This window comes from Mesorhizobium amorphae, from assembly GCF_014843845.1.
Taxonomy (GTDB): Bacteria; Pseudomonadota; Alphaproteobacteria; order Rhizobiales; family Rhizobiaceae; genus Mesorhizobium; species Mesorhizobium amorphae_A.
Window position 1 is genome coordinate 114,114 of sequence record NZ_JHQS01000051.1, and the last position, 115,343, is coordinate 229,456.

At 63.8% G+C, this 115,343-nt stretch carries 102 protein-coding genes, 1 other RNA gene and 1 pseudogene (2 of these 104 cut by a window edge); 74 read left to right on the forward strand and 30 right to left on the reverse strand.

All coding sequences use genetic code 11. The annotated features are described in order from the left end of the window. The 5 genes from DH08_RS18955 to DH08_RS18975 all read left to right on the forward strand — a co-directional run. Positions 1-3,238: the 3' portion of a translocation/assembly module TamB domain-containing protein gene (locus DH08_RS18955; protein ID WP_192180780.1), read on the forward strand. Its footprint begins 2,813 nt before the window's first position; only the last 3,238 of its 6,051 coding nucleotides appear in the window; the start codon falls outside the window, past its left edge; it ends in the stop codon at positions 3,236-3,238. Positions 3,239-3,524: 286 nt separating this feature from the next. Then, positions 3,525-5,177, forward strand: a complete 1,653-nt coding sequence (locus tag DH08_RS18960; RefSeq protein WP_192180781.1) for an ABC transporter substrate-binding protein — start codon at positions 3,525-3,527, stop codon at positions 5,175-5,177. Between the two features lie 227 nt (positions 5,178-5,404). After that, positions 5,405-6,439, forward strand: coding sequence for an ABC transporter permease (locus tag DH08_RS18965; protein WP_192180782.1), 1,035 nt, complete (start codon positions 5,405-5,407; stop codon positions 6,437-6,439). Between the two features lie 12 nt (positions 6,440-6,451). Continuing rightward, positions 6,452-7,609, forward strand: a complete 1,158-nt coding sequence (locus DH08_RS18970; protein WP_006202828.1) for an ABC transporter permease — start codon at positions 6,452-6,454, stop codon at positions 7,607-7,609. Between the two features lie 52 nt (positions 7,610-7,661). Continuing rightward, the gene (locus tag DH08_RS18975; RefSeq protein WP_192180783.1) at positions 7,662-9,998 is read left to right on the forward strand and encodes a dipeptide ABC transporter ATP-binding protein; all 2,337 of its coding nucleotides are present in this window, start codon (positions 7,662-7,664) and stop codon (positions 9,996-9,998) included. A 19-nt stretch (positions 9,999-10,017) separates the two neighbouring features. Here the strand turns inward: DH08_RS18975 and DH08_RS18980 are convergent, their stop codons facing one another. Next, entirely contained in the window at positions 10,018-10,608 is a 591-nt protein-coding gene (locus DH08_RS18980; RefSeq protein WP_192180784.1) for a transglycosylase SLT domain-containing protein, read from the reverse strand. Between the two features lie 216 nt (positions 10,609-10,824). Between DH08_RS18980 and DH08_RS18985 the strand changes: the two genes are divergently transcribed. Both DH08_RS18985 and DH08_RS18990 read left to right on the forward strand, forming a co-directional pair. Then, positions 10,825-12,363, forward strand: coding sequence for a trimethylamine methyltransferase family protein (locus DH08_RS18985; protein ID WP_192180785.1), 1,539 nt, complete (start codon positions 10,825-10,827; stop codon positions 12,361-12,363). A 62-nt stretch (positions 12,364-12,425) separates the two neighbouring features. Continuing rightward, a complete protein-coding gene (locus tag DH08_RS18990; RefSeq protein ID WP_192180786.1) occupies positions 12,426-14,852 on the forward strand; it encodes a GcvT family protein in 2,427 nt (808 codons plus the stop codon). Between the two features lie 21 nt (positions 14,853-14,873). Here DH08_RS18990 and DH08_RS18995 read toward each other — a convergent pair whose 3' ends face one another. Beyond that, entirely contained in the window at positions 14,874-15,266 is a 393-nt protein-coding gene (locus tag DH08_RS18995) for a DoxX family protein (protein WP_192180787.1), read from the reverse strand. A gap of 210 nt (positions 15,267-15,476) precedes the next feature. Here DH08_RS18995 and DH08_RS19000 point away from each other — a divergent pair, with 210 nt between their 5' ends. Continuing rightward, complete coding sequence (locus DH08_RS19000; protein ID WP_192181039.1) at positions 15,477-15,965, forward strand: hypothetical protein; 489 nt, start codon at positions 15,477-15,479, stop codon at positions 15,963-15,965. A gap of 72 nt (positions 15,966-16,037) precedes the next feature. Here the strand turns inward: DH08_RS19000 and DH08_RS19005 are convergent, their stop codons facing one another. After that, positions 16,038-16,814 carry a VOC family protein gene (locus DH08_RS19005; protein ID WP_192180788.1) on the reverse strand — a complete coding sequence of 259 codons (777 nt, stop codon included), beginning with the start codon at positions 16,812-16,814 and terminating at the stop codon, positions 16,038-16,040. A 177-nt stretch (positions 16,815-16,991) separates the two neighbouring features. Between DH08_RS19005 and DH08_RS19010 the strand changes: the two genes are divergently transcribed. The 7 genes from DH08_RS19010 (at position 16,992) to DH08_RS19040 (ending at position 22,654) form a co-directional block, all read left to right on the forward strand. Further along, positions 16,992-17,720 (forward strand): gamma-glutamylcyclotransferase, encoded by a 729-nt coding sequence (locus DH08_RS19010; protein WP_192180789.1) that lies wholly within the window; start codon positions 16,992-16,994, stop codon positions 17,718-17,720. A gap of 111 nt (positions 17,721-17,831) precedes the next feature. Then, positions 17,832-19,196, forward strand: coding sequence for an NAD(P)-dependent oxidoreductase (locus tag DH08_RS19015; RefSeq protein WP_192180790.1), 1,365 nt, complete (start codon positions 17,832-17,834; stop codon positions 19,194-19,196). Positions 19,197-19,198: 2 nt separating this feature from the next. After that, positions 19,199-20,512 (forward strand): NAD-dependent dihydropyrimidine dehydrogenase subunit PreA, encoded by a 1,314-nt coding sequence (preA, locus tag DH08_RS19020; RefSeq protein WP_192180791.1) that lies wholly within the window; start codon positions 19,199-19,201, stop codon positions 20,510-20,512. Positions 20,513-20,642: 130 nt separating this feature from the next. Next, positions 20,643-21,164 carry an RrF2 family transcriptional regulator gene (locus tag DH08_RS19025; protein ID WP_192180792.1) on the forward strand — a complete coding sequence of 174 codons (522 nt, stop codon included), beginning with the start codon at positions 20,643-20,645 and terminating at the stop codon, positions 21,162-21,164. A 4-nt stretch (positions 21,165-21,168) separates the two neighbouring features. Next, the gene (locus DH08_RS19030) at positions 21,169-21,627 is read left to right on the forward strand and encodes a carboxymuconolactone decarboxylase family protein (RefSeq protein WP_192180793.1); all 459 of its coding nucleotides are present in this window, start codon (positions 21,169-21,171) and stop codon (positions 21,625-21,627) included. A gap of 58 nt (positions 21,628-21,685) precedes the next feature. Then, positions 21,686-22,063 (forward strand): DoxX family protein, encoded by a 378-nt coding sequence (locus DH08_RS19035; RefSeq protein ID WP_192180794.1) that lies wholly within the window; start codon positions 21,686-21,688, stop codon positions 22,061-22,063. A gap of 96 nt (positions 22,064-22,159) precedes the next feature. Further along, positions 22,160-22,654, forward strand: a complete 495-nt coding sequence (locus tag DH08_RS19040) for a DUF3592 domain-containing protein (protein WP_192180795.1) — start codon at positions 22,160-22,162, stop codon at positions 22,652-22,654. Between the two features lie 35 nt (positions 22,655-22,689). Here the strand turns inward: DH08_RS19040 and DH08_RS19045 are convergent, their stop codons facing one another. Continuing rightward, positions 22,690-23,412 (reverse strand): SDR family oxidoreductase, encoded by a 723-nt coding sequence (locus DH08_RS19045; RefSeq protein ID WP_192180796.1) that lies wholly within the window; start codon positions 23,410-23,412, stop codon positions 22,690-22,692. After that, a complete protein-coding gene (locus DH08_RS19050; RefSeq protein ID WP_192180797.1) occupies positions 23,409-24,248 on the reverse strand; it encodes an SDR family NAD(P)-dependent oxidoreductase in 840 nt (279 codons plus the stop codon). The genes DH08_RS19045 and DH08_RS19050 overlap by 4 nt, the downstream gene beginning before the upstream one ends. 101 nt (positions 24,249-24,349) lie before the next feature. Here DH08_RS19050 and DH08_RS19055 point away from each other — a divergent pair, with 101 nt between their 5' ends. After that, on the forward strand, positions 24,350-25,222 hold the full coding sequence (locus tag DH08_RS19055) for a helix-turn-helix transcriptional regulator (RefSeq protein WP_192180798.1): 873 nt from the start codon (positions 24,350-24,352) through the stop codon (positions 25,220-25,222). A gap of 13 nt (positions 25,223-25,235) precedes the next feature. Here DH08_RS19055 and DH08_RS19060 read toward each other — a convergent pair whose 3' ends face one another. Further along, the gene (locus DH08_RS19060) at positions 25,236-25,865 is read right to left on the reverse strand and encodes a TetR family transcriptional regulator C-terminal domain-containing protein (protein WP_192180799.1); all 630 of its coding nucleotides are present in this window, start codon (positions 25,863-25,865) and stop codon (positions 25,236-25,238) included. 239 nt (positions 25,866-26,104) lie between these two features. Between DH08_RS19060 and aptA the strand changes: the two genes are divergently transcribed. From aptA to DH08_RS19080, 4 genes are all read left to right on the forward strand, one after another. Continuing rightward, positions 26,105-27,433, forward strand: coding sequence for an omega-aminotransferase AptA (aptA, locus tag DH08_RS19065; protein ID WP_192180800.1), 1,329 nt, complete (start codon positions 26,105-26,107; stop codon positions 27,431-27,433). Positions 27,434-27,503: 70 nt separating this feature from the next. Continuing rightward, positions 27,504-28,754 (forward strand): Zn-dependent hydrolase, encoded by a 1,251-nt coding sequence (locus tag DH08_RS19070; RefSeq protein WP_192180801.1) that lies wholly within the window; start codon positions 27,504-27,506, stop codon positions 28,752-28,754. Positions 28,755-28,816: 62 nt separating this feature from the next. Beyond that, complete coding sequence (gene hydA, locus DH08_RS19075) at positions 28,817-30,268, forward strand: dihydropyrimidinase (protein WP_192180802.1); 1,452 nt, start codon at positions 28,817-28,819, stop codon at positions 30,266-30,268. A gap of 2 nt (positions 30,269-30,270) precedes the next feature. Further along, positions 30,271-30,648, forward strand: a complete 378-nt coding sequence (locus tag DH08_RS19080) for a hypothetical protein (RefSeq protein WP_192180803.1) — start codon at positions 30,271-30,273, stop codon at positions 30,646-30,648. A gap of 26 nt (positions 30,649-30,674) precedes the next feature. Here the strand turns inward: DH08_RS19080 and DH08_RS19085 are convergent, their stop codons facing one another. Then, on the reverse strand, positions 30,675-31,079 hold the full coding sequence (locus DH08_RS19085) for a cupin domain-containing protein (protein WP_192180804.1): 405 nt from the start codon (positions 31,077-31,079) through the stop codon (positions 30,675-30,677). A 116-nt stretch (positions 31,080-31,195) separates the two neighbouring features. Here DH08_RS19085 and DH08_RS19090 point away from each other — a divergent pair, with 116 nt between their 5' ends. The 4 genes from DH08_RS19090 to DH08_RS19105 are packed head-to-tail and all read left to right on the forward strand — an operon-like array spanning position 31,196 to position 35,059. Next, positions 31,196-31,987, forward strand: a complete 792-nt coding sequence (locus DH08_RS19090; protein WP_192180805.1) for an ABC transporter ATP-binding protein — start codon at positions 31,196-31,198, stop codon at positions 31,985-31,987. Between the two features lie 29 nt (positions 31,988-32,016). Then, positions 32,017-32,895, forward strand: coding sequence for an ABC transporter permease (locus tag DH08_RS19095; RefSeq protein WP_192180806.1), 879 nt, complete (start codon positions 32,017-32,019; stop codon positions 32,893-32,895). Further along, positions 32,892-34,046: an ABC transporter permease gene (locus tag DH08_RS19100; protein WP_192180807.1), complete on the forward strand. Its 1,155-nt coding sequence runs from the start codon at positions 32,892-32,894 to the stop codon at positions 34,044-34,046. Before DH08_RS19095 ends, DH08_RS19100 begins: the two co-directional genes overlap by 4 nt. A gap of 41 nt (positions 34,047-34,087) precedes the next feature. Then, positions 34,088-35,059, forward strand: a complete 972-nt coding sequence (locus tag DH08_RS19105; protein WP_192180808.1) for an ABC transporter substrate-binding protein — start codon at positions 34,088-34,090, stop codon at positions 35,057-35,059. A 51-nt stretch (positions 35,060-35,110) separates the two neighbouring features. Here DH08_RS19105 and DH08_RS19110 read toward each other — a convergent pair whose 3' ends face one another. Next, on the reverse strand, positions 35,111-35,569 hold the full coding sequence (locus tag DH08_RS19110) for a winged helix-turn-helix transcriptional regulator (RefSeq protein WP_192180809.1): 459 nt from the start codon (positions 35,567-35,569) through the stop codon (positions 35,111-35,113). A gap of 121 nt (positions 35,570-35,690) precedes the next feature. On the opposite strand from DH08_RS19110, the gene DH08_RS19115 reads away from it, so the two are divergent. Both DH08_RS19115 and DH08_RS19120 read left to right on the forward strand, forming a co-directional pair. Beyond that, complete coding sequence (locus DH08_RS19115) at positions 35,691-36,974, forward strand: cystathionine gamma-synthase family protein (RefSeq protein WP_192180810.1); 1,284 nt, start codon at positions 35,691-35,693, stop codon at positions 36,972-36,974. A 151-nt stretch (positions 36,975-37,125) separates the two neighbouring features. After that, positions 37,126-37,578 (forward strand): CHRD domain-containing protein, encoded by a 453-nt coding sequence (locus DH08_RS19120; protein WP_192180811.1) that lies wholly within the window; start codon positions 37,126-37,128, stop codon positions 37,576-37,578. 43 nt (positions 37,579-37,621) lie between these two features. Here DH08_RS19120 and DH08_RS19125 read toward each other — a convergent pair whose 3' ends face one another. The 3 genes from DH08_RS19125 to DH08_RS19135 all read right to left on the reverse strand — a co-directional run bounded on the left by DH08_RS19125 (position 37,622) and on the right by DH08_RS19135 (position 41,456). After that, on the reverse strand, positions 37,622-39,271 hold the full coding sequence (locus DH08_RS19125; protein WP_192180812.1) for a thiamine pyrophosphate-binding protein: 1,650 nt from the start codon (positions 39,269-39,271) through the stop codon (positions 37,622-37,624). Then, a complete protein-coding gene (locus tag DH08_RS19130; protein ID WP_192180813.1) occupies positions 39,268-40,443 on the reverse strand; it encodes a CaiB/BaiF CoA transferase family protein in 1,176 nt (391 codons plus the stop codon). The genes DH08_RS19125 and DH08_RS19130 overlap by 4 nt, the downstream gene beginning before the upstream one ends. A gap of 80 nt (positions 40,444-40,523) precedes the next feature. After that, entirely contained in the window at positions 40,524-41,456 is a 933-nt protein-coding gene (locus tag DH08_RS19135) for an alpha/beta fold hydrolase (RefSeq protein WP_192180814.1), read from the reverse strand. Positions 41,457-41,641: 185 nt separating this feature from the next. On the opposite strand from DH08_RS19135, the gene DH08_RS19140 reads away from it, so the two are divergent. Continuing rightward, positions 41,642-42,640: a ribonuclease T2 family protein gene (locus DH08_RS19140; protein WP_192180815.1), complete on the forward strand. Its 999-nt coding sequence runs from the start codon at positions 41,642-41,644 to the stop codon at positions 42,638-42,640. 43 nt (positions 42,641-42,683) lie between these two features. Here the strand turns inward: DH08_RS19140 and DH08_RS19145 are convergent, their stop codons facing one another. Then, complete coding sequence (locus DH08_RS19145) at positions 42,684-43,964, reverse strand: GGDEF domain-containing protein (RefSeq protein WP_192180816.1); 1,281 nt, start codon at positions 43,962-43,964, stop codon at positions 42,684-42,686. A 268-nt stretch (positions 43,965-44,232) separates the two neighbouring features. Here DH08_RS19145 and ettA point away from each other — a divergent pair, with 268 nt between their 5' ends. The 3 genes from ettA to DH08_RS19160 all read left to right on the forward strand — a co-directional run bounded on the left by ettA (position 44,233) and on the right by DH08_RS19160 (position 47,963). Then, the gene (ettA, locus tag DH08_RS19150) at positions 44,233-45,882 is read left to right on the forward strand and encodes an energy-dependent translational throttle protein EttA (protein ID WP_192180817.1); all 1,650 of its coding nucleotides are present in this window, start codon (positions 44,233-44,235) and stop codon (positions 45,880-45,882) included. Positions 45,883-45,929: 47 nt separating this feature from the next. After that, positions 45,930-46,697, forward strand: coding sequence for a trans-aconitate 2-methyltransferase (gene tam, locus DH08_RS19155; protein ID WP_192180818.1), 768 nt, complete (start codon positions 45,930-45,932; stop codon positions 46,695-46,697). A 144-nt stretch (positions 46,698-46,841) separates the two neighbouring features. Further along, on the forward strand, positions 46,842-47,963 hold the full coding sequence (locus tag DH08_RS19160) for a beta-ketoacyl-ACP synthase III (protein WP_192180819.1): 1,122 nt from the start codon (positions 46,842-46,844) through the stop codon (positions 47,961-47,963). A gap of 1 nt (position 47,964) precedes the next feature. Here the strand turns inward: DH08_RS19160 and DH08_RS19165 are convergent, their stop codons facing one another. Continuing rightward, a complete protein-coding gene (locus DH08_RS19165; RefSeq protein WP_192180820.1) occupies positions 47,965-48,531 on the reverse strand; it encodes a methyltransferase family protein in 567 nt (188 codons plus the stop codon). Positions 48,532-48,740: 209 nt separating this feature from the next. Between DH08_RS19165 and DH08_RS19170 the strand changes: the two genes are divergently transcribed. Next, positions 48,741-49,358 carry an MOSC domain-containing protein gene (locus DH08_RS19170; protein ID WP_192180821.1) on the forward strand — a complete coding sequence of 206 codons (618 nt, stop codon included), beginning with the start codon at positions 48,741-48,743 and terminating at the stop codon, positions 49,356-49,358. Here DH08_RS19170 and DH08_RS19175 read toward each other — a convergent pair. Next, positions 49,355-50,316, reverse strand: a pseudogene (locus DH08_RS19175) (aminotransferase class IV). The gene DH08_RS19170 and the pseudogene DH08_RS19175 sit on opposite strands and share 4 nt — an antisense overlap. Positions 50,317-50,466: 150 nt before the next feature. On the opposite strand from DH08_RS19175, the gene DH08_RS19180 reads away from it, so the two are divergent. Further along, entirely contained in the window at positions 50,467-50,979 is a 513-nt protein-coding gene (locus tag DH08_RS19180; protein ID WP_192180822.1) for a hypothetical protein, read from the forward strand. 12 nt (positions 50,980-50,991) lie between these two features. On the opposite strand, the gene DH08_RS19185 is transcribed toward DH08_RS19180, so the two are convergent. Beyond that, the gene (locus DH08_RS19185) at positions 50,992-51,306 is read right to left on the reverse strand and encodes a DUF2293 domain-containing protein (RefSeq protein ID WP_192180823.1); all 315 of its coding nucleotides are present in this window, start codon (positions 51,304-51,306) and stop codon (positions 50,992-50,994) included. Further along, on the reverse strand, positions 51,303-51,809 hold the full coding sequence (gene tsaA, locus DH08_RS19190) for a tRNA (N6-threonylcarbamoyladenosine(37)-N6)-methyltransferase TrmO (RefSeq protein WP_192180824.1): 507 nt from the start codon (positions 51,807-51,809) through the stop codon (positions 51,303-51,305). Before tsaA ends, DH08_RS19185 begins: the two co-directional genes overlap by 4 nt. A gap of 146 nt (positions 51,810-51,955) precedes the next feature. Here tsaA and DH08_RS19195 point away from each other — a divergent pair, with 146 nt between their 5' ends. After that, positions 51,956-52,978, forward strand: a complete 1,023-nt coding sequence (locus tag DH08_RS19195; RefSeq protein WP_192180825.1) for an ArsR/SmtB family transcription factor — start codon at positions 51,956-51,958, stop codon at positions 52,976-52,978. Next, positions 52,978-53,895 carry a methylenetetrahydrofolate reductase [NAD(P)H] gene (metF, locus tag DH08_RS19200; RefSeq protein ID WP_192180826.1) on the forward strand — a complete coding sequence of 306 codons (918 nt, stop codon included), beginning with the start codon at positions 52,978-52,980 and terminating at the stop codon, positions 53,893-53,895. The genes DH08_RS19195 and metF overlap by 1 nt, the downstream gene beginning before the upstream one ends. Positions 53,896-54,403: 508 nt before the next feature. Here the strand turns inward: metF and DH08_RS19205 are convergent. After that, a complete protein-coding gene (locus DH08_RS19205) occupies positions 54,404-55,321 on the reverse strand; it encodes a DMT family transporter (protein WP_192180827.1) in 918 nt (305 codons plus the stop codon). 252 nt (positions 55,322-55,573) lie between these two features. Between DH08_RS19205 and DH08_RS19210 the strand changes: the two genes are divergently transcribed. Next, a complete protein-coding gene (locus DH08_RS19210; RefSeq protein ID WP_192180828.1) occupies positions 55,574-56,794 on the forward strand; it encodes an alanine racemase in 1,221 nt (406 codons plus the stop codon). A gap of 39 nt (positions 56,795-56,833) precedes the next feature. Here DH08_RS19210 and DH08_RS19215 read toward each other — a convergent pair whose 3' ends face one another. Both DH08_RS19215 and DH08_RS19220 read right to left on the reverse strand, forming a co-directional pair. Continuing rightward, complete coding sequence (locus DH08_RS19215) at positions 56,834-58,012, reverse strand: lytic murein transglycosylase (protein WP_192180829.1); 1,179 nt, start codon at positions 58,010-58,012, stop codon at positions 56,834-56,836. Between the two features lie 130 nt (positions 58,013-58,142). Next, on the reverse strand, positions 58,143-58,943 hold the full coding sequence (locus DH08_RS19220; protein ID WP_192180830.1) for a glycoside hydrolase family 25 protein: 801 nt from the start codon (positions 58,941-58,943) through the stop codon (positions 58,143-58,145). Between the two features lie 232 nt (positions 58,944-59,175). Between DH08_RS19220 and DH08_RS19225 the strand changes: the two genes are divergently transcribed. Further along, positions 59,176-60,555 (forward strand): serine hydrolase domain-containing protein, encoded by a 1,380-nt coding sequence (locus DH08_RS19225; RefSeq protein ID WP_192181040.1) that lies wholly within the window; start codon positions 59,176-59,178, stop codon positions 60,553-60,555. Here the strand turns inward: DH08_RS19225 and DH08_RS19230 are convergent. The 3 genes from DH08_RS19230 to DH08_RS19240 form a co-directional block, all read right to left on the reverse strand. After that, positions 60,552-61,220 carry a class I SAM-dependent methyltransferase gene (locus DH08_RS19230; protein ID WP_192180831.1) on the reverse strand — a complete coding sequence of 223 codons (669 nt, stop codon included), beginning with the start codon at positions 61,218-61,220 and terminating at the stop codon, positions 60,552-60,554. The genes DH08_RS19225 and DH08_RS19230 overlap by 4 nt on opposite strands. Further along, positions 61,217-62,515, reverse strand: a complete 1,299-nt coding sequence (locus DH08_RS19235; protein WP_192180832.1) for a BtaA family protein — start codon at positions 62,513-62,515, stop codon at positions 61,217-61,219. Before DH08_RS19235 ends, DH08_RS19230 begins: the two co-directional genes overlap by 4 nt. Positions 62,516-62,674: 159 nt before the next feature. Further along, positions 62,675-66,286, reverse strand: coding sequence for a hydantoinase B/oxoprolinase family protein (locus DH08_RS19240; protein ID WP_192180833.1), 3,612 nt, complete (start codon positions 66,284-66,286; stop codon positions 62,675-62,677). 180 nt (positions 66,287-66,466) lie between these two features. Between DH08_RS19240 and DH08_RS19245 the strand changes: the two genes are divergently transcribed. The 5 genes from DH08_RS19245 to rnpB all read left to right on the forward strand — a co-directional run bounded on the left by DH08_RS19245 (position 66,467) and on the right by rnpB (position 69,685). Then, entirely contained in the window at positions 66,467-66,673 is a 207-nt protein-coding gene (locus tag DH08_RS19245; protein ID WP_192180834.1) for a hypothetical protein, read from the forward strand. Positions 66,674-66,820: 147 nt separating this feature from the next. After that, a complete protein-coding gene (locus DH08_RS19250; protein WP_192180835.1) occupies positions 66,821-67,540 on the forward strand; it encodes a J domain-containing protein in 720 nt (239 codons plus the stop codon). Then, positions 67,537-68,304, forward strand: a complete 768-nt coding sequence (locus DH08_RS19255; RefSeq protein ID WP_192180836.1) for an N-acetylmuramoyl-L-alanine amidase — start codon at positions 67,537-67,539, stop codon at positions 68,302-68,304. Before DH08_RS19250 ends, DH08_RS19255 begins: the two co-directional genes overlap by 4 nt. Positions 68,305-68,488: 184 nt before the next feature. After that, positions 68,489-69,199 carry a lytic transglycosylase domain-containing protein gene (locus DH08_RS19260; protein ID WP_192180837.1) on the forward strand — a complete coding sequence of 237 codons (711 nt, stop codon included), beginning with the start codon at positions 68,489-68,491 and terminating at the stop codon, positions 69,197-69,199. Between the two features lie 64 nt (positions 69,200-69,263). Then, positions 69,264-69,685: RNase P RNA component class A (rnpB, locus tag DH08_RS19265), an RNA gene on the forward strand. Positions 69,686-69,826: 141 nt separating this feature from the next. Here the strand turns inward: rnpB and DH08_RS19270 are convergent. After that, complete coding sequence (locus tag DH08_RS19270) at positions 69,827-70,942, reverse strand: cystathionine gamma-lyase (RefSeq protein WP_192180838.1); 1,116 nt, start codon at positions 70,940-70,942, stop codon at positions 69,827-69,829. A 407-nt stretch (positions 70,943-71,349) separates the two neighbouring features. On the opposite strand from DH08_RS19270, the gene mraZ reads away from it, so the two are divergent. From mraZ to DH08_RS19385, 23 genes are all read left to right on the forward strand, one after another. Beyond that, complete coding sequence (mraZ, locus tag DH08_RS19275; protein ID WP_192180839.1) at positions 71,350-71,808, forward strand: division/cell wall cluster transcriptional repressor MraZ; 459 nt, start codon at positions 71,350-71,352, stop codon at positions 71,806-71,808. Beyond that, positions 71,805-72,821, forward strand: coding sequence for a 16S rRNA (cytosine(1402)-N(4))-methyltransferase RsmH (gene rsmH, locus DH08_RS19280; RefSeq protein WP_192180840.1), 1,017 nt, complete (start codon positions 71,805-71,807; stop codon positions 72,819-72,821). The genes mraZ and rsmH overlap by 4 nt, the downstream gene beginning before the upstream one ends. A 4-nt stretch (positions 72,822-72,825) precedes the next feature. Next, the gene (gene ftsL, locus DH08_RS19285; protein WP_192180841.1) at positions 72,826-73,221 is read left to right on the forward strand and encodes a cell division protein FtsL; all 396 of its coding nucleotides are present in this window, start codon (positions 72,826-72,828) and stop codon (positions 73,219-73,221) included. Next, entirely contained in the window at positions 73,218-74,963 is a 1,746-nt protein-coding gene (locus tag DH08_RS19290; protein ID WP_192180842.1) for a peptidoglycan D,D-transpeptidase FtsI family protein, read from the forward strand. Before ftsL ends, DH08_RS19290 begins: the two co-directional genes overlap by 4 nt. Positions 74,964-75,017: 54 nt before the next feature. Then, positions 75,018-76,472, forward strand: coding sequence for a UDP-N-acetylmuramoyl-L-alanyl-D-glutamate--2,6-diaminopimelate ligase (locus tag DH08_RS19295; protein WP_192180843.1), 1,455 nt, complete (start codon positions 75,018-75,020; stop codon positions 76,470-76,472). Beyond that, a complete protein-coding gene (locus DH08_RS19300) occupies positions 76,469-77,902 on the forward strand; it encodes a UDP-N-acetylmuramoylalanyl-D-glutamyl-2,6-diaminopimelate--D-alanyl-D-alanine ligase (RefSeq protein ID WP_192180844.1) in 1,434 nt (477 codons plus the stop codon). Before DH08_RS19295 ends, DH08_RS19300 begins: the two co-directional genes overlap by 4 nt. Positions 77,903-77,926: 24 nt before the next feature. Then, on the forward strand, positions 77,927-79,009 hold the full coding sequence (gene mraY / locus DH08_RS19305) for a phospho-N-acetylmuramoyl-pentapeptide-transferase (protein WP_006204862.1): 1,083 nt from the start codon (positions 77,927-77,929) through the stop codon (positions 79,007-79,009). An 8-nt stretch (positions 79,010-79,017) separates the two neighbouring features. Further along, positions 79,018-80,418 (forward strand): UDP-N-acetylmuramoyl-L-alanine--D-glutamate ligase, encoded by a 1,401-nt coding sequence (gene murD, locus DH08_RS19310; RefSeq protein WP_192180845.1) that lies wholly within the window; start codon positions 79,018-79,020, stop codon positions 80,416-80,418. Beyond that, a complete protein-coding gene (gene ftsW / locus DH08_RS19315) occupies positions 80,418-81,569 on the forward strand; it encodes a putative lipid II flippase FtsW (RefSeq protein ID WP_120012545.1) in 1,152 nt (383 codons plus the stop codon). The genes murD and ftsW overlap by 1 nt, the downstream gene beginning before the upstream one ends. A 1-nt stretch (position 81,570) precedes the next feature. After that, positions 81,571-82,695, forward strand: a complete 1,125-nt coding sequence (gene murG / locus DH08_RS19320; RefSeq protein ID WP_192180846.1) for an undecaprenyldiphospho-muramoylpentapeptide beta-N-acetylglucosaminyltransferase — start codon at positions 81,571-81,573, stop codon at positions 82,693-82,695. Continuing rightward, a complete protein-coding gene (gene murC, locus DH08_RS19325) occupies positions 82,692-84,098 on the forward strand; it encodes a UDP-N-acetylmuramate--L-alanine ligase (RefSeq protein WP_192180847.1) in 1,407 nt (468 codons plus the stop codon). Before murG ends, murC begins: the two co-directional genes overlap by 4 nt. Beyond that, positions 84,095-85,060, forward strand: coding sequence for a UDP-N-acetylmuramate dehydrogenase (gene murB / locus DH08_RS19330; RefSeq protein WP_192180848.1), 966 nt, complete (start codon positions 84,095-84,097; stop codon positions 85,058-85,060). Before murC ends, murB begins: the two co-directional genes overlap by 4 nt. 309 nt (positions 85,061-85,369) lie before the next feature. Beyond that, positions 85,370-86,296, forward strand: coding sequence for a D-alanine--D-alanine ligase (locus DH08_RS19335; RefSeq protein WP_192180849.1), 927 nt, complete (start codon positions 85,370-85,372; stop codon positions 86,294-86,296). Beyond that, positions 86,284-87,225 carry a cell division protein FtsQ/DivIB gene (locus DH08_RS19340; RefSeq protein ID WP_192180850.1) on the forward strand — a complete coding sequence of 314 codons (942 nt, stop codon included), beginning with the start codon at positions 86,284-86,286 and terminating at the stop codon, positions 87,223-87,225. Before DH08_RS19335 ends, DH08_RS19340 begins: the two co-directional genes overlap by 13 nt. After that, on the forward strand, positions 87,222-88,529 hold the full coding sequence (ftsA, locus tag DH08_RS19345) for a cell division protein FtsA (RefSeq protein WP_192180851.1): 1,308 nt from the start codon (positions 87,222-87,224) through the stop codon (positions 88,527-88,529). The genes DH08_RS19340 and ftsA overlap by 4 nt, the downstream gene beginning before the upstream one ends. 67 nt (positions 88,530-88,596) lie before the next feature. Beyond that, positions 88,597-90,255 carry a cell division protein FtsZ gene (ftsZ, locus tag DH08_RS19350; protein ID WP_192180852.1) on the forward strand — a complete coding sequence of 553 codons (1,659 nt, stop codon included), beginning with the start codon at positions 88,597-88,599 and terminating at the stop codon, positions 90,253-90,255. A gap of 281 nt (positions 90,256-90,536) precedes the next feature. Then, entirely contained in the window at positions 90,537-91,484 is a 948-nt protein-coding gene (lpxC, locus tag DH08_RS19355; protein WP_192180853.1) for a UDP-3-O-acyl-N-acetylglucosamine deacetylase, read from the forward strand. Between the two features lie 217 nt (positions 91,485-91,701). After that, positions 91,702-92,571, forward strand: a complete 870-nt coding sequence (locus DH08_RS19360) for an outer membrane protein assembly factor BamD (RefSeq protein ID WP_192180854.1) — start codon at positions 91,702-91,704, stop codon at positions 92,569-92,571. Beyond that, positions 92,571-94,244, forward strand: coding sequence for a DNA repair protein RecN (gene recN, locus DH08_RS19365; RefSeq protein WP_192180855.1), 1,674 nt, complete (start codon positions 92,571-92,573; stop codon positions 94,242-94,244). Before DH08_RS19360 ends, recN begins: the two co-directional genes overlap by 1 nt. 153 nt (positions 94,245-94,397) lie before the next feature. Beyond that, complete coding sequence (gene ligA / locus DH08_RS19370) at positions 94,398-96,605, forward strand: NAD-dependent DNA ligase LigA (RefSeq protein ID WP_192180856.1); 2,208 nt, start codon at positions 94,398-94,400, stop codon at positions 96,603-96,605. Continuing rightward, a complete protein-coding gene (locus DH08_RS19375; protein ID WP_192180857.1) occupies positions 96,605-97,291 on the forward strand; it encodes a DUF2461 domain-containing protein in 687 nt (228 codons plus the stop codon). The genes ligA and DH08_RS19375 overlap by 1 nt, the downstream gene beginning before the upstream one ends. A 104-nt stretch (positions 97,292-97,395) precedes the next feature. Next, on the forward strand, positions 97,396-98,124 hold the full coding sequence (locus DH08_RS19380; protein WP_192180858.1) for an AzlC family ABC transporter permease: 729 nt from the start codon (positions 97,396-97,398) through the stop codon (positions 98,122-98,124). Further along, entirely contained in the window at positions 98,121-98,417 is a 297-nt protein-coding gene (locus DH08_RS19385) for an AzlD family protein (protein WP_192180859.1), read from the forward strand. Before DH08_RS19380 ends, DH08_RS19385 begins: the two co-directional genes overlap by 4 nt. A 10-nt stretch (positions 98,418-98,427) precedes the next feature. On the opposite strand, the gene DH08_RS19390 is transcribed toward DH08_RS19385, so the two are convergent. The 3 genes from DH08_RS19390 to DH08_RS19400 all read right to left on the reverse strand — a co-directional run bounded on the left by DH08_RS19390 (position 98,428) and on the right by DH08_RS19400 (position 101,904). Further along, complete coding sequence (locus tag DH08_RS19390; RefSeq protein ID WP_192180860.1) at positions 98,428-100,272, reverse strand: aminopeptidase P family protein; 1,845 nt, start codon at positions 100,270-100,272, stop codon at positions 98,428-98,430. 97 nt (positions 100,273-100,369) lie between these two features. After that, positions 100,370-101,242 carry a 50S ribosomal protein L11 methyltransferase gene (locus DH08_RS19395; RefSeq protein WP_192180861.1) on the reverse strand — a complete coding sequence of 291 codons (873 nt, stop codon included), beginning with the start codon at positions 101,240-101,242 and terminating at the stop codon, positions 100,370-100,372. Between the two features lie 86 nt (positions 101,243-101,328). Further along, complete coding sequence (locus tag DH08_RS19400) at positions 101,329-101,904, reverse strand: SCO family protein (RefSeq protein WP_282595050.1); 576 nt, start codon at positions 101,902-101,904, stop codon at positions 101,329-101,331. Positions 101,905-102,110: 206 nt separating this feature from the next. Here DH08_RS19400 and DH08_RS19405 point away from each other — a divergent pair, with 206 nt between their 5' ends. The 3 genes from DH08_RS19405 (at position 102,111) to DH08_RS19415 (ending at position 104,021) form a co-directional block, all read left to right on the forward strand. Then, positions 102,111-102,599, forward strand: coding sequence for a CreA family protein (locus DH08_RS19405; RefSeq protein WP_006204882.1), 489 nt, complete (start codon positions 102,111-102,113; stop codon positions 102,597-102,599). Positions 102,600-102,668: 69 nt separating this feature from the next. After that, positions 102,669-103,310 (forward strand): DapH/DapD/GlmU-related protein, encoded by a 642-nt coding sequence (locus tag DH08_RS19410; RefSeq protein ID WP_192180862.1) that lies wholly within the window; start codon positions 102,669-102,671, stop codon positions 103,308-103,310. Positions 103,311-103,592: 282 nt separating this feature from the next. Then, entirely contained in the window at positions 103,593-104,021 is a 429-nt protein-coding gene (locus DH08_RS19415; RefSeq protein ID WP_192180863.1) for a low affinity iron permease family protein, read from the forward strand. Positions 104,022-104,024: 3 nt separating this feature from the next. Here the strand turns inward: DH08_RS19415 and DH08_RS19420 are convergent, their stop codons facing one another. Then, positions 104,025-104,891, reverse strand: coding sequence for an SDR family NAD(P)-dependent oxidoreductase (locus tag DH08_RS19420; RefSeq protein WP_192180864.1), 867 nt, complete (start codon positions 104,889-104,891; stop codon positions 104,025-104,027). Between the two features lie 133 nt (positions 104,892-105,024). Between DH08_RS19420 and DH08_RS19425 the strand changes: the two genes are divergently transcribed. Next, positions 105,025-105,306, forward strand: a complete 282-nt coding sequence (locus DH08_RS19425) for a hypothetical protein (protein WP_192180865.1) — start codon at positions 105,025-105,027, stop codon at positions 105,304-105,306. Positions 105,307-105,535: 229 nt separating this feature from the next. Here the strand turns inward: DH08_RS19425 and DH08_RS19430 are convergent, their stop codons facing one another. Continuing rightward, positions 105,536-107,008: an MATE family efflux transporter gene (locus DH08_RS19430; protein WP_192180866.1), complete on the reverse strand. Its 1,473-nt coding sequence runs from the start codon at positions 107,006-107,008 to the stop codon at positions 105,536-105,538. Between the two features lie 313 nt (positions 107,009-107,321). Between DH08_RS19430 and DH08_RS19435 the strand changes: the two genes are divergently transcribed. Then, on the forward strand, positions 107,322-108,116 hold the full coding sequence (locus DH08_RS19435; RefSeq protein ID WP_192181043.1) for a L,D-transpeptidase family protein: 795 nt from the start codon (positions 107,322-107,324) through the stop codon (positions 108,114-108,116). A gap of 59 nt (positions 108,117-108,175) precedes the next feature. Here the strand turns inward: DH08_RS19435 and DH08_RS19440 are convergent, their stop codons facing one another. Further along, positions 108,176-109,642 (reverse strand): esterase-like activity of phytase family protein, encoded by a 1,467-nt coding sequence (locus DH08_RS19440; protein ID WP_192180867.1) that lies wholly within the window; start codon positions 109,640-109,642, stop codon positions 108,176-108,178. A 317-nt stretch (positions 109,643-109,959) separates the two neighbouring features. Continuing rightward, entirely contained in the window at positions 109,960-110,985 is a 1,026-nt protein-coding gene (locus DH08_RS19445; RefSeq protein WP_192180868.1) for a LacI family DNA-binding transcriptional regulator, read from the reverse strand. Between the two features lie 194 nt (positions 110,986-111,179). On the opposite strand from DH08_RS19445, the gene DH08_RS19450 reads away from it, so the two are divergent. The 5 genes from DH08_RS19450 to DH08_RS19470 form a co-directional block, all read left to right on the forward strand. Further along, entirely contained in the window at positions 111,180-112,211 is a 1,032-nt protein-coding gene (locus tag DH08_RS19450) for a Gfo/Idh/MocA family protein (RefSeq protein WP_192180869.1), read from the forward strand. Beyond that, positions 112,208-113,116 (forward strand): sugar phosphate isomerase/epimerase family protein, encoded by a 909-nt coding sequence (locus DH08_RS19455; protein ID WP_192180870.1) that lies wholly within the window; start codon positions 112,208-112,210, stop codon positions 113,114-113,116. Before DH08_RS19450 ends, DH08_RS19455 begins: the two co-directional genes overlap by 4 nt. Positions 113,117-113,222: 106 nt before the next feature. Beyond that, positions 113,223-114,236 carry a substrate-binding domain-containing protein gene (locus DH08_RS19460; RefSeq protein ID WP_192180871.1) on the forward strand — a complete coding sequence of 338 codons (1,014 nt, stop codon included), beginning with the start codon at positions 113,223-113,225 and terminating at the stop codon, positions 114,234-114,236. 64 nt (positions 114,237-114,300) lie between these two features. Further along, entirely contained in the window at positions 114,301-115,098 is a 798-nt protein-coding gene (locus DH08_RS19465; protein ID WP_192180872.1) for an ATP-binding cassette domain-containing protein, read from the forward strand. Further along, positions 115,095-115,343: the 5' end (the start) of an ABC transporter permease gene (locus DH08_RS19470; protein ID WP_192180873.1), read on the forward strand. The gene runs 801 nt beyond the window's last position; the window shows 249 of its 1,050 coding nt (coding positions 1-249); the start codon lies at positions 115,095-115,097; its stop codon lies beyond the right edge, outside the window. Before DH08_RS19465 ends, DH08_RS19470 begins: the two co-directional genes overlap by 4 nt.

The following is a 115,343-nucleotide window of genomic DNA, read 5'->3' on the forward strand; positions in this document are numbered from 1 at the left end:
GCAGGCGACGCTCTCCGGCCAAAGCATCTCCGGCAAGGCTGCCGGCACGATCAACCCGAACGGCGCCAGCGATTTCGCGCTCGACCTGACATCGACCGGTCCCAGCCTGCCGCTGTCGCTCGGCAGCGCCGAAAGCCCGATCAAGCTCGAGCTGCAGGCCTTGTCGGTGAAGGCGGCGGGGCAAGGCATGAAGGCGAAGCTGGATATTTCCGCGGCGCTGCCCTCGGTCGCTACCAACCACGCCAAGGTCGAAGGCATCACGCTGGCGCTGCATTCCGACGCCTTCGACGTCAAGAGCCGTACGGGACCGATCTCGGGTACGGTGACGGCGGACAAGATCGGCCTGGACAACCCGACCATCGCGCCGCTGATCGCGGGCAAGATCATCGCAAAAGTCGCCGGCAGCCTTGCCGCGGATGCCATCACCATCGACAGCGGCTCGGTGCAGGGCGCAGCACTCGACAGCGCTTTCAACGGTCGGGTTTCGCTGGCCGACGGCGCCATCGACCTCAACCTCAAGGTGGACGCCCTTTCGGCGGCGTTGCCGGCGGCGGCGCATGGCGTGCTGGCGGAGCGGACGCAACTCAGCGCGACGCTGAAGCGCGATGCGCATGGCAATGTCAGCGCGAGCCCGGTCACGCTGGCGTCGGGTGCGATGACAGCCAATGGGCAGGCAAGCCTCGCCGACAACAAGCTCAGCGCCGACATCAAGGGCGCGTTGGCTGATATTTCGCTGCTGTCGAAAGACGCCAAGGGTGCCATCGCTTTCGCGCTGAATGCACAAGGCGCCAGCCTGGCGCCGGACCTGTCGCTGACGGTCGAGAGCGACCGGCTTTCGGTCGCGGACCGCGAAATCACCGGCCTGAAATTGACCGCCACCGGCAAGGCGGATGCCGCCAATCCGTCGGCCAATGTGCAGCTGACCGGCAATGTCGCTGGGCAGGCACTGCAGGGCAGCGCGGTGCTGGCGACGACGGACGGTAGGAGTGCAATCAACGGGCTGCTGCTGTCGTTGGGCAAGAATCGGATCTCCGGCGACCTCGCGCTCGACGAGGCCTTGGTGCCCGAAGGCACGGTCGCCCTCGACCTGCCCGATATCGGGCCGCTTGCCGCGCTGGCGCTGGAAAAGGCCGAAGGCGATGTGCGCGGCACGATCGCCTTCTCGAAGAGCGGCAACGCGCCGCAAGTTGCCATCAAGGCGACAACCGGTTCGCTTTCGCGTGGCGACCTGGTGGCGAAAACCGTTTCCATCGACGCGCTGATCGCCAACTATCTTGCCGCGCCGGTGATCTCCGGCAAGGTCCGCGCCGACAGCGTCACCTCGGGCGGCACCGTCATCCGCGGCATCGATGTCGACTTGAAGCGCGACGGCGACTGGACCGGCTTTTCCGGCGGCGCCACCGTCAAGGACATTCCGGCCAGGGCCGGCGGCCGGGTCAAGGTGGCCAACGGCACGACGACCATCGAGCTCACCTCCGGCCAGGCGACGGTGCAGGGGATAAAGGCGGCGATCGCGCAAGCCTCGACCGTGAGCATCGCCAATGGAACGACGACACTGGACAGGCTGGTGCTCAACCTCGGCGGCGGCACGGCGACGGTGACCGGCAAGGCCGGGCAGGCGCTCGACATCAATGCCGCACTGGCCAAGGTGCCAATCTCGCTCGCCAACAGTTTTTCGCGCGGTCTCGATGCCGCCGGTTCCATTTCGGGCACGGTCAAGGTGACGGGTGCGCCCGCCAATCCAAGCATCGCGTTCAAAATCGATGCCGCCGGGGTGCAAACCGCGCAGACCCGTGGCGCCGGCCTTGGCGGCATGAACATCTCCTCGTCAGGAACGTTCGCCGGCAAAAAGCTCGCCTTTGACGCCAACATCAGCGATGGGGCGGGTCTCGGCCTCAAGGGCGGCGGCACGGTGACCATTGCGGGCGCGCCGGCCCTGGTGCTCGACTTTTCCGGCAAGGTGCCGTTTTCCTTCCTTGCCGCCAAGCTTGCCGCGCAGGGCCTGTCGTTGAACGGCACCGCCAACGTCAATGTGCAAGTGCGCGGCCCGGCGACGTCGCCGGTCATCGGCGGTACGGTCAGCACGTCCGGCGCCCGTCTGGTCGATGCGCGCTCCGGCCTTGCCGTCAACGACATCGCCGCCGACGTCTCGATCGGCGCCGGCGTCGCCAGGATCAACCGCCTGACCGGCACGCTGTCGACGCGCGGCAGCCTGTCGGCCAGCGGCACGGTCGGCATCAACCCGGCGCAGGGGTTCCCGGCCGACCTGTCGGTCAAGCTCACCGACGGCCGCTACACCGACGGTCGGGTGGTCACCGCCAATCTCGGCGGCGACCTGACCATCAAGGGGCCGCTCGTCTCGGCGCCGGTGATTTCTGGAACCATCAACCTGGCCAAGACCGTCATCACTGTCCCCGAGAAGTTGCCGGGATCGCTGTCGGCACTCGACGTCAAGCACAAGAACGCGCCGGGCGCCGTGCGGGCGCAGGACAAGGCGCTGCGCCCGCCAACCACAAGTGGCGGTGGTGGCGGCAGCGGGCTTGCCCTCGACGTCACGATCAACGCGCCGAACCAGATCTTCATCCAGGGCAGGGGCGTCGATGCCGAGCTCGGCGGTTCGCTGAAGCTGACCGGCCCCGCATCGTCGCCGCATGCGGTCGGCACCTTCACCCTGCAGCGCGGGCGGCTGTCGATCCTCGCCAAGCGGCTGACCTTCACCGAAGGCACGGTCGGGTTCTCCGGCTCGCTTGTGCCTTATCTCAATCTGACGGCTACCTCGACGACAGGCAGCGCCACCGTCACCATCGTTGTCTCGGGCGAGGCCACCAATCCGAAATTCACCTTCTCGTCGGTGCCGGCGCTGCCCGAGGACGAGGTGCTGGCGCAGCTCATCTTCGGCCGCTCGATGTCGAACCTGTCGCCGCTGCAGATCGCCCAGCTCGCCGAGGCCGCCGGGCAACTGGCTGGCGTCGGCGGGTCGACATCGCTGCTCGAAAACCTGCGCAGCGCGATCGGCGTCGACGATCTCGACGTCACGACGGACGAGAAGGGCGGCACGGCCGTTTCGGCCGGCAAATACCTCAACGACCGCACCTATGTGACGATCCAGAAAGGCGACAAGCCGGGTTCGGGCAAGGCGACCATCGATCTCAATGTCGGGCGCGGTGTCAAATTGCGCGGCGAAGCCAACGATGCGGGGGAAGCCAAGGGCGGCATCTTCTACGAGCGCGAATACTGAAATCGGCGACGATCGCGGGCGTCGGGAGGTCTCGTTCTGGCGCAAACTCAAGGATCGGCTGGCGCTGTCCTATCCCGCCTGAATGTCTCATCTTAATCGCGCGCCGGGATTCGAACGGAATCTTCCGGGCAGTAGCAATTTTGCGTCAAGACTGTCGCTATCACGCGAACTGCCCTCCTTCCAAAGTTGCACATTCGCTAACATGTTCCCAGTCCGTGTCGGTCTTTGACATCACGGCGCGGATGCGGAATGTTAAAAGGCAGAAAGCCAACAATGGGAGTCAGTCATGGCAATCTACAAAAGCAACGGTGACCGCGTTCCGGATCATATCCTGGCAATGGCCGAAGAAGCCAAGGCAGGCAAGATGGATCGCCGCGAATTTCTCGCCCTGGCCAGCGTCTTCGGCGCGTCCACGGCGATGGCCTACGGCATGCTCGGTCTCGCCGATCCGACGCCGGCCAAGGCGGAAGAAGTACAGGGCAAGAAGGGCGGCATCCTGAAGGTCGCGCAGTGGATCAAGGACCCCAAGGATCCACGCAAGGCCGACTGGTCCGAAATCGCCAATGCCGAGCGCCAGGCGCTCGAGCCGCTGGTCAAGTACACGACCGAATACACGTTCCGCCCCTATCTGATCGAAAGCTGGGAGATCAACGACGACGCCACCGAATACACGTTGCATGTGCGCAAGGGCGTGACCTGGTCGAACGGCGATGCATTCAACGCCGATGACGTCATCTTCAACCTCAAGCGCTGGGCCGACAAGAAAGCCGAAGGCAATTCCATGCCCGGCCGCCTCGGCACGCTGGTCAAGGACGACAAGCTCGATGAAAGCGCCGTCACCAAGGTCGACGATCACACCATCAAGCTGAAGCTTGCCTCGCCGGACATTTCGATCATTCCCAATGTCTGCGACTATCCGGCCCTGATCGTCCACAAGACCTTCGATGAAAAAGGCGGCGACTTCAAAGCCTGTCCGATCGGTACCGGTCCTTTCGAACTCGTTTCCTACGATGTCGGCCAGAAGGTGGTCTACAAGCGCCGCGAAGACAACAAGTGGTGGGACGGCGAAGTCTTTCTCGACGGCGTCGAGTTCATCGACTACGGCACCGATCCGGCGGCGATGGTCAGCGCCTTCGAAGCGGGCGAAGTGCACGCCAACTACGAAACCACGGCCGACTACGTGTCAATCCTCGACGGTCTGGATCTGGTGAAGTCCGAAGTGGTCACCGCCGGGACCGTCGTCTGCCGCACCAACGTCACCAACAAGCCTTACGACGACCAGAAGGTGCGTCAGGCGCTGCAGCTCGGCGTCGACAATGCTGTCGTCCTTCAACTCGGCTACGGCAATGCCGGCACTGTCGCCGAGAACCACCATGTCTGCCCGATTCATCCGGAGTATTACGAGCTGCCGAAAATCGCCCGTGATCCCGCCAAGGCGAAAGCGCTGATGGCGGAAGCCGGCCAAGCCGACTTCGAGCACGAGTTGATCACGGTCGACGAGGACTGGCAGAAGAATACCGGCGATTCGATCGCCGCGCAATTGCGCGAGGCCGGCATCAAGGTCAAGCGTACCGTGCTGCCGGGCTCGACGTTCTGGAACGACTGGACCAAATATCCGCTGTCCATGACCACCTGGAACATGCGGCCGCTGGGGGTCCAGGTTCTGTCCCTGGGCTACCGCACCGGCGAATCCTGGAACGAGACAGCCTGGTCGAATCCCGACTGGGACGCCAAGCTCAACGCTGCGATGGCCGTTGCAGACGCCGCAAAGCGCAAGGAGATGATGAAGGATATCCAGCAGATCCTGCAGGATGCCGGCATCATCATCCAGCCCTTCTGGCGCAAGCTCTACAGCCACTCGGTCAAGGCGGTACAGAACTACAAGATGCACCCGACCTTCGAACGCGACTACGGCAAGGTCTGGCTCGAGCAGGCATGATCGGACCGATCGGGGAGGGGGCGTTCGCCCCTTCCCCATCACTCCTTGCATGGTTCCAGTACCGGAAGCCGGCGCAGCAAAAAAGTTGCGGACTCTTCGGGAAAGATCGTGCAATAAAACAGGGTTGATCGCATCCGAGGGCCGGTTTGACAGCCAACTCTGCCGGCAACGGTAGGGCTGGTTTTCGAAGCTGGCTACAACCCCAACCAGACCGGCAGGGGACCGCCATGCTATCTTTCGTTCTCAGGCGCCTGGGCACCATGGCATTGACGATGCTGTGCCTGACGATCATCGTCTTCTTCCTGATCAACCTCGATCCGAATTTGAAGAAGCTGGCGATCAGCCAAACTGAAATGCATACATCGGCCGAGCAGCTCGAAAGCTGGCTGGCGGGACACGGCTATCGTCAGAATTTCTTCGTCCGCTATGGTCAGTGGCTCGGCGTGATGCCCAAGCAGCCGGTGACCGATGCCGCGACGGGCAAGCCGGCCCAGCGGTTCTCCTTCTGCAACGATCCGCTTGTGCCGACTTACTCCGGTATCCTGCAGGGCGATTTCGGCTGTTCGACCAAGTTCAAGACAACCGTGGCGTCGAAGCTGTTCCCGGCGCTCAGTGCCACCGGCATCCTGATGCTCTGCGTCCTGCTGGTCATGATACCGATCTCGCTGCTGATCGGCATCCTTGCCGGAATGCGTGAGGGTTCGCGAACGGACCGGACGCTATCGGTGGCTTCGATTGCCTCGACGGCGACGCCCGAATATGTGTCGGGCGTCATCTTCACCGTCATCTTCGCCTCCTGGCTCGGCTGGCTGAACGGTTCGGCAGCCTCGGCCAGCCAGGGCATCACCTTCTACAATTTCACGCTGCCGGTGATGACGCTGGCGATCTACGGCATCGGCTATATCGCGCGCATGACGCGCGCCTCGATGGTCGAGGTGATGACGCAGCAATATATCCGCACCGCCAGGCTGAAGGGCCTCTCCTTCGGCAGCGTCGTGGTCAAGCACGCGTTGCGCAACGCGCTGATTGCGCCGTTCACCGTCATCATGCTGCAGTTTCCCTGGCTGCTCACCGGCGTCGTCATCGTCGAGGTGATGTTCCGCTACCAGGGCTTCGGCTACACGCTGGTCGAGGCCGCCGGCAACAATGATATCGACCTTTTGCTCGGCTGTTCGCTGGTCTCGGTATTCATCGTGCTGATCACGCAGCTCATTTCAGATGTCGGCTACGCGTTTCTCAATCCGCGTATCAGAGTGCAGTAGGGGATCGGGCGGATGCAGGTCGAATATATCAGCGCCTTCAATGTCATCCTCGGTGTGATCGGGCGGTTCTGGCCGGTCTGGATCGCTCTTGCCATCGTCATGGGGGCGAGCTTCGCCTACAAAAAGAAGCTCGGCCTCTACGGTCAGCTGTTCGACACCGGCGTCGGGGTTGTCGGCGTCGGCATCTGCCTGTTCTGGCTGTTCACGGCGATCTTCGCCTCGACCGTCGCGCCCTTCGACCCGCTCGCCCAGGTGCCGATCATGAAGGACGCGTTGCCGGGCGGGATCGAGCCGGTATCGAAGCTCGTCTACTATTTCGGCGGCGACAAGTTGGCCCGCGACGTGTTTTCCCGCATGGTCTTTGGCAGCCAGATCGTACTGATCATCGCGCCGGCGGCGACCGGCTTTGCGCTGATGGTCGGCATCACGCTCGGCCTGCCGGCCGGCTACTATGGCGGCAAGATCGACACTGTGCTGTCGTTCCTCGCCAATCTGGTGCTGGCCTTCCCGGTCATCCTGCTGTTCTACCTGCTGGTGACGCCGGGCATCATGGACACACCGATCCCCTATGCCATGGCCGGGCTGTTCTTCCTGTTCCCGATCATCTTCTTCAGCGTGCTGTTCTGGACGCGTTACAAGAACCGGCCAGATCGCCTCTACATCCTGCTCGGATTGACGCTCGTCATCGGTGGCTGGGTCTATGCCGGCCTAGTCTTCGATGCCGATCCGCTCAAGATCGTCCACATAGATCCCAACCAGCTCAACATCTTCGTGGCTGTGGTGTTCGCCTCCAGCCCCGGCGTGTTCCGCATCGTGCGCGGCCTGACCATGGACATCAAGACGCGCGACTATGTGGCGGCGGCGCAGACGCGCGGTGAATCACCCTGGTACATCATGCTGTGGGAGATCCTGCCCAATGCACGCGGGCCGCTGATCGTCGATGCCTGCCTGCGCATCGGCTACACCACGATCCTGCTTGGCACGCTGGGTTACTTCGGCCTCGGACTGGCGCCGGAAAGCCCGGACTGGGGCACCGCGATCAAGGACGCCAGCCGCCTGCTGCGGTCCTTCATCCACCCGGCTTTGCCGCCGACGATCGCGCTGATGTCGTTCGTGCTGGGGCTCAACCTGTTGGCCGACTCGCTGCGCGAACAGTCGATGAAAGACTGACGGACGGGTCTTCGGCCCGGCCTGACTGGAAGAACAAGGATTGGAGCGACCCATGAACGAGGCAGTTCGAAATCCCGGCAAGCCGACCGATGGGCCGATCATCGAGATCGAGAACCTGTCGATCTCCTTCTTCACCCGCAAGGGCGAGATACCGGCCGTCATGGATTTCTCCTGCACGGTCATGCCCGGCGAAGCCATGGGCATCGTCGGCGAATCCGGTTGCGGCAAGTCGACCGTGTCGCTCGGCATCATGCGCGACCTCTCCAACATCGGAAAGATCGTCGGCGGCAAGATCAAGTTCCAGGGCAAGGACATGGGCGAACTGTCCGACGAGGAACTGCGCGCCATCCGCGGCAACAAGATCGCGATGATCTACCAGGAGCCGATGGCGAGCCTCAATCCGGCAATGAAGGTCGGTCAGCAATTGATGGAAGTGCCGCTGATACACGACAAGGTGTCGAAGGAAGAGGCTTACAGCCGAGCGCTCGACATGGTGCGGTCGGTCAGGCTGCCCGATCCCGAGCGCATGATGCGGTCCTATCCGCACCAGCTTTCCGGCGGCCAGCAGCAACGCATCGTCATCGCCATGGCGCTGCTGTCGAAGCCAGCGCTGCTTCTGCTCGACGAGCCGACGACGGCGCTCGACGTGACGGTGGAGGCCGGCATCGTCGACCTGGTCAAGGGGCTCGGCGAGAAGTTCGGCACGTCGATGATCTTCGTGTCGCACAATCTCGGCCTGATCCTCGAGACTTGCGACCGAATCACGGTGATGTATTCGGGCGAGGCGGTCGAGACCGGCAAGATCAAGGACGTGTTCGACCGGATGCGCCATCCCTATACGCAGGGGTTGTTCCGCTCGATCCCGCTGCCCGGCGCCGACAAGAATTCGCGTCCGCTGATCTCGATCCCCGGGCAATTGCCGCTGCCGCACGAGCGGCCCAAGGGCTGCAATTTCGGCCCGCGCTGCCACCATTTCGTCGAAGGCGTCTGCAACGCCGCCGAGATCCCGATGATCGAGGTCGAGGGTCACGAAGGGCATTTTTCGCGCTGCGTGCGCTTCAACGAGATCGACTGGGAAGCGCTGCCTCCGGGCGCTAAGAAGGTCAACGAGCGCGTCGTGCCCGGCGCGCCGGTGCTCAAGATCGAGGATCTGAGGAAATACTACAAGGTCGGCGGCAGCGAGGTGTTCGGTTCGAGCGAAGGCCGCGTCGTCAAGGCCAACGAAACGATCTCCTTCATGGCGCGCGAATCCGAGACGGTTGCGATCGTCGGTGAATCCGGCTGCGGAAAGTCGACGCTGGCCAAGGTGCTGCTCGGCCTGGAAACTGCGAGTTCCGGCAGTGTGACGCTCGGCAACAAGGAAATCCAGTCGACGGGCATCGAGAAGCGCAGCGTCGAGACCGTGTCGTCGATCCAGATGGTGTTCCAGAATCCGTTCGATACGCTCAATCCCAGCCACACGGTCGGCTCGCAGATCATCCGTACGCTGGAAAAATTCAATGTCGGCAACAATGTCGCCGAGCGTCGCAAGCGGATGCTGGAACTGCTCGACCTGGTGAAGCTGCCGCGAGCGTTCGAGACCCGCAAGCCGCGCCAGCTGTCAGGCGGGCAGAAGCAGCGCATCGGCGTGGCACGTGCCTTTGCCGGCGACGCCAAGGTGGTGGTGGCCGACGAGCCGGTCTCGGCGCTCGACGTCTCGGTGCAGGCGGCGGTGACCGAGCTCTTGATGGACATCCAGCGCAAGAACAAGACGACGATGCTGTTCATCAGCCACGACCTGTCTGTCGTGCGCTACATCGCCGACCGCGTCGTCGTCATGTATCTCGGCTATATCGTTGAGCAGGGCACGACCGACCAGATCTTCGCGCCCCCCTATCACCCCTATACCGAGGCGCTGCTGTCGGCGATCCCGATTGCCGACACCAGCGTGGTCAAGAAGCACATCGTGCTCGAGGGCGACATCCCGTCGGCAATGAACCCGCCGAGCGGGTGCCCGTTCCAGACGCGCTGCGGCTACAAGAAGCTGGTGCCGGACAATCTCTGCGAGACCAAGGTGCCGCCGGTGAAGAATCTCGGTGACGGCCATATGAGCCTGTGCTGGCTTGCCGACGACGTGCTGGCCAAGATGGAGCCGGTGATCAAGTTCGACAAGGAACACGCCGCGCATGAGGGCGTGCCGGAAGACGCGCCGCACGGCAGTGGCCCGGGATTTGCCGGACCGGCGCCCAAGCGTCCGCGCGGCAAGACGGCCAGTGCAAAAGCCGACGAGATCGGGGAGGCTGTGGAGAAGACTGAGGCTATTGAGCGAGCCCGTCGCCACGAGATTCGCGACGAGGTTTCAGAAACCGGAGGCGCTGCAAAGCCTACCCGTCCCAAGAAGCCGCGCTAACCCCGCGGAAGGCGATGCGTTAATTTCCGCATTGTTGCAACTGAACGGCATAGTCGCGGGCCATCTTTTCGGTTGCCCGCGCATAGCCCTGAACGTCGGCATCGCCACGGTTGCCGCGGCCATAGGCGGTCCAGCCGAGATAGTAGGCCAGATAGAGATTGTAGGTGTCGTTGCGAGCGACGCCGAGCGTGTCCGATGTCTTGGAATGATACCAGCCGACGAAATCGACGGCGTCGGCAAATTTTGTCCGCCGCGCCGCCCAGCTGCCGGTCTCGCTCTGATATTGCGCCCAGGTGCCGTCTAGCGCCTGCGAGAAACCCGTAGCCGAGGAGACGTGCTTCCACGGGATGAAGCCAAGCAGCTTGGTGCGCGGTGGCCTGGCATTGCTCTTGAAGCCGGATTCCTTGCGCACCGTCGCCATCAGCACGGGAACCGGTATGCCGTATTTCTGCTCGGCGCGCTCGGCCGCCGCCTGCCAGTTGTCGAACCAGCCGTCATTCTGGTCGAAGACGGCGCAGACATCGTTGATATGGTTCGGCGGCGTCGCGCAGGCGGAAAGTGCCAGCAGCACGGTGACGGCTACGATTTTACTAAAACTCGATCTACGCATTGGCAGACGAATAGGCGGAAAACATAAAGGGATTCTTGCAGCGTTTCTTAACGGCCCGCAGCTTCCGTGCGCCCATCTGGATCGGTATCGATATTTCGACCTGCTCTGTCGCTTTTATCTCCAAGCAATTTCGAAAATGCCGCCTTGGCTAAAATCTCGCCTGCAAACGGCGGATTTCTGACATCGCTATCGCCACGCCGGCGCTTTGATGGGCTCATGACCGAACCAAGACGCAAACGCGGCGCCGAGCGAACCAGCAACAGGGGCCCGGCCGCCATCCCGCAACTGCCGCTGAGGCGGGTGACCAATCCCTATCCGCCGATGGCCATGCTCTCGGTCGACCAGATCGAGGCGATCCATGAAGCCTCGATGCACATCCTGGAAAATTTCGGTATCGAGGTGATGAGCCCGCGGGCGCTGTCGCTGTTCGAGAAGGCTGGGGCCAAGGTCGATCACGCGACGGCGAATGTCCGCATCGATCGCGGCATGGTCGACGAAGCGCTGAAGACGACGCGTTCTACCTATACGCTGACGCCGCGCAATCCGGCCCAGGCCATCCATCTCGGCGGCAACACGATCAATTTCACGCTGGTCGCCGGACCGCCCAATGTGCACGACATGGAGCGCGGCCGCCGCGCCGGCAATCTGCGCGACTATTCTGATCTCACCCGGCTGGCGCAGCATTTCAACTGCATCCACATGCTCGGCAACCAGGTCTGCGCGCCGGTGGAGCTGCCGGCCAATTCCCGCCACCTCGACACCTACTTCACCAATCTGACGCTGACCGACAAGAGCTTCCATGTCTCGGCGATCGGCCGGGGCAGGGCGCTGGACGGCATCGAAATGATGGCGATCGCGCGGGGGCTGACGCCGGACCAGATGCGCGACGATCCGGGCATCACCACCATCATCTCGGTCAACTCCCCGCGCCGCTTCGACGAGATGATGGCCGAGGGGCTGATGACCATGGCCGAGTTCGGCCAGTCGGTGGCGGTGACGCCGTTCACGCTGATGGGGGCGATGAGCCCGGTGACGCTGGCCGGCGCATTGGCGCAGCAGAATGCCGAGGCGCTTTTCGGCGTGGCGCTGACGCAGCTTGTGCAACCCGGCGCCCCGGTGATGTATGGCGCCTTCACCTCCAATGTCGACATGAAGTCGGGCGCCCCGGCTTTCGGCACGCCGGAGAACACCAAAGCCAACATCGCCTCAGGGCAACTGGCCAGGCGCTACAACCTGCCCTACCGCACCACGCCGGGCTCGGCCTCCAATGCCGCCGACGCGCAAGGCGCCTATGAGACGCTGATGGCATTGTGGGGCGCGGTGCTCGGCCACGGCAACCTCGTCTACCACGCCGCCGGCTGGCAGGAGGGCGGGCTGACGGCATCGTTCGAGAAGCTCATCATCGATGTCGAGATGATCCAGCACATGATGGAGTTTTTGCGCCCGATCGTGGTCGATGAGGCCGAATTGGCAGTCGAGGCGCTGGGGGCGGTGCCGACCGGCGGCCATTTCTTCGGCGAGCCGCACACGCTGGAGCGCTACGCCACTGCTTTCTACCAGCCGATGCTGTCCAACTGGCAGAATTACGAGGCCTGGCAGGAGGCCGGCGGGCTCGACGCCACGGCGCGAGCGACGCGGCTATGGAAGAAGGCGCTGGAAGATTACGTCGAGCCGGTCATGGATGTCGCGGTGCGCGAGGCGCTGGAAACCTATGTGGCCAAGCGCAAGGAAGCGATCGGGCAGGGCGAACCGTGATGTCCGATCTTTTCATCCTGATTCACTTCATTGGTCCAACTCACTGAAATGACGAGAAAACCATGAAATCGCATGCAAAGGTCGTGGTCATTGGCGGTGGCGTCGTCGGATGTTCCGTGCTGTTCCACCTCGCCCGCCATGGCTGGACTGATGTCGTGCTTCTCGAGCGCGACGAGTTGACCTCGGGCTCGACCTGGCACGCTGCCGGCGGCATGCACACGATCAATGGCGACCCCAACGTCGCCAAGCTGCAGAAATACACGATCTCTCTCTACAAGGAGATCGAGGAACTGTCGGGACAGGCGACCGGCGTGCACCTGACCGGTGGCGTGCTGCTGGCGGCCACCGAGGCGCGGCTCGACTGGCTGCGCGGCGTCGTCGCCAAGGGCCGCTACCTCGGCATCGACCTCGAGGAGATCTCGGCGAAAGAGGCGGCCGAACTGATGCCGCTACTCGACCCCAGCCAGTTCGTCGGCGCGGTGCGCAACAAGGAAGACGGCCATCTCGATCCGTCTGGCGTCACCCATGCCTATGCAAAGGCAGCGAGGAAGCTTGGGGCGGAAGTGGAACGCTTCACCAAGGTCGAGGACATCGTGCGCCGCCCCGATGGGCTGTGGCGCGTTCTCACCAACAAGGGCGAGGTGGTGGCCGAGCATGTCGTCAATGCCGGCGGTCTGTGGGCGCGCGAGGTTGGCCGCATGGTCGGGCTGGAATTGCCGGTGCTGGCGATGGAGCACATGTATCTGATCACCGAGGACATGCCGGAGGTCGCCGCCTGGAACCAGAAAACCGGAACCGAGATCATCCACGCGGTCGATTTCGACGGCGAGCTGTATCTGCGCCAGGAGCGCGGCGGCATGCTGATGGGGACCTACGAAAAGGCCAACAAGCCATGGTCCGAATTCCAGACGCCGTGGAATTTCGGCCATGAATTGCTGGAGCCGGACATCGACCGCATCGCACCGTCGCTGGAGGTCGGCTTCCGGCATTTCCCGGCCTTCCAGAACACCGGCATCAAGCAGATCATCAACGGGCCCTTCACCTTTGCGCCTGACGGCAATCCGTTGGTCGGTCCTGTGCGCGGTCTGCCGGGTTTTTGGGTCGCCTGCGGCGTCATGGCGGGATTCTCGCAGGGCGGCGGCGTTGGCCTGGCGCTATCCAACTGGATGATCGAGGGCGATCCGGGTGCCGACATCTGGGCGATGGACGTTTCGCGCTATGGTGACTGGGCGACGATGGCCTACACCAATGCCAAGGTGCGCGAGAACTATTCTCGCCGCTTCTCGATCCGCTTCCCCAATGAGGAATTGCCCGCCGGGCGGCTACTGAAGACGACGCCGGTCTACGACCTTTTGTCAGCCAAGGGGGCGCAGTGGGGTGTCTCCTATGGGCTGGAGGTGCCGCTCTGGTATGCGCCTGAGGGCGTCAAGGATGAATTCTCGTGGCGGCGTTCGAGCGATTTTTCCCACGTCGCTCGCGAGGTCGCGTCGGTTCGTGGCAGCGTCGGCCTGGCGGAGATTTCGAACTTTGCCAAATACAAGGTCACGGGCGAGGGGGCAGCTAGCTGGCTCGACCGCCTGCTTGCCTGCAAGCTGCCGAAACCTGGCCGCATGACGCTGGCGCCGATGCTGAAAGAGGATGGCAGGCTGATCGGCGATTTCACGCTGGCCAATCTCGGCGACGGCGAATGGTTCATCGCCGGCTCCGGCATCGCCGAGCAATACCATATGCGTTGGTTCGAGGCGCATCTGCCTGTGGACGGCTCTGTCCGGATAGAAGCGCTGGGGCCGAAGCTCACCGGTCTGGCCATCGCCGGGCCCAAGGCGCGGGAGCTGCTGGCAAAGGTGACGCGGGCGGATGTCTCCAATACCGCTTTTCCGTTCATGGCGATTGCCAGGATGGACATCGGCATGGCGCCGTGCCTGGTGGGCCGTGTCAGCTATACCGGCGATCTCGGCTACGAGATGTGGGTAGCGCCGGAATATCAGCGCGCCGCGTTCCAGGCGCTGATGGCGGCCGGCGAGGAATTCGGCATCGGCCTGTTCGGCTCGCGTGCGCTCAATTCGCTCAGGCTGGAGAAGAATTACGGCTCGTTGGCGCGCGAATACCGGCCGATCTACGGACCGCTGGAGGCCGGGCTCGATCGCTTCGTCGCCTACGGCAAGGAGGCCGATTTCATCGGCAAGCAAGCGGCGCTTGCCGAGCGCAAGCAAGGCGGCAGGCTGCGTTTGCGAACCTTCATCGTCGAAGCCGACGATGCCGATGTCATCGGCGACGAGCCGATCTGGTTCGACGGCGCCGTGCGCGGCTGGGTCACCTCGGGCGGCTACGCGCATCATTCGAAAAAGTCCGTCGCCATCGGCTATGTGCCGAAGGAGATTGCCGATGAGAGCGACGGTTTCGAGATCGAATTGCTGGGCAGGCGCCATGCCGCACGCATGCAACCTGTGCCGCTGTTCGATGCGAATTTCGAAAGGATGCGCGCCTGACGGCACGCATCCTCTTGCGCGTCAGGCGCTGCGGCGGTTGTCCAGCGCGAAGGCGCCGGCGCCGGCAAACACCAGATAGAGGAAGATGAAGCAGAACGAGATGGCCGCATCACCGCCGTTGTTGACCGGGAAGAAGTCGCGCGGATAATGCGCCATGAAATAGGCGATCGCCATCTCGCCGCAGAGCAGGAACGCCACCGGCCGGGTTAAAAGCCCAAGCGCCAGCAGGATGCCGCCGACGAATTCAAGGATGGCTGCGGTCAGTGTTAGCCCGGTCAAGGTGCCCGCATGCTCGCCGACGGGAAAGTTGAACAGTTTCTGCGAGCCGTGCTCGATGAACTGCAGCGCGGTCATGATGCGCAGCACGCCCAGCGCCTGCGGCTGAAATCTGGCGAGACCTTCAAAAAGCTTCATCGAAAACTCCATTTTTCCAACCGTTCGGCCCGGCCATAGATTATCGCCCGGCAATGGACCATTCACTTCCCACGGCCTGCCATCAACAATCGGTGATTGGAAATGTTCGCCAATCTGACCCGTTCGTGTTGTTCTCTCTATGGTTGCATTGTTATCGCAATGGTTGTATTGGTGTGTGGATATTCCAAACCATGCGGGGTTCCCTTTGCCATGAAAAAAGTCGCCATCTGCCTATTCGCCATCCTTGCAGGCACCAGCGTCGCCATGGCCGACGACGCCGGCTGTGCTGCCTTCAAATGGCCGGTGACACGCGAGCAGGCGCTGTTTCCGGCAGCGCCCGCCGCGCAGCCCGGCGCTGCCCTGACAGTCGGGCAAGCGGCGGATTTCATGCTCACAGCGGTCGACACGATCAGTTTTGCCGTGCCGCCGGAACGTGCGCCGGCCGCCGGCACATTCGGCGCGACGGCAAACGTGGCCGTGCCGCCTGAGGGAGAGCTCCAGGTCAGTCTGTCTGATGAGGCCTGGATCGATGTCGTTCAGGACGGCCAGGCGATGAAGTCCGTGGCTTTCAGCGGCGTGAAGACCTGTCCCGGCATCCGCAAGAGCGTGCGTTTCAAGTTGCCCGCTGGCGCGGCCACGATCCAGATCAGTGGCGCCAAGCAACAGAGCATCAAGGTCGCGGTGCTGGCGCCGGAATGATTTCCTGACGCCGCTCTCATCGCACCTGCGGCGCGATGAGAGTCCTTCCGTGTCGACGCCTATCGGGCCGGATCAGCGCACCGGCGCCATCAGCGCGAAATGTGCGCCTTGCGGATCCTGGCACTGCACGATCCAGCTGCCGCCGGGCACTTCCATCGGACCCATCAGGATCTTGCCGCCATTGTCGGTGACCCGCTTGGCCGCCGCATCGATGGCAGGCACGTTGAAATAGAACTGCCAGACCGGCACCGGGATCTGCTGCGGCTTGTTCATCATGCCGCCGCCGGATTCGGGGCCGGCCCCAAAAGTCTGGTAGGTGCCCATCGGCCCCATATCCATCGAATCGCCCTTGGTCCAACCGAACTGACCGGAATAGAAATCGAAGGCGGCCTTCCAGTCTGACGTATAGAGCTCGTGCCAGCCTATGTGGCCGGGCGTGCTGGCTGGCACCGGCGGCTGGTCGGGACCGTTGGGTTGCAGGAGCATGAAGGTGGCACCCTGCGGGTCGGCAACGACGGCAAAGCGGCCGACGCCCGGAATGTCGTCGGGCGCGCGGTGGACCGCGCCGCCGGCGTCCTTCAGCGATTGCGTCGCGGCGTCGACATCTTTGGTGTGGATATAACCGAGCCAGGCCGGCGGCATGCCCATCTTGGCGGCATCCTCCGGCAAGGTCATCAGCCCGCTGACGCCGCGCTCGCCGACATTCATGACGATGTAGGGCGGCATACCGGGCGCCATGTCGAAAGGTTGCGCGGTCCAGCCTACGACTGCGGTGTAGAAGGCCTCAGCGGCGTCGAGGTCGGTGGTCATCAACTCGTACCAGAAGAAGGGCATGGGGGATTTGGGCATTGTCGGTCTCCTCATCGTTTCATGCATCGATCGCGGTCGATCCATCCTAGGACGATCCTCGCGACAGAAATCCGACATCTGGGCCAGAAATCGAGGACGGCAAGGGCGCCGTCGTTCCAGTCTTGCCTCGGCTGCGGTTTTCGCCTTTCCTTGCTACCAGTGAGGGGTTGTCGATCCATGCGCCAGATGTCGCTTACGTCGGAGCTTGTCGCGCTGTGCCACCGGGAGGAGGCCGATCCCGGCCCTGATGGCAGTTGGACGCAACTGAACGATGACGATTTCCGGACTCTGGCCTTGCGTCTGTCTGATGAAGCCGACGAGGGGCCGTTATGGGTGTTCGCCTATGGCTCGCTGATCTGGAAGCCAGCCTTCGAGTCCGTCGAGCGGCAACGTGCCACCGCCTATGGCTGGCATCGGTCCTTCTGCCTCGACATGGTCCGCTGGCGCGGCAGCGTGGCGCAGCCGGGCCTGATGATGGCGCTCGAACGGGGTGGGCGATGCGATGGCGTGATCTACCGTCTGCCGGAAGGCGAAAAGCCGGCCCAGATCGAAAGGCTGTTGCGGCGCGAGATCGACGATCACGAGAGCATCGGCTCGGTGCGATGGGTTCCGGTGCGCACGGCACAAGGGATGTTGAGGGCGCTGGGCTTCTGGGTCGGGGTGACCGGCAGGGGCACTTCGCTCAACCAGCCGCTGGAGAAAGTGGCAGGGGTGCTGGCGCGCGCCTGCGGGCATGTCGGCTCAGGCGCGGAGTACCTCTACAACACCGTCAGCCACCTCGAAGAATTCGGCATTCGCGACCGCAATCTGTGGCGGCTGCAGCGGCTGGTCGCGGACGAGATCAGGTCGATCCATGGCCACGTTGAGACCAGTGCTCAGTCCGTGTCGGCAGTTCCTATAACATGACTATAATTATCATGTTTTTCGAAAGATTTCAGCGGGTTGGCCGAAAATTGACCAATTGATAAAAAAATAAAACGTGCTAGCCTTCCCCAAACGAAAACAAGGGGAACCGGAATGGCGACTGGTCATTTCAAGGAAGGCATTGCCGGCGGCCGGCTGTCATCCGAGCAATATGCCGACAATTTTTCCGATCTGCACCCGCCGCTCGATCATCACGAGGCGCTGGTCGAATCCGATCGCTGTTACTTCTGCTACGATGCGCCGTGCATGAATGCATGCCCGACCTCGATCGACATTCCGCTGTTCATCCGCCAGATATCGACCGGCAATCCGATCGGTTCGGCCAAGACGATTTTCGACCAGAACATTCTGGGCGGCATGTGCGCTCGCGTCTGCCCGACCGAGACGCTGTGCGAGGAAGTCTGCGTGCGCGAGGTGGCGGAAGGCAAGCCCGTGCAGATCGGCCGCCTGCAGCGCTATGCCACCGATGTCGCGATGAGCGAGAACAAGCAATTCTATCCGCGCCCGGAGCCGACCGGAAGGAGCGTCGCTGTGGTGGGTGCCGGACCGGCGGGACTGGCAGCCGCACACCGGCTTGCTCGCCATGGCCACGACGTGACCATCCTGGAGGCGCGGCCGAAGGCCGGTGGCCTCAATGAATATGGCATCGCCGCCTACAAGAGCGTCGACAATTTCGCCCAGGCCGAGGTCGATTATGTGACCTCGATCGGCGGCATCGAAATCCAGAACGGCAAGGCGCTCGGCCGCGACTATCAGCTGTCGGACCTGATCCGCAATTACGACGCCGTGTTCCTCGGGATGGGGCTTGGCGGCGTCAACGCGCTGCGTGCCGATGGCGAGGACGCCGACGGCGTCACCAATGCGGTCGAGTTCATCGCCGAACTTCGCCAGGCCAGCGACCTTTCCGGCCTGCCGGTCGGCCGGCGCGTCGTCGTCATCGGCGGCGGCATGACGGCGATCGATGCCGCGGTGCAGTCGAAGCTGCTCGGCGCCGAGGAGGTGACGATCTGCTACCGGCGTGGCCAGGAGCATATGAATGCTTCAGGTTTCGAACAGGATCTGGCCGCGGCCAACGGCGTCACCATCCGCCACTGGCTGCAGCCGAAGCGCGTCATTGCCGAGGGCGGCAAGGTGTCGGGCATCGAGCTCGAATACACGGCAATGAACGGCGACAAGCTCGCCGGCACCGGCGAGATGCTGATGCTCGTTGCAGACCAGGTGTTCAAGGCAATCGGCCAGAGTTTTGTCCCGGCCGCGCTCAACGGCAGCGGGGCATCGATCGAACTCGAAGCCGGCCGCATAAAGGTCGATGCGGAAGGCCGCACCTCGCTGGCGAAGGTCTGGGCCGGCGGCGACTGCATCTTCGGCGGTGACGACCTCACCGTCTCGGCCGTGGCGCAAGGCCGCGACGCGGCGGAAAGCATCAACCGGGCACTGACCTCGAACGGGAGGGCATGAGCATGGCAGACATCCGTAACAATTTCGTCGGCATCAAATCGCCAAATCCCTTCTGGCTGGCTTCGGCGCCGCCGACCGACAAGGCCTACAATGTCATCCGCGCCTTCAAGGCGGGCTGGGGTGGCGTTGTCTGGAAGACGCTCGGCGAAGAGGGGCCGCCGGTGGTCAATGTCAACGGGCCGCGCTACGGCGCGATCTGGGGTGCGGACCGCCGTCTGCTTGGCCTCAATAACATCGAGCTGATCACCGACCGCGACCTGCAGGTCAATCTGCGCGAGATCAAGCAGGTCAAGAAGGACTGGCCCGACCGCGCCATCGTCGTCTCGCTGATGGTGCCGTGCGTCGAGGATGCCTGGAAGGCGATCCTGCCGGTGGTCGAGGAGACGGAGGCCGACGGCATCGAGCTCAATTTCGGCTGTCCGCACGGCATGTCGGAGCGCGGCATGGGTGCGGCCGTCGGGCAGGTGCCGGAATACATCGAGATGGTGGTGCGCTGGTGCAAGCAGAACACCCGCATGCCGGTCATCACCAAGCTGACGCCCAACATCACCGATGTGCGCAAGCCGGCGCGCGCTGCGCTGTCCGGCGGCACCGACGCGGTGTCGCTGATCAACACCATCAATTCGATCACCGGCGTCGACCTCGACAGCTTCGCGCCGCAGCCGACCATCGACGGCAAGGGTTCGCATGGCGGCTATTGCGGTCCGGCGGTGAAGCCGATCGCCATGAACATGGTGGCCGAGATCGCGCGCGATCCGGAAACGCGCGGCTTGCCGATCTCCGGCATTGGCGGCATCACCACCTGGCGCGACGCGGCCGAATTCATGGCGCTCGGCGCCGGCAATGTGCAGGTATGCACGGCGGCGATGACCTATGGCTTCAAGATCGTGCAGGAAATGGTTGCCGGCCTCGAAAACTGGATGGACGAGAAGGGTCACGCCTCGCTCGACGACATCGTCGGCAGGGCCACGCCCAATGTCACCGACTGGCAGTATCTCAACCTCAACTATGTCGCCAAGGCGCATATCGACCAGGACGCCTGCATCAAGTGCGGTCGCTGCCACATCGCCTGCGAGGACACCTCGCACCAGGCGATCACCAGCATGGTCGACGGCAAGCGGCACTTCGAGGTGATCGAGGCCGAATGCGTCGGCTGCAATCTCTGCGTCAATGTCTGTCCCGTGGAAAACTGCATCACCATGGAGCCGCTGGCGGCTGGTGCGATGGACCAGCGCACCGGCAAGCCGGTGTCGCCGGTCTATGCCAACTGGACGACGCATCCGAACAATCCGATGGCCAAGGTGGCGGCGGAGTAGGGTTGCCTCAACGTCATAGGGCGAGGGCAATGAGGCAGCGGCGCTTGCGGGCGCCGCTGCTTTTTTCGACGGCTATTGCGGATAAGAATTATCCATGATAAAAGATATCCATGAATAGGAAATCGGCACGATGAAGCTGGGTGAGGGCGTTGAGGCGGCGATACACTGCGCCGCGATGCTCGCCGGCGTGGATGGCGCGGCGACCATGCCGGGCGCCGCGATGGCGGAGGCCTTCGGCCTGTCGCCGAGCTATCTTCTGAAGCATCTCAACATGCTGACGGCGGAGGGCATTCTTGAATCGGTGCCTGGACCGGCCGGCGGCTACCGGCTGGCGCGGCCGGCGGAACGGATCACGCTGCTCGACATCGTACTGGCAGTGGAAGGTCGCGAGCCGGCCTTCCGCTGCGGCGAGATCCGCCAGCGCGGCCCGGTCAGGCTCGATGCCTCCGCCTATGTGAAACCGTGCGGCATCAATGCGGCGATGCTCAAGGCCGAGCGCGCCTATCGCGCCGCGCTCGCCGAGGCCCGACTCTCCGATATCGTCGCTGCCTATCAGAGCGATGCCGATCCGCGATCGTTTGCCGCGAACTGTGCTTTCGTCGAGCGCCACCAGCGGCCGCAGAAAGTTCAACCAAGCAAGAGTGAAAGGTAAGAGGATGAAACAGAGGCTGCAATTCTTCGCCAAGGCGCCGGAGATCATGAAGGCGGTGTCGGTGCTCAACAAGGCGGTCGACGAATGCGGGCTCGAGGTAAGCCTGCTGCACCTGATCAAGCTCAGGGCATCGCAGATCAATGGCTGCTCCTACTGCGTCGAGATGCACAGCCGCGAGGCGCGCCGGGATGGCGAGACCGAGCAGCGGCTCTATCTGGTCTCCGCCTGGAAGGAATCGCCGCTGTTTTCCGGGCGCGAACGCGCCGCCTTCGCCTGGACCGAAGCGGTGACCAAGATCGCCGAAAACGGTGTCTCGGATGAGCTCTATGCACGGACGCTCGAGCATTTTTCTGAAGAGGAACTGGTCAAGCTGTCTGTCGCGATCGGCATGATCAATACCTGGAACCGGCTTTGCGTGCCGTTCCATGCCGTTCATCCGATGCCAGCAGCGAAGGCCGCCTGAGCCAAGCCGGCGCGCGGGCCGCAAGGCCCGCTTGCCTTTTCGTTTGAGGATCAGCACCATGCTCGCAAGTTTTCAGAATGAGATTCTGGTTGCCGCCCGCCTGCTGCTTGGCGGCGCCTTCATTTTTGCCGGCCTGCGCAACATCGTGAACGCGACCTTCCTGACCCAACTGATAACAGACCGCGGCGTACCGCAGGCGGGGCTGGCGCTGTGGGTCGGCATCGCCCTGCAGGTCGTTGCCGGCGGACTGGTCGTGGTGGGCATCTGGACCGCACCTGCTGCCGCAGGCCTGATCCTGTTCCTGGTTGTCGCCACGATCATGTTCGACAATTTCTGGGATCATCAGGGACCCGAGCGAGCGGCTCGCATCAACGGCTTTGTCGCCAATGTCGCTCTGACCGGCGGCTTCCTGTCGTTGATGGCGCAGCCGCTTTGACGAGTTGGCGGCGCTGCCGGATCAATCGCCGACCGCATTAATCGCTTCGTCGCGAATGGCTGGTAGGATTGGCGCAGTTTCGCTGTTGGAGCCTTTATGGAGCAAAGCTGGAACAGCTTCTGGGGGAGCGTTGCGCAGGCCTTCCACCACGCGCTGTCGCCGTTTCGGGCGCTCGCCGAGGTGTTCGGCTATGCTCCGAGCGACATGCAGATCTGGTGCTTCCTGTGCGGCGTATTTGTCCTCGTGCTCGTCGTCCCCCACACCTATGGCGATCTGGTGCTGCGCCGCCGCCGTGCCTATGCGACCGGCAAGGTGGTGAAGATCGACATGTCGGACGACGCGCCCAACACCCCGACCATAGAATTCACCGATCGCCAGGGGCACATCTGGCGCTTCGACTCGAACCTGCCGGTTAGTGACGCGACCGGTTCGGTCGGGGCGGTGGTCGAGGTGATGTATGATCCCCAGCGTCCGAGCCGTGCGCGCGAAGCCGGGCGGCCGGTCATGAAGGCGGCTCACACGGCGCTCTGGTATACGATCGTGGCAGGCCTGATGGCGCTAGCCTTCTGGCCAGGCCTTACAGCCAACTGAGCCCCGCTCTCAGGAAAGCATCCTCGCCCTGCCGCTCACGCGGCATATCGCAACCCGCCGTCGCAGGTCAGCACCTGGCCGGTGACGAAGCCGTTGGAGACGAGGAAGGCGATCGCGCCGGCAACGTCTTCGGCGCGGCCGATGCGTCCGACCGGCGTTTTCCCGGCATACTCGGTGAACACCGCCTGCCGCTGCTCGTCAGGCAGGAAATGCCACCAGGGCGTATCGATGACGCCCGGCGCCACGACGTTGACGCGCAGCGGCTTGAGCTCCACGGCCAGGATCGGCACCACCGTCAACAGCATGCCGTTGACGGCGGCGATGCCGGCGACGCCCGGCGCCGACAATTGTGCCGAGACCGCCGAGATGAACGTGACCGAGCCGTTCTTGTTCAGGGTCGGCAAGGCCGCCTGCAGGCATGAGAGTTGCGGCCGGACTTTCTCGTCGACGCCGCCGCCGATGTCGGCAAGGTCGAGCGTTTCGAACGGACCAATTCCCTTGCCGCCGCTGGCGGCCAGGACAAGATGATCGAAGGGACCGGTACGATCGAAGAATTGGCGAACCTCGTCGGGCTTGGTGGCATCGAAGGCAGCCTTGTCGACGGCGCCGCCAAGGCTTTGCCAGGCGCTGTTGAGCCTTTCCTGGTTGCGCCCCGTGATGGTCACCCTCATGTTCGGGCCAAGCAGCTTCTGCGCCGTGGCGAGACCGATGCCGGAAGAGCCGCCGATGATCACGACATGTTCATTCTTCTCGCTCATGACTGCTTTTCCTTCGAAGTGGTGGAAGCGAGGCCGACGAGGTCGAGGCTCAGTTCCCGCAATTGCTGTCTTGCCTTCACGTCATAGGCTTGCGCATCGGCGCGGGATTCCCGCATGCCATCGAAATAGAGGCCGCTTCTGCCTTTGAGATCAGGCGATGTCGCGAGGTTGAGGATGGCTTCAGCGCCGGTTTCGACCGAGCTCCACGGTGTGACGCCCGCCTGCCGGACCATGGTCGTGTTCATGTAGCTCGCCGGATGCAGGGCGTTGACGGTGACGCCTGGGCCTTTCAGCTGCTCGGCCAGATCGACGGTGAACAGGATCTGCGCCAGCTTGCTCTGGCAGTAGGCGCGCACGCCGTCATAGGCGCGGGTCAGCATGACATCGCCGAAGTCGATTGCCTGCTGGCCGGCCGAGGCGACGTTGATGATGCGCGAAGGCGCGCTCGCTTTAAGCAGCGGCAGAAGCTCTGTGGTCAGCAGGAAGCCGGCGAGGTAGTTGACGGCAAAGCGCAATTCGCAGCCATCGGCGCTGACCTGTCGTTTCGCGCCGGCGGTGCCGATGCCGGCATTGTTGATGAGGATGTCGAGCCGGTCGGTCCTGGCGCGCACCGCTTCAGCGAGGCGGCGGACCTCAGCCAGCGAGGCGAGGTCGGCGGCAAGAAACTCGGCCTTGCCGCCGGCGGCTTCGATTTCGGCGACCAACGTCTTGCCGCGCGCCGCATCGCGGCCATGCACCAGAACGCGGGCGCGTTCAGCGCCCAGCCTTTCCGCGACGACGCGGCCGACACCGTCGGTCGATCCGGTGATGAGAACGGTCTTGTCTTTCAGTTCCATGCCTGGAGCCTCCACGTTTGCTCTGAACGCAAGATGGGGCACCGGGCGCGGCGCAAACAGTTCAAACTTTATCCTGGTATCGATACTGCTATAATGGGCTTATGGATGCTCCCGCACAGTCTCCCGAAGACAGTCGCCGGCGCGAGCTAGGGGCCTTTCTGCGTTCGCGCCGCGAAAGGCTGTCGCCGTCGGCCACCGGCATCGCTGCTGGCCAGAGGCGGCGCACGCCTGGCCTGCGCCGCGAGGAGGTGGCTATGATCGCCGGCGTCGGTACGACCTGGTACACCTGGCTGGAGCAGGGCAGGGACGTGCGTCCTTCCGTGGAGGTGCTGACCGCGCTGTGCGAGGCGCTGCGGCTCGATGCCGCCGAGAAGCGGCATTTGTTCACGCTTGCCGGCCGCCAGCAGCCTGAGCGTCGTGCCGTGACGCCGGAAAAAGTGGACGGCCTCTTGCTGCACATGCTGCAGAGCCTCGTCCTGCAGCCAGCCTATGTCGTGGGGCGACGCTGGGACGTGCTGGCCTGGAATCCGGCGGCCGTCGCCGTTTTCGGTGACTATGACCTGCTGGACGGTGATGCCCGCAACATCGTCCACATGGTGTTCACCAACCCGCACCATCGCCGCCTGCTTGTCGACTGGGAGCAACTGGCGCGCTCGGTGCTTGCCTCGTTCCGAGCCGAGAGTGCGAAATATGTCGGCGATCCGGATTTCGAACGGCTGATCGAGTTGATGACACGCTCAAGTCCGGAATTCCGGGCGTGGTGGCCGCAGCGCGATGTGGCGCGGAAATTATCGGGGGTGAAGCATGTCCGGCACTCGATCGCCGGCGCGATGGCCTTCGAGCATATGAGCCTTTCGATCGATGACGGCTCGGACATGAGGCTGATCGTCTACACGCCGCTCGCCGAGCAGAACTCGATCGCCAAGCTGCAGCAACTGCTGGAGGCGCTGCCGGCCGAGCGGCGCAGCGCCTGATTTCCGCCCGAGGCTAGCCTTTCGGCTTCAGCCCTTCGATGAACAGCTGCTCCAGGAACCTGGCGGCGTCCTCGAAGCGGCCGTCGCCGCCGCGGTCGGGGCCGAGCACGGCGCGGACCTGGACATCGAAATCGGCATAGTGCTGCGTCGTCGCCCAGATCGAGAAGATGAGGTGCCAGGGATCGGTGCGGACAATCTTGCCGGCGCGCATCCAGCCCTTGATGATGGCCGCCTTTTCGTCGACCAGCGTCTTCAGCTCGCCTTCCAGCAGCGGCATGATGCGCGGCGCGCCTTGCAGGATCTCGTTGGCGAACAGACGGCTCTCGCGCGGGAAGTCGCGCGCCATTTCGAGCTTGCGCCGGATGTAGCTGCGCAGTTCGGTCAGGGGATCGCCGATATCGTCGAGTTCGCGCAGCGGCGCCAGCCAGGTCGCGAGCAGCCGCTCCATCAGCGTTTCGTGAATGTCCTCCTTGCGGCGGAAATAGTAGAGCAGGTTCGGCTTCGACATGCCGGCGGCTTCGGCGATCTGGTCGATGGTGGAGCCGCGAAAACCGTTGGTGGAGAAGACTTCGAGCGCCGCTTCCAGGATCAGCTCGCGCTTTTCCTGCTGGATGCGGGTGCGGCGGGGAGCTGAGCCTTCCATCGTCTCCGTCATCCTTGTCGGCCGCGGCTGCGCGGGACATCTGGACCAATTCTCTGGACCAGTTTTTCCCAGGCCTGTGGAGCGCGCTTCCGATACCGCATTTCCGCTAGTAATCCCTTGACCGCCGACAGGGCGGTGCTAACGTTTGTCCAATCGGTCAAAAATTTGCGTAGCACGAAAATGCAGCAAAGACCAAGCGTTGGCCGCACCGAAACAGGTTACAAGGGGAAGTCTTGGTCATGTCCAACCGGCTGAAAGTCACGCCGAACGATCTCAGCGCATTCTGGATGCCGTTCACGGCAAACCGCCAGTTCAAGCAGGCGCCACGCATGTTCGTGTCCGCCAAGGACATGCATTACACAACCAGCGACGGCCGCAAGGTGCTCGACGGCACCGCCGGTCTGTGGTGCGTCAATGCCGGCCATTGCCGGCCGAAGATCACCGAGGCGATCCAGCACCAGGCGGCCGAACTCGACTATGCGCCGGCCTTCCAGATGGGCCACCCGATCGTCTTCGAACTGGCGAACCGGCTCGTCGACATCGCGCCGAAGGGCATGGACCATGTCTTCTTCACCAATTCCGGCTCGGAATCGGTCGACACCGCGCTGAAGATGGCGATCGCCTATCACCGCGCCAAAGGCGAGGGCGCGCGCACCCGCCTGATCGGCCGCGAACGCGGCTATCACGGCGTCAATTTCGGCGGCATCTCGGTCGGCGGCATCGTTAGCAACCGCAAGATGTTCGGCACGCTGCTCGGCGGCGTCGACCACATGCCACACACGCATCTTCCGGAAAAGAATGCCTTCTCCAGGGGCGTGCCGGAGCACGGCGCGGAACTGGCGAACGAGCTGGAGCGCATCGTCGCGTTGCATGATGCCTCGACCATCGCCGCCGTCATCGTCGAGCCGGTGGCTGGTTCGACCGGCGTCATCCTGCCGCCGAAGGGCTATCTCCAGAAGCTGCGAGAGATCTGCACCAAACACGGCATCCTGCTGATCTTCGACGAGGTCATCACTGGCTTCGGCCGCCTCGGTACGCCGTTCGCCGCCGACTATTTCGGCGTCACGCCCGATATCATGACGACGGCCAAGGGCGTCTCCAACGGCGTCATCCCAATGGGCGCGGTGTTCGTCAAGAAGGAAATCCACGACGCCTTCATGACCGGCCCCGAGCACATGATCGAGTTCTTCCACGGCTACACCTATTCGGGCAACCCGATCGCCTGCGCGGCGGCACTCGGCACGCTCGACACTTACAAGGAAGAGGGGCTTTTGACCCGTGGCGAGGACCTGGCGCCCTATTGGGAAGACGCGCTGCATTCGCTCAAGGGCGAACCGAATGTCATCGATATCAGAAACATCGGCCTGATCGGCGCGATTGAATTGGCCCCGATCGCCGGACAGCCGACGAAGCGGGCCTTCTCGGCCTTCGTCAAGGCATTCGAGCGCGGCGCGCTGATCCGCACCACCGGCGACATCATCGCATTGTCGCCGCCGCTGATCATCACCAAGGGCCAGATCAACGAATTGATCGACCATGTGCGGGATGTGCTGAGGTCGATAGACTAAACTTGCTTTGTCCGGTCGGGCGGCGTCGGGAACCGCCGCCCGACCGGGCAATGAAATGAGAGGACTTTGAATGGCCGCCCCCGGCGAGAATCTGCGAGTGAATTCAGACCGTTTGTGGGATTCCATCATGGAGATGGCGAAGATTGGGCCCGGCATTGCCGGCGGCAACAATCGCCAGACCGTGACCGACGAGGACGGCGAGGGCCGGCATCTGTTCAAGCGCTGGTGCGAGGCCGCCGGGCTCGAAATGGGCCTCGACGAGATGGGCACGATGTTTGCCCGCCGCGAAGGCACCGACCCAAGCCTGCCGCCAGTCTATGTCGGCAGCCATCTCGACACCCAGCCGACCGGCGGCAAGTATGACGGCGTGCTCGGCGTGCTCGGTGGGCTCGAAGTCGTGCGCTCGCTCAACGATCTTGGCATCAAGACCAGGCATCCGATCGTCGTCACCAACTGGACCAACGAAGAAGGCGCGCGCTTCGCGCCGGCGATGATGGCGTCTGGCGTGTTCGCCGGCGTGCTCGACCAGGCCGACGTCTACGAACATGTCGACAAGGATGGCAAGAAGTTCGGCGAGGAGCTCGAACGCATCGGCTGGAAAGGCTCCGAGAAGGTCGGGGCGCGCCAAATCCACGCCTTCTTCGAATTGCATATCGAGCAGGGACCGATCCTCGAGGACGAGGGTATCGACATCGGCGTCGTCACCCATGGCCAGGGACTGAAATGGCTGCAGGTGACGCTGACCGGCAAGGAAGCGCATACCGGCTCGACGCCGATGCCGAAACGCCGCAATGCCGGGCTCGGCATGGCCAGGGTGATCGAACTGGTGCACGAGGTGGCCATGGACTATCAGCCCGACGCCGTCGGTGCGGTCGGCCACATGCAGGTCTATCCGAACTCGCGCAACATCATTGCCGGGCGTACCGTCTTCACCATCGACATCCGCTCGCCGGAAAAAGAGGTTCTCGATACGATGGACGCGCGCATCCGTGAGGGCATCGACACGATCTGCGATGCGCTCGACATCAAATATCAAATCGAACAGGTCGGGCATTTCGACCCGGTCACCTTCGACAAGAACTGCGTCAAGGCGATCCGCGATGCCGCCGACCGGCTGGGCTACACGCACCGCAACATCGTCTCCGGCGCCGGCCACGACGCCTGCTGGATCAACCGCGTTGCGCCGACGGCAATGGTGATGTGCCCTTGCGTCGATGGTCTCAGCCACAACGAAGCCGAGGAAATCTCCAAGGAATGGGCAGCGGCCGGCGCCGACGTGCTGTTCCATGCGGTTGTGGAGACGGCTGTCATCGTGGAGTGAGGTCAGAAATCTAGAATTCAACGCTGCTCACCAAGAAGCGCGAAGAGAACAGGGGAACAAAAATGACCAAAGTCATCAAGAACGGCACCATCGTCACCGCCGACCGCACCTGGAAGGCCGATGTGTTGTTCAGCCACGGCAAGATCGTCGCCATCGGCTCTGACCTGCATGGCGACCATGAGTTCGACGCCACCGGCTGCTACGTCATGCCTGGCGGCGTCGATCCGCACACGCATCTCGAAATGCCGTTCATGGGCACCTATTCGGCTGACGATTTCGAATCCGGCACCCGGGCGGCCTTGTCCGGCGGTACGACGATGGTGGTCGATTTCTGCCTGCCGTCGCCGAAGCAGTCGCTGCTCGAAGCCTTGCAGATGTGGGACAACAAGACGTCGAAGGCGTCCTGCGATTATTCCTTCCATATGGCCATCACCTGGTGGGGCAAGCAGGTGTTCGACGAGATGGCGACCATCGTCGACAAGGGCATCACCTCGTTCAAGCATTTCATGGCCTACAAGGGCGCGCTGATGGTCGACGACGACGAGATGTATGCGTCGTTCCAGCGCTGCGCCGATCTCGGCGCGCTGCCGCTGGTGCATGCCGAGAATGGCGACGTGGTCGCGGCCCTGTCGCAGAAGCTGCTTGCCGCCGGCAACAACGGGCCGGAGGGGCACGCCTATTCGCGCCCGCCGGAGGTGGAAGGCGAGGCGACCAACCGCGCCATCATGATCGCCGACATGGCCGGCGTGCCGCTCTATGTCGTGCACGTCTCCTGCGAGCAGGCGCATGAGGCCATCCGCCGCGCGCGGCAGAAGGGCATGCGCGTGTTCGGCGAGCCGTTGATCCAGCACCTGACGCTCGATGAGAGCGAATATTTCAACAAGGACTGGGACCATGCCGCGCGCCGTGTGATGAGCCCGCCCTTCCGCAACAAGCTGCACCAGGATTCGCTGTGGGCGGGCCTGCAGGCCGGATCGCTGCAAGTGGTGGCGACCGACCATTGCGCCTTCACCACCAAGCAGAAGCGCAACGGCGTCGGCGATTTCACAAAGATTCCGAACGGCACCGGCGGCCTCGAAGACCGCTTGCCGATGCTGTGGACCACAGGCGTCAACACCGGACGGCTGACGAAGAACGAGTTCGTCGCGGTGACCTCGACCAACATCGCCAAGATCCTCAACATGTATCCGAAGAAGGGCGCCATAGTCGAAGGCGCGGATGCCGACATCGTCGTCTGGGACCCGAAGCGCAAGAAGAAGATCACCTCGAAGAAGCAGCAGTCGGTGATCGACTACAATGTCTTCGAAGGTTTCGAGGTGACCGGCCTGCCGCGCTTCGTCTTCTCGCGCGGCGAATTGTCGATCGAGGAAGCCGAGGTCAAGGCAAAGCCCGGGCATGGCGAATTCGTCGCCCGCGAGCCGAATGCGGCGGTCAACCGGGCACTGTCGACGTGGAAGGAAATTTCCGCGCCGCGCAAGGTGGAACGCACTGGCATTCCGGCGACCGGGGTCTGACCATGCGCATTGTTCATCTCGCCATGGCGGCCGCGTTCCTGCTGGCCGCCGGCCAGGCTTCGGCCGCTGCGATCGACCTGTCCAAGCCCTATGGCAACAAGTCCGGCTGCATCAACAAGAATGGTCAGGAAGTCTATGCCGAGGACATGCTGCTCCTGAGCGACGAGGCATTCGTTACCGCGGCCAGCGCCTGCACCTTCACCGAAAAGAAGGCACAGGCCGATGGGTCACTGGTGGTCAAATCCATGTGCGCGGCGGAGGGCGAGGAAGGTCAGTCGCCGATACAATTCACCATCAAGCGCAGCCCCAAGAATGCCAAGAAGCTGGTGATCGCCGATGAGGACGGCACCGTTTACGGGGAAGTGTCCCGGTGCCGATGACGGCCAGCGTCTCTCGTTCGATGATCTCAAGCGACCAGCGCATCCAGTTCCGGCAACAGGATGACGCTTTCCTGTTCGTTGGGGTCGGTGCGGGCGATGACCGCCGAAGCCGGACTGCCGCTCAGATTGGCCGGCAAATGCGGGACGCCGGCGGGGATGTAGAAGAGGTCGCCGGCCTTGACCAGGATCTGCTGCTCGAGCTTATCGCCGTACCAGGTGTGGACTTCGCCGGAGAGCACGTAGATCGCCGTTTCATGGCTTTCATGCAGATGCGCCTTGGCGCGGGCGCCGGGCGGCATGGTGAGAAGATGCATGCAGATGCCCGAGGAGCCGACGGTCTCAGCGGCGATGCCGGCGAAGTAGCTCAGCCCCTGCTTGCCTTCATAAGAGCTTTCCGGGCGGATAAGATGACAAGTGGGTTTAGGCGACATCGGGGAAACTCCGGGCGTCGATCTGATGGGACAGGACGAGTGGAAAACAACGCAATCACAAAATCAACCGGATTCCAGCCAGCGCAGCAGCGATGCGGCGAGGCAGGTTGCAGCCTATGACAGGGAATTCGCCAGCCGTCGTTTCGGCAAGCAAACTCGGCCTCACCTTCCAGACCAATGACGGCCCGGTGCAGGCGCTGTCCAACGTCGATCTCACCATCGGCAAGGGTGAATTCGTCTCCTTCATCGGGCCATCCGGCTGCGGCAAGACGACCTTGCTGCGCGTCATCGCCGATCTGGAGAAGCCGACCGCCGGAACCATCTCTGTCAACGGCATGACGCCGGAGCAGGCGCGCGAAAGCCGAGCCTACGGCTATGTCTTCCAGGCGGCGGCGCTGTTCCCGTGGCGCACGATCGAGCGCAATGTGGGGTTGCCGCTGGAGATCATCGGCCTCTCCAGGGCGGAGCAGGCCGAGCGCATCAAGCGCACGCTGGAATTGGTCAACCTCTCCGGCTTCGAGAAGAAATATCCCTGGCAGCTATCCGGCGGCATGCAGCAGCGCGCCTCGATCGCGCGCGCGCTCGCCTTCGACGCCGATCTCCTGTTGATGGATGAGCCGTTCGGCGCGCTGGACGAGATCGTGCGCGACCATCTCAACGAACAGCTGCTGGAACTGTGGGAGCGGACCAACAAGACGATCTGCTTCGTCACCCACTCCATTCCCGAGGCGGTGTACCTCTCAACGCGCATCGTCGTCATGTCGCCGCGCCCGGGTCGTGTCAGCGACATCATCGAATCGACACTGCCGAAGAAGCGGCCGCTCGACATCCGCGAAACGCCGGAGTTTCTGGCGATCGCGGCCCGCGTGCGCGACGGGCTGCGGGCAGGGCACAGCTATGATGATTGAGGGGGCGTCAACCGCGCGGGGAGCGCTCAATGGATAGCTTCCGCGACAAGATCGTCCCGGTGACCTCGATCCTCTTGGGCGTGGTCGTCGTCTGGTACGTCATGGCCGTCGTCCTCAACACGCCGTTCCAGCGCGATCTCGACCGCCGCGCCAACGAAGCGCCCGGCGTCGTCGAATTCCTCGGCAAGACGCTGTCGCAGCCGAAGCCGACGCTGCCGGCGCCGCACCAGGTGGCGACGAACTTCTTCGAAAACACGTTTCTGCGCAGCGTCACCTCCAACCGCAGCCTCGTCTACAATGCCTGGGTGACGCTGTCCTCGACGTTGCTCGGCTTCGCCTTCGGCACCGCGCTCGGCATCGTCATTGCCGTCGGCATCGTGCATGTGGCGACGCTCGAGCGCAGCCTGATGCCATGGATCATCGCTTCGCAGACGATCCCGATCCTGGCGGTGGCGCCGATGATCATCGTCGTGCTGGCGGCGATCGGCATCACCGGTCTGATTCCGAAGGCACTGATCTCGACCTATCTGTCGTTCTTCCCCGTCGCGGTCGGCATGGTCAAGGGACTGCGCTCGCCCGAGATCATGCATCTCGATTTGATGCATACCTACAATGCCAGCCGCGCGCAGACCTTCTGGAAGCTGCGCGTGCCGGCTTCCGTGCCGTTCCTGTTCACCTCGATGAAGGTGGCGGTGGCGGCGAGCCTGGTCGGCGCCATCGTCGGCGAATTGCCGACGGGTGCGGTCGCCGGCATCGGCGCCAAGCTACTCGCCGGCGCCTATTACAGCCAGACCATCGACATCTGGTCGGCGCTGGTCGCCGGCTCTGTGGTGGCCGCGCTTCTAGTCATGGTGGTCGGCATCGCCGGACGTCTCGTCGACCGCGCCATGGGCGGGAGGCCGGCATGAACTGGCTGAAACCCTCCTGGCAAGCGGTGCTGGCGGTCGCGCTGTGCCTGATCGCGGTCGGGCTCGGGGCGATGTCGAAGCCGGAAGCGGCGGCGTTGGCGCAACCCGAGGCGTCCTTCCCCTACCCCTACCTTGTGACGAAGGGGCTGATGTTCGGCCTGCTTGTGATTGCAGCTTTGGTCTCGATGACCAGGCTGCCGGCCATCGTTGAAGCTCTGGTGCTGTTCGTCGGCGCGCATCTTACCGCCTGGCTGTTGATCACGGGCATAAACGGGTTCGAAGGCACGGCACTGGCGCCGTATTTCCTGGTGCTCGCCGCTGCGTGGCTTCTGGGATGGCGCTGCGTGGCGGTGCTGTCTTCCCTGCGCCCCGTCGCGAATTGGGCCAGGACCGCCCTTCGCCTGATCATCCCGGCGATCTTCGGCGCCTGGATCCTGATCCTCTGGGAAGCGATCACACGTGGCGCCGGCATTCCCTTCATCCTGTTGCCGCCGCCAAGTGCCATCGGTGCACGCATTGCCAGCTCGCTGCCGGTGCTTGGGGCGGATGTCAGGCAAACCATCTTCAAGGCGGTGATCTTCGGTTATGTCGTCGGCAGCGGCGCCGGCTTCCTCGCGGCCATCGCCGCCGACCGCGTGCCCTTCCTGCGGCGTGGCCTGCTGCCGATCGGCAACATGGTCTCGGCGCTGCCGATCATCGGCGTCGCCCCCATCATGGTGATGTGGTTCGGTTTCGACTGGCAGTCCAAGGCGGCGGTCGTCATCATCATGACCTTCTTCCCGATGCTGGTGAACACTGTCGCCGGGCTTGCCGCTTCCGGCCACATGGAACGCGACCTGATGCGCACTTATGCGTCGGGCTACTGGCAGACACTGTTCAAGCTGCGGCTGCCGGCCGCAGCACCCTTCATCTTCAACGCGCTGAAGATCAATTCGACGCTGGCGCTGATCGGCGCCATCGTCGCCGAGTTCTTCGGCACGCCTGTCGTCGGCATGGGATTCCGCATTTCGACCGAGGTCGGGCGGATGAACATCGATATGGTCTGGGCTGAAATCGCAGTTGCAGCACTTGCGGGTTCGGTCTTTTATGGCGTGGTCGCTCTTTTCGAGAGAGCCGTCACGTTTTGGCATCCCTCTGTCCGTGGTGGATAGGGGCGGTGGGTTTAAGGGCACTAACTTCAGAGGGTAAAAACATGAAAAGACTGATTATTCCCGTTCTGGCCGGCGCGATGTCGCTGGCCGCTTTCCAGGCGATGGCCGCCGACAAGGTGACGCTGCAACTGAAATGGGTCACGCAGGCCCAGTTCGCCGGCTACTATGTCGCCAAGGCCAAGGGCTTCTACGAGGCCGAAGGCCTCGACGTCGATATCAAGCCCGGCGGCCCCGATATTGCGCCCGAGCAGGTGATCGCCGGCGGTGGCGCCGACGTCATCGTCGACTGGATGGGCGGCGCACTGGCCGCGCGCGAAAAGGGCGTGCCGCTGGTCAACATCGCCCAGCCGTTCAAGAAGGCCGGCATGGAGCTGGTCTGCCCGAAGGACGGCCCGATCAAGACCGAAGCCGACTTCAAGGGCCATACGCTGGGCGTCTGGTTTTTCGGCAACGAGTATCCGTTCTACGCCTGGATGAACAAGCTCGGCCTGAAGACCGAAGGCGGTCCGGACGGCGTCACCGTGCTGAAGCAGAGCTTTGACGTGCAGCCGCTGATCCAGAAGCAGGCCGACTGCATTTCGGTCATGACCTACAACGAATACTGGCAGCTGATCGATGCCGGCTACAAGCCGGACCAGTTGATCGTGTTCAACTACTCGGCCATGGGCAACGACCTGCTTGAAGACGGGCTCTATGCCTCCGAGGACAAGCTCAAGGATCCGGCCTTCGAGGACAAGATGGTGCGGTTCGTGCGCGCCTCTATGAAGGGCTGGAAATACGCCGTCGACAATTCCGACGAGGCGGCCGGCATCGTCATGGACAATGGCGGCCAGGACGAAAACCATCAGAAGCGCATGATGGGCGAGGTTGCCAAGCTGATCGACAATGCCGACGGCAAGCTCGATCCGGCGACCTATGAGCGCACCGCCAAGGCACTGCTGGACCAGAAGATCATCACCAAGGAGCCTAGCGGCGCCTACACGACCGCGATCACCGACAAGGCGATCAAGTAGGTCTGCCTAAGCAAGGATACTGATCTTTAAAGCGGCGCCTCTGGCCAAGTGTCAGAGGCGCCGTTCCTTTATGGTGTTCATGACGAAGCTGGTCTCGATCGAGGCGACGCATTTCAGCCGGGCGATCTTCTCCTTGATGAAGCGCTCGTACTGGTCGAGGCTTCCTGTCACCACCTTCAGCACATAATCGCGCGAACCGGTCACGAGGTGGCATTCCAGCACCTCTTCCCAGCCGCGGATCGCGTCCTCGAACATGACGATCTCGTCCTCGTTCTGGCGGCTGAGCCGGACGGTGGCGATGGCAACCATGGTCCAGCCGAAAGCGGCCGGATCGACCAGCGTGGTGTAGCCTCTGATGACGCCGGTTTCCTCCAGGCGCCGCACACGCCGCAGGCAAGGCGACGGCGACAGACCGATCCGCTCGGCAAGCTCGTTGTTGGTGATGCGAGCGTCGGCTTGCAGCTCACGCAGGATCTTGCGATCGAAATCGTCGGCTATCTTCTGCTGCACTCTGCGTCTCCTGAGGCAATTTCTTGCGAGAGTGCAGTCATGCCGGCCCAAAAATAGCAAGGACTGCACGATCGGGATGGCATAAATTGCCGTGAGACACTCCTCAAAAGGCAGAAAAACCATGACCGCGCCGCGCCCGTCGAAAACCCATATCGGCAACCACAAGCTCCACCCGGAGACGCTGATGCTGAGCTATGGCTTCGATCCGCAGCTTTCGGAGGGTGCCGTCAAGCCGCCGGTGTTCCTCACCTCGACCTTCGTGTTCAAGTCGGCGGAAGAGGGACGCGACTTCTTCGACTACACCTCCGGCCGCAAGGAGCCGCCGAGCGGCACGGCTTCCGGTCTGGTCTATTCGCGTTTCAATCACCCCAACAGCGAGATCGTCGAGGACCGACTTGCGGTCTATGAGGGAACGGAAGCCTGCATCCTGTTCTCGTCCGGCATGTCGGCGATCGCGACGACACTGCTTGCCTACGCCCGCCCAGGCGACGTCATCCTGCATTCGCAGCCGCTTTATGGCGGCACCGAGACGCTTCTGACGCGCACGCTTGCCGGCTTCGGCATCGGCGCTGTCGGTTTTGCGGACGGTGTCGACGAAACGGCGGTGCGGGCCGCTGCCGACGCAGCAGTCGCGAAGGGCCGTGTCTCGGTCATCCTGATCGAAACGCCGTCAAATCCGACCAACAGCCTGGTCGATATCGCGCTGATGCGGAGGATCGCCGACGAGATCGGCGCGGGCCAAGGGTCGGCGCCGATCATCGTGTGCGACAACACGCTGCTCGGCCCGGTGTTCCAGCGGCCGATCGAACATGGCGCCGATGTTTCCGTCTATTCGCTGACCAAATATGTCGGCGGCCATTCCGACCTGATCGCGGGTGCCGCTATGGGCGGCAAGGCGGTCACCAAGCCGATCAAGGCGCTGCGCGGGGCGATCGGCACGCAGCTCGACCCGCATTCCTGCTGGATGCTCGGCCGCTCGCTGGAGACGCTGTCGATCCGCATGGAGCGGGCCAACGACAATGCGCGCCTGGTCGCCGAATTCCTGCGCGACCATGCCAAGGTCGAGAAGGTGCATTATCTGCCGTTCCTGGGCGAGGACACGCTTGCAGGCCGCGCCTATCGGGTGCAATGCAGCGGCGCCGGCTCGACATTCTCCTTCGATATCAGAGGCGGCCAGAAGGCGGCTTTCGCCTTTCTGAACGGCCTGCAGATCTTCAAGCTGGCGGTAAGCCTCGGCGGAACGGAATCGCTGGCCAGCCATCCGGCGGCCATGACCCATTCGGGTATTCCCTTCGACGTGCGCCAGCGCATCGGCGTGCTTGAGACCACGGTCAGGCTCTCCATCGGCGTCGAACACCCCGACGACCTGATTGCCGACCTGACGCAGGCGCTGGCGACCGTCTGATTCTTGCCTTCACGAAGACTCAGAAAGGGGCGGGCGACCGCCCTTTTTGATGCGATGTCACATCGGCGTTACCCTGGGAAACATCCGTTCGCCAAACCGTTATGCCGGTGCATCCAGTTCAAGGATGATACTGCCCAACGGAGATTTTTTCATGCGCATCCAGTCCCTCGTGCCGACATTGTCGGCGCTCGCCGTTTCGACGGCTTTCCTGTTCGTCTCGCCGGCCACGGCCGAGACGGTGAAGATGAAAGCGACGCTCGACGGCGGCCAGCAGAACCCGGCGGTGACCACGAAGGGCAAGGGCACGGCGACGCTGACGTTCGACACGACCAGCAAGAAGCTCAGTTGGAACGTGAAATATTCCGGTCTCAGCGGCGCGGCGACGATGGCGCACATCCATGGTCCGGCCGCAATGGGCGAGAACGCGGGCGTGGCGATCCCGTTCAAGGGCAAGCTGAAGAGCCCGATCAAGGGGTCGGCCGTCCTGACCGACGCGCAGGCTGCTGATCTGATGGCCGGCAAGGACTACATCAACGTCCACACCGCCGCCAACAAGGACGGCGAGATCCGCGGGCAGATCGAGAAAGCGGCGGCAGCGATGTAGTTCTGTCGGCAGAACGGGGCGGGCGACCGCCCCTTTCTGCTGCCTAAGTCTTGTCGCGGATCTGCGTCATCGTGCGGGTCGGGGTGATCGCCTCGGGATCGAGCCTGATCTCGACGATCGCCGGCTTGCCGCTGGCGCGGGCGCGCTCGAAGGCCGGGGCGAAATCGGCGGTCTTCTCGACCGTTTCGCCATGGCCGCCATAGGCGCGGGCCAGCGCGGCGAAGTCTGGATTCTTGAGATCGGTGGCGACGACGCGGCCCGGATACTCGCGCTCCTGATGCATGCGGATGGTGCCGTAGATGCCGTTGTTGACCACGACCACGACGATCGGCAGGTCGTATTGCACGGCGGTGGCGAATTCCTGCCCGTTCATCAGGAAGCAGCCGTCGCCGGCAAAGGCGACCACGGTGCGGTCCGGATAAAGATCCTTGGCGGCGACCGCAGCAGGGGTGCCGTAGCCCATCGAGCCGGAGGTCGGAGCCGCCTGCGTGGCAAAGCGGCGGGAACGGTGGAAGCGGTGCACCCAGGTGGCGTAGTTGCCGGCGCCGTTGGTGAGGATGGCGTCGTCTGGCAGGACCTTTTCCAGATAATTCATGATCGGCCCCATCTGGACCGAGCCGGGGCCGCTTTCCGGCGGCGTCGACCAATCGAGATAAGCGGCATGCAGCTTCGGCGTCTCGTCTGCCCATGCCGGCGTGGCCGTGGGCTTGTGTTTGGCGAAGGCCTCGACGAAGGCCGAAGGCGAGGCGTTGATCGCAAGCGCCGGCCGGTAGACGCGACCAAGCTCGCCGGCATCGGCGTGGACATGGACCAGCGTCTGGTCAGGGTAGGGGCTTTTCAGCAGCGTGTAGTCGGAGGAGGGCATTTCGCCCATGCGCCCGCCGATCAGAAGTACGAGGTCGGCCTGCTTGATCGCCGTCGCCAGCTTCGGGTTGATGCCAATGCCGACGTCACCGGCATAGTTGGGGTGCAGATGGTCGAACAGCATCTGGCGGCGGAAGGAGCAGCCGACCGGCAGCGACCAGGCTTCGGCGATTGCTCGCATCCGCGCCACCGCATCGGCATCCCAGCGCGTGCCGCCAAGGATGACGAAGGGCCGCTTGGCCTTGCCAAGAAGTTTCTCCAGCGCGTCGAGTTCGGCTTCACCGGGGCGGGTTTCAACTGGTGTGTGCGGCAAGGCCGCGGGCGCCTCTACAAGGCTGGTCAGCATGTCCTCTGGCAGCGAGATGACGACCGGGCCGGGTCGGCCGGAGGTTGCCACCGCAAAGGCGCGGGTGACGAATTCGGGGATGCGCGCGGCGGCGTCGATCTCGACCACCCATTTGGCGATATCGCCGAAGAAGCGCTTGTAGTCGACTTCCTGGAAAGCCTCGCGCTCCTTGGCGTGGCTGGCGACCTGGCCGATGAACAGGATGACGGGAACCGAATCCTGCATGGCAATGTGGATGCCGGCCGAGGCGTTGGTGGCGCCGGGGCCGCGGGTGACGAAGCAGATACCGGGCTTGCCGGTCAGGCGGCCGTGGCAGTCGGCCATCATCGCGGCACCGCCTTCCTGGCGGCAGACGATGGTGCGGATCGGCGAATCGTGCAGGGCGTCGAGCACCGCCAGATAGGATTCGCCCGGCACGCAATAGATGCGATCGGTGGCATTGGCTTCGAGCGCGTCGACGATCAGTTGTCCGCCTGTCTTCATTGTCCCGACTTCTCCAGTTCGGCAAGGATCTCTTCGGTGTGTTCGCCTAGGCGCGGCGAGGGGCGCTCATAGACCAGCGGCGTGCCGGACATGACCATCGGCGCCCGCACCGAGGGCAGAAGATTGCCATGACCATCGTCCAGGTCGAGGCGCATGCCGCGTGCGATCGTCTGCGGATCGGCAAACATCTGACCGATGGTGTTGATCGGGCTGGCCGGTACGCTTGCGGCTTCCAGCTTCGCCAGAAGCGGATCGCGATCGATATCCTTCAGCGTCTCGATCATGCGCTCACGCAGTTTCGCTCGGTTGGCGACGCGGGCGGGGTTGGTGGCGAAATCGATATTGGCAGGCAAATCGTCGAGGCCGACGGCGGCACAGAATTTTTGGAACTGGCCGTCATTGCCGACCGCCAGGATGATGTGGCCATCCCTGACCGGCACCACCTCGTAGGGCGCGATGTTCATATGCGCATTGCCCATCTGCACCGGCGATTTGCCGGACACCAGATAGTTGAGGTTCTGGTTGCCGAGCGCCGAGATCTGGCTGTCGAACAGCGCCATGTCGATATGCTGGCCCTCGCCGGTTTTTTCGGCGTGTCGGAGCGCTGCCTGGATGGCGATCACCGAATAAAGTCCGGTGAAGAGATCCGAGATGGCGACGCCGGCCTTCTGCGGCTCGCGGCCCGCTTCGCCGGTGATCGACATCATGCCGGCCATGGCCTGGATGATGAAGTCGTAGCCGGCGCGCGGCGCGTAAGGTCCGTCCTGGCCGAAGCCGGTGATCGAGCAATAGACGAGGCGGGGATTGATCTTCTTCAGGCTATCATAGTCGAGCCCGTATTTCCTGAGGCCGCCGAGCTTGAAGTTCTCGATCATCACGTCCGCGGTCGCGACCAGCCGGCGCACGGTCTCGGCGCCTTCGGGCGTGGAGAAGTCGACGGCGATGGAGCGTTTGCCGCGATTGCAGGAATGGTAGTAGGCGGCCGACAGGTTCTCGCCGTCATGGCTCATGACGAAGGGTGGCCCCCATTTGCGGGTGTCGTCGCCACCTTCCGGGCTCTCGACCTTGATGACGTCGGCGCCGAGATCGGCCAGCAATTGCCCGGCCCACGGCCCGGCAAGGATGCGGGCGAGTTCAATAACGCGGATGCCTTTCAGGGGAGGCTCAGTCATGGATCACCAGAATTGGTCGGAACCGCAGCCTCTATCAACCCCCAACGCCGCTGTCACGATCCTTGCGCTGGGCCAAGCCTTCATCGCTTCAGGACAGTTTCGGCCCAGGCGGCGAAATCGTTCATGATGGTGTCACGATTGACCTCGTTCAGGCTTTCGTGGCGGGTCTCGGCGTAAACCTTTGAAACCAGATTCGAAAGGCCCATCGTGCGCATGCGTTTCGTGAGATGGCCGACCGCCTTGCCGTAGTCGGAAGCGGGGTCCTTTTCACCGCCGACCAGGTTTACGAAGAGATCCCGCCGGACGTTCGCGAAGCTGCTGTCCTTGCCGCCGTGTTGCGTCATGTTGACCACGTCGCGCCACATCGACACGGACGCGTCCCAGCCGCATAGCGGATCTGCGATGTATTTCGCCACTTCGGCTTCGTCGCGCGACAGCCAGTCGAACAGTGTCTTGTGATTGGGCACCGCCTTGCCCCAGGCCTGGAAGGTCAGCCTCGGCAAGATGCGCGACGGCACGTCGGAACCGAGCCGGAACCGTTCCCAGGCCAGGATGGCTAATGCCAGCTGGCCGAGCAGGCCTTGCGAGAAATTGCCGTTCCAGATCGCGGCGGCATGGATACGGGCTGAGTGCGCCAGGACAAAATTGAGCGCCACCGAGGCTCCCATCGAATGGCCGAAGACGATGACCGGCAGGCCTGGTCGCTCCGTAGCGATGAGGTCGTGGATGACGTTGACATCGGCGACGACCTTAGCAACACCATCCCTGTCTGCGAACTGGCCCAGCGGGGCATCGGGCGCCCTGGTTGCGCCGTGGCCGCGATGGTCGTGGGCGTAGACGTGAAAACCGCGCTCGCCGAGGAAATCGGCGAAGCGGGCATAGCGCGCTGCGTGCTCGGCCAATCCATGGTTGATCTGGATGACGGCGCGCGGATGGCCGCCAGCGTGCTTCACATAAAGGTTGAGCTCCGCGCCGGTCGGCGATTTGACCATGCGCTGTTGGCTGAATGGCATTGTCTCTTGGTCCCCCCGCGCTTTCGCGCTCACAAGAGTTTTGTTTGCGCCGGCGCCGGTTTTGCGTCAATCCGGCATGACGATTCCGAGTTGTGAATGTTTCTGATCTTGTGGCGCGCTATCGCAATTCTGACACGGAGACAAAGGCAGTGTGTGGCGCAGTATCTTCCAGCCGGGGCAAGGGTATGCGGACATGTTTTTCTTTCGTTTTGGCTCTCCTGCTCACCTCGGTGGCCGGTGCGGCGCGAGCCGACGTCGCCTTCGTCGCTGACGCCGCCTGTCCGGCGACGCAAGCGATCAAGAGTGGCAAGAACCCCGGCAATGTCTCGACCGAGGCGGGGCAAAGCTACCAGCTGCTTGCCGGCAACAAGGACGCGCCAACGCATTATCTCATCCTGGTGCCGGGCGCCGATCCCGAACGCCGTTGGGTGAAGATCAGCTGCGGCCACGTCACCGGCGGCAGCGCCGCAATCGCGCCTGCACCGGCCGATCAGACCAAGCCGTCGGCGCCGGCCTCTGGGAAACCCGAATATGTCTTCGCGCTAAGCTGGCAGCCGGCCTTCTGCGAAACCAAGTCCAACAAGACCGAATGCCAGGCGCAGGCCCCGGCGGGGTTCGAAGCGACGCATTTCACCCTGCATGGGTTGTGGCCGCAGCCGAACGGCAATTTCTATTGTCAGGTGGCGGCCAGCGACAAGGCCAACGACAATCCGGCTCACTGGCGGGACCTGCCGCCGGTCAACCTCGATCCCAACACGCGGTCGGAGCTTGACCAGGTGATGCCGGGCACCAAGTCCGATCTCGATAGGCATGAATGGATCAAGCACGGTACCTGCTACGGCAAGAGCCAGCAGGAGTATTTTGTCGACGCGCTGAACCTGATGCGCGCGGTGAATGCGTCGCCGGTGCGCGAGCTTTTCACCAAGAATATCGGCAAGCAGGTGACGTCGGACCAGATCCGTCGCGCCTTCGACAGCGCCTTCGGCGCCGGATCAGGCGAACGAGTCCGGGTGTCTTGCCTGGTCGACCCGTCGAGCGGCAGGCGCCTGATCGGCGAGCTGACGCTCGGCCTGACGGGCCCGATCGGCGCGACCAGCTCGCTCGGCGATCTGATGCAGGCTTCGGCGCCGACGACCAAGGCCGGCTGCCCAAAGGGCACCGTCGACCCGATCGGGTTGCAGTAAGCGCGCGGGCTTTCGCCGGCGCTGGCGACAGCGACTGATGCGCTTACGCCGACCGTGTCCAGGCGTCGAGGCTTTCGACTTGAGCGTCGCCCAGCTCGCCGACGACGCGGTCGCGACCGGCCGCTTTGGCCTTGTAGAGACGCTGGTCGGCCAGTGCGAAGACATCGGCGAGGCAGCGGGTCGTCTCGCTGAGGCTGGAGATGCCGACGCTGACGGTAAGGTCGAATTTGCTGGTGCCGGCCGAGGCCTTGACGGCATGCCGGATGCTTTCGCCGAGAAGCCTTGCGACGGCATGCGGCTGCGCGCAAAGGATGGCGAATTCCTCGCCGCCGATGCGGAACACCTTGTGTTCGGCGCCGGCGGCCTCGGTCAGCACGGCGGCGATCGACTTCAGCACCTTGTCGCCCTCGGTATGACCGAAACGGTCGTTGATCGATTTGAAATGGTCGACATCGACGATCAGCAGGCTGAGCGGTTTGGCGGTCGGCAGACTGGCCGCGATGGCAGCTTCGCCGTCGGTTTCGAAGCTGCCGCGATGCAGCAGGCCGGTCAGGCCGTCACGGCCGACATGCTTGACCAGGGCCTCGTAGCGCTCGCGATAGGTCAGCGTGTCGAAGATGTCAGACAGGCCGCGCGGCACGGTGATCGGGCGCGCCTCAAACCATTTGAGATAGGCAATCAGCATCAGGCTGTAGACAAGGGCCGCGCCCATCTTGGCGAACCAGCCGCCGAAGAAGACCGCGATCGGTGCACCGGCGACGAAATGCAGCGCGGTGAAGAAACCCGCCTGGTCGAAGGTCAGCACGCAGGCGACGCAGACCAGAATGCGGGCAAAGGGCGCATTGCGCAGGTAACGGCCGAGCTTTTCGTAGAGCAGGATGATCAGGATGGCGTCGACGAACAGAAGCGACGTGCCCCACACCATCAGCCAGCCCAACTGGTCGATGAAGCCGATGTCGGGAAGCTTGCCGTCGGCAAGCGGTGAAATCGTATGCAGGCGAAGGATCAGCACCAGGCCGATCATCAGCGCGTTGCCGAGCAGCAGGCCATGGATGGGCTGCCGCACCGTAGCCGCGTCTTCCTTGATGTAGAGCAGAAGCAGCATCACCAGCTTGCCGGAAAACAGCACGGCCGAACCCGGTGAAACCATGCCGAAGGGCAGGGCGACGTAAAACACGCTGGCGAGATAGGTCTCGAGGAAGTGCATGACGCCGAGCGCGCAGATGAAGACGCCGAGGCCGATGCGATCCCGCAAGCGGAACAGCGTGACCATGACGCCGAAGTAGAGAACCGCCTCGGCAAGGAGCAGGAAACCGTTCAGCAATCCGTCGATCCGATCTCTCCTCGGAAATCGCGGCTTGCCAGCGATTTCCATTCGACACCGTTTTGACGCGGAATGATTAACCGGTGCTTTCGTGAGGTGGTGCAGTGAACCGAAACGTCGATAATCTGGCGACCTCACCAGCCTGACGAAAGCTTCGGGAATGACCCGAGGCCACCGAAAGCGATTGCCGTTCGGCCCGGCATCGCCTACATAGCGCGCAACCTCCATTCAATCCGACATTTTCGGTCAATTATCAGGGAAAGCGCGCGTGGCACGCCAGTTCATCTATCACATGGCCGGCCTCAACAAGGCCTACGGCACCAAGAAGGTGCTCGAGAACATCCATCTGTCCTTCTATCCCGACGCCAAGATCGGCATTCTCGGCCCCAACGGCGCCGGCAAGTCGACGATCCTCAAGATCATGGCCGGCATCGACAAGGACTGGAACGGCGAGGCGTGGCTGGCCGAGGGAGCTACCGTCGGCTATTTGGCGCAGGAGCCGGCGCTCGACGCGAAGAAGACCGTATTCGAGAACGTCATGGAAGGCGTTGCCGCCAAGACCGCCATCATCGAGCGCTACAACGAATTGATGATGAACTATTCCGACGAGACGGCGGACGAGTCGGCCAAGCTCCAGGACGAGATGGACCGGTTGAACCTGTGGGATCTCGAACAGCAGGTCGAGATGGCGATGGAAGCGCTGGGCTGCCCGCCCAAGGATTCCGAAGTCACCAAGCTGTCGGGCGGTGAGCGCCGCCGCGTCGCGCTCTGCCAGCTGCTGCTGCGCCAGCCCGACCTTCTGCTGCTCGACGAACCGACCAACCATCTCGACGCCGAAACCACGGCGTGGCTGGAAAAGCATCTGCGCGCCTATCCGGGCGCGGTGATGATCATCACCCACGATCGCTACTTCCTCGACAATGTCACCGGCTGGATCCTGGAACTCGACCGCGGCCGCGGCATTCCCTATGAGGGCAACTACACTAAATACCTCGAAGCCAAGGCCAAGCGGCTCAAGCAGGAAGGCCGCGAGGACGATGCCCGCCAGCGCGCCATCGGGCGCGAGCGCGAGTGGATCCAGTCCAGCCCGAAGGCCCGCCAGACCAAGTCCAAGGCGCGTATCAAGGCGTTCGAGGACCTGCTGGTCGCCGCCGACAGCCGCCGTCCGACCGATACGCAGATCGTCATCCCGCATGGCGAGCGCCTCGGCAATGTGGTGATCGAGGTCGCCGATTTGTCGAAGGGCTTTAACGACACGCTCCTGATCGAGGGCCTGGAGTTCAAGCTCCCGCCGGGCGGCATCGTCGGCGTCATCGGTCCGAACGGCGCCGGCAAGACGACGCTGTTCAAGATGATCACGGGCCAGGAAAAGCCGGACGCCGGCACGATCCGCGTCGGCGAGACGGTCAAGCTCGGCTATGTCGACCAGAGCCGCGACGCGCTCGATCCGTCGAAGACTGTGTGGGAAGAGATTTCGGGCGGCGCCGAAGTGGTCAAGCTCGGCAAATACGAAGCCAATACGCGCGCCTACTGCTCGTCGTTCAACTTCCGCGGCCAGGACCAGCAGCAGAAGGTCGGCAACCTCTCCGGCGGTCAGCGCAACCGCGTGCATCTGGCCAAGATGCTGAAGACCGGCGGCAATGTGCTGCTGCTCGACGAGCCGACCAACGACCTCGACACCGAAACGCTGGCCGCGCTCGAAGACGCGCTGGAAAGCTTCGCCGGCTGCGCCGTCATCATCTCCCACGATCGTATGTTCCTCGATCGCCTGGCGACGCACATCCTCGCCTTCGAGGGCGACAGCCATGTCGAATGGTTCGAGGGCAATTTCGAGGATTACGAGCAGGACAAGATCCGGCGCCTCGGACCGGATGCCGTCAACCCGCACCGGATGACGTATAAGAGGCTGACGCGGTAGGATATTTGTCGGGGCGGCGAATTCTCCAGGTGATCTGAGGAGCTGACATGGCTGATTGGTCCGCCGCCCAATATCTGAAATTCGAGGACGAGCGCACGCGGCCCGCGCGCGATCTCGTCCAGCAAGTGCCGGTGGATTTTCCGCGCCAGGTCGTCGATATTGGCTGCGGACCGGGCAATTCGACCGAGCTTCTGGTCGAGCGCTGGCCAGACGCCCAAGTCAGCGGCTTCGACACTTCGCCCGACATGATCGAGAAGGCGAGGGCGCGCCTGCCCGATGTCACCTTCGATCTGGCGGATGCGGCAACATGGCAGCCGGAGAACCCGGTCGACGTGGTCTTCGCCAATGCGGTGTTCCAGTGGCTGCCGGAGCATCCGGCCGTCTTCCAGCGGCTGATGGGTTTCCTGGCGCCGGGCGGCGCGCTTGCCATTCAGATGCCGGACAATCTTGGCGAGGACTCGCATCGCCTGATGCGGGAGACGGCCGCCGAGATGCCGTTTGCCGCAAAGATGGAAGGAGCGGCGCGCGGGCAGCTGCCGCCGGTTTCGTTCTACTATGATCTTCTGTCGCCCCTCTCGGACCGACTCGATATCTGGCACACGATCTACAACCACCCGCTGGCCGACGCTGAAGCGATCGTCGAATGGGTGAAGTCGACGGGCTTGAAGCCGTTCCTAGATCCGCTCGACGCGGACGAGAAGACCATGTTCCTCGACCACTACACCGCAAAGATCGCAGAGGCCTATCCGAGGACGGCGGACGGCAAGGTCCTGCTGCGCTTCCCCCGTATCTTCATCGTCGCCAAGAGAGCCTGACCGCGTGTCGGTCAACTCACCGCGATAGAAACGGGAAATGGCGGTTTAAGCTGGCATAAACCGGCCAAATGCGACAAGGGTTGCACCGGGCCGTCTATGCGCCCACATCAAGCCCGCAACGCCCGCGCATGGGACGGATTGGAAATGCATCGCGTCATCATCAGCGGCATCGGCGTCGAAATCCCTGGACCCAAGATCACCAATGAAGAGCTGGTCGCCAGCTTCAACGCCTGGGTCGACATGGAGAATGCGCGCCGCTCGACCTCGGGGGAGACGCTGCTGCAGAAGTCGGACAGCGACTTCATCGTCCATGCCTCGGGCGTCCAGACCCGGCATGTGATCGAGCGGGAAGGCATCCTCGATCCGACGCGGATGGCGCCGCGCATACCGGCGCGGCCCGACGATGCGCTGTCGCTGCAGGCCGAGTTCGGCGTCGCCTCGGCCAGGAAGGCGCTCGACCATGCCGGGTTGAAGCCGTCCGATATCGACCTGGTGATCTGCTCGGCCTCGCACCACCAGCGGCCCTATCCGGCGATCGCCATCGAAATGCAGCAGGCCCTGGGCACCAAGGGCGCCGGCTTCGATATGGGGCTTGGCTGCTCGTCGGCCGCGGCGGCGCTGCACATCGCGGTCAATCTGGTGCGGGCCGGCGCGCACAAGCGCGTGCTGGTGACGACGCCGGAGATCATCACGGGTCATCTCAACTTCCGCGACCGGCAGACGCATTTCATCTTCGGCGATGCTTCGGTGTCGATGGTCGTCGAGGGGCTCGATCAGGGCGAGAAGCGGCCGGGGCGTTTTCAGGTGCTCGACACCCGCACCTGGACGCAGATGTCGAACAACATCCGCACCAATCTCGGCTACCATACCCGCACCGCCCAGGACGATCCCTATATGATCAACCTGGAAGGCAATCTGATCAAGCAGGTCGGTAACAAGGTGTTCAAGGAAGTCACCGTCGCTGGCCACAAATTCATCGTCGAATTCCTGGCCGAGCACGGGCAGACGCCGCAAGGCATCCGCCGCTTCTGGCTGCATCAGGCCAATGCGCGCATGAACGCCATGATCCTGAAACTCGCCTTCGGCCACGAGGTCGACCATGATCGCGCGCCGATGGTGCTGGAGCGCCTCGGCAATACCGCCGGCGCCGGCGCCATCATCGCGCTATCCGAGAACCACGCCGACATGAAGCCCGGCGACTACGGCCTGCTCTGCGCCTTCGGCGCGGGATATTCGATCGGCGGCGCGCTGCTGCGCATGCTGTGATCTAGGCGGGTGCGAACGGCACCAGCATTGGAACGCGCGTGGCATAGTCGTCATAGGCGCTACCCAGTTCGCAGCGCAGGAACTGTCCCTCCAGCCTTGCCTTCACAATGATACCGATGGTGAGCAGGGCGGCGCCGGCGATGCCCCAGATCGTGCCCTTGGCCGCCATGGTGGCGAGGATCGCCAGCAGCAGGCCGGTGTAGATCGGGTGCCGGACCAAGCCATAGGGGCCGGTGTCGACGACGTGGTGATCCGCCTTGGCGGTAATGGTACCCGACCACAGCCGGCCGAGATGTAGCCTGGCCCACCACGAGAAGACGAGGCCGGTCGCGATCAGCGCGACGCAGATCCACGCCTCGGTGAGGTTGGGCGTCCAGAGCCGCAGCCGCCCGACATAGCCGTGCGCCGGAACGAAGAGCAGGATCACACCGACCATCCACAGGGCGCGATAACGAAGTTCCGCCTGCAGGCCGGCGCGCTTCTCAACGGGGTCGGACCAGAAGGCGGCCGCGAGCCAGGAGACGACCCAAATCTGCCAGAGCGCGGCGATTGCGGCTGCGGCATGCATGATGACGCGTCTCCTCCTGACGCCAGTATCAAGTCGACGCAGCACGGCGGCAATCGGCGCCCGGCCAGAGGACGCGCGATCGGCGGTAAGAAGATCGTGATCGGTGAAGCATCCCATCAACCGGCTCGATCGGATCATCAGCGCTTTGGACTGGACCCGGTCCATGGCCGCGGGCTAATTGCGGTTCGTCTTGCAGAAGGAATGAAGCCATGGCGGATCTCTTTGCCGAGACCGAAAATCCGGTCGAAATCCTGCCGGCGCGAAAGCTCGCGGCGAAAGTGGCGGCGCTCTACGTCGCGCCGTTCGATCACTTCGAAACGCGACCGGTGGAAGAATTGCGGCTCGGCTTCGACGGCATCGATGGTGATTTCCATGCTGGCGCCACGCGGCGCTCCGGCGGGCGCGAGCCCTGGTATCCGCGCGGCACCGAGATGCGCAACGAGCGGCAACTGTCGATCGTGGCGGCGGACGAACTCGCCATTGTGGCCGAGCGGATGAGCCTCAAGGAGATCAAGCCGGAATGGATCGGCGCCAATCTGCTGATCGAGGGCGTGCAGCAGCTTTCCATGCTGCCGTCGGGTACGCTCTTCTTCTTCAAGGGCGGCGTCACCATCAAGGTCGATGCGCAGAACGGGCCATGCCGCATCGCCGGGCGCTCAGTCGCCGAACATGCCGGGATGGCCGACCACGAGGCTGGCGCGCTGGCCTTTCCGAAAGCGGCCAAGCGGCTGCGCGGCCTCGTCGCTTGGGTCGAAAAGCCCGGCACGATTGTTGCCGGCGAAGAGATCTCGGTGCGCGTGCCCGAGCAGTGGATCTACCGCGCCTAAGTGTAGGACACCGGGCTCGACCAGGCTGGGTCCTCGTGCTTTTGCCAATAGAGCGCCATCAGCCGACTGGTGATGGCGCCAACTTGGCCGTCGGCGACCGAAATGCCGTCGATCACCGTCACCGGCATGATGCCGCCGGCGGTCGAGGTGATGAAGACCTCGTCGGCTGCCTTCAGCGCGGCGACGCTGACATCGGCGGCGGAGGCGGCAAGCCCTGCCTCGGCACAGAGATCGAAGACGGTGCGCCGCGTGATGCCGGGCAGGACGCCAACGGCCGGCGTTTTCAGCTTTCCATCCTTGACACAGAACACGTTGAAGCCCGGACCTTCGGCGACATTGCCGTTGAAATCGAGGATCAGCGCCGTTTCGGCGCCGCGGTCATAAGCGTCGTAGAGACCACGCACCAGATCGAGCCAGTGGTAGTTCTTGATCGACGGGTCGATCGAGGCCGGCGGGATGCGCACCTTGTCGCTGATCGCGACATTGAGGCCGCGCCGCAACTGCTCGGCATTGGCGACCGAGCCGAACGGGACGGCGAAGGTCATGAAGCGATTGATCGCCTGGCGCGGGTCGCGGCTGAAAGTAGGCGAAGCGCCTCGCGTGCACAGCATCTCGACATAAGCGGCGCGGTGGCCGGATAGAGCCACGCAATCGTGCAGGATCCCGGCGACGCCATCGCGGTCGAACGGGATCGTATGCGCAGCCTCTCCAACCCGCCGAAGAAGCGGTCGAGATGCAGGTCGAGACGGAAGAAGCGGCCGTCCCAGACATGCACCGTGTCATAAGTGGCGTCGGAATGCAGAAAACCCCAATCCAGCACCGAGATTTTTGCTTGGGACATCGGCAGGTATTGGCCATCGAGGAAGGCGACGCCGTCTGGATAGGAATGCGGGTCTAAGTGGCGCTCGGAAAGAGGCGGTAGCGGCATGGCTCGCTCCGTTGCAACGTTTCGGCTCATCGCAAACTCTCCTTGTCCAAGGCTCGATCCATGGTCAGGCTAGCGTCGCTCAGCGCGTTACATAGAGCCACCTATGCGCTGCTCTTTGTTCTAGGTGGAATGTTGGTTTTCCCTTACGGTTGCCGGCGGGACTATCAGGCCGGAGGGGAGATGGACAGGCATACGGGGCTTGGTGCAATCATCTTTGCGATGATCGTTTTCGTTGGCAGCAGCGAAGCCTTCGCCCAATGCACGCGCGAGGGCGAGGAGCTATGCCAAAGCGGCCAGACATATCGCTGCGAGAAGACCGGTAGCGAACTGACGCCGATCTTCCAGAACGTCCCTTGCGTCGTGAATGTGCCATCCTTGACCGGCACCTGGGTCGGCAATGGCCATCAAAGCCCGGCCGGAGCCGCCGGCGCCGACTGGTCGATTGCCATGACCATCAACGACAGCGGCGCGTCGATCGACTATCCGTCGCTCAGCTGCGGTGGATCTCTCACTCAGATTTCGAGGGACAACAGCTCGGCGGAGTTCCGGGAGAGCATCACCTATGGCCAGGACAAATGCGTCGATGGCGGCACGATCACCGTCAGATTTTTCAAGGGAAACCTGTCCTGGGTCTGGGTCGGGCAGGCAGATGGCCAGTCCTATAACGCCGTCGCCGTACTAACGCGGCAGTAGCGGTTTCTCGCGCTACTCTTCGTCGTCGTCGGAGTCGAGCAGGCGCGTGGCGCGCCAGCGGGTCAGCACGATGTTGGTCTGTTCGATGACGAAGAAACGCGCCGAGTCGCGGTCATACCCTTCCGCCATTAGCTTTTCGTAATCGGTGTGGACGTGACGGATATGGGCGATGGTCGCCAGCCAGACGGAGATCGACGGCGGCAGATTGTGCAAGTGCGCCCTGCCGGCGTCGGCGCGGATTTTTTCGATGTCGGCATAGGGCGCCAGCGGCAAAAGCGTAGTCAGCGCCTTGGCGATGGCGCGACGGCGGTTGGTCGGCGCTTTCATGACTCGTCCCGCCCGGCAATGGTCGCATCGGCAAAAGCGTCGGTGGAGGCGAAATAGGGTTTCAGGTCGATGACCGGCGTGCCGTCGAGCACGTCGATGGCATCGAGTTCGATGCGGCCGCGGTCGAAATCGAGCCCGACGAGCTTCGCCACATGCAACCCGACCGGGTTCGGCCGGGCAGGGGATCGCAGCGAAAAAACGCCTTTCGGCTCAGCCGCATGGCGGGGTTTCTGCACAATCAGATTCCGCGGCGCATGATGGAGCCAGGACAGGATGATGACGTGGCTGGCGCGTTCCAGTCCCGGCAGGCCGTCGCGATAGGGCGGGTCGACCAGCAGCGTGGCACCGCCGCCTGCCTCCCGCGCGGCCCTCATGTTCTTGGGGCAGGTCTCCCGGCTCGTCCATGGCGAAGCGATGCGGCCGATGAAGACGACGTGGCCATCTGGCGGCATATCGGCCGGATCGGTTTCCAAGAGCCTTTCGCCGCTACGCGTTTCGAACATGGTTTTCGCCTCGTTCATTCGAAAATCGCTTTCCGCCTGTGGATCATGCATGCGTCATTTTCTTGTCCGGAAGCGACATGGGTCTTGCATGGTTGTCAAATTCGACATAAACATATGTTTATATCTTTTTCAAAAGAGAAGCGCTCATGCATGTCTCGCTCGACACAATGGTGGATACTCTGAAGGCGGCGGCCGAATCGAGCCGGCTCCGCATTCTGGCACTCTTGTCGCGTGGCGACCTTACCGTTTCCGATCTTACCGAAATCCTCGGCCAGTCGCAGCCGCGCGTGTCGCGCCACCTCAAGCTGCTTTTGGAGGCCGGGCTGATCGGCCGTTACCAGGAGGGCTCCTGGGCCTTCTTCCGGCTCTCGGATACGGATTCGGCCCGTGATTTTGTGATCAGGCTGATCTCAGGTATCCGCGGCGCCGATCCGCAGGTGGAGCGCGACCTCGAGCGGCTGGCGTCGGTCAAACGCAAGCGCCAGGACCGCGCCGCCGAGTACTTCTCCGAAAACGCCGCGAGCTGGGATCATATCCGCTCGCTGCATGTGCCGGATCGCGCCGTGGAAGCGGCGCTGCTGAAGCTTGTCGGCAAGCGGCCTTTCCAATCGATGCTCGACCTTGGCACCGGCACCGGGCGGCTGCTTGAAATCTTTTCACCGCTTTACCGGCGTGGCGTCGGCATCGACATGTCGCGCGAGATGCTGACCGTGGCGCGCGCCAATCTCGACAAGGCCGGCGTTTCGAATGCGCAGGTGCGGCAGGGCGATATCTTCGCGCCGCCGGTCGAGCGCGACGCTTTCGACCTCGTCACCATCCATCAGGTGCTGCACTATCTCGACGATCCGGCCCGCGCCATCCGCGAGGCGGCAAGGCTGCTGCGTCCGGCGGGGCGGCTGGTGATCGTCGATTTCGCGCCGCACACGCTGGAATTCCTGCGCGACCAGCATGCGCATGTCAGGCTCGGCTTTTCCGACCGGCAGATCGCCGAGTGGTTCGCCGAGGCAGGGCTCGCGCTCGAGGACAGCCAGGAGTTCGAACCGCGCGGCGCCAACGAGGCCAGGCTCACGGTCAAGCTGTGGCTCGGCCGCGACCGCCGCATGCTGATCGCCGATCCGTCCAACGACAGCCAACCCACCCAAGCGTACCCGATGGGGGAAATAGCCTGATGAACCAGTTCCGCTTTTCCCGCCGTCCCGATATTGGCGACAAGGTCAGGGTTTCGTTCGAGTTCTTCCCGCCGAAGACCGACGAGATGGAGGCTAGGCTGTGGGACACCGTCACCCGGCTGGAACCGCTCAAGCCGAAGTTCGTCTCGGTGACCTACGGCGCCGGCGGCTCGACCCGTGAGCGCACCGCGCGCACGGTCAAGCGCATCCTCAATGAGACGACGCTGACGCCGGCGGCGCACATGACCTGCGTCGATGCGGCCCGCGATCAGGTCGATGCCGTTGTCAGGGAATTCGCCGATATGGGCGTCACCCGCTTCGTCGCTCTGCGCGGCGATCCGGCGGCAGGCGTCGGCACCGCCTACAGGCCGCATCCCGACGGCTACGCCAATGGCGCCGAACTGGTCGGGGCGCTGAAGGGGGCCGGCGATTTCGACATTTCGGTCTCCGCCTATCCGGAAAAACATCCGGAGAGCCCGGATTTCGCCACCGATTTCGACATGCTGAAGCGCAAGGCAGACAATGGCGCGATGCGGGCGATCACCCAGTTCTTCTTCGACAATGATCTCTACGAGCGCTATGTCGAGCGGGCGCGGCGGGCCGGCATCTACATCCCGATCGTGCCGGGCATTCTGCCGGTGCACAATTTCACCCAGGTCGCGAATTTCTCGGCGCGCTGCGGTGCGCTGGTGCCGGCATGGCTGGCCGAGCGCTTCGACGGGCTGCAGAACGACCCGCAGACGCATGCGCTGGTGGCGTCCGCCGTGGCGGCCGAGCAGGTGCTCGACCTGGTCGAACGCGGCGTCAGCGATTTCCACTTCTACACCATGAACCGCGCCGACCTGGTGTTTGCGATCTGCCACATGATCGGCATCCGCTCGCATGAGGCGGAAGCTGCGGGATCGGCCGCAGCCTGAATTTTGTCGCTACATGAAATGCAAGAGGCCGGGTAAAAACCCGGCCTCTCGAAATTGGTTGACTATCAGCTGCTGTTTTCTTCCGCTCTGGCGGTTACGGAAGAACACCTATGATAAGGGCGCCGATGAATGCGAACGCTGCACAAATCATCAATGCGTTGATTGGCCTCGTCAGTCCCATGTCATAGCCTCCTCTTAAAGAGCTATGGCGAGAGTCTAGGGTCATTTGTGCCACAGGCAAGCGGAAAACGTGCTGCAATGCGACATGATTGTGGGTTTTGCGACCTGGCTTTCGCCGTTAGGCATTGAAACTCTTCGGCAAAAGCCGGCTCAAGGGTTGTGAATAAATTGTGGCGCGCCGGCGGCGGAAGCGAGGCATGGCAGCGCTACCGCGCCGGCCCGAAAATGGAATTCGACCTTGCTGCGCTGCTTTCGGTTCGGAAAGCAGGGTGCGGGAGTCAATCAAAGTGTTTAGATCGTCCCCTTGCGCGTCCAATTGAGGGCAGCATCAACGTCGACCGAACAGGCGTCCATCTATCGTCACCAGCCCGAAGGCGATCAGCGCCATGCCGCCCATTTCGAACAGTTCAAGCCGTTCGCCGAGGAACAGGAAGCCGAGCAGCATGGCGCTGGCCGGCACGATTAGGGTGACCAGCGAAGCGTTGGTGGCGCCGGCCGAGGCGACGAGGTTGAAATAGAGGATGTAGGCGAAGGCGGTGGAAAGCAGTGCCAGCGCCAGCACTGCCGTCCAGACCGGCGGCGAAGCGGAGAACAGGCCGGCGGGACCATAGGTGATGAGCACGACCGGAATCATGATGACGGTCGAGGCCGTCAATTGCCCCGTGGCAACGATCGGCGAGGGCACGCCCTTGAAGCGGCGGGCGATCATCAGCGCGACGGCATAGGACAACGAGGCGCCGATCAGCGCGAACTTCGCCCAGACCGGACCGCCGAGCCCGGCAAGCAGGCCCGGGCCGATCATCACCGCCGTGCCGGCGATGCCGAGCGCAATGCCGGCAAGCTTGTTCCAGGACAGCTTTTCGTCTGATGTCAGCGCGTTGGCGAGGATCAGCGTCCAGAACGGCGTCGTTGAGTTGAGCACCGAGGCGAGGCCGGCGCCAAGCTCGGTCTGGCCGGCGAAGATCAGCGAGAAGGGAACGACATTGTTGGCAAGCGCCAGCAGGAAGAACAGGCCGGCATGCGGGAAGGCGAGGCGGAAGGAGGGGCCGCGCCAGCCGAGATAAAGCTGGAGTGCTGCCGCCGCGATGGCGACGCGAAACAGCACCAGCACCAGTGGGGCCAATTCCGACACGGCGATGCGGGCAAAGAAGAACGAACCGCCCCAGATGGCGCCGAGCAGCAGAAGCTGACCCCAGTCCTTGAGCACCATCGGTCCGCGCGCCGTGGCGGTTGCGGCTGTCGCCATGTGAATGTCCTCCCAGGACGCCGGATGCCAAGCCTGCCATGCAAGTGATCAAGTCGGGCATGTGATCAAGTCGGGCATGTGATCAAGCCATATCCGCTCCCGCGGCAAGGGCCACCCGAAACCCGATCGATGGCGTAGCATCGCTCGGAATCCCCGTAGCGCCGTACCGCCAGAGGTGCGAGACACAGAATTGTTTTTTTTAGCCGCTAGCTTGGATTAATTGTGCGCAGCCAAGGTTCAGGGGATTCGTCCATGCAGCGATTCGAAAATGCCCGCGAGGCAGCGCTGGCGCTTCGCCCGGACGACCCGGTCTATTGCTTTCGGCCGGAGGTCTTGAAGGCCGATGCCCGACAGTTCATGGGTATGTTCCCCGGCAGGACCGCCTATGCGGTCAAGACCAATGGCGAGCAGATCGTGCTGAAGGCGCTGGTCGAAGCCGGCGTCACCGCTTTCGATGTCGCTTCGCCGGGCGAGTTCGCCGCCGTGCGCGCCGTCTCGCCCGATGCCGAGATGCTCTACATGCATCCGGTCAAGGCGCAGTCGGATATCAAGCTGGCGCTGGAAAAGTACGGCATCCGCGTCATCTCGCTCGATCACGAGGACGAGATCACCAAGCTGACGCGGGTGGTGCGGGCGCTCGACATCGACCCGGGCGCCATCACCGTGTTCGTGCGCATGCAGACGAAAGGGTCGGCGGCCTACGAACTGTCGAAGAAATTCGGCGCGGGCCCGGCCTATGCTGTCGAACTCGCCGAGCGGCTCAACCGCACCGGCTACAAGGTCGGCCTCTGCTTCCACGTCGGCAGCCAGATCGAGGATCCCGACACCTATGAGCGGGCGCTGGCCTCGGCCGACTGGGTGCGCAACCGCGTCTCTTTCGACATTGCCGGCCTCGATGTCGGCGGCGGCTTTCCGGCCGAATACGGCCACGATCCCAACCGCAAACAGATCGAGATGCCGTCGCTGGGCCAGATCATGTCGCGGCTTTCCGGCGACCTGAAGGAATATCAGTTCGACCAGATCCCGCTGGTGGCGGAGCCCGGCCGCGTGATCGTGGCGCGTTGCCTGTCGCTGATCGTGCGCGTGCTGCTGCGCAAGGGCAAGCGGCTCTACATCAATGACGGCATCTGGGCGTCGCTGTCCGATTCATGGACCGGTAAGATCACGCTGCCGGCGCGCTTCATTCCCGACCCGGCGATCCGCTCGCGCAATGGCGAGGAAAAGAACATCGTGCCGTTCAAGGTGTGCGGCGCGACCTGCGATTCCGTCGACATCCTGTCCAGACCGTTCTGGCTGCCGGAAACGGTCGACACCGGCGACTGGATCGAGATCGGCCATATCGGCGCCTATTCGCTGTCGCTCAGGACCCGCTTCAACGGCTTCTACCCCGACACCTTCGTCGAGGTGACGACGCCGTTCGACGAAGGCGATGCGCCGGAGGGATTTGCGAGCCTGGAGACAATGGCGGATTAGGGATTCTTCCTTCTTCCACAAGGGAAGAAGGAAGAGGCGCTAAAGCCTTGCCAGCAGATCCGGCGTCGGCCAGCCATCCACGGGCAATCCAAGGCGCATTTGTTCCTTGCGGATGGCTTCGCGGGTGTTCGTACCCAGGATGCCGTCGACCGTGCCGACGTCGTAGCCTCTGGCTTCGAGCTTTGTCTGCAACGCCTTCATCTGGTCGCCGCTGAGACCGGATTCAGGGGTGCGTGGGTCGAATTGCGGCGCGCCGGCGAGCCGCGCGGCGAGGCTTGCCGCGGTCAGCGCATAGGTGAAGGACTGGTTCCACTCGAGATAGACGTCGAAATTGTCGTAGGCGAGGAAGGCCGGTCCCTTGCGACCCATCGGCAGGGCCAGCCCCGCCTTCAGGCCGTTGTCGATAAGCGGCGTGCCGTTCGGATTGGTGACACCCCATTGAGCCCATTGCGACAGCGGCAGCTTGTTGGTGCGGCCGGTCTGGTCCCACGGCATGTCGTCGGGCACGCGCACTTCCTCGATCCAGGGCTGGTCGCGTTTCCAGTCGCGCGACAGGATCTTGTTGGCTGTGGTCATGATCACGTCCGGCACGCTGCCGCGCAGGTCGACGATGCCGTCGCCGTCGCCATCGACGCCACGCGTGAGATAGTCGGAAGGCAGGATCTGCGTCTGGCCGATCTCGCCCGCCCAGGCGCCGGTGAGGTCGGCCGGCACGACCCCGCGGTCGATCAGCGTCAGCAACGGCACCAGTTGGGGCCGGAAAAGCTCCGGCCGGCGGCAATCATGCGCGAGCGTGACCAGTGCGCTCAACGTGTGGAAGTCGCCCTGTACCGCGCCGAAATCGGTCTCCAGCGCCCAGAAGGCGGCGATGACCGGTGCCTGGACGCCGAACTGCTGGTCGGCGCGGGCAAACACGTCGGCGTATTTCTTGAGGTTGGCGGCGCCTTGCTTCAGCCGATAGGCCGAGATCATGCGGTTCGAAAACTGGATGAAGGTCTGGGAAAACACACCCTGGGCACGATCGCGCGCCAGCACCTTGTCGTCGATGCGGGCAGATTCCAGCGCATCAAGGCCGTGAGCGCCGACGCCGGCCGCCTTGGCTTCGGTCGCCACGCCCTGCTTCCATGCCTCGAAATCGCCGCCGCATTCCTGCGCTGCCGCCGGCAACGCCGTGGCGAACAGGATGAGCGCCGCGAGGGCCTTGGAACGCAATCGCATCAGCTTCCTTCCGAAACCAGGTGCCAGAGCGTCCTTTGCGCGTCTATTGCGAACGCGCGGCGCTCTGGATTATCAGCGGGTGCAAACAATCGCCGCCGGCTGTGTCGAAAAGCAGGCGCGGGCCCCGGTGTCAACGGGTGTTCTGCCGCAGCCACTTGTTCCAGGCGGCTTCGGAGCCGTTGAAGACGTTGATATCGGATTTGCCGGTCATCCCGGGAACGATACCGGTGCCGGTGTACTGCCAGAAGGTGAAGGGATGGCTGCCGTACTTCTGACGCGGATGGCCGGCGACCGAGCGCAGCCAATAGGGGTAGCCGCGGAAGGTCGACAGGCCGTTGTCGTCGAAGAAGTCGACCGAGGTGTAGATGATCGGCTTCTTGCCGTAGTGCCGCTCGACGATTTCAAGGAAAGTGCTCATCTCCGCGCGCACCGTCGGTGCGTTCGGGCGCAGCCTGCAGGTCGGCGATTTCGGGTTCCATTCCATGTCCAGCACCGGCGGCATGGCCGAGCGGTCGACAGGCACGTTGGCGATGAACCAGCGCGCCTGCGTGGCGGCGGGCGTGCAGAAATAGAAGAAATGATAGGCGGCTCGCGGAACTCCAGCGGCTTTGGTGCGGCTCCAGTGTTCGTTGAAATACTCGTCGAAGCGGTCGCCGCCCTCGGTCGCCTTGATGAAGGCGAAGGAAATACCGCTCGCCTTGGCAGCCGGCCAGTCGACCGAGGTCTGGTATTTGGAGACATCGGTGCCGTGAACGGCATAATTCCAAGGCGCGCCGCTGTCCCATTCGTGCGGCTTGGAATCCTCGAAACGCGGTGCACGCACCGCGATTGTCGGGTTGCTGGACGAGGATGGCGACAGCGGCGAGAGATCGTCCACGGTCGAGCAGGCGCCCAACAGCGTCAGCATGACGAGAGCCGCGAGACGGCGCATCTCTCTACTCCTGAGCCGGGTTCAGCCGGCCGCTGATGGGTCGTTTCTGCTGGTGCCCCTCGATCTGGCCCCGCCGGACGATCACCCCACAGGATCGCCCGCCTTCCTCATGTGATCGCCGAACATGGTTGATATCAGGTTGACGGCGCTCGACAAGAACAGAGATTTTGCCGAAGCAATGTCGGCAAATCGATGACATAAATCGAACGCGAAGCACCGGGGGATGGAAAAGATGCGGATCGTCGTCAAGATCGTCAAATGGCTGCTCGGCCTGGTCGTGCTGGCGATAGCCGCGCTGTTTGCCTGGCTCTATATCGCGCCGCCGGAACTGATCCGCGTCGGTTCGGGCTATTCGGCCAAGATCGTCTGCTCGAACGTCTTCATTGCCGGGCGCGACGCCAATGAAGTGCTCGCCGTCGACGTGCAGGCGCCGGGCCATCCGCTGCTCAGGCTGATGAAGGTGCAGGTCGACAAGGAACGCGGGATGGTTTCGGCAGGCTTGTTCGGCGTGCTCGGCAGAAGTGTTGCCGTCGCGCGCGACGGGCTGGGCTGTGCTTCGGTTCCGGATGGCAATACCGGCAAGGCGAGGCAGACGGTGACCTATGCCGAGCCCGCCGCCGCCAGGCAGGATGCGCTGTGGCCGGAAGGCGAACGGGTCGACGCCTCGCAGGCACCGGAGATCGCCAAGATCCTCGACGACGCGGCCATGGCGGGCACCGGCATGCGGGCGGTGGTGGTGGTGAAGAACGGCCATATCGTCGGCGAGCGCTATGGCGACGGCTTTTCGCCAAAGACGCCGCTGCTCGGCTGGTCGATGACCAAGACGGTGAACGCGGCGATCGTCGGCACGCTGGTCAAGGACGGCAAGATGGCGGTGACCAATCAGGGGCTGTTCGGGCCATGGAAGGCCGATGGCCGCGCCGCCATCAGTCTCGCCGACATGATGGCGATGTCGAGCGGGCTGGAGTTCAACGAGGACTATGGCGACGTCGCCGACGTCACACGCATGCTCTATCTCGAGCCCGATATGGCGGGGTTCGCCGAATCGAAGCCGCTCACCGGCAAGGTCGGCAAGGTGTTTTCCTATTCGAGCGGCACGGCTGTGATGCTGTCGCGGCTCTGGCAGGACGCCATCGGCGACAAGGACAAGGCACTGACCTGGCCGCGGACGGCGCTGTTCGAGCCGCTCGGCATGCACAGCGCCGTGCTCGAAACCGACGAGCAGGGCACTTTCGTCGGCTCGTCCTACCTCTACGCCACGGCGCATGATTGGGCACGCTTCGGCCAGTTCCTGCTGCAAGGCGGGGTCTGGAACGGCAATGAGATCCTGCCGGCCGGTTTCGTCGACTGGATGCGGGAACCTGCATCGGCCTCGAAAGTCTATGGCAGGGGCCAGGTGTGGATCGAGGCACCGGGCGACGAGGAAAACCCCGGCGCCGGCGTCGCTGCCGGTCTGCCCAAGGATACCTACTGGATGGAAGGGCATGACGGCCAAACGGTCGCCATCATTCCGTCAGAGCAGTTGGTGGTGGTGCGGCTCGGGCTGACGCCTGCGAAGCTCAACTACCGGCCGCAGGCGATGCTGGCGGCGCTGGTCAAGGCGCTGCATTAGCCTTTTGGCTGCCGGATCACGGCGAGCCATGCATAGCCGCGATAAAGCGTGCGAAAACGGAAGGTTGAACCGGTTCGTTCGGACTCCGATTCCAGGACGTCGCGCAGGGATTCACGCGGCGCGACGTGGAATTTCCTCAGCCAGCCGCGCAGCAAGGTCCGGAACCAGCCTGGCAGGCCTTCCTGCTGACCGAAATCGACAACATGCAGCGAACCGCCAGGCGCAAGGGCGGCGAGTGCTGCCGAAACCGTCTTCTCCCAACCGGGGATCATCGACAGCGAATAGGACACGAAGATGCGGTCGAAACTCTCGATGCCGAACAGCGCTTTGGCGTCGAAATCGGTGGCGTCGCCACGCGCCAGTGCGACGCGGTCGGACAGGCCTTCGCGGGCGATGGCGGCTGTGGCTGTTTCCAGCATCTCGGCCGAAATATCGAGGCCGAAAAAGCGGGCGTCGGGATAGCGGCGGGCGGCGAGGATGATGTTGCGGCCGGTGCCGCAGCCGAGTTCGAGCACGGTGCCGCCGGGCGGCACATCCAGCCCTGATATCAGCCGGTCGCGGCCGAGCAGATAGTATTTGCGGGTCAGGTCATAGATATGGCGCTGCCAGCGATAGACGCCGTCCATCAGTTCGGCATGGCTGGCCGGCAGCTCGCTCGCGCTCATGCGGGCCGCTTCACATAGAGGTGGAAGCCGCCGTAGATGGCCGAGCGGTCGCGCGCCGAGAATTCGCGCGAAGCGTCGTCCTCATAGCTCCACTGGTCGAGCAGCGAAACTGAGACGCGGCCAGGCAGCAGGCTGGGCTCGGCGGCGGTGCGGAAGATGACGCGGGCGCCGGCCGATGCCGTGCGGGTGATCTCGGCCCACAGCGCATTGAGCTGGTCGTCGGTCATCCAGTCCTGCGCATCGAGCAGCACGAAGCGGTCGACCGTGCCGGCATCCTTGCCGGCAAGGAACTCGATCAGGTTGGCATGATGGATGGCGACGCGGTCGACATTGTCACGGATGGTCTTGTAGTTGCGCTTTTCGAGATAGGCGGGAAGGGCGGCTTCGCCGGGCTCAGGATAGCGGCGGGCAAAGGCCTGCCAGGCGAAATAGTTGGTGTTCAGCGGAAAGTCGCAGGCGAGCTTCTCCAGCCGGGCTTTCAGGACGCTCGCCATGGTGCCGTCACCCGAGGTGATCAGCGAATCGTATTGCGCCGGCGGAATGCCCAGGCCGAACAGCGAGGCTTTTCGCGATGTCGCCCATTTCAGCAGCGGCCTTTCGAAGACCGGCGCCAGTTCCTCGTTGAAGAAGCGGCGCTGCTCGCTGATGTTCCTGGCCTGCATGATGCGGGCAGGGTCGACGCCGAAGAATTTGCCGACGCGGTGACCCATGGCGATGAACAGGCCGAGCAGGCCGGTCTGGTAGAAGTTGCGGTCGAAGACAGCAATGCGGCGGCGTCCGCGCCAGTTGCGGCGCTCCCAGTAGTGGCGGCTGACCGGATCAAGATGCGGCGCGATGAAACGGTCGTAGGCTTCCGAATTGTGACGGGTGTCGGCAGCACCGAAGAAGCGGAACAGATCGCCTTGCGACGGCAGATGCCGCACCGCCTCGAGCTTCATGCGGTTCAGCGCAATGTGGGCGGCGTTTAGGTCGACTGCATCGATCCGCTCCGGCGAGCGCGTAAGGTAGGCCAGGATGTTGCAGCCGCCCGACGCGATGGTGACAATGCGATGGCCGTGGCCAAGCTGCATGGCCTCCATGTCGACATCGGGATCTTCCCAGATTTGCGGGTAGACGAGGCCGGAGAAGAGGAAAGCGAAAAGCCGCTCGGAAAGGCCGGCCTTCGACAGCGGGCGGTTCTGGTAGACAGCTTTTCCAACTTCCTTGCCGCGGCGAAAAACCAGATCTCCGGAAACGTCCGTCATGGCAAGGTGATTCCCCATTTGCGTTGGCGCAAGCGGGTAGCGCAGCGTCATGACAGGCCCGTGACAGTCGGAGGTATCGATAATTCTACTGCGGCGGTCATCTGACGCGGCGTTCTGCGCTTCCGGTGCTCACGGACTTCAATGTCCGCTCCGCTCCGGTTCTCGAAAGCCACGCCACCTGACTCGCCGCAGCGAATTCTCGAAGCCTCCTCAGGCTCGTCCGAACCCACCGGGCGTCGGCGTCGTCAGGATGACGGCTTCGCCGGCGTCGAGCACGGTCTGGTCGCAGGCTTTCAGCATCTCGACCGAACCGTTGTTGCGGCGGACCCTGGTCGAGCCAGCCTCGCCGTCGCTGCCACCGCTAAGGCCCTGTGGCGGGCGGTTGCGGTGCGAGGACAGGATTGCGCATTCCATCCTTTCGAGGAAGCGGATGGCGCGCTTGGTGCCGTCACCGGCACCCCATTTGCCCTTGCCACCGGAACCCTCGCGGATGTGGAAATCCTCGAGCAGGACGGGAAAGCGCAGTTCCAGCACTTCCGGATCGGTTAGACGCGAATTGGTCATATGGGTGTGGACACCGGAAGTGCCGGCGAAACCGCGGCCGGAGTTCATCCGGCCGGCCGGCGAGCCGGAGCAGATCGTTTCGTAGTACTGATACTGCTTGTTGCCGAAGGTGAGGTTGTTCATCGTGCCTTGCGCATTGGCCATCGCGCCCATGGCGCCGAACAGAGCGTTGGTAACATGCTGCGAGGTTTCGACATTGCCGGCGACGACGGCGGCCGGATAGGACGGTTTGAGCATGCAGCCGTCCGGGATAATTATGTTGATGGGACGCAGACACCCGGCATTCATCGGGATCATGTCCTCGACCATGACGCGGAAGGCATAGAGAACGGCGGCGCGGGCGACCGGCTCGGGTGCGTTGAAATTGTTCTTCATGACCGGCGAGGTGCCCGTGAAATCGACTGTCGCCTCGCGCTTTTGCCGGTCGACCGTGATCTTCACCTTGATGACCTGGCCGGTGTCGGTCGGATACTCGTATTCGGAACTGTCGGGCAGGCGCTCCAGCACGCGGCGCACGCTCTCGGCGGCATTGTCCTGGACGTGGCCCATATAGGCCTCGACGACATCGAGGCCGAAATGCGCGACCATCTTGCGCAGTTCGGCGACGCCCTTTTCATTGGCGGCGATCTGCGCCTTGAGGTCGGCGATGTTCTGGTGCGGATTGCGGGCCGGGTAGGGGTGGTCGGTGAGCAGCGTTTCCAACTCGGTCTCGCGGAATTTTCCGCGATCGACGATGCGGAAATTGTCGAACAGCACGCCTTCCTCGTCGACCGTTGTAGCGAGCGGCGTCATCGAGCCGGGAGCGGTGCCGCCGACGTCGGCATGGTGGCCGCGCGAGGCCGCCCAGAACAGGATTTCCTTCTTCGCGTCGTCGAACACCGGCGTCACCACCGTGATGTCGGGCAGATGCGTGCCGCCATTGTAGGGCGCGTTGAGGGCGAAGACGTCGCCGGGGTGGATGTCGCCCGAGTTCAGCCTGATGATGGTCTCGACCGAGCGGTCCATCGAGCCCAGATGCACCGGCATATGCGGGGCGTTGGCGACCAGCGCACCATGGCGGTCGAACACAGCGCAGGAGAAATCCAGCCGTTCCTTGATGTTGACGGAATAGGCGGTGTTCTGCAGCGTCACGCCCATCTGCTCGGCGATCGACATGAACAGGTTATTGAAGACCTCCAGCATGACCGGATCGGCGGCGGTGCCGAGCGCCGCCTGGCGGCGCTTCTTCTCGATGCGGCGCAGCAGCACATGGTTCCTGGCGGTGATTTCGGCCTGCCAGCCTGGCTCGACGACGATGGTCTGGTTGGGCTCGATGACCAAGGCCGGGCCGGAAACCCTGGTGCCCGGTTTGAGCGCCTCGCGACGGAAGACGCCGGTGTCGCGCCATTCGCCTTCGGCGAAGATTTTGCGGGTCTCGGAATGACTTACGACAAGATCTTCGGTTTCTGATTCACTTTCGTCGCGACCGCCGCCGCCAGTATCGGTGCCTTCAACGCCAACAGACTCTACGATCATCGGCTTGTCCTCGTAGACGAAACCGAACTGACCCTTGTGGGCCGCTTCGAAATCGATCCTGGCTCGCGCAATCGAGCCGTGTTCGAAGTTTACCGGCAATGCCGTGTCGGTGCCGTCATAGCGGATCTGCAGCACCGGCTTCGAGGAGACGGCATCTTCACCAATGCCCTGCGCGGCGAGCTCTTGGATGACGGCTTTTCGCAATGTCGCGATGAGGTCGTCGATCGCCGGCAGGGATCCCTCTGCCAGGGGCTGCAGCAGCGCCTGCTGGCGAGAGGCAAAGACTGACGACAGGCCGATGCCATAGGCCGAGAGCAGTCCGGAGAAGGGATGCATCAGCACCGCCTCCATGCCGAGCGCATCGGCGACGAGGCAGGCGTGCTGGCCGCCGGCACCGCCGAAGCAGTTCAACAGATATTCGGTGACATCATAGCCGCGTTGAACGGAAATCTTCTTGATCGCGTTGGCCATGTTCTCGACGGCAATGGTGACGAAGCCTTCGGCGACGGCTTCCGGCGAGCGGCCGTCGCCGATTTCGGCGGCGAGCGCCGTGAATTTGTTGTGCACGGTCCCGACATCGAGCGGCTGGTCCTGGCGCGGCCCGAAGATCGCAGGAAAGAAGTCGGGCTGCAGCTTGCCGAGCATGACATTTGCGTCGGTGACGGCGAGCGGGCCGCCACGCCGGTAGGCGGCGGGACCGGGATTGGCGCCGGCCGAATCCGGCCCGGCGCGGAAGCGGCCGGTCTCGTAGTGCAGGATCGAACCGCCGCCAGCGGCAACGGTATGGATGCGCATCATCGGGGCGCGGATGCGCACGCCGGCGACTTCGGTGTCGAAGGCGCGCTCGTACTCGCCGTCATAATGAGCGACGTCGGTCGAGGTGCCGCCCATGTCGAAGCCGATGACTTTTTCAAAGCCGGCGAGCTTGGCGGATTCGACCATGCCGACGACGCCGCCGGCCGGACCGGACAGGAGCGCGTCCTTGCCCTGGAACATATCGGCGGCGGTAAGGCCGCCGGACGACATCATGAACATCAGGCGAGGGCCAGCGCCCAGTTCCCCAGCCACTCTTTGCACATACCTCGACAGGATCGGCGACAGATAGGCGTCGACGACGGTGGTGTCGCCGCGGCCGACCAGCTTGATCAGCGGCGACACCTCATGGCTGACGGAGACCTGGCCAAAGCCGAGCTTGCGGCAGACTTTTGCCACCGCCTTCTCGTGGTCGGGGTACTTCCAGGCATGCATGAAGACGATGGCCACCGCGTCGATGCCATCGTGCCTGGCCTGCTCGATGGCCGGGCGGCAAGCAGCAATATCGAGCAATCGTTCGACGCGGCCATCGGCGCGGACGCGCTCGTCGATCTCGATGACCCGCTCGTAGAGCTGTTCGGGCAGCATGATCTCCTTGGCGAAGATGTCCGGCCGCGCCTGGTAGGCGATCCTCAGCGCGTCGCGAAAGCCCTTGGTGATGAGCAGCAGAACACGGTCGCCCTTGCGCTCCAGAAGCGCATTGGTGGCGACGGTGGTGCCCATCTTGATGTCGCCGACCAGCCCCGGCGGCACAGGCGCACCGGATTTCAGCCCGACCAGGTCGCGAATGCCCTGGATAGCTGCATCGGCATAGGCTTCGGGGTTTTCCGACAGGAGTTTTCTGGGATGCAGCCCGCCTTGAGGGTCACGGCCGATGACATCGGTGAAAGTGCCGCCGCGATCGATCCAGAAGTCCCATTTCTCGGTCATCGCAGCTTCCCGGCATTTCTCTTGTTTTATCTGTTAGTTCGCCATTCGTCGGACGGCAATCGCCAAGCTGTCTGAAGATGTTACATGCGGAAACGCAACGTTACGAAACTCATGGCCAGCTGATGCATTTCCTCTTCGACCGTTCACAGGACCGTGAGCGTTTTTTGAAGGAGAGATGTGATGAAAAAGCTCATTCTAGCGTCGCTTTCGGCGCTTGCCCTGCTTGGGGCGGCGGCGTGCAGCGACAGCGGCACCGACAACACCACAACGCAGAGCACAAATCCGCCGGCAGCCGAAGAGCCGATGCAGCCAGCCGCTCCGGCAGCTCCAGACGCTACGAAGCCTGCCGAACCGGCTCCGGCAGCACCTGCTGCGCCCGCGCAGTAGTATGAGATGAACGGAATTGCGAGCGAGCGCGATCGCGCCCGGTTGCATGGCAAGGGTTGGGTTGCTTCGTCAGGCGTCCCAAATCGATCGGGCCTGCGGCACTGTCTTCGCTTGATAGCGGTGGGCGGTTCGCACTAAGAAGCCCTTATGTCGATTTGGGACCGCCTCGGCGACTTCATCACACGCGTTTCGTCTTCAGCGTCGTCAGGCGTCGCCGATGTCGTGGAGGCCGTGCGGACCGTTTTCTCGGGTGACCCGGATCTGCGGCGCCGTGTCGCCTTTTCGGTGGCAATGATCGCGCTGTCGGCCAAGATGGCCAAAGCCGACGGCATCGTCACCCAGAACGAGGTGCGCGCCTTCCAGGAGATATTCGAGGTTCCGCCGAAGGAGACGCGCAACGTGGCGCGCCTTTACGATCTGGCCAAGCGGGACGTCGCCGGGTTCGAGATCTATGCCGCGCGCATGGCGCAATTGTGCGGCTCGGGCCATGCGAACTGCATGATGCTTGAGGACATACTCGACGGCCTGTTCCACATAGCCAAGGCGGACGGGATGATCCACGAACGCGAAGGCCTGTTTCTGCATCGCATCGCCGAGATATTCCGGATCGAAGAGGCACATTACCAGAGTATCCTGGCGCGGCACGTCGATCTGGGTGCAGCCGATCCCTATGTCGTGCTCGGCATCGAGCGCGGAAAACCATTCGAAGAGGTCAGGAAACGCTACCGCAAGCTGGTTTCCGACAATCATCCCGACCGGCTGATCGCTCGCGGATTGCCCCAGGAATTCATCAAGATCGCCACCACCAGGGTCGCGGCGATCAACGCCGCTTATGAGATGATCGAGCGGGGCCTGCGGCACGTATGAGCGGTTTCCTGCCCGACGAGCCGAGCGCCGAGGTCAGGGTATCGCCGAATTTCGGTCCGCGGCGCGACACGCTCAAGCCCGATATGATCGTGCTGCACTATACCGGAATGGCGACAGGCCCCGGTGCCGAGGCATGGCTGTGCGATCCGTCGAGCGAGGTTTCCGCCCACTATCTCGTCCATGAGGACGGCCGCGTCGTTCAGATGGTGCGGGAAAGCGACCGCGCCTGGCATGCCGGCAAGAGCTCGTGGTTCGGGCGCACCGACATCAACTCCTGTTCGGTTGGCATCGAGATCGTCAACCCCGGCCATTCACTTGGCTATCCCGCTTTTCCAAAGCGGCAGATGGACGCCGTGATCGGCCTCTGTGCAGGGATCGTCCAGCGCCATTCCATTCCGGCGCAAAGGGTGCTGGCCCATTCCGACGTCGCGCCGGGACGCAAGATCGATCCGGGTGAAAAATTCCCCTGGAAGGCCCTGTTCGCGGCCGGTGTCGGCCACCTCGTCCCTGCTGCGCCAGTCAGGCGGGATGCTGTGCTCAAGGCAGGCGATACGGGTTCGGATGTCGAGGCGCTGCAGTCTATGCTGGCGGTCTACGGCTATGGGGTGGAGATATCGGGTGTGTTCGACCGGCAGACCGGGATCGTGGTCGAAGCCTTTCAGCGGCATTTCCGCCCGCGTCTTGTCGATGGCGTCGCCGACGGCTCGACAATCCGCACGCTGCAAAGGCTGCTGGCTTCCTCTGAGGCAATCCTGGCGAAGTAATCCTTTTTGAGTCGATAAATTACAATCTGTCACGCAAAGTGACTTGCGCCGCCTTCTTTGCCGCCAATTCGGCCTTCAAAGGCGAACCGTGCAAATTGTCGGACCTCTATCCTCCCGGATGTACCGATATTGATTGGTGTAGCCGCGTGAAGTTCTTCACGCGGTTCAAACAGAACAGGATACCATGCAGAAATTGACCGTTTTAACGGCAGCTGTTGCTGCCGGCGTAATGACTTTTGCCATCGGTGCGGCCAATGGCGCACCACTGAGCCAGAGGGCAGACCAGGGATTCTCCGCCGTACCCGTCAAGGCTGCCCCGCCTAAAGCGGCTCAGGGTGCAAAGGCCAAGAGGACGGCCACTGCGAAGGTCGAAAAGGCAGCTGCGGTGAAGGCCCGAAAGCCGACGGCCAAACGGCATGTGAAGCGCAACAGGAAGAGCATCGACCTGACGACGACGGCATCCATCCGCCCGCAGAATGTCGCGGTGTCTGCAGTTGCGCCAGCCGAGGCCGGCCAGTATTCGGCGATCATCGCCCGCTATGCGGCGGCCGAAGGCGTGCCGGTGTCGCTGGCCAAGGCTGTGATCAAGATCGAGAGCAACTACCGGCCGAACATTGTCGGCGGCGCCGGCGAGATCGGCCTGATGCAGATCAAGCCGGCGACGGCGCGGATGATGGGCTATACCGGGTCGGTCAAGGGGCTGTTCAATCCCGACACCAACATCCGATATGGCATGAAGTATCTGGCCATGGCCCGCGGCCTTGGCGGCGGCACGACCTGCGGCACGATCCTGAAATACAATGCCGGCCACGCCGCCAAGCGCATGAACCCTGTGTCGGCCGCCTATTGCAGCAAGGTGAAGGTGCAGATGGCCGCGCTTGGGACACCTGCGTGACCGTCCAGGCATAAGCTGCTTTTTTCGTTTGCGTTTTCAGGCGTGAACCCCTTTATACGCTCTGCCAGCTGGCCGGGCGGCCGCACCCGCGAAGCCGAAAGGCTGCGGGTGAGGAAAGTCCGGGCTCCATGGAGACACGGTGCCGGTTAATGGCCGGCGGGGGCGACCCCAGGGAAAGTGCCACAGAAAGCAAACCGCCACGGCATCCGGTGTCCGCAAGGCCACCGGGATTCGCGGCAAGGGTGAAAGGGTGGGGTAAGAGCCCACCGCGCGACTGGCAACAGGAGCGGCACGGTAAACCCCACCGGGAGCAAGACCGAATAGGGGCGGTGCGAGGGGAAACCCTCGAGGGCTGTTTCCGGCTCACCGTCCGGGTAGGTTGCGTGAGGCGCATGGCAACATGCGCCCAAGATGAATGGCCGCCACGTTCTCGCGCCGCAAGGCGCGAGGGCCATACAGAACCCGGCTTACAGGCCAGCTGGCAATTTCTCCCGCAATTTCTTGGTTCAAACGAAATCCTTTTGATTTCGGTAGCTTACGCCTTCGGGCGCAGCTGTCGATTCAACTTGGAGTCGATGCCGATGATCTTAATTCGTGATCGGTCCTTCGAAGGCCGGGATTACCCGGTCAGCCGCTGATCCTGTCCAGCGATGCTTCAATCGCCTGCCAGAGCTCTTCCACCGGTTCGCAGCCAATCGACAGGCGCACGAAACCCGGCGCAACGGCGTCTCCGCGTTTGGCGCGCCGTTCGGCGGAGGTGTGGACACCGCCGAAGGAGGTCGCCGCCTCAATCAGTGGGCAGTTGTTGATGAATGCCTCGGCTTTCTCTTCCGAGGCCAGTTCGAACGAGACGAGAAAGCCGAAGCGTTCCATCTGGGCGCGGGCAAGATTATGTGACGGGTCGCCTTCCAGCCCAGGAAAGCGCAACCCGCTTACGGCGCGATGATCCTTCAGCCTTTGCGCGATGATCTCAGCCGAAGAACACATGCGGTCGAAGCGCACGTCCAGTGTTTCGAGGCCGCGATGCACCAGCCACGCCTCGAACGGTCCAGGGATGGCGCCCGACATCTCTCGCCAGCCGGTCACGGCAGCTATGATGTCGTCGCTGCGGCTGGCGACGTGGCCGAACAGCACGTCGGAATGGCCGTTGGTCGCCTTGGTGTCGGCGGAGACGACGATGTCGGCGCCGAGGTCGAGCGGGCGCTGGCCGAAGGGCGTCATCGCCGTGTTGTCGGCAACGAGGATCGCGCCGGCTTCGTGGGCAGCCTTGGCGACGGCGGCGATATCGCAAATATCCAATTGCGGGTTCGAAGGGGTCTCGACGAAAGCCAGGCGATAGCCGGCGAAGCCACCGTCGAGAAAGGTCGATGTCGGCCGCAGGTCATAGGCAATACCGAATGCTTTGAGGAAGCGCTCGGCCAGCGCTCGCGTGGCGTGATAGCCGTCCGATGGCAAAAGCACGCGGTCGCCGGACTTCAGAAGCGCGAAGAAAATCGCCGAGATCGCGGCCATTCCGGACGGGAAGCCGATGCATCGGGCGTTTTCCAGATGGCCAAGAGCGTGCTCGACGGCATCCCAGGTCGGATTGCTGTAGCGGCCATACTCACTGAAGCCGGTCGCATCCCCTGGCGTGTGAAAGATGGCGGCCATCGTCAGCGGCAAGGGGATCGGGTCGCCCGTGGCGAATCTGCTGTTGCGCAAATGGGCAAGTGCTGCGGCGCGTGACCTGGCTGTTTCGGACATCGATCTCACACCTTGTTGCCGACGGAAGAAGACCGGGTGACGCTATGCGTGCCAACGGTTTGCAGCAAGCGCCCTCCGGTTGGGCCACGGGGCTCTAAACCCTTCGTTAGGCTTAATAGAGGATAAAGACGGGAGTGCCGTCACAGCTGCGTTCTCAGGTTGTCGCGCGCACGTTTGTGAAGCCTGTTCCCGTTGACGCCCATAGTGCCCCATGATATCCCATTTCGATACCAAAGCCTTCGTTCCGCGTCAGGGTGAAGCGTACGCCAATCGGGCAGCCGGGGCGGCTGCGCGTTTGCGCGTTTTTGCCTCGGCGGACGGAGCGAGTTTTCGGAAGGGACCGCGCTGCGGCGGTGCGGGCGAAACGATGAAGAGGGGTGCGGCGGCGGAAGCGGCTGTAGCGCGTAATGGACCGGTTTCTGTCAAGCGCGGTGAACAGGATCGATGCGAAGGGACGGGTTTCCGTTCCGGCGCATTTCCGCTCGGTCGTGCAGAAACGCGGCTATTCGGACCTCTATGCACTGCGCTGCCTGGATATCCCGGCGATGGATGTCGGCGGTCTCGACCTGCTCGACCGCTACGAGCAGCGCATCGCGCAGGAAGATCCCTTCCTGCAGACGGCGGACGACATGTCGTTCTTCTGTCATGGCGACGGGACGTTCCTGAAACTGGACCAGGACGGTCGCATCACGATGACCGATTTCATCCGCGAGCATACCGGCATTTCGGCGGAAGTGGCCTTTGTCGGCCGCGGCAATTTCTTTCAGATCTGGGAGCCGGGGCGGCTTGCCGCCTATGGAGCGCAGGCGCGCGCCCGGCTTTTGCAGCTTCGGCAGGGGACGAAGCCTGGGGAGCGACTGGAATGATGGTGGGCGACGGCGATGATCTTAACGCCGTTGGCGGACCAGTCCGTCACATTCCGGTCCTCCTTGCCGAAGTGCTGGAAGCGCTTTCACCCAAAGCCGGCGACGTAGTCGTCGACGGCACGTTCGGCGCCGGCGGCTACACCAAAGCCATTCTTGCGACCGGTGCTTCGGTCGTGGCCATCGACCGCGATCCCGATGCCATCGCGGCTGGTCGTGTTCTCGAACAGCAATCGGGTGGCAGGCTGCGGCTGGTGCAGGCGCCGTTCTCGACGTTGGACGACCATGTCGAAAGCGCCGACGGCGTTGTACTCGACATCGGTGTCTCCTCCATGCAGCTCGACCAGGCCGAACGCGGCTTCTCGTTCCGCAACGATGGGCCGCTCGACATGCGCATGGCGCAGGCTGGCTTGAACGCGGCCGATGTCGTCAACAGTTTCAAGGCCGGTGATCTTGCGCGCATCTTCGGCTTTCTGGGCGAGGAGCGTCACGCCGGCCGCATCGCCCGCATGATCGAGAGCCGCCGCGAAAAGCGGCCGTTCGAGCGCACGCTCGACCTCGCCGACGCCATCGAGACGCATATCGGCCGCGCCCCGAAGGACAAGATCCATCCGGCGACGCGCGTCTTCCAGGCGCTGCGCATCTTCGTCAATGACGAGCTTGGCGAACTGGCCAAGGCGCTGTTTGCGGCCGAGCGTGCGCTTAAGCCCGGTGGGCGGCTGGCGGTGGTGACGTTCCATTCGCTGGAGGACCGCATCGTCAAGCGCTTCATCGCCGACCGCTCGGATGCGGCGAGCGGCTCGCGCCACTTGCCCGAGGCGCAGGCGCGGATGGCGACTTTTCGCAAGGCCGGCAGCGGCGTGACGGCGGGCGATGCCGAGATCGCGGCCAACCCGCGAGCACGTTCGGCCAGGCTGCGCGCGGCAATCCGCACCGAGGCGCCGGCGCGTAGCAGTGACTTTTCGATTTTCGGCCTTCCAAAGCTTCCCGGCATCGACCTGCCGGGAGAGAGGTGAGCACGTGTTTCGTACCAGCGACATAGTCCTTATCGCGGTCATGGTCTCGGCGGCCGCCCTGACCTACAAGACCAAGCGCGAGGCCGAGGAACAATTGGCGGCGGTGCAGAAGATCCAGGCGCAGATCCACTATGAGGAGGACACGATCGACCTTCTGAAGGCGGACTGGAGCCTGCTCACCCAACCGTCGCGCCTGCAGAAGCTGGCCGAAATCTACAAGTCGCAGCTGGGACTCGAGCCGGTCAATGCGCGCCAGATCGTCGGCCTCGACGATCTTCCGGCAAAACCGGTCAACATCGAGGACCTGTCGTCGCAACGGCTGGGAGGCATGGCCGACAATTCCGGCAAAGGGCCCTCGGACGGCAAGGATCCCGTGGTGACCGGAGGCATCGTCCAATGATCGCCAGACTTCCAGTAATGGGCAAACTTCCAAAGATCGGCAGCCTGCTGAAGCGTCGCGCCAGGCTCGGCGAAGGCGGCTCGATCGTCGTCGATGGCGCCCGCAAGGCGACCGGCGGCAAGGCCAGGACGCGCATCGTGATGACGATGGCGGTGTTTTTCGGCATCTATTCGGCCATCGCCGGCAGGCTGGTCTATCTCGGCTTCCAGAATCCCGACATGTCGGGCGGGCCGCAGAGCCGGGTGACCGCGTCGCGGCCCGATATCGTCGATCGCAACGGCGAGGTGCTGGCGACCGACATCAAGACTGCCTCGCTGTTTGCCGAGCCACGCCGCATTGTCGACGCCGACGAGGCGATCGAGAAGTTGTCGACGGTGCTTCCCGAGATCGACTACGAACAGACCTATCACAAGCTGAAGAGCGGCGCCGGCTTCGTCTGGCTGCAGCGGCAGCTGACACCGAAGCAGCAGGCCGACATCATGCAACTCGGCATCCCCGGCTTTGGCTTCCGTACCGAAAAACGCCGGTTCTATCCGGCCGGCGAGACCTCGTCCTACATTGTCGGTCTCACCAACATCGACAACCAGGGCATTTCCGGGATGGAGAAATATGTCGACGAGCAGGGTCTGACCGACCTTCAGGCGTCGGGACTGGCAGTGGCCAGGGATCTGAAGCCGGTGCAACTCTCGATCGACCTGCGCGTCCAGCACATCGTGCGCGACGAGGTGGCCACCGGCATGGAACGCTTCCACGCCATCGCCGCCGGCGCCGTCGTGCTCAACGTCAAGACCGGCGAAGTGCTGGCGATGGCGTCGGTGCCGGATTTCGACCCCAACAATCCCTACAATGCCCAGGACAAGGACCGGTTGAACCGCATGTCGGCGGGCCTCTACGAAATGGGTTCGACGTTCAAGAGCTTCACCACCGCCATGGCGCTGGATTCAGGCAAGGTGACCCTGGAGAGCCGGTTCGACGCCTCGCGCCCGATCAGGATCGGCCATCAGACCATTCATGACTTCCACGGCAAGGGGCGCGTGCTGTCGGTGCCTGAGGTGTTCATCTATTCCTCCAATATCGGCTCGGCCAAGGAGGCCGAAGCGGTGGGCATCGAAGGGCATCGCGAATTCCTGCATCGGCTGGGCATTCTCGAGAAGATGCAGACGGAACTGCCCGAGGTCGCGCGCCCGACCGAGCCCAAGGTGTGGAAACAGGTCAATTCGATCACCATCGCCTTCGGCCATGGTGTGTCGACGACACCGCTGCAGACCGCCGTCGGCTGCGCCGCGCTGATGAATGGCGGCTACCTTATCGAGCCGACATTCCTGCCTCGCACGCAGGAGGAAGCGATGGCGGTGGCCAAGAAAGTGGTCAGCGAAAAGACCGTCGAGGGCATGCGCTATCTCTATGCGCTCAACGCCGAGAAGGGCTCGGGCAAAAGCGCCAGGGTCCCGGGCTATCGCGTTGGCGGCAAGACCGGAACGGCTGAAAAGGTGGTCAATGGCCGCTACTCGAAGGACAAGAATTTCAATGCCTTCGTCGCTGCTTTCCCGATGGACGACCCGCAGTACATCGTGCTGACGATCGCCGACGAACCGAAGCCGGAAAAGCCCGGCATGGGCGCCACCGCGGCCTCGAATGCGGGCGTCATGGCGGGCAATATCATCCGGCGCGCGGCTTCAATGCTTGGCGTGAAGCCAGATTTCAGCCATGAAAATGGTGCAACGCTGGTTTCCTATCAGTGATTCTTGGGGCGCGCCGGCAACTGCGCGCTATTTTGTTGCGATGAACGGGTTTCGATGCAGCTGAAAGACCTAGCCGGTATCCTGCCTGTCGAGGGAACAGCTTCCCTCGACCTGGAGGTGACCGGGATTTCCTCGGATTCCCGCCAGGTAAAACCCGGCGTCGTCTTTTTCGCGCTCACTGGTACCAAGGCGGACGGTGTGACCTATGCCGAGGATGCCGCGAAGCGCGGCGCGGCGGCGATCGTGGCGGGCAAATCCAGCGCCATTGCCGGGTTGTCGGTCCCGGTGCTTGCCGTCGGCGACCCGCGCCTGGCGCTGGCGCTGAGTGCTGCCCGCTTCTTCGGCAGGCAGCCGGAGACAATGGTGGCGGTGACGGGCACCAGCGGCAAGACGTCGGTCGCCGCCTTCACGCGGCAGATATGGGAGCAGGCCGGCCATGCCGCCGCTTCGATCGGCACCACCGGCGTGGTGGCGCCCGGCCGCAACGAGTATGGCTCGCTAACCACGCCCGACCCGGTGGCGCTGCACCAGCTTTTGCGCGAACTTGCGGATGCCGGCGTCACCCACGCGTCGATGGAAGCCTCCAGCCATGGCCTCGACCAGCGCCGGCTGGATGGTGTGAAACTCGCCGCCGGCGGCTTCACCAATCTCGGCCGCGACCACATGGACTATCACCCGACCGTCGAGGAGTACCACCAGGCGAAATTGCGCCTGTTCGACACGCTGCTGCCCAAGGGCGCGCCGGCGGTCATCTTCGCCGACGACCCGTGGTCGGAGCCGACGATCAAAGCGGCCAAGGCAGCAGGGTTGACCGTGCTGACGGTCGGTCGCCACGGCGATTTCCTCAGGCTGAAGCGGGTCGAGCATGAGCGCCATCGCCAGCGCGCCGAAGTCGAGGCCGACGGCGTGCTGCACGAAATCGACCTGCCGCTGGCCGGCGATTTCCAGATCGCGAACGCGCTGGTTTCGGCGGGTCTGGCTATTTCTACCGGAACCCCGGCCGTCAAAGCCCTGATTGCATTGGAAAAATTGAAAGGCGCACCGGGCCGACTCGACCTCGTCGGTACCACCGGCAATGGTGCGCCTGTCTATGTCGACTATGCGCACAAGCCGGACGCGCTGGAAAACGTGCTCGCTTCCGTGCGGCCGTTCACCACTGGCCGCGTCATCGTGGTGTTCGGCTGCGGCGGCGATCGCGACCGAGGCAAGCGGCCGATCATGGGCGAGATCGCGACGCGGCTCGCCGATGTCGTCATCGTCACCGATGACAATCCGCGTTCGGAAGTGCCGGAAACGATCCGCGCTGCGATCCTCGCCGCTGCGCCCAGCGCCATCGAGATAGGCGACCGGCGCAAGGCAATCCACGAGGCGGTGGCCATGCTTCACGCCGGCGATACGCTGATCGTGGCCGGCAAGGGCCACGAGGAAGGCCAGACCATCGGCGCTGAGACATTGCATTTTTCCGACCACGAGGAAGTTCGTACAGCGCTCAGGGAGCGGGCTGCATGAGTGTCCTGTGGACCTCCGAAGCGCTGGTCGACGCCATGGGCGGGCGGCCGATCGGCCCGATGCCGGAGGGTATTTCCGGCATTTCGATCGACAGCCGCAGCCTGCAGCCGGGGGACGCCTTCTTCGCCATCAAGGGCGAGGCGATGGATGGCCATGATTTCGCGACAGCCGCCGTCAAGGCCGGCGCCGGGGTGCTGGTCGTCGCCGAGGGCAAGCTGCCGTCGCTGGGGCGGCTGACGGCGCCGATGATCGTGGTCCAGGACGTGCTTGCCGCGCTGGAAAAGCTCGGCGTCGCGGCACGCGCGCGCTCCAACGCCAGGATCATCGCGGTGACCGGCTCGGCCGGCAAGACGACCACCAAGGAAGCGCTGCGCCACGTGCTGTCTGCGGTCGGCAAGGTGCATGCCTCGGCGCAGTCGTTTAACAACCATTGGGGCGTGCCGCTGACGCTGGCGCGGATGCCCGCCGATTGCGACTACGCGGTGTTCGAGATCGGCATGAACCATCCGGATGAAATCCGGCCGCTGGTCAAGATGGTCCGCCCGCATGTCGCCATCGTCACGCTGATCGCGGCGGCGCATCTCGGCTTCTTCAAAAATCTCGACGAAATCGCCAAGGCCAAGGCCGAGATATTCGAGGGGCTGGAACCTGACGGTGCCGCCCTGCTCAACCGCGACGAAGGGCGCTGGAAACTGCTGGACAAGATGGCTAGGGCCGCCGGTGTCGAGCATGTCTTCGGCTTCGGCGAAAATGCCCGCTCGACCTTCAAGCTGGTCAAATGCGAGCTGCATGCCGGCCATTCCATGATCACTGCCAGGATCGGCGGGCAGGAAGTCGCCGCCCGCGTCGGCGCGCCCGGCCGCCACATGGTGCAGAATGTGCTGGCCGTGCTGGGCGCGGCGCAACTGGTTGGTGCCGATATCGGCACGGTGGCCGCGGCGCTGGCCAACCTCTCGGCGGAGCGCGGCCGCGGCAAGCGCCATGTGCTGCGCCATCCGAAAGGGCAGATCACGCTGATCGACGAGAGCTACAACGCCAATCCGGCCTCGATGCAGGCGGCTATGGCGCTGCTCAACGCAACGCCTGTGTCGGGCGAGGGCAGGCGCATCGCCGTGCTCGGCGACATGCTCGAACTCGGCGACCATTCGGCGAAGCTGCACGCAGCCCTTGCCGATCTCATCGTCGGCACCGAAACGCGCACGGTCTTTCTCGGCGGCCCTGAGATGCGGGCATTGGCGGACATCTTGCCCGACGAGATCGATACGGAGTATCGCGTCGGCGCCGAAGAGTTGAAGCCGCTGCTGCTGTCGGCGTTGAAGCCTGGCGACGTGGTGATGGTCAAATCGTCGAAAGGCATCGGTTTTTCAAAGCTGGTCGAGGCATTGCTCGGCAAATTTCCGGCGCAAGCCACATCCATTGAACAGACCTAAGACCGGCCCGGGGGACGGAGTTTCATGTTCACATTGCTCGTCGATTTCGCGGACAAGATCTCAGTCTTCAACGTCTTCCGCTACATCACCTTCCGCACCGGCGGGGCGCTGATCACCTCGGCGCTGATCGTCTTCATCTTCGGGCCAACGATCATCAATTCACTGCGCCTTCGGCAGGGCAAGGGCCAGCCGATCCGCGCCGACGGGCCGCAGACGCATTTCAAGAAGGCCGGCACGCCGACCATGGGCGGGCTGATGATCCTCTGCGGCATCATCGGCTCGTCGCTTTTGTGGGCGAACCTTTCCAGCATCTATGTCTGGGTGGTGATGCTGGTGACGCTCGGCTTCGGCTCGATCGGCTTCTACGACGACTATCTGAAGGTGACCAAGCAGTCGCATCTGGGCTTTTCCGGCAAGGCAAGACTGGCGCTCGAATTCGTCATCGCCGGCATCGCCGCCTGGGTGATCATGCACAACGGCCAGGCGCCGTTCTCGTCGTCGCTGACCTTCCCCTTCGCCAAGGAATTCATCGTCAATCTCGGCTGGTTCTTCGTGCCGTTCTCCTGCTTCGTCATCGTCGGCGCCGGCAATGCGGTGAACCTGACCGACGGTCTCGACGGACTGGCGATCGTCCCGATCATGATCGCGGCCGCCTCCTTCGGCGTCATCGCCTATCTCTCGGGCAATGCGGTGTTCGCCGAATATCTGCAGATCCACTTCGTCCCCGGTACCGGCGAACTGGCCGTCGTGCTTGGCGCGGTCATTGGCGCCGGCCTCGGCTTCCTGTGGTTCAACGCGCCGCCCGCGGCGATCTTCATGGGCGACACCGGCTCGCTGGCGATGGGCGGCCTGATCGGCACCGTCGCGGTGGCGACCAAGCACGAGATCGTCCTGGTCATCGTCGGCGGTCTGTTCGTGGTGGAGATCCTGTCGGTCATCATCCAGGTCGGTTACTTCAAGATGACCGGCAAGCGGGTGTTCCTGATGGCGCCGATCCACCATCATTTCGAAAAGCTCGGCTGGACCGAAAGCCAGGTGGTGATCCGCTTCTGGATCATCGCGGTGATCCTGGCGCTGGTCGGCCTGTCGACCCTCAAGCTCAGATAGGACGCCGCTTGATCCCCGCCTCATCCTTCGCAGGCAAGCGTGTCTCGCTCTTCGGGCTCGGCGGCTCTGGGATCGCCACCGCGCATGCGCTGATCGCGGGCGGGGCCGACATCCTCGCCTGGGACGACAATCCGGACAGCGTCGCCAAGGCGGCTGCAGTTGGCATTGCGACCGGCGACCTGCGCGGCGCCGACTGGGCCGGGTTCTCGGCTCTCGTGCTGTCGCCCGGCGTGCCGCTGACGCATCCGAAGCCGCACTGGACCGTGGAGCTCGCGCGCTGCTCAGGCGTCGAGGTGATCGGCGACATCGAGCTGTTCTGCCGCGAGCGGATCTTGCGTGCGCCCGAGGCACCTTTCATTGCCATCACCGGCACCAACGGCAAGTCGACGACGACGGCGCTGACGGCGCATATCCTGAAATCGGCCGGACGGGATACGCAGATGGGCGGCAATATCGGCCGCGCCATCATGACGCTCGATCCGCCTCAGGCAGGGCGCCACTATGTTGTGGAATGCTCGTCCTACCAGATCGACCTCGCGCCCTCGATCAATCCGACCGCAGGCATCCTGCTCAATTTGACGCCGGATCATCTCGACCGGCACGGCACCATGCAACACTACGCCTCGATCAAGGAGCGGCTGGTGGCCGGCAGCGAGACCGCGATCGTCGGCGTCGACGATTCCTGGTGCGCCCAGATTGCCGACCGGCTGGATCGGGTGGGCAGGCAGGTCATCCGCATTTCCAAGCGCCTGCCTCTGACCGACGGCTATTTCGCCGACGGCGGCAATCTGATGGAAGCAGCAAATGGCCGCTATAGCCGCGTCGCCTTTCTCGACGGCATCGGCTCGCTGCGCGGCCAGCACAATGCGCAGAATGCGCTTGCCGCGGTCGCAGCCTGCCTGAAGGTCGGGCTTGAGTTGGGCGAGATCCAGGCCGGGCTGGAGAGCTTTCCCGGGCTGGCGCATCGCATGGAACAGGTCGGCCGCAAGGACCATGTGCTGTTCATTAACGATTCCAAGGCGACCAATGCCGACGCTGCCGCACCGGCGCTGTCGAGTTTTTCACGCATCTACTGGATTGCCGGCGGGCTGCCCAAGGAAGGCGGCATCGAGCCGCTGCGCGGTTTCTTTCCGCGCATCGCCAAGGCCTATCTGATCGGCGAAGCGGCGCCGGGCTTTTCAGCGACGCTCGGCGAGGCCGTGCCCTATGAGATCTCGGGCACGCTGGCGGCCGCGGTCGCGCATGCGGCCAATGATGCCGCGAAGGACGATGGCGGTGAGGCGGTGGTGCTTTTGTCGCCGGCCTGCGCCAGTTTCGACCAGTTCAAGAATTTCGAAGTGCGCGGCGAAGCCTTCAGGCAAGCTGCGAGCGCTATAGATGGTGTGAAACCCATCGGAGGGCCACGATAATGCAAAGCCGTCTCGACAAAAGTCCGGTTGCGACCTGGTGGTGGACGATCGATCGCTGGTTCCTGGCGGCATTCCTGTCGCTGATGGGGCTGGGCATCGTGCTGTCCTTCGCGGCGAGCCCGGCGGTGGCCGAACGCATCGGCCTCGACAGCTTCCACTTCGCCACGAGGCAAATCATCTTCACCGTGCCGGCGCTGGGTGTGATGCTGGCAGTCTCCTTCCTGGAATCGCGGCAGATCCGGCGCGTGGCGCTGGCGATGCTGTGCATCATGCTCGTGCTGATGGTGGTGGTGCTCTACATCGGCGTCGAGGTGAAGGGAGCCCGGCGCTGGATATCGCTTGCCGGGCTGTCGATCCAGCCGTCGGAATTCCTGAAGCCGGCCTTCGTCATCGTCTGTGCCTGGCTGTTCGCCGAACACAAGCGCCAGCCCGACATTCCCGGTAATCTGTTTGCCATGCTGTTGCTGATCCTGGTCGTCTCGCTTCTGGTCGCCCAGCCGGATCTCGGTCAGACCATGCTGGTGACCGGCACCTGGGGCGTCATGTTCTTCATGGCAGGCCTGCCATGGCTGTGGATCATTGCGCTTGGCGTCACCGGCGCCAGCGGCCTGTTTGCCGCCTATACGGTGTTCCCGCACGTCGCCGCCCGCATCGACAAATTTTTGACCGGTGAAGGCGATACGTTCCAGGTCGATATGGGGCGCGAGGCGCTGATCAATGGCGGCTGGTTCGGCGTCGGCCCGGGCGAGGGCACGGTCAAGCGGGTCATTCCCGACAGCCATGCCGACTTCGTCTTTTCGGTCGCCGGCGAGGAGTTCGGGCTGATCATGTGCTTCTTCATCATGTCGATCTTCGCCTTCATCGTGCTGCGCGGCCTCAACACCGCGATGAAGGAACAGGACGATTTCACGCGCTATGCCGTCGGTGGGCTGGTCACGGTGTTCGGCCTGCAGTCGGTCATCAACATGTGCGTCAACCTGCAGCTGATGCCGGCCAAGGGCATGACGCTGCCGTTCATCTCCTATGGCGGCTCCTCGCAGATCGCCATCGCCATCTCGATGGGCATGGTGCTGGCGCTGACACGCAAGCGGCCGGAAAAGCGCAAGCAGATGGGCTTTGCCTTCTCGCAGCGCGCCATGCCGGCGGAGTGAGATGTCGAGGGGTGTGATCCTTCTGGCGGCTGGCGGCACGGGCGGACATCTGTTCCCGGCCGAGGCGTTGGCGCATGAGCTGAGCGAGCGCGGCTGGACGGTGCATCTGGCCACCGACCACCGTGTGGAGCGTTTTTCCAGCCATTTTCCAGGCGCCGTCCATCCGATCCAATCGGCGACCCTGGGATCGAAGAATCCCGTCGCGGTCCTCGGTGCCTTCTGGAAGATCTGGCGCGGGGTGCGGCAGGCTTCCGGCATCATCGCCCGGTTCAAGCCGGAAGTTGTCGTCGGCTTTGGCGGTTATCCGACGCTGCCGCCGCTCTATGCGGCGACCAGGCGCAAGGTTCCGACGCTGATCCACGAGCAGAACGCGGTGATGGGCCGCGCCAACCGGGCGCTGGCAGCCCGTGTCGACGCTATCGCCGGCGGCTTCCTGCCCGAGGATGAAAGTGCCGCGGGCACCAAGACGGTGACCACGGGCAACCCGGTCAGGCCGCAAGTGCTGGAGGCGGCAAAGACGCCCTACGCGGCCTCGGCAGAGGACCAGCCGTTCCGGCTGCTGGTGTTCGGCGGCAGCCAGGGCGCGCAGTTCTTCTCCGATGCGGTGCCGGCGGCCATCGCGTTGCTGACGGAGCCTCAGCGCAAACGCCTGGTGATAACCCAGCAGGCGCGCGCGGAGGACGTGGCCCGAGTCAAGTCGGCCTACGCCGCTCTCGGCGTCGACGCGCAGGTCTTGCCCTTCTTCACCGACATGGCGGCGCGGATGGCGGCGGCGCATCTGGTGATGTCACGCTCGGGGGCCTCCACGGTCTCGGAAATCGCCGTCATCGGCAGGCCGGCGCTGCTGGTGCCCTATCCGCACGCGCTCGACCACGACCAGGCGGCCAATGCCGCAGCGCTCGCAGGGGCTGGCGGGGCCGAGGTGCATCCTCAATCCACGCTTTCGCCCGAGCGCATCGCGGCATTGATCGGCGGGTTGACGGACGACCCCGACAGGCTGACGGCCATGGCCGCGGCCGCCAGATCGGCCGGAAAACCGGACGCGGCGCGGTTGCTCGCCGATCTGACAGAGGCTATTGCGTCCAGGAAAACCGTTTCGGATTTCAGGAAGGAGACGCACGCATGAAGATGCCGCAGACGATCGGCCTTGTGCATTTCATCGGCATTGGCGGCATCGGCATGAGCGGCATCGCCGAGGTGCTGCATAATCTCGGCTACAGGGTGCAGGGCTCCGATCAGGCAGACAGCGCCAATGTGCAGCGGCTGCGCGACAAGGGCATCGAGTGCTTCGTCGGCCACAGGGAAGAAAACCTCGGCGACGCCGAAGTGGTGGTCGTCTCGACCGCGATCAAGAAATCCAACCCTGAGCTGAAGGCGGCGCGCGAGAAGCTGCTGCCTGTCGTGCGGCGGGCCGAGATGCTGGCCGAACTGATGCGCTTCCGCCAGGCGGTGGCGATCGGCGGCACCCACGGCAAGACGACGACGACCTCGATGGTGGCGACGCTGCTCGAAGCCGGAGGCCTCGACCCGACAGTGATCAATGGCGGCATCATCAACGCCTATGGCACCAACGCCCGCATGGGTGACGGCGAATGGATGGTGGTCGAGGCCGACGAGAGCGACGGCACCTTCCTGAAGCTGCCGGCCGAGATTGCCGTCGTCACCAATATCGATCCCGAACATCTCGACCACTATGGCAGTTTCGACAAGGTGCGCGAGGCGTTTCGCCAGTTCGTCGAGAACGTGCCGTTCTACGGCTTCGGCGTGATGTGCACCGACCATCCGGAAGTGCAGGCGCTGGTCGGCAGCATCGAGGACCGGCGCGTCATCACCTATGGCGAGAACGCACAGGCCGACGTTCGCTTCACCAACCACCGCATGGCCGGCGCCATATCGGAGTTCGACGTGGTGATCCGCGACCGCAAGGGCCGCGGCCAGATGACGATATCAGGCCTGCGCCTGCCAATGCCCGGCCGTCACAATGTTTCCAACGCGACGGCGGCGATCGCGGTCGCGTATGAGCTCGGCCTGTCGGCCGAGGCGATCAAGAAGGGCCTGTCGTCCTTCGCCGGCGTCAAGCGGCGCTTCACCCATACCGGCTCGTGGAATGGCGTCGACATATTCGACGACTACGGCCACCACCCGGTCGAGATCACCGCGGTGCTGAAGGCCGCACGCAGCGCCACCGCTGGCCGCGTCATCGCCATTGCGCAGCCACATCGCTTCACCCGGCTGCACGATCTGTTCAACGAATTCTCGGTCTGCTTCAACGATGCCGATACGGTCATGGTGGCGCCCGTCTATGCGGCGGGCGAGGAGCCGATCGACGGCGTGACGTCGGACGCGCTGGTGTCGCGCATTCGCGCCGGGGGCCATCGCGACGCGCGCTACATCGAGGGCCCTGCCGCGATTGCGCCTATCATCCGCGATCTGGCCAAGCCGGGCGACTTCGTCGTCTTCCTCGGCGCCGGCAACATCACCCAATGGGCCTATACGTTGCCCAAGGAACTTGGCGGGACAATCTCATGATGCGCGGCCAGGCGTTGATCGACAAGCTTGGCGACCGGCTTGCCGGCCTGCGCGGCCGCATCACGCCCAATGCCGAAATGGACAAGATCACCTGGTTCCGCGCCGGCGGGCTTGCTGAAGCCCTGTTCCAGCCGGCCGACGAGGAGGATCTCGCCGAGTTCCTGCGGGCGGTTCCCGAAGACGTACCGCTGATGGTGGTCGGCGTCGGCTCGAACCTCCTGGTGCGCGACGGCGGCATTGCCGGTTTCGTCGTCCGTCTTTCGGCGAAAGGCTTCGGCGAGGCTGAAGTCATCGGGCCAACCTCTATCAAGGCGGGTGCGGCGACGCCGGACAAGCGGGTCGCGGCCGTCGCCTACGAGGCGGGCATTGGCGGCTTTCATTTCTACCACGGCATTCCCGGCGCCGTAGGCGGCGCGCTCAGGATGAATGCAGGCGCCAATGGCGTCGAGACACGCGAGCGCGTCGTCGAGGTGCGGGCGCTCGACCGCAAGGGCAATCTCCACATGCTGAGCAATGCCGATATGGGCTATGCCTACCGCCATACGTCGGCGCCTTCGGGGCTGATCTTCACTTCGGCGACCTTCGAAGGAACCTTGCAGGACCAGGCTGAGATCAGGGCAGCGATGGATGCCGTGCAGAACCATCGCGAGACGGTGCAGCCGATCCGCGAGAAGACCGGCGGCTCGACCTTCAAGAATCCGGAGGGCACTTCGGCCTGGAAGGAGATCGACAAGGCCGGCTGCCGCGGGCTGATGATCGGCGGCGCGCAGATGTCGCCGATGCACTGCAACTTCATGATCAACACGGGAACCGCGACCGGCTACGACCTCGAGTATCTCGGCGAGACGGTGCGGGCACGGGTGCTTGAACATTCGGGCATCCGGCTGCAATGGGAAATCAAGCGCCTCGGCGATTTCCGGCAGGGCCATGCCGTGCAGGAATTTCTCGGGCAGCTGCTTTAAGGCGTATTAGCGCGCGCTGAAGTTCATGTGATGCATTAACTTCATGCGGCCGAAATACCCGCGCGACCGTTGCTCCAAAGACTCACAACACAGTTTTCGTAGCTGTTTTCGCGGAAAGTGAATCTGTCGGATTCATAAGCACTTGCCAGCGAATCAACTCTCTGATTCTCTGCCCTAAAGCGTTTCCTGATTTGAGTCGTTCGACGCGTCACCCGCGTTTTCCGTCTGGGGGGCAACCTGCCGGGAGACTCGGACTCAATGTTGCGGAAGCATTGGTTGCGGACCCGCCGTGAGAGGGGATGACGGGAAATGAAAAGTAAGCATGTGGCCGTCCTCCTGGGTGGATTCTCGTCGGAGCGGCCCGTGTCTCTGTCCTCGGGGAAAGCGTGTGCCGATGCGCTTGAGAAGGAAGGTTACCAGGTCACCCGCGTCGATGTCGCGCGCGATGTCGGCGCCGTGCTTGCTGAGCTCAAGCCTGACGTCGTCTTCAACGCGCTGCACGGCCCATTCGGCGAGGATGGCACCATCCAGGGCATCCTCGAATATCTGGCCATTCCCTACACCCATTCCGGCGTGCTCGCCTCGGCGCTTGCCATGAACAAGGAGCTGGCCAAGAAGGTCGCCAAGGCGGTCGGCGTTCCGGTGGCGGAATCGAAGGTGACCAGCCGCTTCGCCATCCAGAACAAGCATCCGATGAAGCCGCCCTATGTGGTCAAGCCGGTCAATGAAGGATCGAGCTTCGGCGTCGTCATCGTGCATGAGGGGCAGTCGCATCCGCCGCAGGTCATCGGCTCGTCGGAATGGAAATACGGCGATACCGTCATGGTCGAGCGCTACGTGCATGGGCGCGAACTGACCTGCGCGGTGATGGGTGACGTGGCGCTCGGCGTCTGCGAGATCATCCCGACCGGCCATTCCTTCTACGACTATGATTCAAAATACGTCGCGGGCGGATCAAAACACGAAACCCCTGCTAAAATTTCACCGAATATTTACCAAAAAATACAGACACTGGCGCTCAAGGCTCACCAAGCTATCGGTTGCCGGGGCGTCTCCCGGTCGGACTTCCGTTACGACGACCGTCACTCCGAGAACGGCGAGGTTGTCTGGCTCGAGGTCAACACCCAGCCGGGCATGACGCCGACGTCTCTGGTGCCCGAAATCGCCGCGCATGCGGGACATTCGTTCGGCGATTTGTTGAGTTGGATGGTGGAGGACGCTTCGTGTCTGCGTTGAAATGGGGCCAGGGCAAGGGGACGGGCGCGGCTGGGCCGACGCTGTTCGGCGTGCCGCTGTCTTTCGACCATTTCGTGCTGCCGCGGCTGCTTCGCCGGCCGGTGCGTGCACTTGCGCGCCTGGGCGAGGGTGAGTTCACCGCGCCGCCTTTCTCCGCCGCCATCCTGTCGGCGGTCCTCATCGGATCGGGTAGCGCCTATGGCGCCTATCTTGGCGGCTACACAGACAGCATCGTCCAGGGCATCACTGCCCGCACGGGCTTCGCCGTCGACCAGATCAAGGTGGTCGGTAATCGCGAAACCTCCGAGATCGACATACTGGACCGGCTTCAGCTCGACGGCTGGACCTCACTGATCGGCTTCGACGCCGAGGCCGCGCGCGAGCGGATCGCGACACTGCCCTGGGTCGAGGTCGCCGCGGTGCGCAAGGTCTATCCGCATACGCTGGAAGTGCGTGTCGAGGAGCGTGAGCCTTTCGCGCTCTGGCAGCAGGGCAATACGCTTTCCGTCATCGAACGGTCCGGCGAGGTGATCGCGCCGTTCTCGGGTGGCAAGCAGGCCTTGCTGCCGTTGATCATCGGCACCGGCGCGCCGGCTAAGGCCCCGGATTTCCTAGCCAAGATCAAGAAATATCCGGAGCTGGCGGCGCGGGTCAAAGGCTATATCCGCATTGGCGAACGGCGCTGGGACCTGAAGCTCGAGAACGGCATCACGATCAAGCTGCCGGAGGATGGCGAGGATCAGGCGATCGCCGACCTGGTCAGGATGGATCATGACAACGGGCTTTTGACGCGCGACATCGCCGCCGTCGACATGCGCCTGTCCGACCGTCTCGTCGTGCAACTGACGCCGGAAGCGGCGACGCAGCGCGAGGCGGCGCTGAACGAAAAGCCGCAGAAGCTGAAGCGCAAGCCGGAGACGAAGATATGAGCTGGCTTGGCGGCAACAATGATGCCTCCTCGCGCCGCTCCGGCACATTGACGGTGCTGGATGTCGGTTCGAGCAAGGTTTGCTGCGTGGTGGCGAAGCTGAAGCCGCGCGACGACGGCAAGCTGTTGCGCGGACGCTCGCATCGCATCCAGGTGATCGGCATCGGCCACCAGAAATCGCAAGGCGTGAAGTCGGGCGTCGTCGTCGATCTCGATCGCGCCGAGCATGCCATCCGCCTCGCCGTCGACGCCGCCGAGCGCATGGCGGGGCTGACGGTGGATTCGCTGATTGTCAACATGACGGCCGGCCGGCTGAAGAGCGAAGCCTACTCGGCCACCATCAACCTTGGCGGCCACCAGGCCGACGAGGCCGACATCAAGCGGGTGCTGGCCGCCGGCGCCAAGCAGGCGCTCAAGGCCGAGCGCGAGGTGATCCATTCGCTTCCCGTCGGCTTCTCGCTGGATTCCGAGCGCGGCGTGCGCGATCCGCGCGGCATGGTCGGTGAATCGCTCGGCGTCGACATGCATGTGCTGACCGGCGATGCGGCGCCGCTGCGCAATCTGGAACTCTGCATCAACCGCTCGCATCTGTCGGTCGAGCGCATGGTGGCGACGCCCTATGCCAGCGGGCTTGCCGCCCTGGTCGACGACGAGCTTGAAATGGGCGCGGCCTGCATCGACATGGGCGGCGGCACGACAACGATCTCGGTGTTCTCGGAAGGCAAGTTCGTCCATGGCGACGCCATCGCCATCGGCGGCAACCATGTGACGCTGGATATGGCCAAGGGCCTGTCGACCTCGCTCGACGCGGCCGAGCGGCTCAAGGTGATGCATGGCTCGGCGCTGCCCGGCAGCGCCGACGACCGCGACCTGGTTTCGATCCAGCCGATCGGCGAAGAGGGCGAGATACCGCTGCAGGTGCCGCGCTCGATGATGACGCGCATCATCCGCGCCCGCATCGACGAAACGCTCGAACTGCTGCGCGACCGGCTGAACAAGTCCGGCTACGGCAACGCCGTCGGCAAGCGCGTCGTGCTCACCGGCGGCGCCAGCCAGCTTTCCGGCCTGCCGGAAGCGGCGCGCCGCATTCTCGGGCGCAATGTGCGCATCGGCCGCCCGCTCGGCGTGGCGGGCCTGCCGGAAGCGGCCAAGGGGCCGGCATTCTCGACCCCGGTCGGGCTGCTGATCTATCCGCAGATGGCGAGCTTCGAGAGCCATCCTGCAAAAGGAATTTCCGGTCTCAGGATGACCGGAACGGGCGGAAAACTGCATCGCATGAGTCAGTGGTTGAGAGACAGTTTCTAAATTGACGGGGACAGCCCCATAGGCGGCCGCAGCGGCGAAGCGGCGGGAAAGGCAAAGGACGGAGACAATGACCATCAATCTGCAAAAGCCGGACATCACCGAGCTGAAGCCACGCATCACCGTGTTCGGTGTCGGCGGCGGCGGCGGCAATGCGGTCAACAACATGATCACCGCCGGCTTGCGCGGTGTCGAATTCGTGGTGGCCAACACCGACGCCCAGGCACTGACCATGTCGAAGGCTGAGCGGCTGATCCAGCTCGGCGCGCATGTCACCGAGGGGCTCGGTGCGGGATCGCAGCCGGAAGTCGGGCGCGCGGCGGCTGAGGAATGCATCGACGAGATCATCGATCATCTCTCCAACACCCATATGTGCTTCGTCACCGCCGGCATGGGCGGCGGCACCGGCACGGGTGCTGCGCCGGTGGTGGCGCGGGCCGCGCGTGAGAAGGGGATACTCACCGTCGGCGTCGTCACCAAGCCGTTCCATTTCGAAGGCCAGCGCCGCATGAAGACGGCCGACCTGGGCATCGAGGAACTGCAGAAATGCGTCGATACGCTGATCGTCATCCCCAACCAGAACCTGTTCCGGCTGGCCAATGACAAGACCACCTTCGCCGATGCCTTCGCCATGGCCGACCAGGTGCTCTACTCGGGCGTCGCCTGCATCACCGACCTGATGGTCAAGGAAGGCCTGATCAATCTCGACTTCGCCGACGTCCGTTCGGTGATGCGCGAGATGGGCAAGGCGATGATGGGCACGGGCGAAGCTTCGGGCGAGGGCCGCGCCATGGCCGCCGCCGAGGCGGCGATCGCCAACCCACTGCTCGACGAGACCTCGATGAAGGGCGCCAAGGGCCTGCTGATCTCGATCACCGGCGGCCGCGACCTGACGCTGTTCGAGGTCGACGAGGCCGCGACCCGCATCCGCGAAGAGGTCGACCAGGACGCCAACATCATCCTGGGCGCCACGTTCGACGAAGAGCTCGAAGGTGTGATCCGTGTCTCTGTGGTCGCCACCGGCATCGACAAGTCGGCGGCCGAAATCGCCGCGGCGCCGATCTCGATCCGCGCCGCGCCGCAAAAGCCGGTCAGCCGCCCGGCAGCCGCGATCGCGGAAAGCCGTCCGGCACCTGTCCAGCAGGCGGCCTACGAGTCGCGCGCGGTGGATCCGGTTGCCGAGGCCATCCAGCTTGCCGAAGCCAATGCGGCCGCCATGGCGCAGCCGCGTCCGGCTGCCCATGCGGAAGAGTTCCGCCCGCAGAGCAAGATCTTCCAGGCGCCGCCTGCCCAGCCGCAGCCGGTGGTTCAGCAGCAGGTCGTGCAGCCCGCACCGCTGCGGGAAATGCCGCAGCCGGTCGCCGCCGCACCGCAGCGCATGCCGCGCGTCGAGGATTTTCCGCCGGTGGTGAAGGCGGAAGTGGAAGCCAAGAGCCGCCCGGCCGACCACCATGAGAGCGGCGGACCGATGGGCCTGCTCAAGCGCCTGACCAACGGGCTGACGCGTCGTGAGGAAGAGCCTGCACGGTTGCAGCCGGCGCAGCCGCGCGAACCCAAACTGCGCCAGGCGGCACCGGAAGTGCGCCGTCTTGCCAGCCAGGATCCGCAGCTCTACGCGCCGCGTCGCGGGCAGCTGGACGACCAGGGCCGGCTGACGCCGCAGAGCCGGGCTGTGCAGGAAGACGACCAGCTGGAGATTCCGGCTTTCCTGCGCCGCCAGGCCAACTGACCTGTTAACGGTCCGTAACAATTGTTAACAGGCAGACAAGCGATTGTTTGCCTGTTAACGCAAAAAGAAGTTGTAAAACAGAGTGTTACGAGAGGTGTCTCGCTCCAGGTCGCGGTTACAGCAGGAAAGAAACCGTGATTTGGAGTCTCCCAGCCGGACCACTATCTTCGCCCGGATTACCTTCGGTTTGCCGGGATTCGGGGAGTTGGCCCTGCCTGCCGATCAATTCAAGAGCCGCGCGCCCTCAGGGCTGATGAAGCGGACGATGGCAGTTTGGGCTTATGGGGTTTGTCTTGCAAGACTATCAGACGACACTTAAATCGCGTGCAACGCTGACGGGTACCGGTGTTCACAGCGGCAAGCCCGTTACAGTTCATTTCCTGCCCGCGGACGCCGACACCGGCATCCTCTTCCAGCTTACAAATGGCGGCGAGAGCCGCGAGTTCCGCGCCCTTGTCTCCGAAGTCGGCGCGACCGATCTCTGCACCATGCTGGGTGATCCGGCGGGCGAGCACATCGGCACCGTCGAGCATCTGATGGCGACGGTCTTCGGTCTTGGCCTCGACAATCTCATCATCGAGATCGACGGCCCCGAAGTCCCGATCCTTGACGGCAGCGCGATCGCGTTCGTGGAAGCCTTCGACCAGGCCGGCGTCGAGACGCTGCCGGTCAAGCGCCGCTACATAAGGGTGGTCAAGCCGGTTCGCATCGAGAACGGGGCGTCCTGGGCGGAATTCCGGCCCTATGACGGCACCCGCTTCGAGATCGAGATCGATTTCGAAAGCCCAGCGATTGGCCGCCAGCTGTTCGCGTCCGACATCAATGCCGACATTTTCCGCCGCGACATCGCGCGCGCCCGCACCTTCGGTTTCATGAAGGATGTCGAGCGGCTGTGGGCGGCCGGCTACGCGCTCGGCTCGTCGCTGGAAAACTCGCTGGTGATCGGCGACGACAACCGCGTCATCAACATGGGCGGCTTGCGCTATCCCAATGAGTTCGCGCGCCACAAGACGCTGGACGCAATGGGCGACCTGGCGCTGGCCGGCGCCCGCTTCATCGGCTGCTTCCGCTCCTATCGCGGCGGTCACAGGATGAATGCGGCGGCTTTGCGGCGGCTTTTGTCCGACCGTTCGGCGTTCGAGATCGTCGAGACGACACGCCGCGAACGCGGTCGGAGCGCTGAGATGAGCGCCGTCAGCGCGCCCGTCTATGCGCCCTGGATGATCTGATTCTTAACGATTTTCTGGCTTGCTGGCGGCCGGCCTGTGTTGCATGGATGCATCACGGGTTGGTGAAATCATACGATCACGGGCCAACCGCCAAACCGCCACAAAAATGTGCGATTGGCCGGAGATAGCGTTGCCGGGCAAGGCGGTTATGGTTTATGGCTGCTGCCCCAGACCCGAAATGACGACTGAAATGACGCCGAAAGGGCGGAATCCAATCATGTTCTTCAAGCGAGTTGGTCAATCGAAAGCGCCGCATAGGGCAGTTTTCCTGGCGCTTTCGGTGGTTGTCCCATCGCTCTTCCTGTCGGCCTGCATGTCGTCCGAGAAAGACGTCGACCTGTCGACCTATGTCGACCAGACCGAACCGGCCGACGTTCTCTACAATCAGGGCCTCGCGAATATGAACGCTGGTCGTCTGGACGAGGCGAGCAAGAAGTTCGACGCCGTCGACCGTCAGCACCCCTATTCGGAATTCGCCCGCAAATCGATGGTGATGGGCGCCTTCGCCGACTACCGCGCAGGCCACTATGACGAGGCGATCGGCTCGGCCAAGCGCTATCTGACGCTTTATCCGTCGACGGACGATGCGGCTTATGCGCAGTACATCATCGGCCTGAGCTACTACCGGCAGATCAAGGACGTCACCCAGGACCAGAAGGAAGCGCGGCAGACCGTGCAGACCATGCAGGATCTGGTGACGCGCTGGCCGACGTCGGAATATGTCGACGACGCCAAGGAGAAGATCCGCTTCGCCACCGACCAGCTGGCCGGCAAGGAGATGCAGATCGGCCGCTACTATCTCGAGCGCCGCGAATACATCGCCGCCGTCAAGCGGTTCCGCAATGTGGTCGAGAACTATTCCAACACCCGCCATGTCGAGGAAGCGTTGGCCCGCCTGACCGAGAGCTACTATGCGATGGGGCTGACGTCGGAAGCACAGACCGCGGCGGCGGTGCTCGGCACCAACTATCCCGACAGCCAGTGGTACAAGGATTCCTACAAGCTGCTGCAGAGCAACGGGCTTGAGCCGCGCGAGAATGCCGGGTCGTGGATTTCCAAGGCCGGGAAACTGATCACCGGCGCCTGATGCTTTCCAGGCTGTCGATCCGCGATATCGTTCTGATCGAGAAGCTGGACATCGACTTCTTGCCTGGCCTGTCCGTGCTGACGGGAGAAACCGGCGCCGGAAAATCCATCCTGCTCGACGCGCTGTCGCTGGCGCTTGGCGCCCGCGGTGACGCGTCGCTGGTCCGCCACGGCGTGGCACAGGGCCAGGTCATCGCGGTGTTTGACGTGCCGCGCAACCATCCGGCCCGGGCGCTGCTCGCCGAAAACGCCATCGAGGACGACGGCGACATCATCCTGCGCCGGGTGCAGACAGCCGACGGCCGCACGCGCGTCTTCGTCAACGACCAGCCCTCCAGCGTCACCCTGATGCGCGATATCGGCCATGCGCTGGTCGAGATCCACGGCCAGCATGACGAGCGGGCGCTGGTCGATCCGGGCGCGCATCGCGACTTGCTGGACAGTTTCGGCGGCCATCTCGGCGCCGCGCGCGCGACAGGCGAGGCGTGGCGCTACTGGCGGGGCTGCGAGCAGGACTTCGCCAAACACCGCGCCAAGGTCGAGGCGGCGGCACGCGAAGCAGATTATCTGCGCGCCTCGGTGGCGGAACTGGCCAAGCTCGATCCCCAACCCGGCGAAGAGACGCAGCTCGCGGAGCTGCGCGCCACGATGATGCGGGCGGAGAAGATCGCCTCGGAAATCCATGATGCGCAGGACGTGCTGTCGGGGCCGTCCTCGCCCTTGCCGCAACTGGCCAGCCTGCTCCGACGCCTGCAGCGCAAGGTGACGGAAGCGCCCGGACTGCTCGACGATGTGGTCAGGTCGCTCGACGAGGCGATGCTGTCGCTCGACGCGGCGCAGTCTGGTGTCGAGGCGGCACTGCGCGCTACGGAATTTGACCCGCAGCGGCTGGAGAAGGCGGAAGAGCGGCTGTTTGCGCTGCGCGCCGCCTCGCGCAAGCACAGCGTAGCGGTCGACGACCTGGCGCAATTGCGCGACACGATGGCCGCCGACCTCGCCGATCTCGATGCCGGCGAAGAACGCCTGCACGGCTTGGAGAAGCAGGCTGCGGCCGCACGCGAGGCCTACGATATCGCCGCCGCACAGCTGTCCTCGCTTCGTCATGCCGCGGCCACCGGGCTAACCAAGGCGGTGATGGCCGAATTGCCGGCGCTGAAGCTCGAACGGGCCGAGTTCATCGTCTCGATGACCAGCGATGCCGAAAGCCGCATGGAAGAGGGCATCGACCAGGTCGAGTTCTGGGTGCGCACCAATCCCGGCACGAGGCCGGGGCCGATGATGAAGGTTGCTTCCGGCGGCGAGCTTTCGCGTTTCCTGCTGGCACTGAAAGTGGCGCTGGCCGACCGCGGCTCGGCGCCGACGCTGGTCTTCGACGAGATCGACACCGGGGTCGGCGGCGCGGTGGCGGACGCCATCGGCCAGCGGCTGGCGAGGCTGTCGATGCGCGTGCAAGTGCTTTCGGTGACGCATGCGCCGCAGGTCGCAGCGCGCGCGGCGACGCATTTCCTGATCTCCAAATCCGGCGGCACCGACAAGGTTGCCACTGGCATCGCCGAGATGGACCGGGCGGCGCGCCAGGAAGAGATCGCGCGCATGCTGGCTGGCGCCACCATCACCGACGAGGCGCGCGCCGCGGCCGAGCGGCTGCTGCGCGAGAATACGGCCGCGGCTTAGCCCCACGCCATCCGGAGCTGAAAGCCCGGTCTTTCGGACAGAGTCAGGATATGGCTCCATCCCGCTGTTCAGGAATGATTTTCCCGTGCCTGGTCTCTCCCTCATGGGAGAATCCTGTTCTATTGTGTCGCACCACGTTCAGGGAAGAAAAGCATGTCGGAAAAACCTGTCGATTCGCTCAGCGAAAGCGAGGCAGCCAGTGAGCTGGAGCGGCTGGCGGCGGAGATTGCCGAGCACGACCGGCGCTACCATACCGAGGATGCGCCGACGATCTCGGACGCGGAGTATGACGCGCTGGCGCGGCGCAACCTCGCCATCGAGGAGCGCTTCCCCGATCTGGTCCGCGAGGATTCGCCATCGCGCCGGGTCGGCGCGCCGCCTGCGGAAGGCTTTGCCAAGGTGCGTCACGCGGTGCCGATGCTCAGCCTCGCAAAGGCCTATACCGACGAGGACGTCACCGACTTCATCGAACGCGGCCGGCGGTTCTTCGACCGCGACAAGGATCTGGACATCGCCTTCACGGCCGAACCGAAGATCGACGGGCTGTCGGCTTCGCTGCGCTATGAAGGCGGCGTGTTCGTGCAGGGCGCAACGCGCGGCGACGGCGCCGTCGGCGAGGACATCACCGCCAATCTCAAGACGATCGCCGACATCCCGAAGACGTTAAAGGGCTCAGGCTGGCCTGACACGATCGAAATACGTGGCGAGGTCTACATGACCTATGCGGAATTCGAGGCGCTGAAGCAACGCTCGGCTGCAGCCGGCGGTCAGGACTATGTCAATCCGCGCAACACGGCGGCCGGGTCGCTGCGCCAGAAGGATCCATCGGTTACCGCCAGCCGCAACCTCAAATTCTTTGCCTATGCCTGGGGCTACACATCAGAGGATCCCGCTCCGACCCAGTATGAGTCGGTGCAAAAGTTCGCTGATTGGGGCTTCAAGATCAGTCCGCTGATGGTGCGGGCGAAATCGGCAGAGGAACTGGTCGCGCACTACCATTTGATCGAGGAGCAGCGCTCATCGCTCGGCTATGACATAGACGGCGTCGTCTACAAGGTCGACCAGTTGGAACTGCAGCGCAGATGGGGCTTTGTCACCGGCGAACCGCGCTGGGCCGTCGCTCACAAATTTCCGGCCGAACAGGCGATGACGACCGTGCAGAAGATCGACATCCAGGTCGGCCGCACCGGCACGCTGGCGCCGGTTGCACGGCTTGCCCCCGTCACGGTTGGCGGCGTGGTGGTCGAAAACGTCACGCTTCACAATGAGGACTACATCAAGGGTCTGGACAGCACCGGCCAGCCGATCCGCGACGGCATCGACATACGCATAGGTGACACGGTCGTGATCCAGCGGGCGGGGGACGTCATTCCGCAGATCGTCAGCGTCGTCATCGACAAGCGTCCGTCCGATGCCGCGCCTTACGAATTCCCGCATAGCTGTCCGATCTGCGGCTCGCCCGCGACGCGCGAGATCAACGAGAAGACCGGCAAGGAGGATTCCCGCCGGCGCTGCACCGGCGAACTGATCTGCGCCGCGCAGGCGGTGGAAGGATTGCGCCACTTCGTGTCACGCGGCGCCCTGGACATAGAAGGGCTGGGCGCCGAAAACATCGACACCTTCTTCAATGCGGGATTGATCAGGACAGCCGCCGATATCTTCACGCTCAAGGATCGCCGTCCCGCCGTCACCAAGGCGCTGGCCGAGCGGCGTGAGGAGCAGGCCAGGCAGCGCGAGGCCGCGTCGGGCAAGACGCGCAAGAACGTGCGCAGTGTCGAGGACCGCAACTATGAAGGCCTCGACAAGCTTTTTGCAGCCATCGACTCCCGCCGCGAACCGGAACTCGACCGTTTCATCTTCGCGCTGGGCATCCGCCACATCGGTGATACGACGGCCGCCGTGCTTGCACGAACCTTCTCGACCATCGAGGAGCTGATCCGCATCGGCAAGGAGACAGCGGCGGCGGCCGATCCGCACAGCGTCTTCCCATCGATCAACGGCATCGGCGACACGGTGATCGGCGCGCTTCGAGATTTCTTCGGCAATGAACGCAACGACGACGTGCTTGATGCACTGCTCAAGCAGGTCAAGCCGAAGCCCTACGTCGTGGATGTCTCGGCCGGCAGCGAGGTCGCAGGCAAGACGATCGTGTTCACCGGCACGCTGGAAAAGGTGACGCGCTCCGAAGCCAAGGCGATGGCCGAACGTCTGGGAGCCAAGGTCGCGGGCTCGGTTTCCGCGAAGACCGACCTGGTGGTGGCGGGGCCAGGCGCCGGCTCCAAGCTGAAGGTTGCCACCGATCTCGGCATCGAGGTGATCGACGAAGACACCTGGTTGCAGCGGATCGGCAGGGGCGGCTGATGGCCGGCGCGTTCAAGGGGTTCGGGCAGAAGGCCATTCCATTCCTGAAGGCTCTCGATTTCCACCAGAGCCGGGAATGGTTCCAGAAGAACCGGGCGCTCTACGAAAGCGAGCTGCACGAGCCGTTCTGCGATCTCGTCGAGACGCTCTCCGAACGTTTCCAGGCGGCGGGGCTCGGCCTGCGGGGCGACCGCAAGAAATCGCTGTTCCGGATCAACCGCGATGTGCGTTTTTCCAAGGACAAGCGGCCCTACAACCAGCACCTTTCCGCGATCCTGTCACCCGACGGCACCAAGATGGAGCAGGGCGTGTTCTTCGTTTACATCGGGGTCGACCGCTGCTTTGCCGGCGTTGCCTGGTGGCAGCCGGGCTCCGAACTGCTTCAGGCCATGCGCAAAGCCATCACGACGAAGCCGGTCGCCTTCCGCGCCCTGGTGGCGGCGCTGAAGAAAGCCGGTCTCGAACTAGACACCGAGGGATGCCTGAAGCGTGCGCCGCGCGGTTTCGAGGATGTCACGGACGCCGACCTTGCCCAGGCGGTCCGCAACCGGCATTTCGCCGTCCGGCACGCCATCAACCCGGCGGGGATCCACGCACCGGCGCTGGTCGACGAACTCGTCGATTTCACCATTCGCGCCAGGCCGCTGCTCGACTGGGGCAGGGCGATCCAGGGCAAGGCTGCATAACACCACGCCCGGCGATCATTTCCGCTGATCGATTGGCTCAAGCGAATTGGTGTGACAAGGAAGCCGGCTCTCCCTACATACCACCCTTCTGGCAGGAGTGGTCGATGGCTGTGGAAGCGATCTCCGAGGGCAGCGCAAAAAGCGATTTCTGGGACGGCGTGCGGCTCTCGATGCCGGTCGTGGTCGCCTCGGCACCATTTGCCCTGCTGTTCGGGGCGATTGCCGTCGACAACGGATTTTCCGTGCTCGAAGCCTTCCTGATGAGCGCCCTGGTCTTCGGCGGCGCCAGCCAGATGGTCGGTATCGAACTGTTCGGGCAGCATGTCGCGCCCTGGCTGATCGTGCTGTCGATCTTCGCCGTCAATTTTCGCCATGTGCTCTATTCCGCCGGCCTCGGCCGCCGTATCTCGCATTGGCCTGTCATCCAGCAGGCGCTCGGCTATTTCATCATGACCGACCCGCAGTATGCCGTGGCCGAGGCCAGGGCGGCGTCCGGCAAGACGGTCGGCTTCGTCTGGTATCTGGGGCTCGGCCTGCCGGTCTATGTGTTCTGGGTGATCGAGAGTGCGCTCGGCGCGGTGTTCGGCAAGCTCATTCCCGACACCCATGCGCTGGGCATCGATTTCCTGCTGCCGATCTATTTCCTCGGCCTGGTGCTTGGTTTTCGTACGCGGCCGCTCTGGCTGCCTGTGGTCATGGCCAGCGCCGTTGCCTCGATCATCGCCTACAAGACGGTGGGTTCGCCCTGGCACGTTTCCATCGGCGCGGTCGCCGGCATGCTGTTGGCGGTCGTCCTGCCGCCGCACCATAGCGGCGTGGGGGAACGGCCATGAGCACCACCTTGTGGATCATCATCGCCGGCGCGATCGCTACATATCTCACCCGCATCGGCGGGCATCTGGTCATCTCGCGCTTCGAAAACATCCATCCGCGCGTCGAGGCTGGCTTGAACGCGGTGCCGGCTGCGGTGCTGACGACACTGGTCGCGCCGGCCGCACTTAGCGCCGGGCCCGCCGAATGGGCGGCGCTGATCGTCACTGCGCTGGCGTCGCTGCGCGGCGGCCTGATGGCGATGTTTTTGGCCGGTACGGCGGTGCTGATCCTGGCACGGCAGTTCGTCGGGTAGTTCCCGAAACTCAGATCTTTGCGTCGTGCGGCAGCGGTGCCGCCGCCTTCTCCAGCCAGGCCAGCGTTTCGCCGTCGAGCATCGGGCCGATCTCGGTCAGCACGCGCGCGTGGTACTGGTCGAGCCAGTGCAGCTCGTCGCGCGTCAAGAGGTCGGTGCGGATCAGTCGCTTGTCGATCGGTGCCAGCGTCAGCGTCTCGAAACCGTGCATGGCGATGTCGCCACCCTCTATTTGCTCGGCCGGAGTGACCAGCACGAGGTTCTCGATGCGGATGCCGTAGGCGCCTTCCTTGTAATAGCCGGGCTCGTTGGAGAGCATCATGCCGGCGAGCAGCTTTTCGGTGCCGGTGCGTGCGATGCGCTGCGGGCCTTCATGCACCGACAGATAAGAGCCGACGCCATGGCCCGTGCCGTGGGCGAAGTCGCAGCCATGCTTCCACAGCGCCATGCGCGCCACCGCGTCGATCTCGGAGCCGCGCGTGCCGGCGGGAAGGCGCAGCATGGAAATGCCGATCATGCCCTTCAGCACCAGGGTGAAGCGCTCGCGCATCTCTTCGGTCGGCGTGCCGACCGGCACGGTGCGGGTGATGTCGGTGGTGCCATCCTGATATTGCCCGCCGGAATCGAGCAGGAACAGTTCGCCATCGGCGAGTTTGCGGCTGGTGGCGCGCGACACGCGGTAATGCATGATGGCGCCGTTCGGGCCGGCGCCCGAGATGGTGTCGAAGGAGACGTCGCGCAGCGGCATCTGCGTCTCCTCGCCGGTCTGCCGGCGCGTTTCCTCAAGCCTGGTGACGACCGCGATCTCGTCGAGCGTGCCCGGCTTCTGGCGATCCAGCCAGCAGAGCAGCTTGGCGATGGCGGCGCCGTCGCGACGATGCGCGGCGCGGCTGCCATTGATCTCGGCCTGGTTCTTGGTGGCGCGCGGAGTGCGGGCCGGGTCGGGCGCGGCAACGACAGTGCCGCCATTGTCCTCGACCAGCATCTTCAGCTTTTCCGCCGCCAGCACCAGGTCGAGTGCGATTTTTGCACCATCCTTGGCCAGGGCAGCGATGGCCGCCTCGAACTCGCCGGGCTCGTGCAGTTCGGCAAGCTGCGTCAGATAGGCGGCGACGGTGCGCGAGAACTTGCGCTGGTCCATGAACAGCTGGTGCGAGCCGTCGGCGGCAAGCACGGCAAAGCCGAGCGCCAGCGGCGTGTGCGGCACGTCGCCGCCGCGAATGTTGAAGGCCCAGGCTATCGAGGACGGGTCGGTTAGCACGGCGTGCGTGGCGCCATCCTTGCCGATCGCAGCTGCCAGCCGTACCAGCTTGTCCTTGGCCAGTTCGCCGGCAAAGCCGATCGGGTGGATCTCGACCGGCGCCCGGGGCGGCTCGGGCTGGTCCTTCCAGATGATGTCGATCGGGTTCTTCTCGAGCGGCACAAGTACCGCGCCGGATTGCTCGGCCGAGGCATGCAGCGCCTTGACCTCGCTGAGCGTGTGCAGCCAGGGATCGAAGCCAAGCCGCGCGCCCTTGCCGAGATTGTCTTTGATCCAGCTGGCCGGCGGGTTGTCGACGAGGCTCTCGATCGAAAAAATGTCGAGATCGACCTCGCTGCGCACCTGCAAGGTGTAGCGCCCGTCGACGAACATGAAGGCGCGGTCGCGAAGGACGATGGCGGCGCCGGCCGAACCGCTGAAGCCGGTCAGCCATTTCAGCCGCGCCGAGCGATCGGCGACGTACTCGCCCTGATGCTCGTCGGCGCGGGGCACGATGAAACCATCGAGGCCGTTGGCCGCCAGCCATTGGCGCAGCAGCGCCACACGCGGCTTACCGACAGCCGGATCGCCAGCGGAATCAAAGGTCTGGAACATGGTGGCGTCTCCGTCGAATGCTCGCCGCGACCGTAGCGCATAGCCCCGGAAACCGGAATCGATTTCAGCAGGGCCAAATGGGGCGGATCGAGTCGGGTTACCGCTTGAGGTGGATCGTCACCCAGCCTTCGCGGTGCAAGGTCCTGACGTGGCGGAACTGCTGGCCGACATAGGCCGAGACCACCGCGTCGCGCTGGCGGTCGAGAATGCCGGAGAGCACGATCGAGCCACCCAACGATATATGCCTGGCCATTTCCGGCGCCAGCCGCATCAGCGGACGCGCCAGTATGTTGGCGACGATGAGATCGAAGGGCGCGCGCGCAGCAAAGATCGGGTGGTGGAAGCCCGGCGCCGTCACGGTTTCGACCAGCGCCTTGACGTGGTTGAGGCGGGCATTGGCGGCAGCCACTTTGACCGCGACCGGATCGATATCGGTCGCCAGCACCGGAATATGCGCGAGTTTTGCCAGCGCGATCGCCAGCACGGCGCTGCCGGTGCCGAGGTCGAGCGCATTCGCCGGATGCTCGCGGCGCACGACCGTTTCCAGCATTTCCAGGCAGCCGGATGTGGTGCCGTGATGGCCGGTGCCGAAGGCAAGGCCGGCCTCGATCTCGATGGCGAGGTCGCCGCTGCGGCGCTTGTCGCGGTCATGCGCGCCATGGACGAAGAAACGCCCGGCGCGCACCGGCTTCAGCCCTTCCAGCGAGCGCGTCACCCAGTCGATGTCGGGAAGCGTTTCGCGTTCGATCGGTTTTGGCAGCGCGAGCCCGGCAAGGACGTCCTTTACCCTTGCCTCGACCACATCGATGTCGCCGTCCGCATAGAGCGACACTTCATGGATGTCGCGATCCTCGTCGACCTCGAGCACGGCGATCGGCAGGCCCTCGTCTTCGAAGGCACCTTCGAGCGCCGCGAATATATGCTCGGCCTCGATCTTGCTGGCGATGAAATAGAGCCGCGTCTGGGTCATGAGGTTGTTTCTTGCTTGAGCATGATCTTTTCCGAAAACCGGTTCCCACTTTTCGCTGACGCGGACCTACGGTTCGGGATCGTGCTCTAGCCCGCCGCCAGCCGCTTCAGCTTGGCGATGGCGGTGTCGGCGCTTTCGCCATAGGCGATGGTACCGGAGAATTCGCCCCTGGCGTTCAGCAGCAGCACCGAAGCGGTGTGGTCCATTGTGTAGTCGCCGTCGCCGGTGTCGACCTTCTTCCAGTAGATGCTGAAGCCCTTGGCCATGGCGTGGACCTTGTCCGGATCGCCGGTGATGCCGACGATGCGGTCGGAGAAATTGCCGACATAGGTGTTCATCACCTCGGGCGTGTCGCGCTCTGGGTCGACGGTCACGAAATAGGCATTCAGGTTCTTGCCGCTGTCGCCCATCGTCTTCAGCCAGCCGGCAAGTTCGAAGAGAGTGGTCGGGCACACTTCCGGGCAATGAGTGAAGCCGAAGAAGACGACGCTGGGATGACCCCTGAACGCTGCTTCGGTGATCGGGGCGCCCTTTTGGTCGACCAATGTGAACGGCGTGCCGAACGGCTCGCCGCCATAATGGCCGCGATACCAGTCGAAGGTGAGCCAGCCGATGCCCGCCGCCATCAGGACGAGAATGCCGACCAGTATTGAACGCATCATCAATGGGTGTCCGTCGTGATTGTCATGGCACGCGCCGGATGGGCGCGGAAAGCCCTTGTTCGGTGAACACTCTTACCGGTTTGGCGTGGCGCACGCAAAGATGTCGCGTTGCCGCAACCGGCAAGCGGCGCAGAGACGATCTGCTTGCAAAGTCCCGCTGCCCGTCCCACCTGAGGTCGGCAAAACGCGAACCGCAGGAGGCTCATTTGCGAAAACTGATCGGCGGCGCCCTGGCCGCATGCCTTGTCCTCGGCACCGGTGTGGCGGCGGCAGACGAAGTGGGCAAGGTCGGCGTCGACTGGCTCGGCAACGACATCATCGTCGAGGCGATCAAGGATCCGAAAGTGGAGGGCGTCACCTGCCACGTCTCCTATTTCGATCGCGGTGTCATCGACCGCCTGCAGAAGGGCAACTGGTTCGAGGATCCGTCGGATTCCTCGATCTCCTGCCGCCAGACCGGGCCGATCACCATCGGCGACATCGACATGAGCGAAGGCGGCGAGGAAGTCTTCAAGCAAGGCATCAGCCTGATCTGGAAGAAGCAGGTGGTGAACCGCATCTACGACAAGACCAACGAGACGCTGATCTATCTGTCGCATTCGCGCCAGGTCCAGGATGGTTCGGCGAAGATGTCCGTCACCACCGTGCCGCTCTACGGCCAGAACGTGGTGTGGACCAAAGGCAAGCCGAAATAGACTCTGGCAACAGCTGACGGACGATTGGTCCCGCTTGCGGGACCAATCGTCCGGGCGTAAAGCCGCCACATGGACCGTGCCGAAAATCTTGTCCTGAAAGACCCGGAACCGCGCATTCATCCGACCGCGGAGCTGAAGGCGTGCAAGCTTGGTCGCTATGCCTCGATCGGCGAACGGGTGATCCTGCGCGAAGTGACGGTCGGCGACTTCTCTTATTTCGAGCGCCATGCCGAGGCGATCTACACGACGATCGGCAAGTTCTGCTCGATTGCCGCCAACAGTCGCATCAATGCGCTGGAGCATCCGATCGAGCGGCTGACGCAGCACAAGGTCAGCTACCGGCCGAACGAGTATTTCCGCTGGCTGGGTGTCGACGCGGGCTTCCGCGAGCGGCGCCAGGCAAAGTCGGTCAGCATCGGCCACGATGTCTGGATCGGCCACGGCGCGGTGATCATGCCGGGGGTGACGATCGGCAATGGCGCGATTGTCGGCGCCAATGCGGTGGTGACGCGCGATGTGCCGACCTATGCGATCGTCGCCGGCGTTCCGGCGAAACCGCTGCGCCAGCGCTTCGCCGCCGACATTGCGGCGCGGATCGAAAGCCTGGCGTGGTGGGACTGGGCGCCGGAGAGGCTGGCCCGGGCCGTGCCCGACATGCAGGCTTTGCCGATCGAAGCCTTCCTCGACCGCTGGGAAAACGACGCGCCTTGATGCTGGGGAAGTAACCCCTTCCGCCATGCGGGGGTGGCGCAGCGGAAGGGGCAGGAGTAGACCCGCCGCAAGGCGGAAGGAACAGGCTTTTGACCTGCATCGGCACTATGGCAACAAACCCATAAGGCGGTTTTTCCCGGAGCCACGCTTTGTGCGTGTATTCGATTGTGGCCGGCGAAATGGCGCCGGCCGGGAACCGGAACCGGCTGCCGTTAGTTTCTGATTGCGCAATGAATTCTACCTTCAGCCGAACTCCTGTCGCTCAATCGTCGAGGTCCTTGGATGATCGAGAAGCTTTTTACCCGGATCGCCAACACGGTCGCGCATCTTGCCGGGCTGCCGTTGACATTTGCCGCCTGCTGCCTGGTCATTGTCGTCTGGGCAGTGACGGGGCCGATTTTCGGCTTTTCCGACACCTGGCAACTGATCATCAACACCGGCACCACGATCGTCACCTTCCTGATGGTGTTCCTGATCCAGAACACCCAGAACCGCGACGGCGCGGCGATCCAGGCCAAGCTCGATGAGTTGATCCGGGTCGGCCGGGCTCACAACACCTTCATCGGTATCGAGCATCTGACCGAAACCGAGGTCGAGGAGATCCGCGCCAAATGCGAACAGGCGGCAAAGCGGCATGACAAGAAGATCGCCGACATGGCCGCCAGGAAGGCGGTGGCCCAGAAGCGCGGCGCCAAGGGCCAGGCCGCGTGATTGTCAGTCGTTCATGAAGGAGGCGAAGGCGTCCTTGTGGTCCGGGTGCCAGCGCGACAGAGCAGGGCGGTTTTCGATGATGTCGCCAATCGCCCAGGCCATGCGCTTTTCGTCCGTCGGCCGCGCGACTTCGTTGTCCGGGCAAAGGATATAGAAATCGCCATGCAGCAGCGATGCCAGCATGAAATCGATGACCTGCTCGCCGGTCCAGGCGCCGGCCGGTTTTTCCACCGCGCCTTCGGTCAGGCCGGTAAAGGTGAAGCCGGGGATGAGCAGATGGGCCGAGACCTTTGCGCCTGGCTCGTTGCGCAGGGCGTGCGCGAGGCCCTCGGTGAAAGTCTTCACGCCTGATTTGGAGACGTTGTAGGCGAGGTTGCCGGGCGGCGTGGTGATGCCTTGCTTGGAGCCGGTGTTGACGATCAGGCCAGGCTTGCCCGATGCCAGCATGGCCGGCGAGAAGGCCTCGACGCCGTGGACGACGCCCCAGAAATTGATGTCGAGCAGCCGCTTCCAGGCATCGCGGTTTTCCCAGGGTTTTCCCGGATTGTCGCCGACGCCTGCATTGTTCATCAGCAGCGACACGCCGCCGAAGGCGCTGTGCGCCTTTTGCGCCAGCCGGTCGACCTCGTCCGCCTTGGCGACGTCGGTGGCGACGGCGAGCACGCCATCCTCGCCGCCGATCGCGGCGACCGCGCCGGCGGCCGCGTCGAGGCGCGCGCCGCCGATGTCGGCGAGCACGATCTTCATGCCCATGGCTGCCAGCCGCTTGGCCGCGGCAAGGCCGATGCCGCTGGCGCTGCCGGTGATGACGGCGACGTTGCCGGAGGCGAGGGCGGGCAAAGCGGTCTGGATTTCGGCATCGCTGGTCATGATTTTTTCCTTGTTCGGGGTTGCGCCGAACTTAGCGTCCGATGCGCCCCAGGCAAGTCCGGTTCGACGTCTTCGGGTTGACCATATTGGCACGCGCTGCGCATGTTGCGCGAACAGAGGAAGGATTTGCCGATTGACCGACTGGATCGAGATCCTGAAGGAGCAGACCGCCACCGGCGACCAGATGGGCCGCGAGGTGCCGCAGATGCTTGCCAATCCCGACATCAGCGAAGCGCAGGTGAAGACGCTGTTTTCGGCGCTGGAAAAACAGGCCGAGTTCGTCGAGAAACTGCGCATGGCGCTGGAGAAATTCGGCCATGATTTCCCGATCATCAAGGCGGCCGAACGGCTGGAAGAGCGCTATGCCGACCTTGCCGCGTCGGTCGCCGAAAAGCTGAAGGCGATGCGGAAATAGCAGCGGCCACTTTTCGATCAGCCGTTCGAAGCGCCTGTCCGGCACGAACCAGATCACCGCCACCGCCACGTATATGGCGACGCCGCCATGCTGCGCGCTGCCTGTCATCGGTATCGGCCTTCTGTCGAGCTGGACAAGTGCCACGACGGCAAGCCTCGCCTTCGCAGGCATGATCACCATCTTCTCACTGGTGGACCTGGGGTTTGGCGCAAAATACGCGCGCTGAGCATCAGCCGTTCGGGGTCTCGGGCGCCATGTTTGCGCGCTGGCGCGGTACGCCGAGGCCGGTGTCCGGCGGTTCGCCGGCAGCCGGCCTGTTCTCGATCATGTGCATGGTTCGCCAGCCGCCGAAACGGTAGTAGGCGGCGGCGAGCGCCAGCGAGGTGATCGAGCCGGCCGGAAAGCTCCACCACAGCGCTTCCTCGCCGATCACGCTCCGGAAGAAGTAGGCAAAGCCGGTGCGCACGATCAGCACCGAGATCACCAGGATGATCAGCGGCGGCATCACCGCACCGGTGGCGCGCACCGTGGCGAACAGCACGATGGTGACGCCGAACAGGATGAAGGACCAGGACGCGACATTGTTGATATGGGCGGCGATGTCGATTGCCGCGCTGTCGGTGCTGAGGAACAGGCTGAGGATCGAGCGGTCGAAAAGGAACAGCAGGTAGACCAGCGCGCCGGTCAGCACGAGGTTGAAGCCGACGCCGGAGGCGGCGATACGGCCGATGCGGTCCCAGCGCCCGGCGCCGACATTCTGGGCCGCCATTGAGGAGACGGCGGCGCCGATAGCCAAGGCCGGCATCTGGATATAGGTCCAGAGCTGCGCGGCGATGCCATAGGCGGCGGCGACCTGCGAGCCGTAGGAATTGACGATGCCCATCACCGTCAGCGCCGCCGCCGAGATGACGATCATCTGCAGGCCCATCGGCACGCCCTTGAAAACGACAATCCTGAGCAGCGCCGGATCCGGCCGCAGCAGAGCGAGATTGGCGCCGGCCAGTCGCAGCGGATGCTTGCGCGCATAGAGCACGACGAGGATGGCGATCACACTCACCGTCTGGCCGATCAGCGTTGCCGTGGCCGAGCCGGCAATGCCGAGTTCGGGGAAGGGGCCGATGCCGCGGATGAGCAGCGGGTTCAAAACGATGTCGAGCACGACGGCCAGCGCCATGAAAGAGAAGGGCGTGCGCGAATCGCCGGCGCCGCGCAGCACCGTCATGACGAAGGACAAGAGGTTCATCATCGGTACGGCGACGAAGATGATGCGTAGATAGGAACGGGCGAGCGGCAAGGCGTCGGCCGGCGTTCCCAACGTGTTGAGGATGGCGTCGACCCAGATCCAGCCGCAGACCGCTAACAACACCGAGATGAGGAAGAAGAAGGTGGCGCTGGTGCCGACGATGCGCCGCGCCTCGGCCAGGTCGCGGGCACCCACCGATTGCGCGACCAGGATGGTGGCCGCCATGCCGATGCCGAACACGGTGCCGAGGATCAGGAACAGCACCAGATTGGCATTGGAGGTTGCGGTAAGAGCTGCCTCTCCGAGGAAGCGGCCGACCCAGACGGCGTTGATCGAGCCGTTGAGCGATTGCAGCACGTTGGAGCCCAGCACCGGCAAGGCGAACAAGAGCAATGTGCGTGGGATCGGGCCGCTGGTGAGATCGGCAGGGCGCCGGCGGCCAGGCATCTTCTCGTCCATGGTGAGCTGCTCGGCGAAGGCTCGTCTTTGAGTCCAGTCCGTGATGATCGCCGATTTAGCGGGACAGGTCGATGCGGCGTCGGAAAATTCCGCCTAGAGCCGGATGATTTCAGGTCGAATCGACCTGAAATCTGAATCCGTCTCTAAATCAAAGAGATAGAGCATGATGTCACCCGAAAACCACTTCACACCTTTCGGCATCATGCTCTGGCGTGCCTTGAGCCAGTCATGTTCTCAAAGCTTGCGGAATGGGATATTGGTCTTGGGTGCGAGGGGCCGCACTTTATAGATATCTTATGGGGTAACCGGGGGGATCATGTATAGTCCGCTGTTTCTTGAGCGCCTGAACCGGCGCGCGTTTCTCGGTGCATCCGCTTTGAGTGCGGCCTCGGTGGCCCTTTCGGCATGCACCACGACGGACGTGGTGACGCCGCCAGTGGCAGCGCCGCCGCCGCCAAGCGAGTCGGCTTTCGGCGCTGCCGCAAGCATGTATGCGGCACGCGTCGACGAGAGCTATCAGCTGCCGGCAATCCCGGTAGACAAGCTCGATCCGAAGTTCGTACGCCAGATCGTGTCCGACCCCACCGGCGAAAAACCCGGCACGATCGTCGTCGATACCTCCGAGCACTTCCTCTATCTGGTACGCGACGGTGGCGAGGCCATCCGCTATGGCGTCAGCCTCGGCAAGGCCGGTTTCGGATGGACCGGCAGCGCCGTGGTTCAGGCGCGGAAGAAGTGGCCGGTCTGGACGCCGCCGCCGGAAATGATCCAGCGCCGGCCGGAGCTGGCGAAATACAAGGACGGCATGCCGCCCGGCCCGCAGAGCCCGCTGGGCGCCCGCGCGCTGTATTTGTTCCGCGACGGCAAGGACACGATGTACCGGCTGCATGGCACGCCGGAGTGGGATTCCATCGGCAAGAACGCTTCGTCGGGCTGTGTGCGCTTCATGAACCAGGACATCATCGACCTCTACAGCCGCGTCAACGGCGTCGCGCAGGTCTACGTGCGCCCCAACCTGTCGCCCGCCGGGAAGATGACAGCCGTGTCGAACAGGACGGCCGAGCCGATCGATGCCGGCGTGCCAAGGGACGCCGAGATCTTGAAGTAGATCGTCGACAAACGGCTTGAAGGCGGACGCGCTCGACGCGCCCGCCTTACTGTCTGGAGCTAGTTCGTGGCGAGGTTCGGCAGCGTGACTTGATAGACCAGGAACATGGTGTCGACGTCGGCACCGTCCTCGGCCTTGTAGGGCGCGCCGACCTGGAAGCCGTCCTGGGTGAGGAAGTCGTTGTCGTTGGCGACGAACAGGAAATAGTCGTTGGGCAGCTTGGGATCGAGCACGCTGACCAGCGACATCGCCTCCCACTTTTCCGAGAGGTTGTTCTTGTCGTTGGGCTTGCCATTGTGCAGGCCGAAGCGGCCGAGCTCGGCCTTGTCGTTCAGGTCGATGAACGGCGTCAGCTTGGCCGGCGTCACCGACGGATCGAGCACGCCCTTGGGCGCCACTGGCTTGTCGGCGGCGTCGAACGGGCCGCCGGCGATGTCGGTCGCCGCCGAGAGATCGACGACATTGATCTTGCGCAGGAGCGACTCCTCGCCCTTCAGGCCCTGGCCGTTGCCGCTGTCGCGGGTCAGCATCAGGAAGGTCTTGCCCGACAGCGCGACGATCTCGCTCTGCGCCGCCACCTTGGTCTTGTCCTTGGCGTCCTTGAACACCGGCAGCGGCACGATGTATTCGTGCGCCAGCTTGAGGTGGGCGAGGTCGGAGGCGTCATAGACCAGCGCCCTGGTGTTCTGGCGCGTCGCACCGGAATCGCCACCATCCTGGCGCGGCGCCGACTGCAGCACGGCGATCAGGAACTTGCCGTCCGGCGTCATCGCCATGCCTTCGAGGCCCTGGTTGTTCTGGCGGCCGGTCTCGGGATCCTTCGGATCGGGCTCGGCGGCACCGGGGCCCGGATTGTCCGAGGCGAAGTTCGGCTTCCCATGGCGCATCGGCACCAGTGCCGCTGGCGGCTGCGTCGCCGACAGCAGATGGCCGTCGGCCGAGAAGCGGTAGATGTTCGGGCCATATTCGTCGGAGATAAACATGGTGCCGTCGGGCAGGCGCACGATGGCCTCGTTGTCGAGCGCCAGCTTGCCATTGTCGGCCTGCGGCAGGATCGGCATGTCGCCGGCGGCGGGACGAACGCCGTTGAGCGGGTCGAGGCCGGTGGCGTCGGCGCCCTTGTCGTCGGTCAACAGCATGGTGTCGGCGAGCGTCGCCTTGACGCCAGACTGTTCCTGGCCGGCGGCGGGCGCCGCGCCCGGCGCTACCGGGGCAAGCTCGATCGCAATGGTGTTGAGGCGCGGCCGGTAGTCGGTGGTGCCGACGACGTTGTAGCCGCGGTCCGGCAGCAGCCACAGCGACCCCTTGTAGCCGGCGCCGTCACGCGCCCAGCCCTTGACGTCGATCGCCATACCGGAGCCGGAGCCGAAGGTCTCGCCGAACTTGTCCTTCAGGTTGGCCGGGATACGGCCGACGCCGACCAGCCCCTTGTTGACATAGGCGACGCCATCAGCGCGCGCCGGCGTCAAGGCGGTGAACAGAGCCAGTGCCGCGCCGAGCGCGACGGTTCGGTTGAGATGTTTCATGGATATCCCCTTGTGACAAAGCAGCCCGGAGCAGGCGTCGCATCGACATGGCGCCAGCGCCTCCGTCAAGCGGTCTAGGACGCGAACATGATACTTGCGTGACAGGCGCCATTTCTTCCCTTGTCCCCTTGTGGGAGAAGGTGGCCGAGCGAACCTCGGTCGGATGAGGGGTGTTGGAAGGATCGCCGCATTGAAGAACTAAGCGCTTAAAATCCCTCGATCTTCTTACGTTGCGTTTCTTCCGGCACCCCTCATCCGTCTCGGCGCTGACGCGCCGATCCACCTTCTCCCACAAGGGGAGAAGGAAGAGCGTCCGATCAATCACTCTCCCGCGCGATCAGCTCCAGCGGCCAGACTTCGCGGATCGTCCGCGGGCCTTCCTCACCGGCGAAGGCGGGGAGCGAGGCGAGCAGCATTTCGGCCAGCCTTTGCCCCATCGGCTCCAGCGCCGGGCGGAAGGCGGTCAGCGCCGGCGAGAAATAGCGGCAGAGCGGGGTGTCGACGATGACGATCACCGCCATGTCCTTGCCGGGCCTGATGCCCATTTCGGCCAGCGCCTTGCAGCCGCCGAGTGCCATGGCGTCATTGTTGAAGATGATGGCGGTGGGCCGGTCTTTCGCGAGCATCACGCGCGGCGTCACCGAATAGCCGCCGGCCTCGTTGATGAAGCCGTCGGCGATCAGGCCGGGGTCGACCTCGATGCCGTGCCGCCGCAGCGCCTTGCGATAGCCGTCGAGGAACAGATAGCCGAAATTGAGGTCGAGGGACGGGCGGATGGCGGCGATGCGGCGGTGGCCGCGCGCAACCAGCCGGTCGACAGCGTCGGCGCCGGCCTTTTCGAAATCGAGGTCGAGCGAGGGATAGGCCGTGCCGCCGGAACGGCTGCGGCCGAGCGTGGCGAAAGGGAAACCGGCCTCGGTCAGGTAGTCGATGCGCTCGTCCTCGCGCCGCGTCCAGGCCAGCACCACCGCGTCGGCGCGGCGCGTCTCGACGACACGGCGCAGGCGCTCCTGCTGATAGTCGCCAGGCGCGCCCATCACCACGATCAGATCGAGGCCGCTTTCGGCGAGCCTGGCCTGCAGGCCGGTCAGGAACGGAATGAAGAAAGGTTCGCCATATTGCTGATCGCCCGGATGCGGCTGCAGCATGAAGGCGATCGAATGGGTCGAGCCACGGCGCAGGCTGCGGCCGGACTGGTTCGGCGAATAGTTCAGCTTCTTGGCCGCTTCGAGCACGCGCTGGCGCGTGTCGGCGTTGACGTCGGCGCGGCCGTTGAGCGCCCGCGACACGGTGCCGATCGATATGTTCAGGTGACGTGCAAGGTCGTGGATGCTGGACGCCAAAGACTTTCTCCCCCGACCTTCGCTAGCATTGGCCGGTGCCGAGGCCAAGCGACAAGACGATTTTCGCGCGCGGCCAATTGACATTCTACGCTATCGGGTGTGTCCTCGTAAACGTTTACGGAAAAACGTTTACGGCGATGCCGTGAATGCCGTGACTTCGGTCTGGAGGGACCGAACGGGAGGAGGAGCGCTGGATGATCAATGTCGTCTTGGTCGGCTGCGGTGCGATGAGCAAGCACTGGCTCGATGCCGTGAGGCAGGTCGACGGGCTCGCCATTGTCGGCCTTGTCGACCTGGATGCCGAGCGGGCGAAGGCGAGGGCGCGCGAATACGAGCTCACCAGTGCCGTCATCGGAACCAGCCTCGACGCAGTCCTCGACCAGACCAGGCCCGACGCGGTGTTCGACGTCGTGGTCCCTGCTGCCCGGCGCGACGTCGCGCTTTCCGCCTTTGCCCATAATTGCCACCTGCTGACTGAAAAGCCGCTGGCCGACAGCCCGGAGAATGCGCGCGCCATCGTTGAGGCTGCCCGTCGCGCCGGGCGTGTCCACGCCGTCGTGCAGAACCGCCGCTATGTCGCCAATGTCAGACGCATCAGGCGCTTTCTGGACTCAGGTGCCATTGGTGCCGCGACCAGCATCCATGCCGACTTCTTCGTCGCGCCGCATTTCGGCGGCTTTCGCGAGGAGATGGCGCATGTGCTGCTTTTGGACATGGCGATCCACACATTCGACGCCGCCCGCTACATGGTCGGGGGCGAGCCGGCCAGCGTCTACTGCCAGGAATGGGAGCCGGCCAGTTCCTGGTACCGGCAGGGATCGTCGGCCAATGCCGTCTTCGATCTCGGCGGTGGCAAGGTCTTTACCTATGCCGGCTCCTGGTGTGCCGCCGGCTTCCGCACCAGCTGGGAGGGCAGTTGGCGCATCGTCGCCGAGCACGGCAGCCTCACCTGGGACGGCCATGACGCGCTGACGGCGGAACTTGTGCTGCCGGTCCGCGACGGCCTGTTCGACAAAACCGAGCCGGTCGAGGTGCCGCCGCTCGACCCCGCCGACCGCGTCGACGGCCATCTCGGCATCATCCGGGATTTCATGCACGCCATCGAGGCCGGCACCGAGCCGGAAACGCGCGGTGCCGACAACATCAAGAGCCTGGCCATGGTCTTCGGCGCCATCGAAAGCGCCGAGACCGGACGCCGCGTGGCCATCTCAAAGGAAGCACAATGACGCCAAACCCGCTTCTCGACATCCGGATCGGCACCATGGTACGGGCCAATCTCGACGACCCGGCGGCCTACATCAGAGAGATACTGCCGCTCGGTTTCGAGAGCATCCAGCCCTTCTTCTGGCAAACGCTGGGCGGCAAGGATCTGCCCCGGCTGGCCGGCCAGATCCGCGAGGCGATCGGCGATGCCGACGTCACCGTGTCTTCGATCGGCGTGTTCGGCAATCCGCTGGAGAGCGGCGAAGTCGATCGCGGCGTGCTCGCGGCCTGGGAAACGGTCATCGACAATGCGCATCTGTTCGGCACTTCCACGGTCAGCGGCTTCACCGGGCGCATCCGCGGCAAGCCGCTGACCGACAGCCTGCCGCGTTTCCGCGAGGTGTGGGGGCCGCTGGCCAAGCGTGCCGCCGACAAGGGCGTGCGCATCGCCTTCGAGAACTGCGCCATGGACGGCAACTGGGCCGCCGGCGACTGGAACATCGCCCACAATCCGGATGCCTGGGAGCTGATGTTCAACGAATTGCCGGACGACAATCTCGGCCTCGAATGGGAGCCCTGCCACCAGCTCGTCTACCTGATCGATCCAATGCCGCAGATCCGCAAATGGGCGCCGCGCATCTTCCATGTCCATGGCAAGGACGCGACGGTGCGCTGGGACGTCATCCGCGAGCATGGCGTGTTTGGCCGCCTTCCGTTTGTTCAAATGCGCACGCCGGGCTTCGGCGACAGCGACTGGACGCGGGTGATCAGCGAATTGCGGCTGGCCGGATACAAAGGAGCCATCGACATCGAAGGCTGGCACGACCCGGTCTATCGCGGCGATCTGGAGATCACCGGGCAGGTCCGCGCGCTGGAATACCTCCAGCAATGCAGGGGAGGTGTCAGCTACCTGCCAAATCCAATGTGAGGATTGGCCGGCGGGAGGAGCCGGCCGGCCAGGAACTGCGGCGCCAAGCCGAAGCCATCGTCGAAAACCCCCTCGGCTTGCGAGGGACCAAAAGGGAGGAACGTGCATGAGCATCGCGATGAGAACGACACTTCTGCGCTCGAGCGTCGTGGCGGCGGCCACGGCGCTGTGCGCCGCCATCTCCACTCTGCCTGCACAGGCGCTCGACGCGCAATGGTGCAAGGATGTCCATATCCGCTTCTTCGTCGGCGGCGCCGAGGGCGACGCCTTCGGCACCATCGTCTATAATGGCGCCAAGCAGGCGGCGGCCGATCTCGGGCCGAAGGTCGACTACATCTTTTCCCAGTGGGACGTCGAGAAGATGGTGCAGCAATTGCGCGAAGCGGTCGCGGTCAAGCCCGGCGGCATCGCCATGATGGGCCATCCGGGCGACGCTTCGATCATGCCGCTGGCCGAACAGGCGCACAAGGACGGCATCAGGATGTTGTACCAGAACGTGCCGGTGCCGAAGGTGGTGGCGGCGTTCGGCGGCGGCTATGTCGGCGCGCAGCAGGAGCAGCAGGGCCGTGCGCTCGGCGCCGAGGCCTTCAAGCTCGGCGGGCTCAAGGCCGGCGACAAGGCGATCATGATCGGCCCGTTCGAGAACGAGAACCGCGGCGCGCGCGAGCGTGGCACGGTGGCGGCGCTGAAGGAAGCCGGCGTCGAGGTCATCCAGCTTTCGTCGCCGCCGAGCGGCGAGTGGGCGTCCGACCCCAATCTCGCCATCCCGGTGATCACCGCGGCGCTGCTCAACCACCCCGACGTCAAGGCGGTCGGCTATCCCGGTGGACAGATGCTCGGCAACGTTCCCACCTACATGCAGGCTGCGGGACGCAAGCCGGGCGACATCTTCAACTTCGGCTTCGACACCAGCCCGCAGATCGTCGAAGGCTTCAAGGGCGGCTGGGTGCAGCTGACGGCCGACCAGCAGCCGTTCCTGCAAGGCTATCTGCCGATCCTCAGCCTCTGCCAGCAAGTGGTGCTGGGCCTGGCGCCGATGAATGTCGACACCGGCGCCGGCTTCGTCACGCCGCAGAATTACGAGATCGTCTCCGAGCTCGCCAAGCAGGCGCTGCGCTGACCCGTAACCTCGGCATGCCGGTCGGACAGGTCCGACCGGCAGCCGGAACCAAGCGAGGACCGCCATGGCCGAACGCATCATCGAACTGCGCGACATCAGCAAATCCTACGGCCAGGTCTATGCGCTTGGCGGGGTCAATCTCAGCGTCGACCGCGGCGAGGTGGTCGGCCTGATCGGCGACAATGGCGCCGGCAAGTCGACGCTGATCAAGATACTGTCCGGCGTGGTCAAGCCGACCAGCGGCGAGATCCTCGTCCGCGGCAAGCCGGTGACCGGGTGGAGTGCGGCGCGCTCACGCGACGCCGGCATCGAGACGGTGTTCCAGGACCGGGCGCTGGCCGTGCAGCAGACCATCGTGCGCAACATCTTCATGGGTCGCGAACTGACCAGCTGGCTGGGCTGGCTTAAGGTCGGCAAGGAGATCGAGGAGGCGAGCCGGCTGATGCGCGAGATCGGCTTCACCTCGAAAGTGTTCACGCCGCATTCCATCGTCGGCCAGCTTTCGGGCGGCGAGCGCCAGGGCGTGGCGATCGCGCGCGCCATCTACAAGCAGGCGGAGCTGATCATCCTCGACGAGCCGACGACGGCGCTGTCGCTGACCGAAACCGCCAAGGTGTTTCATTTCGTGCGCCAGGTGCGGGCGAGCGGCCGCTCGATCCTGTTCATCGGCCACAACATCCATCATGTCTTCGACATTGCCGACCGCTTCGTTGTGCTTGATCGCGGCAAGGTGGCGCTGACCGCCGACCGCAGCGAGGTCAAGTCGGCCGAAGACCTGATCAACTTCATGGAAGACGTGGCACACCCAGGCGGACTGGCGGGGCTGCATGACGCCGGCGACGCGGAGAGGGCAGCACGATGAGCAAGACCATGGAACCCGATCTGCAGAGTCCTCTCGGCCTGCCGCGCGGCGAACCAGTCCGGGCGGAATGGAAACACCCGTCCGATCACTGGCTGCGCGGTTTCGTCCTCGACAACCGCGCTTCGCTCGGCACGCTCGGCGTGTTCATCGTCATGATGGCGGTGTTCATGATCGCCAACCCGACCGTGTTCACCACCTGGTACCTCTACAGTTCCGTGCTGACCACGCTGCCGGTGGCACTGTTC

Coding starts and splice junctions, on each gene's coding strand:
- DH08_RS19230 (WP_192180831.1), bottom strand. CDS start 61,220: ATGAGCGCGAGCGAGCTGCCGGCCAGCCATGCCGAACTGATGGACGGC.
- DH08_RS19415 (WP_192180863.1), top strand. CDS start 103,593: ATGATCGAGAAGCTTTTTACCCGGATCGCCAACACGGTCGCGCATCTT.
- DH08_RS19070 (WP_192180801.1), top strand. CDS start 27,504: ATGGCCGCCCCCGGCGAGAATCTGCGAGTGAATTCAGACCGTTTGTGG.
- DH08_RS19130 (WP_192180813.1), bottom strand. CDS start 40,443: ATGACTGAGCCTCCCCTGAAAGGCATCCGCGTTATTGAACTCGCCCGC.
- DH08_RS19005 (WP_192180788.1), bottom strand. CDS start 16,814: ATGCCCAAATCCCCCATGCCCTTCTTCTGGTACGAGTTGATGACCACC.
- DH08_RS19135 (WP_192180814.1), bottom strand. CDS start 41,456: ATGCCATTCAGCCAACAGCGCATGGTCAAATCGCCGACCGGCGCGGAG.
- DH08_RS18970 (WP_006202828.1), top strand. CDS start 6,452: ATGCAGGTCGAATATATCAGCGCCTTCAATGTCATCCTCGGTGTGATC.
- DH08_RS19000 (WP_192181039.1), top strand. CDS start 15,477: ATGAAAAAAGTCGCCATCTGCCTATTCGCCATCCTTGCAGGCACCAGC.
- DH08_RS18975 (WP_192180783.1), top strand. CDS start 7,662: ATGAACGAGGCAGTTCGAAATCCCGGCAAGCCGACCGATGGGCCGATC.
- DH08_RS19045 (WP_192180796.1), bottom strand. CDS start 23,412: ATGAGCGAGAAGAATGAACATGTCGTGATCATCGGCGGCTCTTCCGGC.
- lpxC (WP_192180853.1), top strand. CDS start 90,537: ATGGGGTTTGTCTTGCAAGACTATCAGACGACACTTAAATCGCGTGCA.
- DH08_RS19380 (WP_192180858.1), top strand. CDS start 97,396: ATGGCTGTGGAAGCGATCTCCGAGGGCAGCGCAAAAAGCGATTTCTGG.
- DH08_RS19050 (WP_192180797.1), bottom strand. CDS start 24,248: ATGGAACTGAAAGACAAGACCGTTCTCATCACCGGATCGACCGACGGT.
- DH08_RS19090 (WP_192180805.1), top strand. CDS start 31,196: ATGACAGGGAATTCGCCAGCCGTCGTTTCGGCAAGCAAACTCGGCCTC.
- ligA (WP_192180856.1), top strand. CDS start 94,398: ATGTCGGAAAAACCTGTCGATTCGCTCAGCGAAAGCGAGGCAGCCAGT.
- DH08_RS19260 (WP_192180837.1), top strand. CDS start 68,489: ATGCAGAAATTGACCGTTTTAACGGCAGCTGTTGCTGCCGGCGTAATG.
- mraY (WP_006204862.1), top strand. CDS start 77,927: ATGTTCACATTGCTCGTCGATTTCGCGGACAAGATCTCAGTCTTCAAC.
- rsmH (WP_192180840.1), top strand. CDS start 71,805: ATGATGGTGGGCGACGGCGATGATCTTAACGCCGTTGGCGGACCAGTC.
- DH08_RS19255 (WP_192180836.1), top strand. CDS start 67,537: ATGAGCGGTTTCCTGCCCGACGAGCCGAGCGCCGAGGTCAGGGTATCG.
- DH08_RS19170 (WP_192180821.1), top strand. CDS start 48,741: ATGGCGGATCTCTTTGCCGAGACCGAAAATCCGGTCGAAATCCTGCCG.
- DH08_RS19335 (WP_192180849.1), top strand. CDS start 85,370: ATGAAAAGTAAGCATGTGGCCGTCCTCCTGGGTGGATTCTCGTCGGAG.
- DH08_RS19140 (WP_192180815.1), top strand. CDS start 41,642: ATGCGGACATGTTTTTCTTTCGTTTTGGCTCTCCTGCTCACCTCGGTG.
- DH08_RS19400 (WP_282595050.1), bottom strand. CDS start 101,904: ATGATGCGTTCAATACTGGTCGGCATTCTCGTCCTGATGGCGGCGGGC.
- DH08_RS19420 (WP_192180864.1), bottom strand. CDS start 104,891: ATGACCAGCGATGCCGAAATCCAGACCGCTTTGCCCGCCCTCGCCTCC.
- DH08_RS19290 (WP_192180842.1), top strand. CDS start 73,218: ATGATCGCCAGACTTCCAGTAATGGGCAAACTTCCAAAGATCGGCAGC.
- DH08_RS19195 (WP_192180825.1), top strand. CDS start 51,956: ATGCATGTCTCGCTCGACACAATGGTGGATACTCTGAAGGCGGCGGCC.
- DH08_RS19410 (WP_192180862.1), top strand. CDS start 102,669: ATGGACCGTGCCGAAAATCTTGTCCTGAAAGACCCGGAACCGCGCATT.
- DH08_RS19125 (WP_192180812.1), bottom strand. CDS start 39,271: ATGAAGACAGGCGGACAACTGATCGTCGACGCGCTCGAAGCCAATGCC.
- DH08_RS19030 (WP_192180793.1), top strand. CDS start 21,169: ATGAAACAGAGGCTGCAATTCTTCGCCAAGGCGCCGGAGATCATGAAG.
- DH08_RS18995 (WP_192180787.1), bottom strand. CDS start 15,266: ATGAAGCTTTTTGAAGGTCTCGCCAGATTTCAGCCGCAGGCGCTGGGC.
- DH08_RS19220 (WP_192180830.1), bottom strand. CDS start 58,943: ATGCGCCGTCTCGCGGCTCTCGTCATGCTGACGCTGTTGGGCGCCTGC.
- DH08_RS19100 (WP_192180807.1), top strand. CDS start 32,892: ATGAACTGGCTGAAACCCTCCTGGCAAGCGGTGCTGGCGGTCGCGCTG.
- DH08_RS19455 (WP_192180870.1), top strand. CDS start 112,208: ATGACGCCAAACCCGCTTCTCGACATCCGGATCGGCACCATGGTACGG.
- DH08_RS19095 (WP_192180806.1), top strand. CDS start 32,017: ATGGATAGCTTCCGCGACAAGATCGTCCCGGTGACCTCGATCCTCTTG.
- DH08_RS19040 (WP_192180795.1), top strand. CDS start 22,160: ATGGAGCAAAGCTGGAACAGCTTCTGGGGGAGCGTTGCGCAGGCCTTC.
- DH08_RS19245 (WP_192180834.1), top strand. CDS start 66,467: ATGAAAAAGCTCATTCTAGCGTCGCTTTCGGCGCTTGCCCTGCTTGGG.
- DH08_RS19390 (WP_192180860.1), bottom strand. CDS start 100,272: ATGTTCCAGACCTTTGATTCCGCTGGCGATCCGGCTGTCGGTAAGCCG.
- tsaA (WP_192180824.1), bottom strand. CDS start 51,809: ATGTTCGAAACGCGTAGCGGCGAAAGGCTCTTGGAAACCGATCCGGCC.
- murC (WP_192180847.1), top strand. CDS start 82,692: ATGAAGATGCCGCAGACGATCGGCCTTGTGCATTTCATCGGCATTGGC.
- metF (WP_192180826.1), top strand. CDS start 52,978: ATGAACCAGTTCCGCTTTTCCCGCCGTCCCGATATTGGCGACAAGGTC.
- DH08_RS19460 (WP_192180871.1), top strand. CDS start 113,223: ATGAGCATCGCGATGAGAACGACACTTCTGCGCTCGAGCGTCGTGGCG.
- DH08_RS19395 (WP_192180861.1), bottom strand. CDS start 101,242: ATGACCCAGACGCGGCTCTATTTCATCGCCAGCAAGATCGAGGCCGAG.
- ftsZ (WP_192180852.1), top strand. CDS start 88,597: ATGACCATCAATCTGCAAAAGCCGGACATCACCGAGCTGAAGCCACGC.
- DH08_RS19300 (WP_192180844.1), top strand. CDS start 76,469: ATGAGTGTCCTGTGGACCTCCGAAGCGCTGGTCGACGCCATGGGCGGG.
- DH08_RS19085 (WP_192180804.1), bottom strand. CDS start 31,079: ATGTCGCCTAAACCCACTTGTCATCTTATCCGCCCGGAAAGCTCTTAT.
- DH08_RS19270 (WP_192180838.1), bottom strand. CDS start 70,942: ATGTCCGAAACAGCCAGGTCACGCGCCGCAGCACTTGCCCATTTGCGC.
- DH08_RS19385 (WP_192180859.1), top strand. CDS start 98,121: ATGAGCACCACCTTGTGGATCATCATCGCCGGCGCGATCGCTACATAT.
- DH08_RS19120 (WP_192180811.1), top strand. CDS start 37,126: ATGCGCATCCAGTCCCTCGTGCCGACATTGTCGGCGCTCGCCGTTTCG.
- murG (WP_192180846.1), top strand. CDS start 81,571: ATGTCGAGGGGTGTGATCCTTCTGGCGGCTGGCGGCACGGGCGGACAT.
- DH08_RS19055 (WP_192180798.1), top strand. CDS start 24,350: ATGGATGCTCCCGCACAGTCTCCCGAAGACAGTCGCCGGCGCGAGCTA.
- DH08_RS18990 (WP_192180786.1), top strand. CDS start 12,426: ATGAAATCGCATGCAAAGGTCGTGGTCATTGGCGGTGGCGTCGTCGGA.
- DH08_RS19180 (WP_192180822.1), top strand. CDS start 50,467: ATGGACAGGCATACGGGGCTTGGTGCAATCATCTTTGCGATGATCGTT.
- DH08_RS18980 (WP_192180784.1), bottom strand. CDS start 10,608: ATGCGTAGATCGAGTTTTAGTAAAATCGTAGCCGTCACCGTGCTGCTG.
- aptA (WP_192180800.1), top strand. CDS start 26,105: ATGTCCAACCGGCTGAAAGTCACGCCGAACGATCTCAGCGCATTCTGG.
- DH08_RS18960 (WP_192180781.1), top strand. CDS start 3,525: ATGGCAATCTACAAAAGCAACGGTGACCGCGTTCCGGATCATATCCTG.
- DH08_RS19080 (WP_192180803.1), top strand. CDS start 30,271: ATGCGCATTGTTCATCTCGCCATGGCGGCCGCGTTCCTGCTGGCCGCC.
- DH08_RS19430 (WP_192180866.1), bottom strand. CDS start 107,008: ATGGACGAGAAGATGCCTGGCCGCCGGCGCCCTGCCGATCTCACCAGC.
- DH08_RS19375 (WP_192180857.1), top strand. CDS start 96,605: ATGGCCGGCGCGTTCAAGGGGTTCGGGCAGAAGGCCATTCCATTCCTG.
- ftsW (WP_120012545.1), top strand. CDS start 80,418: ATGCAAAGCCGTCTCGACAAAAGTCCGGTTGCGACCTGGTGGTGGACG.
- DH08_RS19210 (WP_192180828.1), top strand. CDS start 55,574: ATGCAGCGATTCGAAAATGCCCGCGAGGCAGCGCTGGCGCTTCGCCCG.
- DH08_RS19105 (WP_192180808.1), top strand. CDS start 34,088: ATGAAAAGACTGATTATTCCCGTTCTGGCCGGCGCGATGTCGCTGGCC.
- DH08_RS19440 (WP_192180867.1), bottom strand. CDS start 109,642: ATGAAACATCTCAACCGAACCGTCGCGCTCGGCGCGGCACTGGCTCTG.
- DH08_RS19115 (WP_192180810.1), top strand. CDS start 35,691: ATGACCGCGCCGCGCCCGTCGAAAACCCATATCGGCAACCACAAGCTC.
- ftsA (WP_192180851.1), top strand. CDS start 87,222: ATGAGCTGGCTTGGCGGCAACAATGATGCCTCCTCGCGCCGCTCCGGC.
- recN (WP_192180855.1), top strand. CDS start 92,571: ATGCTTTCCAGGCTGTCGATCCGCGATATCGTTCTGATCGAGAAGCTG.
- DH08_RS19450 (WP_192180869.1), top strand. CDS start 111,180: ATGATCAATGTCGTCTTGGTCGGCTGCGGTGCGATGAGCAAGCACTGG.
- DH08_RS18985 (WP_192180785.1), top strand. CDS start 10,825: ATGACCGAACCAAGACGCAAACGCGGCGCCGAGCGAACCAGCAACAGG.
- DH08_RS19185 (WP_192180823.1), bottom strand. CDS start 51,306: ATGAAAGCGCCGACCAACCGCCGTCGCGCCATCGCCAAGGCGCTGACT.
- DH08_RS19160 (WP_192180819.1), top strand. CDS start 46,842: ATGCATCGCGTCATCATCAGCGGCATCGGCGTCGAAATCCCTGGACCC.
- DH08_RS19465 (WP_192180872.1), top strand. CDS start 114,301: ATGGCCGAACGCATCATCGAACTGCGCGACATCAGCAAATCCTACGGC.
- DH08_RS19025 (WP_192180792.1), top strand. CDS start 20,643: ATGAAGCTGGGTGAGGGCGTTGAGGCGGCGATACACTGCGCCGCGATG.
- preA (WP_192180791.1), top strand. CDS start 19,199: ATGGCAGACATCCGTAACAATTTCGTCGGCATCAAATCGCCAAATCCC.
- DH08_RS19165 (WP_192180820.1), bottom strand. CDS start 48,531: ATGCATGCCGCAGCCGCAATCGCCGCGCTCTGGCAGATTTGGGTCGTC.
- DH08_RS19295 (WP_192180843.1), top strand. CDS start 75,018: ATGCAGCTGAAAGACCTAGCCGGTATCCTGCCTGTCGAGGGAACAGCT.
- DH08_RS19250 (WP_192180835.1), top strand. CDS start 66,821: ATGTCGATTTGGGACCGCCTCGGCGACTTCATCACACGCGTTTCGTCT.
- DH08_RS19015 (WP_192180790.1), top strand. CDS start 17,832: ATGGCGACTGGTCATTTCAAGGAAGGCATTGCCGGCGGCCGGCTGTCA.
- DH08_RS18965 (WP_192180782.1), top strand. CDS start 5,405: ATGCTATCTTTCGTTCTCAGGCGCCTGGGCACCATGGCATTGACGATG.
- hydA (WP_192180802.1), top strand. CDS start 28,817: ATGACCAAAGTCATCAAGAACGGCACCATCGTCACCGCCGACCGCACC.
- DH08_RS19240 (WP_192180833.1), bottom strand. CDS start 66,286: ATGACCGAGAAATGGGACTTCTGGATCGATCGCGGCGGCACTTTCACC.
- DH08_RS19235 (WP_192180832.1), bottom strand. CDS start 62,515: ATGACGCTGCGCTACCCGCTTGCGCCAACGCAAATGGGGAATCACCTT.
- DH08_RS19060 (WP_192180799.1), bottom strand. CDS start 25,865: ATGGAAGGCTCAGCTCCCCGCCGCACCCGCATCCAGCAGGAAAAGCGC.
- mraZ (WP_192180839.1), top strand. CDS start 71,350: ATGGACCGGTTTCTGTCAAGCGCGGTGAACAGGATCGATGCGAAGGGA.
- murB (WP_192180848.1), top strand. CDS start 84,095: ATGATGCGCGGCCAGGCGTTGATCGACAAGCTTGGCGACCGGCTTGCC.
- tam (WP_192180818.1), top strand. CDS start 45,930: ATGGCTGATTGGTCCGCCGCCCAATATCTGAAATTCGAGGACGAGCGC.
- DH08_RS19225 (WP_192181040.1), top strand. CDS start 59,176: ATGCGGATCGTCGTCAAGATCGTCAAATGGCTGCTCGGCCTGGTCGTG.
- DH08_RS19215 (WP_192180829.1), bottom strand. CDS start 58,012: ATGCGATTGCGTTCCAAGGCCCTCGCGGCGCTCATCCTGTTCGCCACG.
- DH08_RS19035 (WP_192180794.1), top strand. CDS start 21,686: ATGCTCGCAAGTTTTCAGAATGAGATTCTGGTTGCCGCCCGCCTGCTG.
- DH08_RS19360 (WP_192180854.1), top strand. CDS start 91,702: ATGTTCTTCAAGCGAGTTGGTCAATCGAAAGCGCCGCATAGGGCAGTT.
- DH08_RS19205 (WP_192180827.1), bottom strand. CDS start 55,321: ATGGCGACAGCCGCAACCGCCACGGCGCGCGGACCGATGGTGCTCAAG.
- DH08_RS19010 (WP_192180789.1), top strand. CDS start 16,992: ATGCGCCAGATGTCGCTTACGTCGGAGCTTGTCGCGCTGTGCCACCGG.